The sequence below is a fragment of the Mesomycoplasma ovipneumoniae genome, from assembly GCF_024758565.1.
Classification (GTDB): Bacteria; Bacillota_I; Bacilli_A; order Mycoplasmatales; family Metamycoplasmataceae; genus Mesomycoplasma; species Mesomycoplasma ovipneumoniae_B.
The window spans coordinates 948872-1064214 of the sequence record NZ_CP079199.1 but is presented as its reverse complement, the minus strand read 5'-3'; the positions used below and the strand labels follow the sequence as shown (position 1 = coordinate 1064214).

Sequence of the window (115343 nt, the reverse complement as noted above, 5' to 3'; positions counted from 1 at the left end):
TTCTTAAATTTGTCTTGAACTGTAACTTATATTGTTTCATTTTGTCACACCTTCTTGGAGGGGTCTAAAATTACCGTGCTAATTTGTATTAATTTATTCTTTTTAAATGAAATTTTCAGAAAAATTATTAAATATATGTTATAATTTAATGTTAAGAATATAAAAATATGGAGAAAAAATGAAGAAAAAACTAAAACTTTTTAAGTTTATCAGTAATATTATTGCTTTTTCATCATTAACCCTAAGTGTTTTTGGGCCGCTTTGACATTTTCAAAATACAAGAAGCTATTCAGATTTCAAACTTGAAACTCGTGATATAGATTTATCAAATTCAAAAAAACCGGTAAATTTTGATGATTTTGTCCAAATTGTTTCAACCAAAAACCAACAAAATTCGCTTGTCATCAACGCAAATATTAAAAAAGCCAAAACACATCTAAACAAAACAAGTACTAATTCAGACTCTCCTAATCTAGATGATATCGAAATTCAAATTAATCAAGAAGGCGAGGTAATTTTAAATAGTGCTTCACTTGAATTCGTTAACAAAAAAGCTGAACTCTATTTTGAAGAAGGTGTACCAAAACTAAAATTAGAAGGTTATGTTTTTGACTTTAGAGAACTTCAAAAACAAACTCGGGTTGAAAAAACCTTCTTTTTCCTTTTGCCTTTTATTCCATTTATTTCAAATGCTGTCGCAGCTGCCATTGCCGCAGTAGCAGTTTCAACAGCCGCTGCAGTAGCTGTCGAAACTTTTCCAAAGGTTGTTGATGATGTAGGTAGATGATTTGGGACCCGTGAAAGTTACTATTCCTCAGATAATTATACCCCTGTTTCTGTACCAGTTGATAATAACCCTATTACTTGAAGAACTGAAAGCTCAATTGTGGTTGACTTAGATAAATTGCCAAAAGCAAAAGGTGAGCCTAGTATTAAAGAAATAGCAAATACAGCGACTTTAGAACTTTCTATTGTAAAAGCAAAAGATAAGGAAAAATTAAGACAGTACACTGGAATCCATCCTGCATGATTTTTTAATTTTCACAATGAAAAGTTAGAACCTCATTTTGTTATTAGTAAACAAGCAATTCCAGAACCTGCAGCCTGACTTTTAGCGGTTGGAAGTTTGCTAGCCCAATCAGAATTAACCAAAATTATTATTAATAACTTGCTACCTAGTTCAGTAAAAAATAATAAAAATGTTTATGACCGTAAAAATATGGATAAGAAACTAAATTCACCTATTGATTTTTATTCATATAATCAATCAGTTATGAAAAATTTGGCTGAAAAAACAAAATATACAGCAAATTTGATAGTGAGAAATAGATGGTCATGAGATCCAACTAATAATTTAAATAAAGATATCGGTTTTACTAAAGATCACTTTGTTGTTGGAGAAGGTCTAGCTAGTGATGCTATTGATTGAACTAACCCTAAAAATGCGTTTGATATTGTTGATCCAAGTAAAAATGAAAATGAAAATGAAAATGTAAACGAAAATAAAAATATACCATCATACATAAAAATATATTTTCCCAGTTATCATGTAAGGAGAGCAAGAATGATAAAGGGAAAATTCGAAAAGAAGGAATTTATACGAAGAGAAAAAATGTTAAATGTTGAAAAGGTGCATTTTTTATATGGAGAAGCAATTAGATTTAGTAACCAAGGCAAAAAAACAATTAATTAAACTAAAATATATAGAAATTAATATTAAAAGTCGTTGTTCGATTAGAAACATGATTGAGGACGATGTTAATTTAACGCTTGATTGTAAATATGATGATGATTTTGCATTTCCAATTTTTTTAATCAATTACCTTTACAATGGCTTCAATCCTAATCAAATTGAAAGAATTATTAGTTTAAATTATAAACAAGAAGATTATGTTTATAATTTAAAATTAGAAGATATCCCAAAAAGTGCATTTTTTTCCAAAAAACTCAATAAATTTGCTTTTTATAATGATATTAGGTGTTTAATTGGCGGTTGATCAAACAATGAATATTGTGTTAAAAATGGAAAAGAAAATCTTGATCTTATCTCTGAACTTTATCCTTCGTATGGTTTACACGACGGTAAAGGTTTTGAAGAGGTTGTTGTTGTCTTTGAAAACTTTGATGATATTGAAAAATGCGAATTTTCAATTTCTTATCCGGTTGTATTTTCAAAAATATTTAAATCAAAAACCGAATTAAGAGAAATTGAAGATTTAATTATTAAGGAAATTCAGGAAAGTGTTCCTTATGCAAACCCAAAAAATTTAACAAATTACCACGAAAAAATTTTTGATTTTTTATCAAATAGATATGAATATAATTCAGAGTTTGCAGACATAAATAAAGCATATTTAGGACAAAATGTAGAAAATATCTACAATTTGTTATTAAAAGAGAATTATAATCTTGAGGAAAAAACCCGAATCCAACCAATTCAAAATGTATTTACTTTTGAAACTTATGAAAATTTGCTTAAAAAATTTGAAAAATACGGGATTAAAAAGCTTAATTTAAACATTGAAAATCGCGATAAATTTATTCTTAGTTGATTTGATAAATTTGGTCCAGAATATCGAAAATATTGCATCGAACTTTTTGGTAAAGTTGGCCAAACTTATTATGATCATGCGAATAATTGGACAAATAAAATCGAATTAATCTATTTGTTGCAAATTTTATTTGGTCCTAAATATTGAGTTGAAGATTGAGATTTTTATTATCCTACTGAACCTGATTATCTTATTCTGCCAAGCTGAGCAAAATTAAAACTTGAAAATTTCGAAATTTTTTACTTTGGTGGGCAAGAATATGGACTTTTTGATGAAATAATTTCACAATTTGACTCAAAAAAGCCAGTTTTTTGATTTAAACCATATTACTACTCCGCCTATGGAGCTGGCGATGCGTGAATTTTGCCAATTGCATTAAAAAATTTCATTTTACTGTATATTGACGGGCAAAAAATTTACTACTGATTTGGCCATTCGAATTTATATGAAAATATTTATCAAGGTAAATATGAAATTTTAAAATATTATTTCAAACAAAAATTAGTCAAACTTGAACAAGATATTTTTTTGCGTGATGGCAAGGATCCGGCGTTCTTTGTTTCTAGATCACCAAGGCAAAATAATTTAACTAAAAATGTGATTGGATCATCTATGGAAGAATTAATTTTATATCGGGATGCCTTGAATAAATTTATAAAAGAAACAGACCATGAATTTGAGTATTTTACAGACTTTCTAGAAAATACTAATTTATATAGCCAGCAAGAAAAAGAATTAATTTTACAACAACACCTTCTCTTTTCTTGAGATTCTGATGATTGAACTGAATATTATGATGAAATTGCAAGAGTAGATTTTCGTGGTTATAAAAGCAAAAAATTTATTGAGATAGAAGGGGAATAGTAGATCTTTTTGTTAATTAATAAATTTAATGACAAAAGATTTAACTTTATTTTTAAAATTTTTAACTTGTTTTTTTACATTCTTATTTATTTTAAAATAGCAATTTTGATAGAAAAATTTTGTTTATTAGCAAAAATGTCCCTGATTTTGAGCGGTTGGAAGTTTGCTAGTCCAATCAAAATTTACTCAAATTATTATTGATATTTTCCTGCCTAGTTCAGTAAAAGATAAAATAAATGTAAAAGAAAAAGACCGTAAAAATATGGACAACAAACTAAAGTCCCCTATTGATTTTTATTCTTTTAATGAGCCAGTTATGTGAACTTTGGCTCAAAAAACAAGAGATACAGCAAATTTGATTGTAGGAAAATGATGGCTAGCATCATGAAATAATAATTTAAATAAGGATCCTGGTTTTACTAAAGGTCCTTTTGTTACCGGAAGCGGACTTGCTCATGATTCTATTGATTGAATCGACCCTAAAAATGAGTTTGATATTGATAAAAGTAAAGATAAAAATATACCATCATACATAAAAATATATTTCCCCAGTTATCATGTAAGGAGATTAAGAATGATAGGGGATGAGGAAAAGGGTATAGAGTCGGAATTTATACCAAGAGAAAAAATGTTAAATATTGAAAAGGTGCATTTTTTATATGGAAAACCTGATAAATTCATTATCGAAGGCTAAAAAACAGTTAATTAAACTAAAATATATAGAAATAAATATTAAAAGTCGTTGTTCAATTAGTAATATGGCTGAGGATGATATTGATTTAACGTCTGATTGTTATTATAATAATTATCCATTTCCAAATTTTTTATACAATTACCTTTATTATGACGTCTTCAATCCTAATCCAATTGAAAGAATTATTAGTTTAAATTATAAACAAGAAGATTATGTTTATAATTTAACACTAGAAGATATCCCAAAAAGTGCGTTTTTTTCCAAAAAAATCAAGGATTTCCATTTTTATAATGATATTAGGTGTCTAATTGGCGACTGAGATGACGATGAATATTGTGAAAAAAACGGAAAAGAAAATGTTGATTCTATCTCTAAACTCTCTCCTTCGTATGGTTTATACGATGGTAAAGGTTTTAAAAAAGTTGTTGTTGTCTTTGAAAACTTCGATAATATTGAAAAATGCGAATTTTCAATTTCTTATCCGGCTGTGTTTTCAAAAATATTTAAATCAAAGACCGAATTAAGTGAAATTGAAACTTTAATTATTAAGGAAATTCAGGAAAGCGTTCCTTATGCAAAGGCAAAAAATTTAGCAAATTACCACGAAAAAATCTTCGATTTTTTATCAAATAGATATGAATATAATTCAGAGTTTGTTGATATAAATAAAGCATATTTAGGACAAAATGTAGAAAATATCTACAATTTGTTATTAAAAGAGAATTATAATCTTGACAAAAAAACCCAAATTGAACCAATTCAAAATGTATTTACTTTTGAAACTTATGAAAATTTGCTTAAAAAATTTGAAAAATACGGGATTAAAAAGCTTAATTTAAACATTGAAAATCGCGATAAATTTATTCTTAGTTGATTTGATAAATTCGGTCCGGAATATCGAAAATATTGCATCGAACTTTTTGGTAAAGACGGCCAAACTTATTATGATATTGCAAATAATTGGACAAATAAAATCGAATTAATCTATTTGTTGCAAATTTTATTTGGTCCTAAATATGAAGTTGAACGTCAATATTTTTACCTCGATGAACCTGATTATTTAATTCTACCAAGTTGGGCAAAATTAAAATTAGAAAATTTTGAAATTTTTTACTTTGGTGGACAAGAATATGGACTTTTTGATGAAATAATTTCCCAATTCGACTCAAAAAAACCAGTTTTTTGAGTCAAACCATATTACTATCCCGCCTATGGATCAGGCGAAGCATGGATTTTGCCAATTGCATTAAAAAATTTTATTTTACTGTATGTCGATGGTAAAAAAATTTATTACTGATTTGGTCATTCAAATTTATATGATGATATTTATCAAGGTAAATACGAAATTTTAAAATATTATTTTAAGCAAAAATTGGTCAAACTTGAACAAGATATTTTTCTGCGTGATGGCAATGATCCGGCCTTCTTTGTTTCTAGATTACCAAGGGTAAATAATTTATCTAAAAATGTGATTGGATCATCTACGGAAGAATTAATTTTATATCGGGATGCCTTGAATAAATTTCTAAAAGAAACAGACCATGAATTTGAGTATTTTAGAGACTTTCTAGAAAATACTAATTTATATAGCCAACAAGAAAAAGAATTAATTTTAGAAGAACACGCTCCCTTTTCTTGAGATAATGATGATAGAACTAAATATTATGATGAAATTGCAAGAGTAGATTTTCGCGGTTATAAAAGCAAAAAATTTATTGAGATAGAAGGGGAATAGTAGATCTTTTTGTTAATTAATAAATTTAAAGACAAAAGATTTAAGTTTATTTTTAAAATTCTTAACTTGTTTTTTTATTTTTTCTATTCAAAATTAAATATTTTGTTAGAAAAATTTTGTTTATTAGCAAAAGTTGCCTGAATTTTTCTATCAATTTTTTTAAGACTTAAATTTTAAATGAAATTTTCCCTAAAAAAATTTAATCTATGCTATAATTTTAACGAGTAAAGAATTTGAATATAGTATATAAAAAGGGAGAAAACATGAATAAAAAACTGAAACTTTTTAAGTTTATTGTTAATATTATTACTTTTTCATTATTAAGTCTAAGTGTTTTTAGTCCGCTTTGACATTTTCGAAATACAAAAACCTATTCAGATTTTAAACTCACAACCCGTGATTTAGATTTATTAAATTCAAAAAAATCGCTAAATTTTGATGAATTAGTCCAAATTTTTTCAACCAAAAACCAAGAAAATTCGCTTGTTATTAATTCAAATATTAAAAAAGCCCAAACATATCTAAACAAAGCAAGCGCTAATTCAGCCCCCTCCTAATCAGATGATATTGAAATTCAAATTAATCAATATGGTCAGTTAATTTTAAATAGTTATTTACTTAAATTTGTTAACAAAAAAGTTTAGCTCTATTTTGAAAAAGGTGTACCAAAACTAAAATTTAAAGCTGATGTTGTTGAATTTAGAGAATTTCAAAATCAAGCATGTGTTGAAAAACCTTCTTTTTTATAAATCAGTATACTAATAATAAAAATGTTAAATGTTGAAAAGGTGGATTTTTATATGAAAAACCAATTAGATTTGATGTCTAAATCAAGAAAACAATTAAAAGAACTAAAATATTTAGAAATTGATTTTAAAACTTATTGCTCAGTTAATGACATATTTTCCGATAATGATTTACCCTGCGATCCCTATGAAAAATATGAAGCAATTCCAGACTTTTTATGAGTCTATGTCATGGATTTTTGCTCGGTAGTACACAATCCAATTGAAACTATTATTGGCTTAGATTACAAACGTGATGATTATGTTTATAATTTAAGACTAGAAGATATTCCAAAAACAGTCTTTTTTTTGAAAAAACTGCATGACTTTGATTTTTATGATGAAATTAGGTGTTTATCCCGTAGATGAGGTGATGAAGATTATTGTCGAAAAAAAGAAAATCTAAGTGATGAGTATAAATGAAAACCCTATTTTTCGGACTCGCCCTATGACACTAAAGGCTTTAGATCGGTAATCGTTGCTTTTGAAAATTTTGGTGATACAGAAAAATGTGAATTTTCAATTTCCTTTCCTGCAGTTTTTCAAAAAATGTTCAAATCAAAAGATGAACTAAAAAAAATTGAAAATCTGATAATTAAGGAAATCAAAGAATGTGTCCCTTATGCAAAGCCAAAAAATTTATGAAATTATCGGGAAAAAATCTTTGATTTTTTATCAAAAAGATACGAATATAATTCAAAATTTGTAGATATAAACAAACCATATTTAGGACAAAACGTAGAAAATATCTACAATTTGTTGCTAAAAGAGAATTATAATTTTAGTGAAAAAACCCAAATTGAACCAATTCAAAATGTATTTACTTTTGAAACTTATGAAAATTTGCTTAAAAAATTTGAAAAATACGGGATTAAAAGACTTGATCTAAATTTTGAAAACCGGGATAAATTTATTCTTAGTTGATTTGATAAATTCGGTCTTGAATATCGAAAATTTTGCATCAACCTTTTTGATAAATTAGGCCAATTTTATTATGATAATTTGAATAAATGAACAAATAAAATTGAATTTATCTATTTGTTGCAAATTTTATTTGGTCCTAGATATCATATGGACACTGAGAATGTCAATCTTGCTGAACCTGATTATTTTATTTTGCCAAGTTGAGCCAAACTTAAACTAGAAAATTTCCAAATTTTTTACTTTGGTGGGCAAGAATATGGGCTTTTTGATGAAATAATTGCACAATTTGACTCAAAAAAACCAGTTTTTTGATTTAAACCCTATTATCGTTCTGCTTATAGCACCAACACTGGATGAATTTCACCAATTTCGCTAAAAAATTTCATTTTACTATATGTTGACGGGCAAAAAATTTATTACTGAGTTGGCCATTCAAATTTATATGATGATATTTATCAAGGTAAATACGAAATTCTAAAATATTATTTTAAGGAAAAATTAGTCAAACTTGAACAAGATATTTTTTTGCGAAATAACCAAGATCCGCAGTTTGTTTTTTCTTCTCCATCAAAATCAAATTATTTAAATAAAAATGTAATTGAATCTTCTATGGAAGAACTAATTTTATATCGTGATGCAATTAAAAAATTTCAAGAAGAAACAACTCGTGAATTTAAGTATTTTGATGATTTTATAGAGAATTCGGATTTATATACCCAACAAGAAAAGAAATTGATTTTAGAAGAGCATTTTGATTTTTCTTTAAATTATTGAAAAAAAAATAACTATTTTAAAGAGATTGAAAAAACAGATTTTCGCAGTGAGTACAGCGAGAAATCTCGCGATGATAAGAAAATGTATGCTGATCTTTTCGATGATGAAAAATTTCGATACTAAACATTTTAAATTCTTTTTTTTAAAATTTTAGATTTTTTATTTTTGTTTATTCAAAAATAAATATTTTGTTAGAAAAATTTTGTTTATTTGCAAAAGTTGCTTGAATTTTTTCTGCCAATTTATTTTTTCAGGTCTGAATAAATAATTTAACTGATATAAAAACTCCTGAGTTTGGCAGTTTGATGGCAAAAATTCACTTTTTAGCGAATACAAATGCACAAAAATGCCTGTAAATACGGGTTTTTAAGGCTAAAATCTTAATTTTTATTATTTTAAAATTAACCCTTTGTGAAAAAAAAAAAAAAAAATGCTTGGTCTAAAATAAAATTATGTTACAATAACACTCACTTAGGAATAAATTAATAAATTTTGATATTGAATTAAGTGGGGCTTGATTATGTTTTTGTCATAAAAAAATTAGAAAATGCGACTTTTCCGTCATATTTTTATATATGATGGGAATGCCTTAAATTTAACCGTTTAGAAATCTATAAATTTAAGGCTTTTTTATTGTTCTTTCAAAACTTCATATATTTTTTTAGGTTCAATGTAAATAAAAATGAGTTTTCTTTTTGCATTGAGTTTAAATAGTAGTTATATTTTCTATGATTTTTGTTGTTTTATCATAAATTGATTTTTGCCATTGTTTTATAATAGGTAATTAACTTTTGCCAAAAAGTTAACAAAAGCGAAAAACAAGACATTTTTTAAGATTAGCTCATCAAATCGTGAAACTCGGGAAAAAATTAGAAAATTTATGGTCAGCAATTTTTGCATCATGATTTTAATGCAAAAATTGGGCTTAATTTTTTAAATTAATATAGATTTAATTTTACTTTGGGGTATAATTATATGATTATGAGTAAACCTAAACAAAAATCACTATTTAATGTTTTGAGAAAAAATATTTTGTCAAAAACGGGAATAGCAGTTAGTCTTTTTGGAATTGGGGTTTTCACAGCTACCGCTGTTTTAACTACTCGGATTTCTTATTCGGGTAATCCGCGAGAAAATGTTCAAAATTTTGCCAAAAAAATTAACTTAGTCTCATTTAAATTAGGTGATTTATCTGCTAATGATGATTATTATAGTATAAAAAACATAATTTTTGATGAAAATGGGAACAAACAAAATGACCTTGATCTTAGTCGTCTTGTTGATGTTTTTCAAAAAATAAATGATCTAAACCAGAAAATTGATCTTACTGATGAAGTTGATCTTCAGAAACCACACTTAAAATTTGTTGATATTACAGCAAATGATAATAGTCGAAGTTTTGAAATTAAATATCAAGTTAAACAAAAGTTGCCTGACCAAAGTTTTGTATACTCAGATATTTATTCTCAGGAAATTAGTTTTTTGCAAAAATCACAGTTTTTACGTTCAAATTTTAGCTCTAAATTACAAAAAATTATCAAACTTTTTCAGACTAAATTTTCTAGTCTAAAAGATAAAAACTCAACCAAACAATTCTCAGCTGATTTGGAAAATACCCAAACGACTTTAAAGGACAACATTTTTCTAAGTCGAGCTGAGGATATATCAAGTTTTTTCAATTTAGCTCGTACTTCAAAGGAGCTTGAAAATAAAATAAGCAAATTATTACCACAAATCGAGCATATTTTATTTGATCTATATAATAGTGAGGAAAATTTAATTCCTGATTCTAATAATAAAATCTTTAATTTTTCGTTTGAAAAAAATCAGTTAACAAATGAATATGCCTTTGTTGATGGTAGTGGTTTTTTAAATTTATTTTTAAAAGCTGAATTTAGTTTAGAAGCTCAAAAACTACTTGATTTTCCTGAAGTTAAAAGTTGAATTGAACCAGTTAGAATTGTTGATAATGAAGGAAAATCATTATTTACAACTTCAAAATCTTTAATAGAAAGTATCGAGTTATCAAATATTGAATCGAAAAAATTAGTCAATATTAGTGTTCTAGATTTTCTAAATTGACTACAGACAACATTCACCTTATCAAACTTTGACATAAAAAACGAAAAAATTAATAAAGAAATCGTTCAAATAATCAATCAAGTTTTAGAAAAACCTTTGAATATAGGATTAAAAAATTCATCAAATAAATTACCTAATCAAGGTGTTAATTTAGTTTTTGATCCTTTTAATGTTGAAATTTCTAAAAATGACAATAAATTTGACTTAAAATTACCTTATAAAATTCAAATTTCTGAGAAATTTTATGGTAATGAATCATCAGAAATAGTTGAAGAAAAATTAGGTGTTCTTAACCTAGAAAACTTTAGCATTATTGATGAAAATAACGACCAAAAAATTGACGATGGGCGTTATTTTCTTTTTTTAAATCAAAATTTTGATTTAAAAATGTTCAAAAAAGATGATGCTGCTAAGGATAAACAAGAGCTTGCTGAAACCGAAAATAGTCAAAAAACCGAAGAATCAGAGCCAGAACAAATTGTTGTGCAAGATGCTGTTTCCACCGAATCTACAACAACCGACCAAACTACAACAACATCAACCCAACCTGCAGCAACTGACACAACTTCCCAAACCGAATCTGCTACCCAAGCCGAAGGCAATACTCAGACCAAAAAACAACCAAAATACAAATACTTTTTACTAGATTCTAACAATCCTTATAGTAAAAAAGAAATTGATCAACTAATTCAAGATAATGATTTTGAAAAATTAAGTCGTCATCTTCAAAGTATAAGTGGTTATAATTATAATTATTCAAATCACGAAAGTTTAATCAAAGCTTGAACTGGAACACTAATTTTCCCATTTGACTATGCAAATAGTTTTAAGGCTGATAATTCACTACATGCGCAAAAAACCGGTACAATTTCATTAGATTCAACTCAGTTTTTGCAAAATCCTAATGAAACTGGTGCTTTTTATTCATTTTTAGCAAAACAAAATCCTAGACTTGTAGTTCGAGCATTTGTTGATTTTTTAAAAATATCAGGTTTAATTTTTAATTTTGTTGATCTTGATAGAGATTATAATTTTGATTGAAATAAAATTTTTGAAAGTGCAAGACAAGTTAAACTTAATTCAAGTAATTTTAAGAAATTCAGCTTTAACAATCAATATAGCAACCTTGAAAATTCAGGATTTTTATCAACATTATTTTTAACTAAAGATGTTAAAAGTAAAATTTCAACTTTAAAAAATGATGATAAAATTCTTGAATCATTAACAAGCCTAAACCTTTTTGACCAAAAAAGTGATGAAATTGCAAAATTTGAAAAAATTGACGAAAATATCGCTAATTTTGAAACATTAGCAGATGTAATTAGTGCCTTTTATTTCAAAGCAGGTCTTCTAAATAATTATCAAAATTGGTCAGAAATTGCTCTTCTAGATTCAGAAATTATTTTTGAACCAAATGATGAAATTTCACTGAGCGATCTTGAGGAAATTAAAAAACAAAACCCTTCTTCTGGTCAAAGTGAAGATATTTCAAAAAATTATAAAGCTATTAACTATTATTATAAATTAGGAATAAAGGATGAATTTGGAACAATTACTGCTCCACTTTTTGAAAGTCCAAAAACCACACTAATACTCAAAACAATTGATGAAAAAACTGCAAAAATTAACGAAATTACTAAAAAACTCGACCAAATAATCGATGCAATTCCCGTTTCTTACCAAACAATTCACTTGAGTGAGGAAGATTTTAATAAATTAACTAGCGGAAATAGCACAACTACAAGCGGGTCAAGCGAAAGTGCTACGGTTCAAGCATCTTTAGTTTCTATTCTTTCTTCACAAAATATTGAACCAAAAGTACTTGCAAAACTTTTTAGTGATGCTGAGCAAACTCAAGGTGAACAGCAAGCTCAAGAAGGTCAAGAAACTCAACAAACTGAACAAGCTGAAGCCGGACAACAAGTTCAAGAAGAAACTCAAGAAGCCGAAGGTGAGAAAACTCAAGAAGTTCAGCCATCTGAAGGTGAGACCGAAGCTCAAACCACTCCTCAAACTGAACAAGAACAAGACGAACTTACACAAAAATTACCAAAATTTGGTGCCGAAATTAGCCAAATTATTAACAAAAGTTTTACTAGTTTATTTACTTCAACAGAAAAAGATAGTCCTAAATTAAAAATTAACATCGAAATTAAGGATGATATTTTAAAGGATCCAAATAAAAAACTTATCACAATTCAAGTAGGAATTCCAGAATCTTATCTAGATCAACTTACTGCCGATGAAATAACTGATCAAGAAGTGAAAAAAGACGAAGAAAGTTCAGAACAACCAAAAACTGATCAAGAACAAAGTGATAGTGGAAGCACTTCAGATCAAGGACAAACCGATCAACAACAACAAAATAATGGAACGGCTTCAGATCAAAGTCAAACTACTCAACAACCAAGTGAATCAAGCGAATCTGAAACTGTTGAAGCAAAACAAGTTTTAGCTTCGGAAAGCCCTGCCCCTGCTCCAGCCTCATCTCCCGCTCCAACTCCCCCAGCGCCTGCACCAGCAGCTGAGCCAGCAGTTTCCCCAGCTCCAACTCCGGCAGCTCCAGCGCCCGCCGAAGCCCCAACTGCCCCACCAACCGAACAACAAAAACAAGAAAAATATCGTTATTCAAAAAGATTCAATATCACTGTAATTAAACAAGTTAGCGCGAGTCAAACTACAACCGATTCAACACCAGAAACTACAGAACAAAGTTAAAATAAGGAATTAAAATGAATGCAAAAAAGCATATGAAAATAATTACAATTGGCTTAGGAACGACAATTTTTGCCTCAGCAGTTGTCGGTATTGCCCTTGGATTTAATAGTTATAATAAATCATATTTTCAAAAGGTTGTTGAAAAACCTAATGATTTCAAACTTGATTCTAATGCCGGAATTGATAAACAACAAGTTTTTGGACTACTAGATAAGGTCAAAATTCAAACTAATTTTAGCGATCTATCAGCAAAATCAGCGCTTGAATTAGCGACAAATCCTTTATATAGATTGGATTTAGCGACAGTTTTTAACTTTGATGAGCTAAAAAATAACGGTTTTGAAATTAGTTTTGACCTCAAAGATGTAAAAGTTGAAAATAGCGCAATTAATGATGTTTTAGTTTTTGTTAGCGATCCTAAGACTAATGCAACGATTAGTAAAAAAATTAATTTAACCGGATTTAGCACAAAATCTGACTCAAATCAGCTCGAAAATTTTGATATTGACACAAAAAAATCTTCACTAATAATAAAATCCAGAAAATTAGTGAGCCCAAGTGAACTAAAAGCAAAAATTCAAGACTCTTATTCAAAATTCTTGAAAAATTTAAGTTCAGCTCGCGCACTTGAGCGTGCTTTTATTGAAAATAATATCGGACTTAACCTAATTAATGCCCAAAATTTACCTACTTTTTTAAGTTCAAAACAAATTATCACTCCTGTTTTAAAAGACAAAAATCTTAGTTTTTCTTCGCTTGAGGATTCAAAGGCAACTTTAAGTCTAAATTTAGAAATTCAAAATTTAGACAATAACACAAAAACAAATTTTGAACTTCCAATTCAAGGACTCGCTAATTTGGACCAAATTTTTGGAGATTTATCTGTTTTTATCGCCCAAAGTGGTCAAGATATTTTCAAGCTAAAACCGCAAGTTCAAGCTGATTTAATTAATAAAGATCAATCCTTAGCAGAAGTTTTATACCAAAAAGCAAATACAGACTTTAATTTTAGTTCGTTTTTTGAACCTAATTTCCTAAAATCTTTTAAATTCCGCGCAAATGATGGAGATATTTGGGATCTAGAAATTCTGCCGTCTTTGAAAAAAGTTCAAGACTCCGAAAAAAATGAACTTTTAAAGAGCCAACAAGTTCGCTTTTTAGTCAATGTTAGCCCTACAAAAAATCAAAATTTAGCACTAAAAGTCCCAAATTTTGACTTAGAAATAGACTTTCAACCTGATTTAAGACCACTAGAGCGACAAATTGCAAAAGCCCAAGGAAGTCTTGCAAAGTCAACTAATTTTTCATTTCAAAAGCCTGAAAATAGTCCAACTATAACAGCCAGTCAAATTAATTTATATGTTAGTGAAATTTTTGATATAATTAAAAATAATTCTGAAACTGAAGACGACAAAATTATTGAAAAAGTTGCTGCTAATACTTACTTTTTAGAAAATGGAAAAACAGGAACTCCTGAAGAAATCCAGCAATTTACCAAAGATTTGCAAGAGCACATCAAAAAAGACTCAGAAGTCAGACCCCAAAATCCCGGATCTGAAAACAGTCAACAAACTGACAACCAAGGCACACAAAAAACTTTTGGCCTCGGGGTTTCAATTCTAAAAACATTACTTTTAGCAAAAAGCAATGCCCAAAATGTTGAATTAGAACTAAATTCAACTCCGCTGTCAAAAGCTCTTGAATTAAATTTTAGTCTTATTGATAAAACAACTGGCCAAAATCTTGCTGATTCAAAAATAGTTATCTCTAATATTTTTAGTGAAAAAACTGCTTATGATGTTGCTCGCGAATTTAATCCTTTAGTTTTTATTGACGGTAAAAATGATGTTGTTCTTCAAGAAGATGGCGAGTCAATTCTTAGTGATTTTGGTCGCCCCGAACTGAAATTTAAAGGGAAAATAACTAAAGAAAACGACGGATATTCAATCACAAAAACAATAAAATTCCAACCAAGTCAAACTAGTGCAACTCCTGATTCGGGGGCAGCAGGTGCTCAAGGATCACCGGGATCTGCGCCTTCGGGTTCAACGGCAACACCACAAAATCCAACTAATATTGACAAAGGTTCATTCTTTTTGGCCTTTAAAATTAGTGGAATTAACGATTTTAACAAGCATTACTTAGTTTCTTCAAAAGAAGGCAAAGGAATTTTTGTCCAAAGAGTAAAAAACACTCGTGCAAGAGGATCTGTTTTAAGACCAAGCACTACTGGATCTGATAGCGGAACAATCCCTCCAACTGTTTCTGAAGCCCAAGAAATTAAAAATGCCAATCCACAATTCGCATATATTTTAGGAATTGATTATGACTTTAAATTTAATTTTGACACCGAGACCAAACCCGTTACAAACCAACAAGCTCTAATTTTGCCACCTGAAGTTCTAAAAGAAATTAAACCAGATCAGTTTGCTGAACTAACAAGGCAAGGTAATGATGAGACGACAATTACTTTGCAAAATCGATCACTTTTTTTCCGAAAATTTAACCAGAAAAACAACTTTGAATCAGACACCCAGTTTATTCAAGATGGATCAACAATTGTTGTCGAAATTTCGATGAACAAAGAAACTGATGGATCTGGAACCTTAGAGGTAAATGGATATTCATCTTCAAGTCAAAGACCTAAATTTGACAAGGTTTATTCAAAAACTATTTTTAACAAAGATGAACAAGGACAATCTTCACAACACAAATTTAACACCTACAGTCTTGATTATTTCCAAATTGGTCCTAATCCTGAAGTGGTCGTAGAACAACCTAATGATTCAGATCTTCCAAAACCAGTTTTCCCAGATTCAAAAGCAAAAGTTTTGATTAAAGCTTTTGCGGTTGTAAGAAATTCTGATTTTGGCGATGATGAAAATGCTGCCAAAGTTGCTCGTGATAAAACATTAGAATCCTTTGTAGATGCATATTTAAACTAGTAAATTTAAATAATTTTGAAAAAATTCTAATTAAAATTAATTAAATAAATAAATTACCCCTTTGGTTAAAACTCAAAGGGGATTTTTATTATTTAAAAATTTACCTTTTACAAAAAAAAAAAAAAATGCTTGGTCTAGGAAAAAATTCTGTTATAATTAGGTTCACCAAGAATGAATTAATAAATTTTGATATTGAATTAAGGGGAATTAGTTATGTTTTTTGTTGTATTAAAATAAGAAAATGCGAATTTTCCGTTATGTTTTTAAATATAATGGAATGCCTTAAATTTAACCGTTTAGAAATCTACAAATTTATGGCTTTTAATTATTGTTCTTTCAAAACTTCATATATTTTTTTAGGCTCAATGTAAATAAAAACGAGTTTTCTATTTACATTGAGTTTAAATAGTAGTTGTATTTTTTTATGATTTTTGATGCTTTATCCATAAATTGATTTTTGACAGTGTTTTAAAATAGGTAATTAACTTTTGCCAAAAAAGTTAAAAAAGCGCGAAAAAACCGGAATTTTTTTAAGATTATCTCATCAAATTGTGAAACTCGGGAAAAAATTAGAAAATTTATGGTCAACATATTTTACATCATGATTTCAATGCAAAAATTGGGCTTAATTTTTTAAATTAATAGACAATTTAATTTTTAATTTAGGGTATAATTATATAATTATGAGTAAACCTAAACAAAAATCACTATTTAATGTTTTGAGAAAAAATATTTTGTCAAAAACGGGAATAGCAGTTAGTCTTTTTGGAATTGCGGTTTTCACGGCTACCGCCGTTTTAACTACTCGGATTTCTTATTCGGGTGATCCGCGAGAAAATGTTCAAAATTTTGCCAAAAAAATTAACTTAGTCTCATTTAAATTAGGTGATTTATCTGCTAATGATGATTATTATAGTATAAAAAACATAATTTTTGATGAAAATGGAAACAAACAAAAGGACCTTGATCTTAGTCGTCTTGTTGATGTTTTTCAAAAAACAAATGATCTAAACCAAAAAATTGATCTTAATGATGAAGTTGATATTCATGAACCACACTTAAAATTTGTCGATATTACAGCAAATGATGATAGTCGAAGTTTTGAAATTAAATATCAAGTTAAACAAAAGTTGCATGACCAAAGTTTTGTATACTCAGATATTTATTCTCAAGAAATTAGTTTTTTGCAAAAATCACAGTTTTTACGCTCAAATTTTAGCTCTAAATTACAAAAAATTATTAAACTTTTTCAGACTAAATTCTCTAGTCTAAAAGATAAAAACTCAACCAAGCAATTCTCAACTGATTTGGGAAATACCCATGCAACTTTAAAGGGCAATATTTTTCTAAGTCGATCTGAGGACATATCAAGTTTTTTCAATTTAGCTCGTACTTCAAAGGAACTTGAAAATAAAATAAGTGAATTATTACCGCAAATCAAGCATATTTTATTTGATCTATATAACAGTGAGGAAAATTTAATTCCTGATTCTAATAATAAAATCTTTAATTTTTCCTTTGAAAAAAATCAGTTAACAAATGAATATGCCTTTGTTGATGGTAGTGGTTTTTTAAATTTATTTTTAAAAGCTGAATTTAGTGTCGAAGCTCAAAAACTACTTGATTTTCCTGAAGTTAAAAGTTGAATTGAACCAGTTAGAATTGTTGATAATGAAGGAAAATCATTATTTACAACTTCAAAATCTTTAATAGAAAGTATCGAATTATCAAATATTGAATCTAAAAAATTAGTCAACATTAGCGTTCTAGATTTTCTAAATTTATTACAGACAAAATTCACCTTATCGAACTTTGACATAAAAAACGCAAAAATAAATAAAGAAATCGTTCAAATAATCAATCAAGTTTTAGAAAAACCTTTGAATATTGGATTAAAAAATTCATCAAATAAATTGCCTAATGAGGGTGTTAATTTAGTTTTTGATCCTTTTAATGTTGAAATTTCTAAAAATGACAATAAATTTGACTTAAAATTACCTTATAAAATTCAAATTTCTGAGAAATTTTATGGTAATGAATCATCGGAAATAGTTGAAGAAAAATTAGGTGTTCTTAACCTAGAAAACTTTAGCATTATTGATGAAAATAGCGACCAAAAAATTGACGATGGGCGCTATTTTCTTTTTTTAAATCCAAATTTTGATTTAAAAATGTTCAAAAAAGATGATACTGCTAAGGATAAACAAGAGCTCGCTGAAGTTAAGGATAGCGAAAAAACTGAAGAATCAGAGCCAGAAAAAGTTCCTGTACAAGAAGCTGCTTCCGCCGAAGGCCAATCTACAACAAGTGACACATCTACAACAACTACCCAACCTACAGCAACTGACACAACAGTCCAAACTGAATCTACTACACAAGTTGAAGGTAATACTCAGATCAAAAAACAACCAAAATACAAATACTTTTTACTAAATTCTAACAATCCTTATAGTAAAAAAGAAATTGATCAACTAATTCAAGATAATGATTTTGAAAAATTAAATCGTCATCTCCAAAGTCTAAGTGGTTATAATTATAATTTTTCAGATCACGAAAGTTTAATTAAAGCTTGAAGTGGAACATTAATTTTCCCATTTGACTATGCAAATAGTTTTGTGAGGGATACTTCACTACAGGCGCAAAAAACCGGCACAATTTCATTAAATTCCACTCAGTTTTTGCAAAATCCTAATGAAACTGGTGCTTTTTATTCATTTTTAGCAAAACAAAATCCTAGAATTGTAGTTCAAGCATTTGTTGATTTTTTAAAAACATCAGGTTTAATTTTTAATTTTGTTGACCTTGATAGAGATTATAATTTTGATTGAAATAAAATTTTTGAAAGTGCAAGACAAGTTAAACTTAATTCAAGCAATTTTAACAAATTTAGCTTTAATAATCAATATACCAACCTTGAAAGTTCAGGATTTTTATCAACATTATTTTTACCTAAAGATGTTAAAACCAAAATTTCAACTTTAAAAAATGATGCAACAATTCTTGAATCATTAACAAGTCTAAACCTTTTTGACCAAAATAATAGTGATCAAATCGCAAAATTTGAAAAAATTGACGAAAATATCGCTAATTTTGAAACTTTAGCAGATGTAATTAGTGCCTTTTATTTTAAAGCAGGTCTTCTAAATAATTATCAAAATTGGTCAGAAATTGCCCTTCTAGATTCAGAAATTATTTTCGAGCCAAATGATGAAATTTCACTAAATGAACTTGAGGAAATTAAAAAACAAAGCACTTCAGGCCAAAGTGAAGATGTTTCAAAAAATTATAAAGCTATTAACTATTATTACAAATTAGGAATAAAGGATGAATTTGGAAAAATTAGTGGTCCGCTTTTTGAAAGTCCAAAAACCACACTAATACTCAAAACAATTGACGAAAAAACTGCAAAAGTTAACGAAATTACTAAAAAACTCGACCAAATAATCGATGCAATTCCCGTTTCTTACCAAACAATTCACCTAAGTGAAGAAGATTTTAATAAATTAACTGGTGCAAATAGCACAACTACAGGTGGGTCAGGCGGTACCGTTGCGGTTCAAGCGTCTTTGGTTTCTAGTCTTTCTTCACAAATTTTAGAACCAAAAGTACTTGTAAAACCTTTTAGTGACACTGAGGGAACTCAAGAAGCCGAAGTAACTCAACAAGTTCAACAAGCTGAACAGCCTCAGGTTGAACAACAAGCTCAAGAAGTTCAAGAAACTGAAGCTGAAGGTGAACAACAAACTCAAGATGCTGAGACAACAGAAAGCAATGCCGAAACTCAACCCACTGTTGAAACTGAAACCCCTGTTGAACCTCAACAAGAACAAGACGAACTTACAAAAAAATTACCAAAATTTGGTGCTGAAATTAGCAAAATTCTTACACAAAGTTTTACTGGTTTATTTACTTCAACAGAAAAAGATACTCCTAAATTAAAAATTAACATCGAAATTAAGGATGATACTTTAAATGATCCAAATAAAAAACTTATCACAATTCAAGTGGGAATTCCAGAATCTTATCTAGAAAAACTTACTGCCGATGAAAAAACCGATCAAGAGGCAAAAAAAGACGAAAAAAGTTCAGAACAACCCGAAACTAATCAAGAACAAAGTGATAATGAAAGCACTTCTGATCAAGGACAAACCGATCAACAACAACAACAAAATAATGGAACGGCTTCAGATCAAAGTCAAACTACTCAACAACCAAGTGAATCAAGCGAATCTGAAACTGTTGAAGCAAAACAAGTTTTAGCTTCTGAAAGCCCTGCCCCTGCTCCAACCTCATCTCCCGCTCCAACTCCCCCAGCCGCAGCCCCAGCGTCTGAGCCAGCGGCTTCCTCTGAAGCCGCTCCAGCAGCACCAACGCCTGCCGAAGTTCCAGCTCCCCCTGCGGCAACTCCCGAACAACCAAAAGAAGAAAAATATCGTTATTCAAAAAGATTCAATATTACTGTAATTAAACAAGTTGCCCGAAGTCAAACTCCGAGCGAATCAACACCAGAAAGTACAGTTCAAAGTTAAAATAAGGAATTAAAATGAATGCAAAAAAGCATATGAAAATAATAACAATTGGCTTAGGAACGACAATTTTTGCCTCAACAGTTGTCGGAATTGCCCTTGGATTTAATAGTTATAATAAATCATATTTTCAAAAGGTTGTTGAAGAACCTAAAGATTTCAAACTTGATTCTGCTAGTTCAATTGATAAACAACAAGTTTTTGGACTACTAGATAAGGTCAAAATTCAAACTAATTTTAGTGATTTATCAGCAAAATTAGCGCTTGAATTAGCGACAAATCCTTTATATAGATTGGATTTAGCGACAGTTTTTAACTTTGATGAACTAAAAAATAACGGTTTTGAAATAAGTTTTGACCTCAAAGATGTAAAAGTTGAAAATAGCGCAATTAATGACGTTTTAGTTTTTGTCAGCGACCCTAAAACTAATACAACAGTTAGTAAAAAAATTAATTTAACCGGATTTAGTACAAAATCTGACTCAAATCAGCTCGAAAATTTTGATATTGACACAAAAAGATCTTCACTAATATTAAAATCCAGAAAATTAGTGAGTCCAAGTGAACTAAAAGCAAAAATTCAAGACTCCTATTCAAAATTCTTGAAAAATTTAAGTCCAGCTCGTGCGCTTGAGCGTGCTTTTATTGAAAATAATATCGGACTTAACTTAATTAACGGACAAAATTTGCCTACTTTTTTAAATTCAAAACAAATTATCAGTCCTGTTTTAAAAGACAAAAATCTTAGTTTTTCATCACTTGATGATTCAAAAGCAACTTTAAGTCTAAATTTAGAAATTCAAAATTTAGATACTAAATCAAAAACCAATTTTGAACTTCCAATTCAAGGACTCGCTAATTTGGACCAAATTTTTGGAGATTTATCTGTTTTTATCGCCCAAAGTGGTCAAGATATTTTCAAACTAAAACCGCAAGTTCAAGCTGATTTAATTAATAAAGATCAATCCTTAGCAGAAGTTTTATACCAAAAAACAAATACAGACTTTAATTTTAGTTCGTTTTTTGAACCTAATTTCCTAAAATCTTTTAAATTCCGTGCAAATGATAATGATATTTGGGATCTAGAAATTCTACCTTCTTTGAAAAAAGTGGACGACTCCGAAAAAGATGAACTTTTAAACAGCCAACAAGTTCGCTTTTTAGTTAGTGTTAGCCCTACAAAAAATCAAAATTTAGCACTAAAAGTGCCAAATTTTGACTTAGAAATAGACTTTCAACCTGATTTAAGACCTCTGGAGCGACAAATTGCAAAAGCCCAAGGAAGTCTTGCAAAAACAACTAATTTTTCATTTCAAAAACCTGAAAATAGTCCAACAATAACAGCAACTCAAATTAATTTATATGTTAGTCAAATTTTTGATATAATTAAAAATAATTCTGAAACTGAAGACAACAAAATTATCGAAAAAGTTGCTGCTAATACTTACTTTTTAGAAAAAGGAAAAACCGGAACTGCCGAAGAAATCCAGCAATTTACCAAAGATTTACAAGAGCACATCAAAAAAGACGCCGAAGTCAAGCCCCAAAATCCTGATTCTGAAAACAGTCAACAAACTGACAACCCAGGCGGACAAAAAACTTTTGGACTCGGAGTTTCAATCCTAAAAACATTACTTTTAGCAAAAACCAATGCCCAAAATGTTGAACTACAACTAAATTCAACCCCTTTATCAAAAGCATTAGAGTTAAATTTTAGTCTTGTTGACAAACAAACCGGCCAAAACCTTGCTGATTCAAAAATAGTTATCTCTAATATTTTTAGTGAAAAAACTGCTTATGATGTTACTCGCGAATTTAATCCTTTAGTTTTTATTGACGGTAAAAATGATGTCGTTCTTCAAGAAGATGGTGAGTCAATTCTTAGTGATTTTGGTCGCCCCGAGCTTAAATTTAAAGGGAAAATAACTAAAGAAAACGATGGATATTCAATCACAAAAACAATAAAATTCCAACCAAGCCAAACTAGTACAGCTCCTGATTCGGGGACTTCAGGTGTTCAAGGATCTTCAGCAACAACACCACAAAATCCAACTAATATCGACAAAGGTTCATTCTTTTTGGCTTTTAAAATTAGTGGAATTAATGATTTTAACAAGCATTACTTAGTTTCTTCAAAAGAAGGTAAAGGAATTTTTGTCCAAAGAGTAAAAAACACTCAAGCAAAAGCATCTTTTTCAAGATCAAGCGATACTTCTGGCGGAACACGTCAGGTTTTCGAAGCACAACAAATTAATAATGCCAATCCACAATTTGCATTTATTTTAGGATCAGATTTTGATTTTAAACTTAATTTTAACGGCACCGGCGACTCAGAAGCCAAACCCGTTACAAATCAACAAGCTCTAATTTTGCCGCCTGAAGTTTTAAAAGAAATTAAACCTGATCAGTTTGCCGAATTAACAAGGCAAGGCAACGACGAGACAACAATTACCTTGCAAAATCGATCACTCGTTTACCGGAAATTTAACCAGACAAATAACTTTGAATCAGACGCCCAATTTATTCAAGATGGATCAACAATTGTTGTTGAAATTTCGATAAACAAAGAAGCTGATGGATCGGGAACTTTAGAGGTAAGTGGATATTCATCTTCAAGTCAAAGACCTAAATTTGATAAGGTTTATTCAAAAACTATTTTTAACAAAGATGAACAAGGAAAACCTTCAACAAATAAATTTAACACTTACAACCTTGATTATTTCCAAATTGGACCTAATCCTGAAGTGGTTGTAGAACAAAAACCTAATGACTCAGGTCTTCCAAAACCAGTTTTCCCAGATTCAAAAGCAAAAGTTTTAATTAAGGCTTTTGCGGTTGTAAGAAATTCTGATTTTGGCGATGATGAAAATGCTGCTAAAATCGCTCGTGATAAAACATTAGAATCTTTTGTAGATGCTTATTTAAACTAGTAAATTTAAATAATTTTGAAAAAAATCCTAATTAAACAAATAAATTAAGCAAATAATTACCCCTTTGGTTGAAAATCAAAGGGGATTTTTATTATTTTAAAATTAACCCTTTGCAAAAAAAAAAAAAAATGCTTGGTCAAAAATAAAGTTATGTTATAATTAGTCTTACTTAAGAATAAATTAATAAAAGGATATTAGAATTAAGGGGGAATTAGTTATGTTTTTTGGTTAATAAGCTCAGATAGTGCGAATTATCCATTATATTTTATAATATGATGGAACGCCTTAAATTTGATCGTTTAGAAATCTACAAATTTATGGCTTTTAGTTATTGTTCTTTCAAAACTTCATATGTTTTTTTAGGCTCAATGTAGATAAAAACGAGTTTTCTATTTGCATTGAGTTTAAATAGTAGTTGTATTTTTTTATGATTTTTGATGATATTAAAATTAAAATCAATCAAGATGATCGGCTAATTTTAAATAGTTTTTCATTCGAATTTGATAAGAAAAAAATCGGATTTAGTACCTTTACTCAATTTTTTTATTGTTATGCTAATTTATTGAGAACTCTTGACAAATAAGAAGTTCTAGTTACATTAGTAATCATAGAAAATAATGACCCCATTATTAACTTTTATATTACAAAATAGTTTTTGTTAAGCTAATAAGAACAATAAATTTAAGCGTTTTTTATTGTTTAAGCTTAGCTCTTTGGGCTTCGATAAATTCCGAAACTACTTCTTTATGGTTGGATTTTTTGATTTTTTTAATATCAGAAGCAGGTATTTTTTTTACCTTCATAATATTTTCTTTTACTTTTTCGTTTTGTCTCCCTTCGACTAACCTATCGATTCGCTTGTCAAAATTAACAGAGTTATCGTCGTTAATATAATTTTTAAGTTTTTTATTATCAATATTCATTTCTTCAGCGAATTTATTTATTTCATTATCAAAATTTTCACTCCGTTTTTGATCAACGCAAATATTAATATCAATGCCTCGATTATCATTATACATTTCTCTAAAACAGTCTTCAGCAAATGGCTGGTAAACTTTAGGAAATTTAGCAATTTCGTTCTGGACTTGGTCTTGTGCCAAAAATTCCTTTCACGTTAGTTTTTTATTGCGTTCATAAATCAAACTTTGAATATATGAAGAATCGATTGTTTCTCTTCAAACACTTGGTTGAAGATTGTCTAACTCACTAAAAACTTTATCATATTCTTTGTTTGGATTAGTGTTATTATATTGGATTCGAACATCTTCAATTCTCACGTTTAACTTTTTTCACTGCTCTTCATTTAATAAGATTTTCTCATTATCTTTATTTTTTTCCCAGCTAAATCCGAGTATTTCAGCACAAACTAAATTTTTTTTGATTTTTATAAAACATTCTATAAACTTTTTAGCATCATTTGGGTCGATTGATTCAGGAACACTCTCAAAATCCGGATGCTCTCATTCACTGAAAAGTTCCTCTAAACTTCTAAAATTCTTGTTAATTTCCTCGTAAAATACTTCAATTTTCTTTGGATCTGCCATTTTTGGATCAGCATAAGCATAAGCTGTTAGAGCTTCAGTAAGCTTTTCATATAAAAAAATTGGCCGGTGATAAAAAACAATATTTCCAAAAGGTTTATTTTCGTTATTTTCAATACGGTTTGTTCTTGAAATTGCCTGAATTAAATGTTCATATTTAAGAAGTCGATCAAAATAAACTGTGTTTATGTATTTTGAGTCATAACCTGTTAAAAGTTGGTCAACAACAATTAACAAATCTAATTGACCTGTGAGAATGCCGTTTTCTAACTTAGTTAAATTATCCTCCCTCTTTAATCTCTTTTGAATATTTTCTTTAAAGCCTTTATGGGTTTTATAATCAAAAGACTGACTAAAATCTTTGTTGTATTGTTGTAAAATTTTTTCTATATCTTCTTTTTTGTCCAATCCTCGCGATTTATTTGACGAATCAACAGATGAATCAATTGAAGGATCAAAAAGCGCTGTAACTTTTAAATTTAGATTTTGTTTTTCAATTTGTTCCCTAAAAATTTCAAAATATTTAATAGCACTATCGATCGATCCAACAGTTAGAATTGCCGAATAAGAATATTTATTACTTCGATTAGGTCATAATCTCAAAATATCTTTGACAACCTCTTCTTTATATTGTTTTTCATGAGTTGTAGCATATTTCTCGAAAATTTTCTCTTCTAGATCAATAATTTGTTTATCATTTTCCTTAAATTTAGAATGGTATTCATTAAATTTGATTTTATTTTTAACATCCTGAACCAAATCTAGCATTGCAGATGTCATATGATCCATAAAATTATATTCTGGACTAAACGCTAGGACTTTTTTATCTTCCATAGCATTTTGCATTGTGTATTTGTGCAATTCTGGTCCAAAATTATCTTTGGTAGTTACTCCAACATCATCATAACTTACCTTATTTTTAGCGTTTATTTCTCTTATTGGTGTGCCTGTGAAGCCAAAAATAACTGAATTTGTCATGTTTTTGAGAATACTAGTAAACATATCGCCAAATGTTGTTCGGTGTGCTTCGTCAAAAATGAATATTTTTTTCTTTTTCGTAATTTTGTTTAATTTTTTACTAAATTTTTCATCAGTTGCACGTGATTGTTTATGAATTGAAGTTATAATTAATTTCTGTTTTATAGAATCTGTAGAAAGATGATTAATTAGATCTTCTGTCGATTCTACTTTAATAACTTCAATTTTTCCTGAAGAATTAAAGTTATTGAACGATTTTAATGTCTGAGTGACGAGTTCAATTCGATCAGCAACAAAAATTACAATATCACTAAGCTCTTTTTCCAAAATGAGAGTAGCCAATTTAAAACTAGTTAGCGTTTTTCCCGATCCTGTCGAGTGCCAAACATATCCGCCTTTTTGGCACTCTTCCAAATTATTTGAATAATATAGTACTCTTTTTAATTGATTGTAAATTATTTCTTCAACCGCATGAACTTGATAACTTCTTAGAACTTTAAGATTTTTTTCGTCACTATTATCCGCGATTATATAGTCACCAATCATTTTATGAGCCATTGGAATACTGAAAAATTTCTCAATTAATTTTGAATAATCATTTATAGTATAATTATCTTTGTCAGTTCATTTTAAAAAATTTTTTTCATTAATATTTTCAATATTATCTGTGTTTGGCAAATACAACATTTCATTGGGTTTCATAGCGACAATAATTTGCACCAATTTGAAGATTCGTTTATAAAGTCCATTCTTAGCATAATTTTTAATTTGGGTTATAGCGCTTTGAATTTTCTCAGATTGGTTTTTTAATTCGATATGAATTAAAGGTATCCCGTTAAATAAAAGCATTAAATCAGCACGCATCTCATCATTCTTTGTTGTCTTAAATGTTACTTGACGCGCAATTTGGTAAATGTTATTTCCTTGTCCGATATCTTTTTTTGAAAATATTTTTAATTGTACTTCTTTGCCAATTTTTTCCGGGTCTAACGCTGGATTTGATCTTTTAATGAAAATATACTCGTTAGTTAGTAATATATTTGATTCAACAAAATTTGGGTAGTTATCAATTTTGTCAATAACTTCTTGCATTTCTTCATCACTAAGACTAACATTATTAAGTACGTCTTTGTTGTTATGAAACAAAATATCTTTCCAATTTTTTATTAAAACTTCTTCTGTGACATTTTCTAAAATGACACTATACCCATTTTTATGGACAGATTCATCTCTAAAACCTTGCCAACCATTTTTCGTTAATTTATTAACTATTGCTTGTTCAAATTCCAATTCGTTTTTAAAACTCATACTCACCTAAATAAACATTTTATTTAATAAAGTTTGTTTAATTTTTTGAAAATAGGCAACTTTTTTCTCATAGACAAGAATTAGCGAGTCAAAAGTTTCAAAAAGTTGCGAAATTTTCTGTTGCTCGACAGTATCAGCAACTTTTATAAAATATTCTTCAATTTGATTAAGTCGAAAAATATGTCTAACAGATTTATTTGTACTTTTTAGCATCAATTTTTTAAAAATTTCCGTCTTGAATCAAATCAAAAAATAATCAGAATTATATTCTTTTTTGAGTTTGAAAGCCTCGTACATTGGACTGATTAATCCAGGAGTAGAGTTTTTATACAAAGCTAGAGAGCCGACTCGAATTGTTGAAGGATTAAAAGCAAAAGAATCTTTTGTAATTATTTGCGAATTACGTTTATCTGCAAAAATTGCTTTTCCACCATTTTTAAAAAAATGTTTTTGACTAACAAAACCAAGTTTATTTGAAATTGAATAACTAATAAGCTTTAAATTTTCCAAGTTATTATTTTTATAAGTTTGGAAAAGATCAGTAATTTTTTCATTTTTTCATGGTTGATTGAAACCTCTAAATCTAATTAAAGGAAAATCTGAACTTAAATCAACAAACATTTTATAACTAAAATTATTTTTGAGATTTTTTAACATGTTGATTTTTTCTTCAAGTTTATAAACTAAGTTTTCAAGTGTCTCAAAAAGTTGCGAAATTTTTTGTTGCTCAGATCAGTCCGGTTGAAAAAATGTAAAATTAACAAAAAGAGGAAGCCAATGCCGGCCATGATGTCTTACGTTGTATTTAATTTTTTGTAAAGTTAAATAGTGAAAGTGAAGATTATCTTTTGGATTTTTATTGATTAACAATTTAAGCGCAGAACTTCTAACTTTGAAATCAAAATTGATAAAGCGAGATTGAGTTGTAAAATCATCAAATAAAATTATAGGTGAATTTTCTGATGCTTTTTTAATATTTTTTGTGTCTTTTGTATAACCAAGCACAAAACTTTTTCCCGGAGTTAAAACCGGAATTCCATGATTAAAATATTTAGTTGATGACTCGATATATTTTCATGATTGTTCGTGTTTTAAAACATCACCCAATCTTTTTTTAACTCAGGGCTGATTAAATTCATCTATTCTAATTTTAGAAATATTGCTATTTTTGGACATTAATTTGCCTTCAAAATATTAGATAATTTTTTAATGGCTTCCATGTCTGCGGGACTTCCCTCGAGTTCATCCAAAAAAGCAGACATTTTTGTTTCCAAATCAGAAACTTTTTTTGAATATCAACAAAAGTGTGTTTATATTTATTTAATATTTCGGATATTCCTGAGATTTGCTCATCAACGAATTCTTCACTTTTTTCCTTAAAGTTTCGAATAAACTTTTCTCATCATTTTGAAATCAATAAATCATAAAAATCTTTTTCATTTAAATTCAAATATTGATTGTAGGAATTATTAGCTAAATCATTTTTTTGATTAGTTAAATCTTTTTTTAATTTTTCGATATCTGAATATTTTTCGTTAATTTGAATTATTAAAGACTCAAAAGAATCTTTTTCTCTTGTTTCATTTGAGTCTTTAAATGTTTTAGCTAATTTTTTAATACCACTTTGAATTCAAGTGTTTTTCTCATCATTATAAATTTCATTAGTTTTATCTTCATTACTAATTATCTGGTATAGCTCTTTTATTTCAGATTCAAATTGATCAATTTGATCTTGGATCTTATTTAATTGAGCAAATTCATTTGGGAAAAATTTTTGCTCAATTAAATCATTGCTAAAAAGTTTAGATTTTCACGACTTAATTCTACCAAAATCTCTCTCTCTCTCTCTCTCTCTCTCAGATTAACCCTATCAACTGTTTCGATTTGATCATTTAAAAATTCTTTGATATCTAGACTGTCAAAATCAGGAAAATTTTCCCGTAAAAGTTCTAAATCTTCCTTGACATTTTCAAAATTATCAATTATAATTTGGTAAACATCATAAGTATCAATTAATGGAAACTTTAATGATGAAAAAATATACTCAGTTATATCTTTTTCTAATTCAATTAAGTTAATCTTCTTAATTGAATTAATATTAGACACCTTATCTTTGAAAAAATTGATAAAGTCCAGCACTTTAGTTTCAAATGATTCCAAATAATTTTGAAAATCACTATCATTATAAATAATACTTATATAGTCTTGCGAAAGCAAATCGTAATAATCGCTGTTTTGTTGGTTTTCTTTAAACATTTTTTCCTTGATTTTAGGGAAATTAAGGAAAAAACTATCAAAACGTTTTAGTTCTTTTTTGCTAATTGAACCAAAAACTAATGAAAATAGGTCGTGTTCTTCTTCTTTTTTTGCAGTTAATTCAACATATCGTGAAATATTTAAATTAAAATTATTTTTTTCTATTTCTTCAAAACTAATTATTTTTGAAATTTCAGTTTCAAGGCGGTAGTTAACAATATCAGCAATTTTTTTGATATGTGATTTAGCAAAACGGTTATTTTTTCCATCTTTAACAAATAAATTTGAGGCGTCAACAAAAAGAATATCATTCTTAAAACGATCTTTTCTTAAAATGATAATAACTGTTTCAATTCCAGTTCCATAAAACATATTACCTGGAAGTCCAATTATGGCGTCGATTTGACCCTTTTCAACTAGTTTTTTTCTAATTTGGCCTTCACGACCTCCTCGAAATAAAACTCCGTGAGGCAAAATAACAGCACCAATTCCGTCAGGTTTAATGTGATATAAGTCGTGTAATAAAAAAGCATAGTCTGCTTTATTTTCAGGTGGTAATCCATATTCATCAAATCTTTCTGTATGACCAGCGTTTTTTGGTTCTCATCTTTGTGAATATGGTGGATTTGAGACAACAGCATCGACAGTTAACAATCGATATGTGCTAGTGTCTTCATTTTCAAATAAAGGTCAATCATCTTCCAAAGTATCACCTCTACGAACACGGATTTGATCGGAATTTATGTTTGACATAATTAAGTTCATTCTTGTTAAATTATAAGTTTCGTTTTTAATCTCTTGAGCATAATAAGTGATTGAAGTTTCGCCACTGTTATATTTTTTAAATTCTTGACCGATGTTTAACAATAGACCACCTGAACCACTTGTTGGATCATAAATACTAATTTTTTCTCGCTTTTGTAAATAAAATGCAACTATTCGCGAGATTAAGTCGCTTACCTCATGAGGTGTATAAAATTCGCCAGCTTTTTTTCCAGCAGTTGAGGCAAATTGAGCAATTAAATACTCATAAATAAAACCTAGAACATCGTATTGTTGTCTAGTAGTTGGAATTTCGTTGATTGTGTCGATAAGTTGAGAAATGACTTCAGTTTGTTCTTTGGCATTTGGTGCAAGTTTTCCTAAATCAGTTTCAAATTTAGAAAATAAGCCTTTAAATAATGAAGCATGAGAAGACTCTTTATATTTATTAACTATTTCATTAACTACATCACTAAAATCATTAAACGCACCTTGAAAGGCTTTAATGTCAAATTTTTGTTTATTTTTGACTCAAGAATCAAATAAATTGCGATGTTGAATAAAATACCCATTTTCTTTTTTCATTGATTCTATCTTGTCATCAACCTCTTCCCAACTTATGACCGATTCCGTATTTCCAAGGTCAATATCACTACGATCCAATTGATCATCAAAAACATAGAGATCATCCTTATGAAATTCCTGGTCAATTAAATATTCAGTCTGTTTTTGACATAAAAATTTATATAAAAGTAAACCTAAAATATAATCCTTATATTCATAGGCCTCAAGATTTTTTCGCAACCTATTGACACCATGTCAAATTTTTGCGCCAAGTTGCTGTTTAGTTATTTTGCTCATAAAAACCACCTGTAAATTAAAAGAATTATATCATATTAAGGAATTTTCATAACTTTTTCCACATAAAGTTTACAAATGTCTTTTTGCAAATTTTCTTTTTTCCTTTAATTTAGCCCAAAAATAAAAAAAGAAAAATAGTAAAAATATACTAATTTACTGTTACTTGTACAAGTTTTTTTTTTTTTTTTATTTTTTTCTTCTTTTTAAAAAAGTTGTGGTATAATTAATATCGATTTCATATATATTATGAGATTTTTAAGATAACTAAAAATATTTTAAAAATATTGGTTCAATTCCCATCTCATAATAATTCTAGCAACCGGTGCGCCGGTATGAAACCAAGCGTAAGTTTAAATAAAAAAACTTACGCTTTTTTATTTACAACAATTTGCACATTTTGAATTGGAGTAAATCCCTTCTTTTGATTAGAAGGATAAAAATCTTTTATTAATTTTGTTAAATTAAAATCTTCAGTAACAAGTGGAATTCCGCCTGATAATGAAATATTTGTGTTTAATTTGTCGTAATAATTTTTTTCTATTCGTGAATTATTATCGTAAAAATTGTTAATTAAACCAAATCCATTAATAAATTGGAGTTCACCTTTTTCGTTAAAAACACCTGAACCAGAAGCGCCAGGTCCGTTGTTTGTATAAAAATACAATGATAAGCGTGAAAAATTTTGCTGGGGATCTGAGGCATAAACACCTTTGAAATTATTTTTCATAGGTTTTGACTTTGGTCAAAAAAGTCCTACATTAAAATCATAGGTTGAATCGCCTTTTTTTCAAACTTTTTCTGAAATTTGAACAGGTTTTTCTTTGACCATTTTTTCTCAGAAATCAATAAAATTTTGATAAGTTGCTAGAAAATTTTCAAATTTTGACTCAATTGAATTATTTTTAGCACTATTACCATCAGGTATTGTTTGATTTTGTTGAATTTTTGCTAAGATATCGTTTTTATTTTCTGTATAAAATTTAGCTAATTTTCTTAAATCATCAATAAACTTTTTGTATTTAAAATAAAAAACTCCGACATCAAATTTTTGATTATCAAAATCAGAAGGAATTTCAAAATAATCATTGTAAAAATTAATAAGAAATTCTAAAATTTTAACTTGATCAAAGTCGCTAATTTTTTTTTCGTAAATTTCTTTTACATAAAAAAGTAATGCTATATTATCCCTATCGAGGCTATAAATTTTTCCATCTTGATATCATTCAAGAAAATTTCCACCTAAGGTATTTCAGAATCTTATTTTTTGTGTTTTAATTTCGAAATTTTCATCGTTGTATTTATAACTTTCCAAAGGTCTTAAAACGTGATTATTTGTAATTAATAATGTTTTTTCATTATTAGAATCTAATATTGCAGCAGTTCCGGTCTTGAATTTTACGTTTTTTTGGTAAATTCAATCATATTCTTTCGAATTTAAAGGTTGGGCATATGCGCCAATTTTATCAAGTTTAAATATTTGATTGCGGGCTTTTGAATCAAATATTGTAAATTTTTGATTCAAAATATTAGATTTAAAGGTATTATTTTCTTCAATTAAATTATCGACTAAAGGATAATTTAAGTCATAAATTAATAAATTATTATTTTTTGGGCCAAGAAAATTTTCATCACTTTCTTTTGTGACAAAGTTATTTTCAGTATTAAATTTAAAGCGCTCATAACCTTCAGGGAAAATAACGTTATTTTTTGTTATTTTTTCAAGATCTAAAAGCGAAAGTTGCTCAAAAAAACTTTCTCTTTGTCCATATTCTTCGATTAGATCTTGACTTTGATCACTAAAAAAATCATTAAATTGGTCAATTTCAGCTAAGTAATCTTTGTTAAATTTGCTTTCACTGTCAACTTTTTCGCTTTTGTCTGATTCAAGTAGTAAATCAATGCCACTAATTTTTTTTACAGGGGCCGTAGAATGATTTAAATAATTGTAGGTAAAAAAAGCAGTAACTGAAACTGCGCTTACAAAAAATAACGCAAAAATTGAAAATAAAATCTTTTTTTTCCTTGTCATAGGTCCCTTTTATATTAATGGATAATTTAATAAATTATATATAAAAATGCTGAAATACAAAAATAAAACATAGAATATGGTGCAAAATAAAACAACTAAATGCAAAATATGGTAAAATTTAGTTAATTTTTATTTTATTAATATATTATTAAAAGAAAGTATTTTAATGAAAAAAAGCATTTTTTTGACTTTTATGGCTTTAGGTTTTTTAGTTTCTTGCGGCAATACTAAAATAGAATTTAGTCCTATTAATTCTAATCCAGGTTTTCAGGATCAGGTTAATCCCAAAATAAACCCGTATGTTCTTGAACTTGTTGATGAAAATTACACTTATTCAAACTTTAAAGCAAAATATCAGCAAATTTTTAACCAAATTAAAAGCAAAAATGTTGATGAATTCCCTTTTGCTTGTGATAATGGTGCGAGAAATTGTTTAAAAGACCAAGAAATTAATTATCTTGTTGTAAAACAATTAGTAAAAGAAAAAATTCTTAATTTTAGCCCTATTGCTGATTTGCCTTTGCCTGAAAATATCCCTAAAATACAGGTTAGTTTTATTTCAATGCTGTCAAAATTTTTTGATCAAGATAAAAAACTTACTTTACACCTCGAATTTGGCCACTATCATTCAAGTCAACCACACATAATTCAAGATCAAAATTTTACATTAACCTTCAAAAAATAAATATTAAATTGTCCGTAATTTTAAAAGGAGAATAATGCAATCTAATAAAAAAATTCACGAATTTTTGGAAAAATTAGATATTAAACCAAATTCAATAGACATTTATGTTCAATCATTAACACATAAAAGTTACAACTTTACAAATCCATCAACACCGCATTATGAAATGTTAGAATTTTTGGGAGATTCGGCAATTCATTATGCTGTAACTCGGGCAATCTATGATAATTTTTATAAAAATGAAGGTAATTCAACTCAACTTCGTGCGGTACTTACTTCGACAAATTATTTAGCTAAAGTCTGTCAAGATTTAGGGTTAATTGAGCTTGTATTTTTAGGTAAAGGTGCATCAGAAATTCGTGAAAACAACAAGTTAAAAGCCGATGTTTTTGAAGCATTTTCAGCAGCAATTTTACTTGATCAAGGTTTTGATAAGCTTAATGAATTTTTGGCAAAATATTTGTATAATGGCGTAAATTTTGCATGCGAAAAAGAGTACAAAGACCCAAAATCAATTTTTCAAGAAAAAATTCAATCTTTTTCTTCACTTAGTAAAATTAATTATTTACCAACTCGGCTTGCTGATGGGACTTTTCGCGTTGACCTAATTTGGGAAGAAAAAAAATACGGCACTGGCTACGGAAAATCTATTAAAGAAGCAGAATTTAATGCCGCAACTAACGCACTCAACATTTTTGCCGTTGACACAGATCAATAAAAACTTGAAGATACTCGTTACTAAAGAATGATTTTTTTTGCAAAAATAGTAGAAATATTTTACTAATTTCGTTTGAAAGTATTCCTTCTAATTTTGCAGGATAATTCATAATTTCCTTATTTTCAAGGAATTCTTCGCGATCAACAATATCAAAACTTTTTTTATTATAAATTTTAATATCGATATCAAAATCAACAAATTTGATAGTATTTTCTTCAAAAATAAAATCTGAAGCTAAATTTATATAGTAATGATAACTAAAATGTTGACCCGGTTTAAAAGTAATAATTGCATTATGCATTGTTTTTTTTGGAAAAACAAAAATAGTCGGTTCAGAAAAACGTCATGATTTTGTCCCGTATTTTTTCACAATGCTGCCATTTAAACTAACAACAACATGAGTAAGTGAATTTGAAATTACTCTTGCATTTGATCATTGGCGATACAAAAAGCCATTATATTTATAGGCTTGAATGTTAATTATTCTTTCTGGATAAAGTTCTTGAAACGAGTTTTTTTCTATCATTTTTTTTAATCCTTTTTTTATTTTTAAATTATAATATTTTATACTAAATTTTTATTATAATTTACCATTAAAACAATGAATTTAACAACATTTAGAACAAATATTAAACAATTTTTTAGAGCGAACCATAAAATATTTCGATTTACAAGCTTTGAACTCGTAATTTCAGGATATTTAATGGCAATGTTTTTAATTATTGCTTTTATAATTAAAACTAGTCTTCCAAGTAGATTTAACTTAGCATTTGAACTTCCATTTTACGTTTTGATAGGAATAATTTTAAGTTGGTTCAAAGGCGCGATAGTTGCTTTTACATTTGATTTTGGAAAACTTTTGCTTACAAGTCGCATTTTTTTCTGAACCCCAGAATATGGAATTATCCCGATTTTAGTTGCAATTTTTTCCTCGTTGGCTTTTAATTTTGCAAGTAAAAATAAAAAAGTATTAATTTTTATGTTAATTTTAACTTATCTAATAACTTTTTCAGTGTTTATTTTTTATTTTTTTACAAGTGAGTCTGAAATTCAAAAAGTCGCAAAAGGTTGAAGAAGGTTTTTTAGTAAAAATCTAGTTCTTTTATTAATAGGGATTTTTGGAGTTATTTTATTAGCATTTACAACATTCCTAATAATTTTATATTGAAAAAAACCGACTCAGAAATTTAAAAATGCTTTAATAACGCTTTTTGTGCTTAGTTTTTGCTTTGTCGTTTTTCGTTGATTATGGCATCCGTTTGCATTTGTGCAATATTATAATCGTTTCTTGAATCGAACCGGAAGAGATAGACTTATTGAAGAATATTTTTTCTTTTATTTAACACCAATAATTTTAAAATCAACAATTTCATTTCCAATTTATTCACTTTTTTTGATAAACATAGTGCCATTAATTCAATTTTTAAACGATAAACATAATTTTCGCTGAAAATTTGGTTATTAAGATTTTTTTCTTGGGAAAAAAGGTTTTTCAAGTTTTTCAAAAACAATTTTGTCAAATTTATCTAATTTTGTAATTAATTCAAAACTTGTGGTTTTTATTCCTAAAAAATCAATAATTTTTTCAACAGTTTTAGGCATAACGCAGTTTAGACATGCTGAAATCGCATAAATTCCATTTAAAACTAAAAGTAAACTTGCACCTAATTTATCTAAGTTTTTTTCGTTTCATAATTGTTTGATATCAAAATAACCGTTTAAATTTTTTGCTAGATCAATTATTAGTTTAAAGCCCTTTTCAAGCTGAAAATTAGACAAATTTTCGGAAAATAAGTCAAAGCTTAACAAAATTTTTTCATAATAACTAATATCTGTTCAATCTAAATCTTCAATTTTAAATTGCAAACCGTTATTAAAATATTTCAAAACAAGTGCAATTGTTCGACTAATTAGATTTCCATATGTGTTGACAAAAAATGAATTATATAAACTTTCTAATAATTTTTTGTCAAAAATACTATCATTTTCAGTACTTATTTGACTTACAAAATAAAATTTAATAATTTCAGCATCAAATTCATCAAGTAATTCAAGAGGATTAATTACATTTCCTTTTGATTTTGACATTTTTCCTTCAGGAGTTATGAGTCAGCCGTGAGTCAAAATTGTTGATGGCAATCTGAAATTTAATGATTTTAAAAAAATCGGCCAATAAATACAGTGAAAACGAGCTATTTCTTTTCCAACAACATGAACAATTTCATCAGCCTGGTTTCAAAAATTTTCACTATGTGGTGAGTCGATATTAATTTGGTCGTCAAAAATTGATAAATAGCTAAAAAGAGCATCAAGTCAAACATAGATAGTTTGATCTTGAAATTTTTCAAGATTTATTCCTCATTTTAAATTTTTTCGGCTAACGGATAAATCTTCTAAACCTTTTTGGAAAAAATTTTGTCTTAGCTCATTTGCGATTTTTTTGTCAGAAATGAAATTAGGATTAGCGTCTAAATAATTTTCTAGCCATTTTTGGAATTTACTGATTGTAAAAAAATAAGAATTTTCTTCCACTAATTCCATTTTTGCGCCGCTAACTGGGTGGAAAAATTCGTTGTTTTTTTCGATACATTGAACTTGAGATAAAAATTCTTCGTCACTTACAGAATAAAGACCTTGATATTGACCTTGAAAAATATCGTTATTTTCGTACATTTTGTAAAAAATTTTTTTAACAAAATTTTTATGACTTTGACTAGTTGTTCTTAAAAAATAATCATAGTCAATGCCAAATTTTTGCCATAAAATTTTAAATTTTTCCACATTTTTATCAACAAAAGTTTGGGGATCTAAACCTGACTGATGGGCTAAACGACTTATTTTGTGGCCGTGTTCATCAGATCCTGTTAGCATTAGTGCGTCAAAACCTTGCATTTTTTTAAAATTTCTGAACACTCATGCTAAGGTCGAACTATAAAGATGACCAATATGAAGATTTCCACTAGCATAGTAAATAGGAGTTGTGATGTAAAATTTTTTAGCCATTTTTAACCTTTCGGGCTACATAAAGTTTCTGAATTTCTTTGCGATAAACATGTTCATTTTTATTATTAGGGTGTAAATATAGATTATGTAGGAATTGGGTTCCCCACTGAGCGTTAAAATCTGATTCAACCAAAACAAATTTGGGACTAGATCCCACTCTTGCCATTACAAATTGAACACGCTTTGGCTCAAATCGACCCTGACGCAAACATTCTATCACATCAATAAATCTCTCGATTGGCAAAACCAGCGATAATCTTCCTTTGTCTTGAATAATTTTACTTGCCCCGAGAATTAATTGCGATAAATTAAGGCTAAATTCATAAATTGCATTTTTAAACTCAGGGCTAACATTTCGGATTTTTTTTGTTCCGACTTTAAAATAAGGAGGATTAGCAAAAATTAAGTCGTATTTTCGTGACTGTTTTTTATTATGTTCAACTCAAAATTGATTGAAATCAGCACAAATTAGATTAATTTGGCTTTCTTTTTTATTAATTTCAACGTTTTTTTTAGCTAAATTAACGGCTTTTTCATTAATTTCAATTGCATCAATAGTTAAATCTTTTTTTCGATGAGCAACAAAAATTGCTAGTGCTGCGTTATTTGTTCCTATTTCAAGTGCTAGTTTTACTCTTTTAGTTAAGGTGATGAAATTTCCTAGCAAAATAGTATCAACTGAATAATTAAAACTTGTCTTGTCTTGTCAAATTTTGAGGTCATCATTATAACCCAAATTATTCAATTCAAGATTATTTTTCATATTCAAAAGTTATTAATTTTGGATTTTTACGATAAAAACGACCAAATTTAGCTAATTTTTTGCCATTTAACACTGTTGCATCGGCGCTAAAATGATTTCGAATTTGAAGCATATATTCACCAACACCGTATAAATCTACAGGGGCGTTTTGTTCTTCTAATTCTCTAATTTTCATAGGATTTAATCCTGATGAGGCGATAATTTTTACGTGTTGACCGTTATTTTTATCTAGCTCTTCACGTAGTTTTTTTATTAATTTTGCATTAATTCCAAATTCGTCTTTTTTAGGATCTTCGAACATTTGATCGGCAATATTTGAAGAAGTATCAATTCTAACTCCGGCTAAATTTTCACCAAATTCAGCCAAAACAGCTAAGGATTCTTCAATTACATTGTTGTTAAAATCTACTAATGCTACCAGTGGTTGGTCTGGGAAAATTTTACGGTAAGCTTGAGAAGTTTTAATAAGATCACCGTCAAAATTTTGAATTAAAGAGTGAGGCATTGAGCCAAAATTTTTAGTAGCACTTTTTCCTGATTGAGCTAAATTGCTAAATATCGAAATACCACCTATTTTTGCTGCTTTTCCGTCAATTTGGTGCATCAAATAGTGATCAGAACGATCGGCCATAAAGATTATTTCTTTATCATTTGCTGCTTTTTTGCATAAAAAAGCATTTGTTGCTATTGAAGTTGAGCGGCTTAAAATTCCATCAATAATTCCTTCAACATGACCAAAAAGATGTAAAGGACCCTCTAATTCAAGAACTATTTCACGTTTTTTTACACGAGTTCCATCTTGTAAATAACGAATTTTATATTTTTTATAATCAGTATTATCTACTAAAAATTTTAAAACTTCATCCATTCCGCCAATAACGGCAAAATCTCTACGTTGGAAAAACTGTAAAATAACAATATTTTTCGGATTAAATTTTGCAAGTATTTTTTGACTATCAAGAAAATAGTCAGATATATATTTATTGAATTTTGACATAATAATTGAGTTGATAAAATAATAGTAAAACTACAATATTATTATACTATATTTCCGTCGATTTGCCCACAAAAAAAATTTTTTAAAAAAAATAATACAAAAACACCTTTTTGTTATAAAATTTTGTTTGCGTACTAAAATTTTATAATTTTTAAAGGTGTTTTATAAGCTTTAATAAAAGTTAAATCAAAACTAATTTGCTTAGAAAATACTAAATTTGTTATCGAAGGCAAGATTTAATTTTGCTGCTTTTTTGCTTTCATAACTATGCTTTTTCTGACTTGCAATTATACCAATTTCAATTTGTTTATCTAATTTTGTGTTTGTATACACGCCATAAGAAAATTTTAAGTCTGGTTTGAAATTTTTTCTAATTGTGTTAAGAACATCGTTAATTTCGGTTTGTAAAATTGAATTGTTAGCACTAATTGTTATTAACATTTCCTCGGAAGATGAGAGATCAAATTCGACAAAATGGTTTTTAAAGGCATTTTCAGTTGCAACTATTGCCCTATTTGAACCAATTGCACTTGCATATCCGACAAAAACAAAATTATTGTTGGATAAAATTGACTCGATGATTGAACTGTTAACATGAATTAATGCATTTTGTTGACAAATAGCTTTTGTTAGAATTGAAATTTTCTTTTGAATAGTCACTGCTATTAATTGAAGAACATTTTCAACTATAAGACTCGGAAATGTTGAACTTATTTCTTCTGGTGAAATTAAAATTAATGAATCAACAATTTTTTTCAAATTTTGAAGCACGTCAAAACTTGTTTCGCGTCTAAATTTTGACTCATTTTCAGAAGGATTTGTTGCTAAAACTATTATAATTATATTCATTTTTTGAGCAATTTCAGCTACTTCTAAAACCGCTCCTGATCCAGTTGATCCGCCTAATCCGACAATCAAAAAGAGAATTTTGACCCCAGCAAGAATAGATTGAATTTCTAAACTTTTATCTTTCACTGCTTGGTTTGCTTTTTTCCAGTCATATCCAAAATTTGATTGACTAAGAATTAGTGAATTTTGATCGCTAAAATTGAAATTAGAATATTCATCTCGTGAATTTATAAAAAATTTTGGAAAGTTAGCTTGATCTAAATTGAGACTTTGAACAATTTTAGATCCAAAATCACCTAATCCCATTAGCATAATTTTACTACATCTTTCCATAGTATTTTTACCTATTTTTCAATTTTTCTTTTTTTATGAATTTTTAATTAAAACTCGTAATTTAGCTGATTTTGCTCTTGGATTTAGCAAAACTTCTTTTGGTGATGGTCGAAAAACTTTCGTTGAGAATTCTGGATCACCTTTTTTAAAAAAATCTTGCTTAGACTTGTTAACTAAATTTAAAAATGCATCTTTGACAATTCGATCCTCTAGCGAATGGAAGCTAATAATTAAAACTTTTGAACCGTGCTTTAAGAATTTTGGTAACTTTTTTAACAACATTTGCAGAGATTCAAGTTCATTATTTACTTCAATTCGCACAGCCTGGAAAACATTTTTGACAAAGTTTTTTTTAGATAACGCCAGTGCTGGAATAACTTTTTTGACAATTTTAGTAAGATCAAAAGTAGTTTTCAAAGGTCTATTTTCAATGATTGCTTTTGCAATTTGCCGCGCAAATTTTACTTGTCCGTATTTGTAAAAAATCTGAGTTAGTTTTTCTTCAGAATATTGATTTAAAACTCAAGAAGCATCAAGAGATTGACTTGTGTCCATTCTCATATCTAAATTGCCATCTTTAGAGTAAGAAAAGCCACGCTCAGGATTATCAATTTGAGGTGAAGAAACACCTAAATCAACAATAAACCCATCTATATAATCAATTCCCAATTTTTCTAAGTGATAATCAAAGTTTACAAAATCTGAACAAATAAAATCAACATTTTGACTAATTGCAGTTAATTTAGATTTAGTTTCGTCTATGGCTTGGATATCTTTATCAAAAACAATCAGTTTTCCCGTTGTTAATTTTTCAAGAATCGCCTTGGAATGTCCGCCACGCCCTAAAGTTAAATCAACATAAAATCCTTCGGGATTAATTTCAAGAGCTAAGATAACTTCTTCTAACAAAACTGGAATGTGCATTTTATAATTCAACTCCCGATTTTAGCAATTCTTTTTCTAAATCAGCGGTGACATCACTGTCAGAAAACTTTGCAAAAAATTGATCGTATCTTTCTTCAGGCCAAATTTCAATTTTGTTATTAACCCCTAATAAATAGATTCTTTTTTTGACAGCGGCCAAGTCAAGTAAATTTTTGGGAATTAAAAATCTACCTTGCTTATCGACAGAAACTTTGACGGTATTTCCAAAAAAATATCTTGCAAAATCACGAAGTCGTGGATCTAATGAGTTTGCTTTTCCAATTTTTTGGGCAATAATATCAAATTCGGTTTGGCTTCTGATCTCGAGAATTTTTTCCAAATTAGCTGAAATATAGAAGTCACCTTCAAGTTCATCACGAAAAGCAGGAGGTAGCACAATTCTATTTTTTTCATCTAATATTCTGAAAACAGTTCCAAACATTTTTTATCTCCACTGTCAACCACAATTATACACTAAAACCCATTTCAAAGCAAAAAAAATTAATTTTTTTTATTTCTCGTTTTTTATTTGAGAAAAATGACAGATTTTAGGGGGTATTTTTTAAATTTTTTGGATTTTATTAGTGGAGTGAAGTGGGAGTAATTTTTATTAAAATCAACAAAAAATTTAAAAATATAGAACTTTTATGATCAAAAGTTCATTTTTTTGGGTTAAAAAAGGTATTTTTATGTTGATTTTAGAAATTATTTCAGTTATTGAGGTTAATTCTTAAAAAAAATTGATATTTTGAAAAAATTTTTAAAATAATGATCTATTTTTAAAAATTTAAATTAAATTACAGTTTCTTCAAAAAAATGCAATTTTACCGAATTCAAATGAAGAAAATTAAGCTTAACTATTTTGCTTATTATATATTATATAATTAGTGTTGTTTTTGATGCCTGAGTTTTGTATTGTAAAATTTCTAATTTTATTAATACAAGTTTTTATAATAATAAAAATACCGAATCATTAAAAACATGCGTTTTTTTATCATATTTAATTAAATAGAAAAAAATAATTAATATTAGTTATAAATTGGTAAAATTTAATGAAGAAATTGAAAAAGGTGCTAATATTAAATTAACTTTTTTAGATTTAAATTAAATTTGTAAAATAAATAGGTTAAATAGTTACACAGGAGAATTTAATGAATCAAAATCACGACCAAGAAAAAAATAATCAAAAAATAAACGACCAAAATCAGTCTAATTTTTATAATTCAAAAAATTACAGCACTAACAAATCTCATAATTCGAATTTTGCTTCCCGTGATCGCAAATATCAACATTATGGTAATTTTCAAAAACCCAATTATAGTCAAGATTTAAAAAATAACACCACTAATCCATTTCAAGGAGATGATAGTCAGAAATTTGTAGATCCAAAAGATATCGAAATTCAGGCCCAAAATAGCCCTCAATATGATCATCAATCGGAAAAATACGTTAGTTATCAGCCTAATTATCTAAAATCACAGCAAAATTTAGAAACAACCCAAGAGCAAAAAAAGGAGTCAAAAAATTTACTTCAAAAAGTTACAAAATCAAAAAAATCTAACCAAATTAATTTTTCATGACTTTTGCATGATGATGAAAATCAGTTTTTTTACTTCCTGTCTGATTCAAGATCTGTAGCTGAAATTAGCGATTTAAATAAAAAAATGCAATATCGTGAAAAGCATTCGGCTTGAACTTCAAGTTTTTACCAGCTTAATTCAGATATTTTTCAAAAGCATGAAAAAAGAACCAAAACTAAAATAAATCCTGTCGAAAAACTTTGAAATAATATCTCTTTTACTGCTAAGTCAATTTATTATTCAATTTCAACCTTGCTAGTTTCGATGTTAATGCTTATTTTTTGATTATTTTTTGCCGGAATTAGTAATTTTCAATTCTGACAGTATTTAGCATTTGTTGGATCATTTGTTCTATTTTTAGTAATTATTCAAACTTTGGTTTATTTTAATAATTTAAAAAACCGCAAAAGGCCAAGAAAATTAATTTTTTATTATATTGCCGATTCGATTTTTTTACTATTAAATTATATTGTAAGATTAGTGTTTTTACTTAGCCCGCTTTTTAGTCATAAATTGATAGTTTTAAATGTTAATTCTGAAATAATTGGTCAAAATTTAGCGCAACTAAATCCTTATAGTCAAATTTTATATTATGTTTTTTGGTTTCCAGCACTAAGCTACTTTTTTGGCCTAGGATTTTTTATCCTTATTAAGTGGTCTGAATTTGTCAAAAACTTTTGATTTACCTTTGCTATTTTTAAAATTTTGACTTATCAAAAATTGGCAAATGAATATAAAATAAGACATGATGATGAAAGGCTTGCTAAAAAATTAAAAGATAAATGGATTGAATTGTACAAAATTGGACGTCCATTAGGTAATTTTTTACATCCTTCATTTATTTTTGCTTATAAACAAATTAAAATAGACCCAAATCTTCCAATTGAAGAGCAAGAAAAACTAGTAAATGATGTTTTCCATATAGTAACTGAGGATGTTGCCAAATATCGCTAGTCTAAAAAAAAAAAAAAAATTAAAAAAAATTATCAAATCAAAAAAAATATGTTATAATTAAAAAGCTGCAATGCACCGGGGGGTTTGCAGAGCGGCCAAATGCGGGTGGCTGTAACCCACTTTCTTCGGATTCGGGGGTTCGAATCCCTCACCCCCCACCATTTTGCCCCATAGCCAAGCGGTAAGGCAACGGTTTTTGGTACCGTCATTCGTTAGTTCGAATCTAACTGGGGCAGCCAAATGTTAATTCACCATTTTTTTAATTATTTATTTTATGAAACGTCCCGAAAAGATAACGCCAAGTAGCGAAGATTTTGCAAAATGATATGTTGACGTTATAACTCAGGCGAATTTAATGAGTTACGGTCCAATTAAAGGAACGCTTTACTTTAAACCTTTTGGTTATTCAATTTGAACTAATATAACTAAAATAGTAGATGCATTTTTTGCTTCCCAAGGTGTAAAAAATGTTTATTTTCCGCTTCTTATACCTGAAAGTTTTATAGAAAAAGAAAAACAACATATTAAAGGTTTTGCGCCAGAATTATTAACAATTACTCATGTTGGCCAAAAAAAACTATCCGAAAATATTTATATAAGACCAACTAGCGAGCTCCTTTTTGCTGATTATTTTCGAAATGAAATTGCTTCAAATAACATTTTACCGTTAAAATTAAATCAGTGAACTCAAGTTTTAAGATGAGAAAAAACTACTAATCCATTTTTACGAAATACTGAATTTCTTTGGCAAGAAGGTCACACAATTCATTCAGATAAATTAGAGGCTCAAAATTTTACTAAAAAAATAGCTAAATATTATAAATACTTTTTAGAAAATTATCTTGCTATACCAACAATATTTGGTAAAAAAACTAATCGCGAAAAATTTGCCGGTGCTGTTACAACTTACACTATCGAGTCAATGATGCAAAATTTCCGCGCGCTTCAATCGGCCACATCGCATTTTTTAGGCCAAAATTTTGCTAAAAATTTTGGAATTCAGTTTAAAAATAACAAAAACGAATTTGAGACACCGTATCAAACATCTTGAGGGATTTCAACCCGTCTAATTGGCGCTCTAGTAATGGTTCATAGCGATGATAGTGGTTTGGTTTTGCCACCAAAAATTGCCCCTTATAAGGTAGATATTCTTGAATTTTTTGCAAAAAAACATCCTGAAGTAAAAGCTTTTTCAAAAAAAGTAGCTAGAATTCTTAAACAAAGAAAAATTACCTATCAAGTAGATGAATCAGATGACCAAATTGGCTTTAAAATAAATAAGTCTGAAGTTTCTGGCTCACCAGTTCGAATTGAAATTGGGCCAAATGATGTAAAGAAAAATCAAATTTGCCTTGTTCGGCGTGATAACCGCCAAAAAATTTATTTTAATCTTGATGAATTAAAAGACAAATGCCCTAAAATTCTTGATGAAATTCAAAAAAATCTGTTTGAAAAAGCTAAAACACGCATAATTGAAAATACAGTTTTTGTAACTTCATATGAGGATCTTCAAGCAGAAATACAAAAAGGGAAATTTGTTATTGCTCCTTTTAATGAAAGTTCATTAAAAGAGAAACAAATACAAGATGAAACTACCGCAACAGCTCGTTGTATTTTGCCAAAAAATTCAATATTTAACATACCACAAAGCGGTAATTCAATATTTAGCGGCAAAAAAACTACTAGATTTGTCTTATTTGCAAAGTCTTATTAATTTTTTTCTTTTTATATATTGCAAAAAAGCAATAATGTGGTATCATTTATAAAAAAAGGAGATATTATGCCAATCTTTGATATTCACTCAACTGATGACATTAATCAAAAAATTCAAACAAGTAAGTCAGCAATTCTCGTATTTCACCAACCTGGATGCGGAGCTTGTGTTCTTTATGAGCCTTCAATAGATCAAATGAATGATAAATATGGAGTAAATGGTCTAGTTATCATTAGAACTAACGTGCGTGAAAATATTTTATTTGCACGTGATAACCAAATCCAAGGAACTCCAACAACATTATTTTATAAAGATCACAAACTTGTTCATCGTCTTGAGGGTTATGTTCCTGCTGATGTATTAGAATCAGAATTAAAACATTTTGATTTAATTTAATATCTTAATTTAATCCTCGTTATTTTTAATACAAAAAAAAGCAATTTCATTCAAGAAATTGCTTTTTTTTGTATTTTAGAAATTATATTAAAAAGGTTTATAAGGTAAACTTATTGTTGCAAATGAGTTATTTTTAGATTGAATTAAAATTCTATTAAATTTATAGCCCTCTTGTAATGCAGCTTGAAATTTATTTAACGAAGTATTAAAAGTGGTATCCACAACTTTTCTCGCTTTTGTCTGATCATCTTTCATAAATTCAGCTTTTAACTCGACATTTGCATCAGTGTTTATTCAATTTTTTAAAAGTTGAGTTTTAGGATCAATTCAAAGCGAAGTATCTTGTTTAACTATCGCAATTTTTTTCTCAAACCAAATGTCACCTTTTAAATCATCAGGGAATTGATCTTGCGAAATTTCTTCAGAGCCAACTTGAATTTTTTTGAGCGATCACTTATAGTCGTATTGTAATTTTCCGGCTGTGTTAAAAATTACGGTTGAATTATTTATGATTCCATTAACTTCTGGAGTGATTTTAGGAGGATTATTTGTTGGATCAGCTCCATCAATTTCACCTTCAAAATGGGCCACTACGCTTGTTGCATTTTTGAATTTATCATTTTTAATAGTAAAGACATAATTACCATTTACATCAAAACTTACACTTGGTCCTAATTTGTCGGCGATTTTCGCACTCGTTTCTTGTGTTGTTTTTTGTTTGTCTCCTTCATTTGTTTGATTAACGCTACAACTTGCTGCTACTAAAAAAACAACGGGAGTTGAAAAGATAAATAAATTTTTTAATTTTGCTAGCTTGCGTGCCATTTACACCTCTCGATTTGTTTGATATGTTAAATTATACCATTTTTTTTAATATTTTTTAGAAATTGGTAAAAAATATTAAAAATCAATAAAAAATTATAAATTCTAATTTTTTAAAAAAACCAAAATCAAATTAAAATGATTTTGGTTTTAAAGAAGATAAAATTAGACTGTAAAAGTTTAGTTTTGCTTAATTATTAAGGATTCATGTTCCATATCGGGATGTTTTTTGATATTTAAATAATCAAGCACTGTTGGGGCAATATTTGCGAACCTTGAGTTTGTCAGTTTGATGAGGAAAATTCACTTTTTATTGAATACAAATATGCAAAAACACCCGGATTTACGGGTGTTTTTGATGATAAAATCTTAATTTTTATTATTTTAAAATTAGTCTTTTGCAAAAAAAAAAAAAAAAATGCTTGGTCTAAGAAAAAATTATGTTATAATAACCATCACTTAAGAATAAATTAATAAATTTGATATTGAATTAAGGGGGGATTAGTTATGTTTTTTGTCTAAAAAAACAGAAAATGCAAATTATCCATTATATTTTTAAATATGATGGAATGCCTTAAATTTAACCGTTTAGAAATCTATATAAATTTAAGGTTTTTTTATTGTTCTTTCAAAACTTCACATATTTTTTTAGGCTCAATGGAAATAAAAACGAGTTTTCTATTTGCATTGAGTTTAAATAGTAGTTGTATTTTTTTTATTATTTTTGCTATTTTATCCAAAAAAGTTAAAAAGCGCCCAAAAATTGGACACTTTTTAAGATTATCTCATCAAACTGGAAAACTCGGGAAAAAATTATAAATTTTAATTTTTTAAAAAAACCAAAATCAAGCAGAAATGATTTTGGTTTTAAAGAAGATAAGATAGTCTGTAAAAGTTTAGTTTTGCTTAATTATTAAGGATTCATGATCCATATCAGGATGTTTTTTGATATTTAAATAATCAAGCACTGTTGGGGCAATATTTGCCAATCTTCCGTTTTTTAATTTCAAACTCTTATCACTTGAAATTAACATAACGGGAAATACGGTATGTTTTGTTGATGGCTTATTATTTTCATCCTCAGTAAGTTCGGCATTACCATGGTCGGCAGTAATAAAAAAATGAAAATTATTTTCTTTTGCTCAGTTGTGAATTCGACCAATTTGTGAATCTAAAATTTCAACTGCTTTTATAGTTGCTTTTAAGTTTCCTGTATGTCCAACCATATCTGGATTTGCAAAATTGACAATAATAAGCTCATAATTTTGACCAACTTGGATTAATTTATCTGTAATTTCAACAGCAGACATTTGCGGATAATCAGCATAAGACTCAACTTTTAATGAATCAACAAGAATTCGGTCAGAATTTTTTAATTCAAGTTCTACGCCGCCGTCAATAAAGAAAGTTACATGGGCATATTTTTGGGTTTCAGCAAGTCGAAGTTGTTTTAATCCTGCCTCATCAGCTACTTTTCCAAGTGGATTTTTGACTTTCATTTCCTCAAAAGCAATATCGCAATTTATCCCTTCATATTTCATCATTGACACAAAAGTGTCGATTTTTACAGGATATTTCGGTTTAAAATTGTATAAATCTGTTTGCAAAATTAAATGTGAAAGTTGTCTTGCACGATCAGGACGAAAATTGAAAAAAATAACCCCATGATTGTCGTTAAGAAAATCATTTTTATTAACCTGCAAATTTATTGCCGGTTGTAAAAATTCGTCACTAATTCCTTTTTCGTATTGAGAATCAACATAATCAATTGGATTTGTGAAGGTATTTTCGGCTTTTCCACGAATAGAATTATATCCTAATTCAACACGGTCAAACATTTTATCACGGTCCATTGAATAAAAACGGCCAGAAATTGAAGCAATTTTGTAATTTTCAAAATTTTTCAATTTCTTTATTAATAAATTAAGATTTGGCTTAATTGATTCAGGGGCAACATCCCTTCCATCACCAAAAAGGTGCAAATTAAGTTTTTTAACACCAAAATCAGCGGCAAAATCAATTAGGGCAAAAAGGTGATCTTGATGTGAGTGAACACCACCAGGTGAAAAAAGTCCCATAATTTGCACTGGTGTGTCAGTTTTGATACTATGCTCAAAAACCTTAATAAATTTTTCATTTTTGAAAAACTCACCGGTTTTTAAAGCATTATTTATAATTGAAATTCCTGTATAGACAATAAATCCAGCCCCAATATTTAAATGGCCAACTTCTGAATTTCCCATTTGTCCTTCAGGGAGCCCAACTTCTTGACCTGAAGCGGCGATCAAACTATTTGGATAATTCTCAAAAAGGTGATCAAAAACCGGTGTTTTTGCAAGTGCAAAGCCGTTTCCTTGACTTTCAGGACGCAATCCAAGGCCGTCAATAATAATTAAAATAACTTTTTTTTTCATTATTTCCTACTTTTTAGCGTTTTTTACTGATCGCATAACCGCTCTAATTTGTGCCTCAGATGGTTTTCGACCCATTTGCATGTACATTGCACGAATCATGCCTTCAGTTATTGGTGGATTTTCGCGGATTTGTTTTTCAAACATTTTTTTTGAGACTATTAAGGCAATCACACCGCCAATAATAAATAAAATAATTCCAACACCAATAGTTATGCCAATTCAGCCACCAAGACCAACTCCGCCAGCTTTACCGACATTTGCGATAATTTGTTCTGAATTTTCTTGAAACAATTTAGCTATTTTTTCCATTTTTTTCCTTTAGTTTCGTATAGACTTTATCAGTAATGCTAAAATGTAATTTTACATTTTCTTCAAGGAAAATTGTCCCGTATTTCTGGATTTGCTCGAGACAAAAATTAACAATTTTTTCAATTTGATTTGAACCAGCCGGAAAAATTGCTTTTCATTTTTCTTGCCGTTTATTGAATTTTTGACTTAAGGCATGTTTTGCAATTATTGAGGCAGCTCCGACTTGTTTAATTTTTGTGTCGGCTTTTTTTTCTAAAATTAAGGGATATTTTTCAAAATTTCACTGCTGGATGTTGAAAAATTTACTTATTTTAGCAAAATATTGACTAAATTTTTGTGCTGAGACAAAACCATCAATGAAAATTTTATCAATTTGAACATCTTTAAAAATTAAAACTAGTTCGCTAAGCACTTTAAAATATAAAAAAGCTTTGATTTCATGTGAGTTTAGTCCTTTTTGGATCAGATCATTATAGTCTTTCATCTCTAAAGAGATAAATTTATAAGTAATTTTTTGGTCCAAAATTTCAAAAAGTTCACTAATTTTTTTTTCATTTAAAAGTTTTGAATCAACAATTTTTTCAATAAGTTGCCCTTCAATTTCTGACTGGCGAAAAACAGCGCAACAAACAGTTAAATTTGTAAAATACTCACCAACACCAACCTCATCACAGCCAATTACTAAATCATCAACCTGATAAAATTCCGGTTTAAACAAGATCATCTTCCTTCAAATTGATAATTTCTTTTTTGAGTTTTTCGGTTACTTTGTTTCTATTGAGTTTTCATTCAACAAAATTAATAATGATAATTGGATATTTTTTTTGTTGAATGAATTTGATTGCATCAAAATATTCAATATACTCTTTAGGTTTGCGATATTCGAGTGAATCTAAATAAATTCCAAGTAAAAATTTGCCTTGATCAAAAATAGCAACATCAATTTGCTCGGTTCCGACAATATAGTTGGTTTTTAGCTCTAAACTTGGAAAAAGACCAAAAAATTCTTCGGCAAATTCTTGTTGAAAATCGGCAAAAAAGCTTGATTTTGCAACATTTTTTAACTCTGAAAGTGAGAGTTGAGTTTTATTTTTACGTGAATAATTTATTTGTGATTGAACATCAAGGTCAAGGAAATTAATTCATGACTTAAAAATTTCTAGATCATCAGAGTTAGAAGTATTTTGAATTTCATCAGCATTTATTGACTTGCAAATTATCATTTTTTGACGGGCACGAGAGGTAGCAACATTTAGGGCGTTTTTTCCACCTTTTCGTGCTATATAAGTTGAACCAAATTTTGCACTTTGGTCGTAGGCAACTGAGACAATTACTAAATCAGCCTCATCTCCTTGAATATTTTCAAGACTATTTACAATAATTTTATCAGTATAGATTAATTTTTCAATTTCTGGATAAGATTCAAAAATTATTTTTTCAATTGCGTTTTGCTGATTTTTGTTAAAAGCCAAAATTATCATTGTTGCAAACTTGTTGATATTTTTTTGGGCAATATCAACAACTGCTTTTGCCTCAACAATATTTTGCTGTCCGTCTCACTGACCATTAACATTATGAACTTCAATTACATCATTACCTTCAAAATTATGATTATTAGCAATTTTAAGCTCTGAATCATAAAAATGACGGGAGTTAAAAGACATTAGTGAAGCATGATGTGAACGATAATTTTTGTCTAACATAATGTTAAAAACACCTTTGGAATGGGCATATTCTAAAATTGATTCAATATTTGCAAAGGCATCATCTTCTGATTCATCATTCATTTTTGAAGCAAACCAACGAATTGGTTGCATTTGTTGGTGGTCACCAACAAGAACTTTAATTTTTCCGTAAAATAAAAGTGGAAGCGCTTCTTCTAAAAACATTTGTGAAGCTTCATCAATAATAATATAATCAAAATAACGTTTTTCAAACATTACAAGTTCAATGTCAGGAGTTGTAATAATAACTGGGAACAAAATCTTAATAACTTCAGCATGTTTTAGTAAAAACTTGTAAGGAGACATTTTCTTTTTTTGTTTAACGCTAAGTCTGAAGCGAGTATAGAGCTGTTGAAATTCAGGGTCATTATTTAATTTTGCCAAGATTTCAAAGACTTTTTTTGCATGGTGAATAAATAAAGCCTTATCATCAAGAACTTCAACTTTTGGTTTTTTTACAAAATTGAGAAACTTTTCGAGATTTTCAAAATTAGAGATTTCTAATTTTGAAATTTTGTTATAAATGTTTTCCAAATTGTCATCATAATTAACTAGGTTTTCAAGAATTAAGTCAACGTCTTGGCGAAGTTCATTAGAAGCTGCATGCATTGCTTTTTCATAAATTTTTAATTTACGTTTGAGTTTTGACTCAATAATGTGTAATTTTAGACTAGTTCTTGAATGTGGTGATCTTTTTGGATTGATATTAATCGATTTATTTAGTTTAAAAAGAGTTTCAGCAATACTTAGTTTAAAAAAATTGTTTGCTTTTTCAATTGTTTTGTAGGCATCAAGTGTATTTGTTAAAGTTTCAATTTTAGGGAAAATTTTTTCTAAGAGTTCTAAATATTGGCGATCATCATCGGAGAAAACTTTAATTTCTTTAAGCTTCGATTCCATATTGAAATTTTCAATATTTTCGATATATTCTTCAATTGGCTTGTAAAAATCTTTATAATTTTCCAGTTTTTCATTAATAACAAAAAGACAGAAAAATGACATCATTTTTAGTCTTTTTCTTAAAACAACAAGGGCAATTTTTTTCTGTGAGCTAACAAGTGCAGTTCGATTTAGGGCAATAACATTTGAAATAATGTTTGCAATTGTTTGGGATTTTCCAGTTCCTGGAGGCCCTCAGATAATTGTGTTTTGTAAGATTGCCGAAATATGGGCACAATCTTGGGTAAAATTAGTGGGCTGAATTTTAAAAAATCCTGTAAATTTAGGTGAAAAAATTGATTTTTCAACATTGTTTCTGTATGTTGTTTTATTAATATCAACATCAATTAAGTTGTGAATTTCACCGGTTTTGATCATTTTTTCCATGATTTGACGTTGGTGTGATCCGCCAATGTTGAAAAATCCTAGAACAACTCCGGGGTGAAAATGTATTGTATCTTCTGGAGTTGAGACATCTTTTGCAATTTTTCCTTCAATGTTAGGAATTTCAAACTTATCATTATAAAATTTTTTAACATTTTCAATTACTTCTTCAATTGAAAATTCTGAAAAATCAAAATCAAAATTAAAGTCAATGTCAAGTTTCTTTAAAAATGCAAGTAGTTTATTATTTAGTTTTATATGTCCATCAGCATTAAGTCTTGGCACTGAATTTACAATTGTAACTTCACATTCTTTAACAAATAAAGGCCCAAAAAAACTTCGATCCTCAATTGACAAAGAAATATAGCAAAATCCGATGTGCAAAGGTCAAACATTTCGATCTCTAAGAATATCATAAGCTTTTTTGATCAAACGTTTTCATTTTGCCAGGCTTGTTTGTTTTTTATATGATATTTTATTTAATATGTCTTTTTTTGCTGACTGAAAATCAGAATTAAGCGCTCTTTGTGTAAGCGGGTTTAGTTTGTAGTCTGAATTTTTTAAGTATTCGACTAATTCATCTTTGTCTTGAATTGATTCTATTTTTTCAATAAAATCATCAAATTCACTTGTTGTTAATGACACAGAAGAAATTGGTGAAGAGATTAATTTTCTAAGATCGCTAGTTTTTAAAGCAGAAAATAAATCAATATAATTCTCGTTGTCAATTCTTGTAAAAAGTGCTGAATCTGCACGTTCAATTGTGATTAAATTTGCTAGTAAACGCTCGTAGCTTAAATTTTGATTTGTACCAGTTGAATTTTGAGTTTCACGGGTATGGGTTCCAAATTTTTGCATTTTTTTATGTAATTTCCTTAGGATTTTTTAAACTGTTTTTAAACTTATTCAAAATTATTTATAGCTTTTCAAATAGCCTTAGATTTATTACCAACTATTAAATTAATTTCGTTTAAACCAACAACAACACCTGAAATCCCTTTTAATTTTCCAATTTCATCAACATTGATACCTTCAGTTGATTTTAATTTAATTTTTAATCTCGAAACTGTAAAATCACATGAGTCAATATTTTTAATCCCGCCTAAAAATTTAACTAGATCATCGACTTTGAAACCGATTTTATCATCAAAAGTGAGTTCAGACTTTGTTTTATTATGTTTTTTTTTAATATGTTTAGCAAACAAACCAAAGCTAAAAATTTGCAAAAGAAAATAAATGATTTTGGAAATTAGCTTCATAATATCTTTTTAAATTATACTCATTTTCTAAAAAAATTGTATAATTATGCTAAAATTTTTTTGCTATGAAAAAAAGATTAGTAAGTGGAATAACTGCAACCGGAAACTTAACGATAGGAAATTTTCTTGGTTCAATAAAACCGAGTCTTTCGTTTCAAGATCAATACGAAAATTTTATTTTTGTCGCTGATCTTCATGCCCTTACTTTGCCGATCCAGGCAGAAAAATTAACCCAAAACCGAGCAAGTATTTTTGCATTTTATCTTGCATGTGGTTTTGATCCTGAAAAAACTGTGTTATTTTTTCAATCTGATGTTAGTGCTCACAGTGAACTTTTTTGACTTTTACAATCCCAAACAACAATTGGCGAGCTCTCAAGAATGACACAATTTAAAGATAAATCTCGTCAAAAACAGGAAAATAATACCGAAAAAGTTCCAACAGGTTTGCTAACTTATCCAATTTTAATGGCTGCAGATATTCTTTTATATAATCCTGATTTTGTTACCGTTGGTGCTGATCAATTACAGCATTTAGAACTTACACGAAAAATTGCTCACCGTTTTAACAAAATTTATAAAACAGATTTTGTTATTCCAAAAGCTATAATTTCCCAAAATACGCAAAAAATAATGTCACTTACTGATCCGACCAAAAAAATGTCTAAATCAACAAGCCAAAAAAACTCAGCAATTTTTTTAAGCGATTCGCCTCAAGAAGCCTATAATAAAATTCAAAGAGCAAAAACTGATTCTGAAAATAAAATTTATTTTAGCCAAGAAAAGCCTGGGATCAGCAATCTTTTGAATATTTTTATGGGTTTTACTGATAAAAATCAAGAAGAAACGCTTAATTTTTTTCAAGATCAATCCTATAAATTTTTAAAGGAAACGGTTGGAACGATTGTTGCTAATTTTCTAGAAGATTTACAGAAAAAGCAACAAAAAATGCTACAATTTGTTGATGATTTTGCAGAAAAAGGGGCGATAAAAGCAAATCAAATAGCGAATTCAAATTTAAAAACAATAAAACAAAAAATGGGGCTTTAACTCATGGAATTAAAAATTGATTATGAACTCAATCATTCTACCTCTCATCTTTTAGCACTTGCAATAAAAACACTTTTCCCAAATGTAAAATTAGGAATTGGTCCTGTTTTTGAAGATGGTTTTTATTATGATTTTGATCTAGAAAGTCCACTTTCTGAATCAGATTTTGCAAAAATTGAAAAACTAATGAAAAAATTAGTTTCAAAAAATTTAAGAATTGTTCAAACAGATGGACGAAATCTTGATTTTCAAAGTCAAATTTACAAACAAGAGCTAAAATCTGATCTTGAAAACAAATCTGAAAAAGTGACTTATTTTTCAATTGTTGACCAGCAAAACAATATACTTTTTGAAGATCTTTGCGCTGGAAGGCATCTTGAGAGTTTGAACCAAATAAAAAATTTTAAACTACTAAAAATTGCAGGTGCCTATTGACGTGGAAATTCTAAAAATAAGCAACTTACTAGAATTTATGGTACAAGTTGAGATTCAAAGGAAAATCTTGAAAAATTTCTTCAAATTTTACAAGAAAGACAAGAAAGAGATCATCGCCGAATTGGTTCAAAACTAAAACTGTTTAGTTTTAGCCATTATTTTGGGCTTGGTTTCCCAGTTTGACTTGAAAATGGGATGAAAATTCATAACAAAATTAGGCAAAAAATACTAGAATTTGACCGAAATTACGGTTTTAGGGAAGTTTTAACCCCTCATTTTGGTCACCAAAGCCTTTATGAAATTTCAGGACACTTACAACATTATAAAGATGACATGTTTTCACCAATTAAAGTTGAAAATGAATCACTTATTCCGCGCCCAATGACTTGCCCTCACCATATAATTTTATTTTCTGAGCAACATTTTAGTTATCGGAATTTGCCTTTTAGAATTTCAGAGCAATCTAGATTATATCGTTATGAAAAATCAGGTGCACTTTCCGGTTTAGAACGAGTTCGAGCTATGGATTTAACTGAAGGGCATATTTTTGTCACAAAAAAGCAAATTTTTAGCGAAATTAGCCACCTTTTTAAGATGATTCAAGAAGTTCTTGATTTTTTTAAAATAAAAGTTTTTTATATTTCTTTTTCAAAAAGAGATCCACAAAACAAAGAAAAATTTTTCCAAGATGATTTAATGTGAAGTCAAGCCGAAAATGATTTAAAACAATTTCTCGATCAAAACAACGTAAAATATGTTGAAAAAATCGGTGAAGCTGCTTTTTATGGTCCAAAAATCGACTTTCAAATTAAGACAGCATTAAATAAAGAAGTTACAATTTCGACTTTGCAACTGGATTTTCTCTTGCCGCAAAAATTTGGAATTAGTTTTACTAACGAATTTAATCAAAAAGAAACTCCAATATTGATTCACCGTGGTCTAATTGGAACTTATGAGCGGTTTATTGCAATTTTATTAGAACAAACTAAAGGAAAATTACCATTTTGACTTTCACCAAAGCAAATTATCGTGATTCCCGTTGGTGAAAAACATTATGAATATAGTAAAAAAATCCATGAAATACTTTTTAATTTAGGTTATAATTCCGAAATTGATTTAAGATCTGAACGAATTACACGTAAAATTCGTGAAGCAAATTTACAAAAAACTGCTTTTCAGATAATTGTGGGTGATGAAGAAATAGCAAAAAACGAAATTACTTATCGCGAATTTGGTTCACAAGAATCTTTCAAAATTTCATTAGTTGACTTTATTGAATTGCTGAAAAATCGCGAAAAAAATGTATAAAAAAATAACAAAAATTCCGGATTTTGTTTTTGCCTTACTTCTAATTTTCATTCCTATTAGCTTAATTTATATATTTTTTTCGCCTGATTTTTGACAAAAAGAGATAATTTCATATTGAATTTTAGCAATTATTGGAATTTTAAATTTTTTTGTTTGTTTTTTTGCTTCATTAGTTTTAACTAGGCTAAAAGTTGTCGATTTTTCTTTTGTTTTTTATTATTCAGTTATTTTATTTTCATTAACTTTTTTGCTGCTTACTTATCCGCTTAATTCAACAAGAATTTTGCTAATTTTACGTGTTATTTTAGTTTTAATTTCAATTTTTTTAATTATTCCGTCTTTAATTATCAAAAAGAAAATTGCTAACCGTTTATATAAAAACAAACTAAAATCAACCAATAAATAGCAATTATTTTGATATAATTAAATTATAAAATTATTAAAAGGAATTAGTCGCATATGGAAACTAAAAAATTGCAACAATATGATGTAGTTATTATTGGTGCCGGGATAATCGGTACAAATATTGCTTATGAATTGAGTAAATTTAAACTAAAAATTGCAATTCTTGAAGCAAAAAAATATGCTGCATCAGAAACTACAACAGGAAATTCAGGAATAATTCACTGTGGTTTTGACGCAAAACCGCATAAATTAAAAGCAAAATTTAATGTTTTAGGACATAAATTGTGAATTGAAAACATATTTCCAAAAGTAGATTTTCCTCGTCAACAAGCAAAAAGCATTGTTCTTGCCTTTGATTCTGAAGAAGAAAAAATCATTCATGATCTTTATGAGCGCGGAATTATCAACGGACTTAGTCAATCACATTTAAGAGTTTTATCAAAAAAAGAGCTAGAAACTCAACATCCATTAGTTTCAAAACAAGCATCTTTGGCCCTTGAGTGTGATAATTCTTGAGTTATTGATCCGGTCAAATCTAGTCTTGCTTTTTTAGAAATTGCGCTTAAAAATGGTGTAGATTCTTATACTGATACAAAAGTTGTTTCAATTTCAAAAAATGATCAAGATTTATTTGAAATTGAAACAAATAATGATGAAAATAAATTTTTTCAAACTAAAATTATTATTAACGCTGCCGGTCATTATGCTGATGAAATTGGAAAATTAGCCGGATTTTCTGAATTTAGTCAAAAACAAAGAAGAGGTCAATATTTAATTCTTAAAAATCACCCTGATGTAAAAGATGTTTATTTTCTAGTACCCCAAAAATATGGAAAAGGTGTAATTGTCGCGCCTCGTCCTGATGGTAATATTTTAGTCGGACCAACAGCAGAAGAAAACATCGATAAATCAAAGGTGAATTGTCTTGATTTTAATCTTGTTGAGCAAATTCAAAAAATTGGTCATAAAATTATACCAACTTTAGATTATCAGGAAACAATTTTTGCACTTGCAGGCTCAAGACCGATCGAAATTCAGGATAGCGATTTTGTTATTCGAGCTTCTTATAAAGATCCTAATTTTATTTTTGCTGCCGGAATGCAGTCACCAGGTTTATCAGCAGCTCCTGCAATTGCTTTAGAAATTGTAAAATTAGTTGAAAATCAAATAAACTTAATAAAAAAGTAATTTTAGATCAATCTAGCGAATATTTATCATGAGTTTCCCGGTTTGATAGATAATCTTAAAAAAGTGTCCGGTTTAAACTAGGGCAAAAAAAATTAACACTAAGGTATTTGCTTTTTTGCCCTAGTTTAAGGAAAAGCTAACGCTCAAAGTGTTAGCTTTTTTAAATTTTCAAATTCAACAAAAAGGAGAATACTAATGTCAAGACACTTTAAAAAAGACGAGTTTGATATGATTTATAAAATTTACAATGAATTTGGATTAAAAAAAACAATAAATTATATAAACGATATTTCGCCAGATACAAGTTTTATAACCAGAACACAACTACTTCGAAGAATCAAAAAAATTATTAGATATTATAATAATGATATGCAAGATCAATTATTAGATAAAAAGGGTTCGAACAGAAAGCCAGGGAGTGGCAGACCTAAAAAACAAATCGAACCCGATTGAAACGAATTTACAAAAGAAGAATTAATAGAAATAGCTAAGAGATATTACGAGATCAATAAAAATAAATCAAAATCAGCAAAACTTAGTGAAGCCAAAACACTAAATATTCCCTACAGCAAATCTGCGAAAATTTTTAATGTATGCAGACAAGCAGTGGCAAAATCTAAAACTAGAGTAATAAAAGTAAAGGAGCATAAAAATGACGCAATAATTAAAAAATCCTTTCTTGATAATGAAGGTAGATATGGTCGCTTAAGGTTGAGTGCTTATATTTCTATGAAATATAATATTTACATTCACCCTCGAACTCTTGGAAGACATTTAAAAAGATTGAATTTAGTATGCAAAATTAGAAAATAAAGAAGAAGGAGCGAAATTAAGAACACCAAATTCGCATTGCCGGATATTGTTAAACGCGACTACAATGATAAATTAAATAGAAATATTTTTGCTACTGATGTTACATATATAAAAGCTCCCAGAGATGTTAAGGATAACCATGTATTTTTGTCTGTAATAATTGAGCATAAAACTAAAAAAATCAGAGATTTTAAATTATCTGTAAGTAATGATCTTCATTTAGTTATGGATGATATAAAGACATTTAGGTCTATTGATAAAGATTTTGTTATTCATTCAGGCCATGGATTTCAATACACTTCAAAAATCTATATTGACAAAATAAATAAAATGGGAGGAACTGTTTCGTTGTCTCGTGTAGGAAATTCATTAAATAATAGGGAGGCTGAATACTGATTTTCAATTATAAAAACCGGATGCTTAAACGAGTTAGACTACAGTAAAATAACTTTTGAAGATCTGAAAAAAATAATTGCAGATTATATATTTTGATACAACAACTATAGAATTCAATCAATTTTAAATTGAAAAATACCACAGCAATATGCTATGATGTTAAAATAATATTAAACTGTTAATTTTTTTGCCCTAGTTTAGCTTGGGCAGTTTTTTAACTTTTTTAGCAAAAGTTAATTACCTATTTTAAAACACTGGTAAAAATCAATTTATGGATAAAACAACAAAAATAATAAAAAAATACAACTACTATTTAAACTCAACGCAAATAGAAAACTCGTTTTTATTTGCATCGAGCCTAAAAAAACATATGAAGTTTTGAAAGAACAATAACTAAAAGCCCTAAATTTGTAGATTTCTAAACAGTTAAATTTAAGGCATTCCATCATATTTAAAAACATAATGGAAAATTCGCATTTTCTGAGTTTTTTATGGCAAAAACATAACTAATTCCCCCTTAATTCAATGTCAAAATTTATTAATTTATTCTTAGGTGTTTGTAATTATAACAGATTTTTTTCTTAGACCAAGCATTTTTTTTTTTTTTTTGCAAAAGGTAATTTTAAAATAATAAAAAAATAAGATTTTAGGTCAAAAACCCGGATTTACGGGTATTTTTGCATATTTATATTCAATAAAAGTGAATTTTGCCATCAAACTGGCAAACTCAGGAAAATCAAATAAACTTAATAAAAAAGTAATTTATAGATCAACCTAGCTAATATTCATAATATTTTTTCAAATTAAAAAAAAGATGCAATGATTTATTGCGTCTTTTTTCATTTTTTTAAAACATTGGCGACATTTTTGTCTATATTTGGCGGGGAAATTATTTTTAGTTTTTTTGGATCCATTCCTACAAAAGCATTTTCAGAAAATTTTTCAAGGCTTTGTGGTATTTTAATAATTAAAAGCGAACTTAGAGAGTTAAATGTAAAATCAGGAATTTCTTTTACGCCTTGGCTAATTTCAATTTCAGTGATTTTTGGATTATTTGCAAATGTATGAGCATCTAATTTAACATTTTTAGCAGTAATAATTTTACCTTTATAATTTTTAGGGATAACAATAATTTTGCTTAAATCGTTGTTATATAAAATTCCGCCATAATCCCTAAAATAGTAATTTCCCGGTTCGACAATGATTTTTTCTAAATTTTTTGCATTTAGAGAAAATTTGTAATCTTCGATTTCTTGTACTGTTTTTGGCAAAATAAATGAAGAAAAATCGTATTTTTCAGGCATTATAATTAATTTTGTCAAGCTTTTATTATATAAAACGCCGTCTTTTGAGGCAAAATAAGGATTTTGCGGATCAACTTCAATACTTTTAACGTTAAAAGTTCCACTTTGATAATCAATTCGCCTAACATTTGGACCAATATATAATTTGCTTGCTTTTTTTAGAAAATCATTAGAAATCCCGACTACTTTTGACTTATTTTTAATTTCAGAGACAGGTTTAACATCGCTAGTGTTAGCAGAAACAAGCGAAACACCTAAATTATATTCATAAGTTTGGTCGTTTTCTGAATAATATGAGTCAAGAATTTTGAAGGCTTTATGATCTTTTGCAAATTCAGCATCATCTCTTTTGAATTGCCCTCAAGTTGGGTCTGAGTGAAAAAAATCTTTAGTTTTTGAATCAAAAACTAAATTTCACTGGTGTGGCCCAAACTTTGATCAACCAATGACAATTGAATTTTTAACACCAATCGAATCAAGCATCGCTTTATATAAATTAGAATAACCACCACAAACAGCATATAATTCTTCTAAAACAGCTGAGGGTTCAACTGCGGGAGTCCGACTTAGATTTCAAGCATATTTTACATTTTTAACTATCCAGTCAAAAATAATTTTTATTTTTTCTTCGTCGGTTTTTGGCTTAGCATCATCGATTAATTTTTTAGTAAAATCAGCAACTTTTTTGCGATTTTTTTCATTATAACCTTGATATTCAAAATCTCTTACATCTTTTGGGTCAATTAAATTCATAAAACTTTTGGCTGAATTATTAGAATTTAAATTACCTTGATAATCTTGGTATTTTTCAATCCCTAAAGGATAAGAATTTTCGTCTTTTTCTTTTGGTTTTTCGCCTTGAATTTTTGGCTGAATTATTTGCGAAAAATTAGTTGAATTTTTATAATTAACTTTAACTTCATCAAAAACTTTTGTTAGTTTTTCGACGCTATTTTTGAAAAAGGCTTCATTTTGATTTTTTTGGTCATAAATTATTTTGTATTCAACTTCATCAATTGCTTGATTTAATTTATCTCTAAAAATTTCGTGCTTGAGCTCTTTTAATTCAGTGTTAATAAAATTTTTAACATCGACTTCTAATTGCCAATATTCTTGTGAAAAATTTGAAGAAACAACCGGTTTTGACTGTTCCTTAGTAATTTTTTCAGTTTTTTTGTTACTTGTAGAGCTTGAAAGTTGTTGTTGTTGTTGTTGGTTTTGTTGGTTTTGTTGGTTTTGTTGGTTTTGTTGGTTAAAATTTTTTAAAATTTGTTTTTTGACCAAATTTGATTTCTTATTTGTAGTTGTAGTTGTAATTTGATTTAATTTTTGATTGGTTTCTTGTTTAGAAGTGTTTTTTTCGGTGGGCTGGATTTTTGAATTATCCAACAAATCACTAGTTTTCTGAGGCACAGAAGCCTCTTTTTGAACTAAATCATTTTCTTGAAATAGAACTTGGGTATTTTCATCTTTTTTGTTTTGTAATTCAATTCGAGATGTAGCAATCCCACAAGAAGTCAAGAGCAAACTTCCTGAATTTATTAACAAGAAAAATAACGATTTTTTACCCCTCATCATAAACACCTCTAAGCAAAATATGCAATAAATTATAGCAAATTACTTAAAAATTTCCAAGAAGAAATTCAAAAAAACCTAGTAAAACGGGCAAATTAAATCGCAAAACCAAGTAAAACCGCAGCTAAACTAGGAGCGATAATTGGATTTCATGAATAATCAAATCCGTAAATTTGTTTTCAATTATCAACATTTAAGAAATTATTATGTTTTTTTAAGACAAATGAAGTAAGAAAAAATACAAATCTTGGACCAAAATCACGTGCTGGATTTATAGCATAACCAGTTGAAGAACCAAGAGATAATCCTATTGAAAGCACAATCAAGGCAACAATTACTGGTGCCATTGTTTTAAAGGAACTACCTAAAAATGCAATTGTACTAATTAAGACAATAGTTCCGATAAATTCGTATAAAAAGTTACCTACATAAGATTTTTTAAACGCTGGTCCGGTATGGTGACATGAGGCAATAACTTCGGCTTTTGTTTCTTTAATATGACTTCAGTTAATCGTATTTAGAATTATCTGACCAAAAATTGCTCCTAAAAATTCGAACGGAATAAGCGCTAAAAACTCGGCATTTTTTTGGCTGATAGCAGAAAAAATTGAAACTGCCGGATTTAAATGGGCAACAGAAATACCAGGGGCTACTCCGTTTGCAACAATAATTCCCAAAAGCACACCAAGAGCCCAACCAAGAGCAATAACAATCCATTTTCCTGATTGATTTGCAAACATTTTTGTTGCACTTACAGAATAATTAACGCCATTTCCTAGTAAAATTAGCGTTGCCGTTCCCAGAAATTCAGATAAAAAAATGATATTTTCCATGTAAAATTTCCTTTTATTTTATGTCTTTTACTCAGTTTAGAGTTTTTTTAACAGCAAGATCTCAATTTGCAACTAATTTTTCAACCTGATTTTGCTCAAGTTGTGGTTTAAATGTTTTGTCAATTTGCAAAATTTGTTTTAATTCATCAATTGATTTTCAGAATTTAGAATGCAACCCTGCAAGAAAAGCCGCTCCCATTGCTGTTGTTTCGGTGTTTTTAGGTCTTGAGATCTCAAGTTGCGAAATTGATGATTGGAATTGCATTAAAAAGTCACTTTTAGAAACACCACCATCAACTTTCATTAAGGTAATTTCTTGACCTAAGTCAGATTTCATTGCTTTAATTAAATCGTTTGACTGAAAAGCGATTGACTCAAGGGCAGCTTTAATAATATGTTCTTTTCTTGTTCCTCTTTCAAGACCAAAAATTGCCCCCCGAGAATAAGAATCTCAATAAGGAGCTCCAAGTCCGGTAAAAGATGGAACTAAAATTGTCCGGTGGTCATCTTTATCAGTTTTGGAAATAAAATAATCAGTATCAGCGGCATTTTCGATTATTCCAAGGCCATCACGAAGTCACTGAATTGTTGCACCAGCAATAAAAACTGAACCTTCAAGGGCATACTCAACCGGATTGTCGCCAATTTGTCAAGCAATTGTTGTTAAAAGATTGTTTTTTGATTCAACAATTTTTTGACCTGTATTTGCTAAGGTAAAACATCCAGTTCCATAGGTATTTTTTACCATTCCAACTTCAGTGCAGAGTTGACCAAATAAGGCAGATTGTTGATCACCAATAACTCCATAAATTGGTACTTTTCCTTTTGCATTAATTGATCACAAACTTGGTTCAACGATTCCATAATCGGCCGCAGAAGGTAAAACTTTTGGCAAAATTTCAACCGGTATTTCTAATAAATCAAGTATTTTTTGGTCTCATTTTTTCTCTTTGATATCAAACATCATTGTTCTTGATGCATTTGAGACATCAGTAGCATGAGTTTTTCCTTGAGTTAATTTTCAAATAAGTCAAGTGTCAATTGTTCCGGCAAGAAGATTTCCTTGGGCCAAAACATCTTTGGCTTTTTGGACATTTTTTAAAATTCAACGTATTTTAGTTGCACTAAAATACGGATTAATTAAAAGTCCAGTTTTTTCTTTAATATAATCTTGATGTCCTTGTGAAATTAGTTCATCACAAAAGTCGCTTGTGCGGCGATCTTGCCAAACGATCGCATTATAAACCGGCTCACCGGTTGTTTTGTCTCACAAAACCACAGTTTCACGTTGGTTAGTGACCCCAAGCGCGATAAAATTATCTGACTTTAAATTCGCCCGGGTTTTAGCGCTTTGCATTGTATAAAGTTGAGTATTCCAAATTTCATTTGCATCATGTTCAACTCAACCTGATTGTGGATAATATTGCTGAAATTCCTTTTGAGAAAGGGAAATTACATCGCCATTTTTATCAAAAACCAAGCTTCGGCATGATGTTGTTCCTGAATCAAGTGTCATTATATATTTTTGATTGATGGTGTTGTCCATTTTTTAGCCCCCTTTTTGTGCTTTTTTTAACTTAATTATACCATTTAGATAAGATTTTATTATTTATAAAAATGCAAAATCTTATAATAAATTTTAATTTTGTCTAAGTTTTGAAAAAAATCAAAAATTAGATAACAAAATTACATTTTTTGGAAAATTTTTGTCTTGACGGCGTTTTTAAATTCAGGGTGATTTTTTTAATTTAATACATTAACTTTTATTTAAAAATAGTTAAATTTATATTGTTTAGACTAGATTTGGCGAATTTGTAGTAAAATATATAAATTATTTTTTTCTTTTTTTACTTTAAGGATATCTAGTGTTAAAAAAAATATGTTCCCCACAAATTAGATTTAGACAATTTGATTCAGCATGACTGACAAAAGAAGTAGGGGACTTATTTTTAATAACTCGCGGTGAAAATTTAACCAAAAAAGATTTTCGGACATTTGTTTCAGGAAAATATATTTACCCAGTTTATTCTTCGCAAATAGAAAATCACGGTATTTTGGGTTATTATAAAGAATTTTTGGCTGAAAATGTAATAACATACACAGCCGACGGGAATGCCGGAATTGTTAATTTTCGAAAAGGAAAATTTTTTGCAACTGGTCATTGTGGCATATTGACTTCAAAAAAATATCCTGAAAATGAATTTTTTGCTATTGGAATTGGATTACAAACCAAAAAATGAGTCTCAAGAAGTATCGTTCCTTCTCTAAAAAATGAGGATATGGCCCAAGTTGAGTTAAAATTTACTCCTGATATCAGTGAACAGGGGAAAATTTCCCAACTTTTTGAGACACTTGAAAACCTAACTAATAAACTTGAAGAAAAAATAAGCCTCCTGAAAAATCTTAAAAATGATTTCAGTAATAAAATGTTTGCTAATTTAAGTTCAGATTTTCCTTCAATTAGATTTAAAGGTTTCAAATCAGCCTGAATTACTGACCAAGTTAAAAATTTATTTGAGATTTCCCGAGGTCAAACGTTAACCAAAAACCAAATAAAAACTAGACCTGTACAGAGAGAGAGAGAGAGAGAGAGAGAGCGGATACATCTACCCGGTTTATTCCTCACAAATAAAAAATCACGGAATATTTGGTTATTACAATGAATATTTGGCTCAAAAAAAATAATTTTTTCAACTCACGGAAATCCTGGATCGGCTAAATTTATTCAAGAAAAATTTTTCGGTACCTCTAATTGTGGAATTTTAACTTCAAAAAAATATCCTGAAAGTACACTTTTTGCAATTCAGTTCGAAAAAAACTCCAAAAAATTCATTTCTCAAGGGACAATACCACATTTAATTAGCTCAAATGTACTCAAAATTGAGTTAAAGTTCACTCCAGATGTTGCTGAACAACAAAAAATTTCGCAACTTTTTGAAACTTTTAACTCACTAATTCTTGCCTATGAGAAAAAAGTTGAATATTTAAAAAATTTAAAAAATAGTTTTATAACTAAAATGTTTATATAAAAAAATTTTGCTTCTTGTTAAAAATCCTTAAATTTCATGAGTTTCCCAGCTTGATGAGATAATCTTAAAAAGCAAAATATGAAATTTTAAACTGCTTTTTTAGTTCAAAACACTGGCGAAAATCATAAAAAAATACAACTACTATTTAAACTCAATGTAAATAGAAAACTCGTTTTTATTTACATTGAGCCTAAAAAATATATGAAGTTTTGAAAGAACAATAACTAAAAACCTTAAATTTGTAGATTTCTAAACGGTTAAATTTAAGGCATTCCATCATATTTAAAAATATAATGAAAAATTTGCAAGATCTGATTTTTTTATGGCAAAAACATAACTAATTCCCCCTTAATTCTAATCTAAAAATTTATTAATTATTCTTAGTGAGACTTATTATAACAAAATTTTTTCTTTGACCAAGCATTTTTTAAAAATTTTTTTGCAAAAAGTTCATTTTAAAATAATAAAGATTAAGGTTTTAGGTCAAAAAACGGTTTACGAGTATTTTGCGTATTTATATTCACTAAAAAGTGAATTTTTGCCATCAAACTACGAAACTCGGGATTTTTTACTTTTTGTTAAAAATGCTCAAATTTATTTAGAAGATGAATTTTTTGAAAAAAGTTGGATTTTTCATACTATTTTTTGTCAAATTTTTTAAATGATTATGCTATAATTTAAACTAGGTAAACAGAGGTGTCCGTTTTGGGCTGAGAAAGACTCTTAAAAGTTGATCTAGGTAATACTAGCGTAACGAGTTTGTCCTTTTTCTTTATAAGCGAATGCTAAAATCGTCATAAAACACCTTGTTTACTAAAACACAAAAGGAAAATTGTTTGTAATGACGAAAAAAAATAAATTTCACTCTAAAAAAAGAACTTTTTTAAAAAAATTATCTTTTCTTTCATCTTTTTTAACAGTACCATTAGTGATTTCTGCATGTGCGCATAATGCAAATCAAAACCCAGAGCAACTAGCTGATCAAAATCCAGAGCAACTAGCTAAAACATGGGATACAAAAGTTAACCTTGGTTTAAGTCAAAGTTGATTTCAACTTAAAACTAAAGAAGAACCTGATCGTGTTAATAAATTTCTTACCAATTTAACGGAAGAATTTAAGAAACTAAAAGAGGCAAATCCACAAACTAAAGACTTGCCTGATGTAAGTTTTCATTTTGTTGGAAATGATGATGCAAAAGCAAAACTTTCGCTATTAAAATCATCAAATAACTCAGATAATGCGCTTGATTTTGCAATTGCTGATGCAACTACAACTATCGAGGATGACCAAGATAAACAACTTTATAATGGTCTCCAGACTTTAACATGAGCTTTTAAAAATAGCCCTGAATCGGCGGTTTTTTACACTGATGGAACAGAAAATGACCCATTATATAAAGGTGCAAAAGAATTAAATGAACTATTTAATAAAACTCCTTATAATGAATGGTCAAGTAACCCAAATGATGCGCAAAAATGAGACAAAATTGCTTATCGATTTTTATATGATGATTCAAACCCACAAAAAATAATTTCATATTATCGTGGTATGATTATGATTTATGGCGATGAAAAAACAAGAGCCGAAATTAAAAAAAGTTGACATGACAAAGACTGACCTAAATTTAGAAATTACGGAATAATTCATGGAAAACTAACTTCTGCTGGAAAATTTAAAATGCAGAATTTTATTCTAAAAAAACATTTTGGCCCAAGTTTTAGATCGGCTAGTTTAAATGAAGATCGGCTAGGACATGCTGATAGATATATTCAAGGAGATGGTCATACAATTGGTCAAGATCCAAATTTTAGAATCGCATTTGATGATGAGGCTTCTTTTGCTTGAACTGAAAATAAAAAAGATTCAAAACAATATACTTCAAGCGAAACAGGCTCTAAACCAGACTCTAAAGTTGAAATTTTTATGCTAACAAATCCTGCTTCATATGACATTGGTTCATACCGGCCAACTTTTAATAAACTTCAAGCTGATTTAATTTCTCAAGCATTTGTTAACATGGCAAAAAACGGAAAAGATGAATATGGTCCAAACGTTGGGTACAATGGTTATCGAAAAATAAATCAACAGGACCCTGAATTCCGTAAGATTTATGACCAATCAAAAACAAACTAAAAATTGTCTAATTTTTGAAGATTTTTCATTTAGACATGATAAAAACGGAAAAAATTTAATAAATCCTCTTAATTTTAAGTTATGTAATACAGAACTTTTATTTGTAATTGGCCCAAGTGGTCAAGGTAAATCTTCGTTTTTTTTGTCAATTTTACAAAATATTTTTGTTTCAGGCAAGCTAATTTGGCAAGAACAAAATTTATTAGATCAAAACAAAAAAAATAAAAAAAATTTTTTAAAAACAGTTGGATATCTTACTCAAACACCAACTTCAATAAATTTTCAAAGTGTTTATTTAAATTTAGCAAAAAATTTACCTAAGTATAAAAATATTTTTTATAGTTTATTCGCAATTCCAACCAAAAGCCAACGTGAACAAATAATTAAAATTATGAGCCAACTTGGTTTGGAAGAAAAAATTTATTCTATTTTTCAGGACTTATCCGGAGGTCAGCAACAGCGAGTTGAAATTGCAAAGCTCATGTTACACCACCCAAAAATAATTCTTGCTGATGAGCCAACTTCAGCTCTTGATCCAAAAACAGCTGCAAAAATTATTGATTTAATTATTAATTTTGGAAAATTAAATAATTCAATCACAATTATTATTTCTCATAATATTAATTTAGTGAAAAAATATGATGGTAGAATTTTACTAATAAACAATGGAACTGCTAACTTTTTTAATTCATTTTCAGATATTGACCAAGAACAAATAGATTCAATATTTGGCAAGGATGACAATGAAGACGACGATCATTAGCACGTTTAAAAACAAACCTTACCAAAGATTTAAAAAAACAAAAGTTTTTTTCACATTTGTTTTTTTAGTTTTGTTTATTATATCTTTTTACTCAATTTTTTCCGAAATTAATTATAATGGTTGAACCCTTTTTAAAAAAAATTTAACTGACTTGTTTGCTTTTTCAAACAAACATCCTTATTATAGTGATTCAGTTTTTTCTTTAAGTATGAGATTTTTATGAATCACAATTAAATACACTTTTCTTGGCACTTTTATCGGTGCAACTCTTGCTTTTTTTTCAGCGCTTTTTAGCTCGCAATTTATTAAAAATAAGTATCTAAAAAGTATAATTTGATGAATTATTATCATTCTTAAATCCTTTCCAATTCCGTTTTTAATTGATCCTTTAAGACTTATTTTTACTCCAAAATTAGCGGCAATTTTAATTGTGACTTGATTTTCTTGAATTTGGTTACATCGGTATTTTCATTCCTTTTTAAACTCGCTAGATTTAAGTGGCTATCAAAAAGCGATAATTAAAGGAAAAAATCGCTTTTTTGCATTTAAAAATGAAATTTTACCTTTTGTAATTAATAAATTTCTTGGATTATTTTTATTTAGTTTTGAAGCAAATATTCGCTGAACAACGATTATTTCAGCAACTGGTGTTATTGGGATTGGAATTTTAATTAATGATGGAGTTCAAAATCCCGCATTAGGTTGAAAAATTGTTGGAATTCCGCTTACAGTTTTATTAGTTTTTGCTACTTTTTTGGAATTTTTAATAATTTTCTTCAATAAATTTATATTACACAAAAGATCTGTTAATATAAACCAAAAAAATAAATATATTTTATGACTAAAAGTAAATTACAATTGAATTTTACGGATTTTTTTTGGACTTATTATATTGACCTTATTGATTATTAGTATTTTAGATATTGAGTCATGAAGAGTTAATCAACATCAAATTAATCGTTTTTTTGGATCACTTTTTGTTATTGACTGAGGTGTTTTTCTGCAAGGAAAATTAGACAATCCAATTTACATGGTTTGAAATCTTTTAGCTCAAGTTATTGTCTGTCTTGCAATTATTGGTGTAGTTTCAATTTTATGACTACTGGCTGCAAATGAAAAATTAAACCATTGAATTAAATGATCATTCTTTAAATTTTTACTTAATTTTTTTAGGATAATCCCGTCAATTGTTATTTTTTATCTTTTTCTTAGCTTCGCTGTTCAACCAATTTTATGAGTAACATTTCTTGTTGGAATTAAAAACGGTCTTGGAATGGCAAAAAAACTAAATGAAACACTTAATTCGATTGACTGGCAAAAATACAAATTGCTAAGACTTCGGCAATGAAGTAAATTTAAGACAATAACTCACTATATTTTCCCGTTAATTTCAAAGGAATATTTTAAATATTTATCGGTTCAAATTTCAGATTCAATTCATGATTTGCTTCTTTATGGAATTTTCGGAGGGTCTTTATTAGGTCAAAAGCTCTCGACTCTTTCCCAAACGGGTATTGCCGGTGATAGAACTGCATTTTTTACTTTTTCGTGAGTAACATGGTTTTTAATTTTATCTATCGAAATTGTTATTATATCTATTCAAAATAATTATTTTAAAAAAATACTCGCGATTATGGTCAAATTGAAAAATATGATTTTTAATGTTGGTTCAAAAAAATATTTATTGTAACTTTTATCGTTTAAATTAAATTTTTTTTATTAATGTTAATACAAACATGAAAAATAAACATTTTTTCATGTTTTTTTTCTTTTTTAGAGAAAAACTAGTTAGAAAATTAAACTAAGTACATGAAAAAAATACAAGTTATCAGTTTAGTCATTTTGACCGGATCTCTTGCTGGATTCTCGTTTTTGGCATACAAACTTCAATCTCATGTCACGCCAAGCAAGCAGATTTCTGTAACAATTTTACACGGAGTTCGAAATCCTGGTACAAAATTTTTTGACTATGGAACAAAATGACGACAAATTTTTGCCGATTTTGATGTAATTCGTGGATATGACACTAGCCAATATGAGTCTGAACTAGAAGTTACAAGTGACCAAAAAATTTCACTAAAACCTGCAGAGAAAAAATCCACATTAAATAAAATCACTCTAAAAGCATTAGAAAAAATTATCACTAACAAGAAAATAGCAACAAAATTACATACTTTTTTAAAAGAATCAAAAAACAAACAAATAACTTGAAAAGAAATCGAATGAGCTTTGCATCTTGATTCGGCAACTTTAAAAATTCTTCAAGAAAATTTTATTCTTGATTAGCAATTTTTTTAAGTTGTATTTTTACAATTTTACTAGTGGATAATTTTAGAATTGCATGAGTTATATTGTTATTTTTATCAGTTTCATTTTTAATTTTTGTTGGTGAATTTAAAAAAATTATTTTTTTGCTGTTGTTAGTGTTATTTTTTTTAGTATCTTATTGACTAATGTTTCCAAAAATTCCAAATTCAAGTATTAGTTTTGAAAGTAAAGTTGTTGATAAAGTTAGTTTTGGAAATTTTGTAAAATTTGGCAATGATAAAATTTTTATCCGAGGTAATCAATATGAAATTGGAACACTATTAAAACTTAGCGGAAAACTTGTTAGACCTAAAAACACATCAAATTTTGACTTTATTTCATATTTAAAGTCAAAAGGTTCCTTTTTAGTTTTAGAAGATGCAAAAATTACTTTTTTACAAGAAAGCAATACTATTTTTGCAAAAGTTAGAAAATTTTTCTCAATTCAAGAAAATTATTCCAAAAAACTAATTCCGATGATTTTTCTTGGCGAAACTCCCGTGGATGCTAGTGAATTTAGAAAAATATTAGTAAATCTTGGAGTCTATCAAATTTTTGTCATTTCAGGATTTCATATTAATCTTTTTAAACAATTATTTTTTTGATTTTCCAAAATGTTGAAAATACGGCAATTTATATACAAGCCTTTGTTTTTTTGTTTTTTGATTTTTCAACTATTTTTGTTCAATTTTTCAATTTCGTTCTTAAGAGGCTTTTTATTCTGAGGTCTCATTGAAGTTAATAAATTATTTTTAAATAAAAAATTCAATAAAATAGAACTTCTATCAATGAGTGGAATTTTAATTTTATCTATAAATCCTTTAATTTTTTACTCATTAGGATTTGTCTTAACATTTACAATCAGTTTTATAATAACAATAATAAATCAGATAAGATTTCCAAAAAATTGACACAAAGTTGTTATTAATTTCTTATTTATAAATTTTTTTAGCAGTATTTTTTCAACTTTTTTAAATTCATATTACAACTTTATGGCTCCGATAAATACAATTGTTTTTACCGGTTTTTTTACTTTTTTATATGCAAGTTTACTTATATTCATTTTTAACCCACAAATTATTGAGTGAATTAGCAAGTTTTTTATCCAAAGTGTTGGTTATATCCAGGAATTTCAAATTTTAACTTTAAATATTCAATCCAGTTTAGTATTTTTAATTATTTCATGTATAATTTCATTAGTATGTTTTTCATCATTGGAAGCGACAATTTCCTTGTCCAAGAAAAAATTTCTAGACTCACAGAAATTAAAAACTCATTATTAATAAATTTTTTCGCAAATGATTCACTAGATTTTATACAGGAAAACCTTGAAGGTTCATCGCTTTTTGATGAAAAAAAAGTGTTAATTTTTAATAATTTTTTACTTTTTTCAAAAAATGAAAAATTAAATGCTCTATTAGCTTCTAAAATTATAAAGACAAAACACACAATCATATTTAAATATGTTTTTGATGAAAATTTAACCAATTTTGCTCTTAAAAATTCATGAATTTATAAGCAATTTACTCCACAAGCCACTAAAATTATTGAAGTACCACAAATTACAAAACAAAATGTTGGTCAATTTATTGCTCAAATGCTCAAAAAATTTAAAGTTGAATTAGAATCAACCAAAATTTTTGAGCTTGAATCAGTCTTACCACTAAACGGTTCAATTATTTATAATGAAATTGCAAAACTAAAAACTCTAAATAAATCTATAAATTCAGCAATAATTCGTCAATATATAAGCGACTACTCATCATATTCTACCTGAGGTTTTATTGAATCATTTGTTGATTTTGATTTAAGAAAAGTTCTAAAATTTTACCAGCAAAAATTATTAGAAGGGCATACAATTGGTTTGTTATTAGGGCAAATAAACTCAAAATTATTACTTAGTTTTGTTGTTTTTTTACATAAAAAAGCAGGTAAAAAAGATTCTTACATCACTAAAAATCTTAATATTTCTGATTTCCAACTTAGAAAAGCAGTCGAACTATATAATAAAAACGGAATTAAAAAAATTGAAAAATTAATAATTAATCTTGCAAAATTAGATACAGAAATCAAAACTTCGCAAATTAATAACAAAATAGCCTTTGAATTATACTTGCTGCAAGTCTTAAGATAGTTGATTTAATCACCAAAATTGCAAAAAAGATGCGCTTTTTAAGTAAATCATTAGTTAAAAAGCGATTAAAAATAAATTTTTAAATTTTTTTGTTTTCCCGAGTTTCCCAGTTTGATGAGATAATCTTAAAAATCAAAATTATAAAATATTTAAACTACCTTTTTTAGTTAAAACACTGGCAAAAATCAATTTATGGATAAAACAATAAAAATAATAAAAAAACAACTACTATTTAAACTCAATGCAAATAGAAAACTCGTTTTTATTTGCAGCGAGCCTAAAAAAACATATGAAGTTTTGAAAGAACAATAACTAAAAGCCCTAAATTTGAAGATTTCTAAACGGTTAAATTTAAGGCATACCATCATATTTAAAAATATAATGGAAAATTCGCACTATCTGAGTTTATTGTGGCAAAAACATAACTAATTCCCCCTTAATTCTAAAATCCAAATTTATTAATTATTCTTAGTGTGCTTTATTATAACATAAATTTTTTTTAGACCAAACATTTTTTTTTTTTTTTGCAAAGGGTTAATTTTAAAAAACAAAAATTAATGTTTTAACGTCAAAAAAACCCGAATTCACGGGCATTTTTTCATATTTATATTCACTAAAAAGTGAATTTTTGCCATCAAACTGGCAAACTCAGGATTAGTTAGAAAGCCATTAAAAATAAATTTTTAAATTTTTTTCTTTTTGTAAAATTTGTGCTATAATTACTACAAATTTAAAATCATCTCAAAAAATTACTGTTTGTTTTTATTAACATGTTTTAATTTAAACAATTTATTTTTTTGGGATGATTTTTTATTTTAAAAAAATAAAAAACAAAAAAAGACGGATCAAAAAACTATGAAAAAACTAGCAAAACCAATTTTATTCTCACCACTTCTTATTTCGGGATTAGCCTTAGTATCATGTACAGTAGGCACTACGAATGCTAAGGAATTTAAATTTGATGGAAATAATGACGGGCAGCTTCAATTTGTAACAAGTTGAAATGAAAAACAGCCAAGATTTCAGGCCTTAGAACAAGTTGTTAAACTTTGAAATAGCAAACCTGAAGTCCAAGATCAAAATAATCGCGAGTATTTACCAATTAAATTAACTCCAAATTATGACAAAGACTACACCGTAATGGCTGCTAAATTCGAGCAAATTTTTTCTGCCAATGATAAAAATCAAACCCTAAATCTCGTAATAAATTATCCAGCTGTTGCGGCAAGTGCGGCTAAACATAAAATGCTTCTAGATCTAAACAAGTTTCCAGATTTAGCCCAAGCTATAAAAGATACTTATCATCCAAAGTTTCTTGAGTCTAATACTCAAATAGCAACTCTTGATGAAAAAGGAATTTATACAATTCCATTTGTTAAATCTTCCCAGACTTTAGTTGTAAACGGACCTGTCATGGCTTGAATTATTGAAAATGCAAAGAACAGTGGCGCTAAAATTGCAGATTCTCCGGCAGATAAACGCTTTTTTGAGCAGTTTTCTTTGCCAGATTCGGACATGGAACATATCAAAAAGCTATGAGCACCGCGGACATTTGACGATAAAAATCCTAATCCTTGACAGAATTTTGAACTTTCCAGCGAGACATTCAAATATTATGACAAAGTTTTTGATTTTTCCAAAAGAATTAAACAAGGATTTGTACTAAAACCAGCTGACATTAGCACTGGAGATTTTCCTTTTGGAACTGATGACATTGAAAATTTAGCTTTTGCCAAAATTTTTGCATCAGCTGGCGGAGATTATTCTAATTTTATGTTTGAGGTAACCAGGGAAAAATCAAAAGAATTAGAGCGAGTTAGTTTTGATAAATTATTTAATAAAAATTCGCAAAGTTACCAAAATACAAAGAAAAATTATGAACAAATTTTAGATCTTTTTAAATCAGATGCGATTTTTTACCCAGGAAGATTTTCGCAAGAAAGTTTTGCAAACAATTTGATGAATAATCACCAACTTGCCATGGCAATTTCCTCAACAAGTAATTATCAACGCCGTTTTGTAAAGTCGAACTCTAATTTTGTCTTTCAAGTAAACGGAAAAAGTGAAAAAATTCCATTTTCTGCAAATGTCCAGGCATACCAAATTCGACAGCTCGATTCAAGTCAAAATTTAGACCAAAAAGCAATTTACGAGCTAAAAAATGTCTTAACAAATCAAATTTCCCATTTAATAAATGATAATAAAAGTTCAACTTATGCTGATTCAAATGTTTATTTAGATCCTAGTGATGCCAGTCAGGCTAAAAAAGTAAAAGAATTTGTTGATTCTAATAAAGATTCTAGTCAATCTTATTTAGTTTTTGGCGATGGTTTTTATAAGTTTTATCAAGAAAAAATTAAAAATACTAGCTCAGAAATAATTAATCTTACAAATAAAAACGACAAAAACGACATTTTTTTACTAAAAAATGTCAGTGTTGAAAATCCAAAAGGGGAAAAACACTTAAATCAAAATGAAGTTGTTTTCCTCCAAGAGCCAATTAAAAATTCAAGCGCTAATTCAAAAAGTATTTTTACTTACCAAGGTCCAGATTTAATCGCTTTTCACTCAAATGCCGAAGAAGATATTGCAACAAAAAATTTCCTAAAATGAATGTTAACTCACAAACAAGACTTTACATACCAAGGCCAATCTGGTCAGGCAAAATATCATGGTAGTCCGAGTGAATATGTTGCATTTCGTGGTAATTATCTAGCGCCAACAAAACAAGTTTTTGGTCAAAGTTTGTCAAATGCTGAGCAATTTCAGCAAAATAATTCTTTTAGAACCGCGTTTAAAAATTTTAAAAGCGTTAATGATGACCCTGTGCACAACTCATTTTACATGGATCCAGTTGATTCAAGAAGTTCACTAATCCGTCTAGAAGTAAAATCAACACTAAACCAAATGGGTCGTCTTGTTGCTGATGGAAACCAAAATCAAGCTAGTTTTGACAAATTTTTAACAGCATTGCAGACAAAATTAAATTCAGCAAACGTGAGTTAATTTTTGGGCAAAAGGCTTGGCTTTTTAAATTAAAGTTTAATTAATTTAGAAGAAATTCAACAACTTTATGAAAAAAATGTAATTTTTGTTAATTTTTTTGAAAAAGTTATATAATAATCATAAATGTTAAGCACAACTCGAAATTATTTATTGTTAGTTGGTCTAAATTGTTAAATTTTCGACTAAGTAAATTAAGATAATTTATCGTTGTGCTTTTTTATTTTAAAAAATAACAGGAGAGTAATTTGGAAGAAAAAAATTAAAAATTAAAGTCACTTTTAAAAAATACATAAGCACATAAATTACAGATACTGCAAATCTTCTTATTAAAAAAGAAATTTAACAATGGAAAAAATTAACAAATTTAAGTCAATATTTTTAAAAACAGCAATTAGCTTAGGACCGGTTTCTTCTTTGGCTATTTTGACATCCTGTTTTTCAAATGCAAATCACACTGAATTAAAATCACAAAAAGACAATCCACTTCATTTTGAAACCGAAAATGACAGTACAATCGATTTTCGTGTAATTTTTGGGTCTACAGATAATCGAACTAAGGCTCTAAAATCAATTTTTGAAAAATGAAACCAAAAATCCGAAGTTACAAATAAACAGGCAGGATTTTTACCGGTAAAATTAGAAAATATCGCGGCAAATTACATCGATGATCAAACTAATTTAGTAACATTTTTAGAAGTTAAAGATACAAAAAAACTACCAAATTTAACACTAAATTACCCAGCTCTGGCGGCTAGTTTGAATAAACACGGTATGCTTTTGGATTTAAATTCCCAAAGCGATTTAGCTGAGACAATTAAAAATAGTTATGATGAAAGATTTCTGGTAGAAGCAAAAAATTTACCTGAAATTGACCAAAATACACTACCTTTTTTACCAATACTAAAAACTTCAAAGGCGCTTTTGCTCGACAAACCGGTTTTATCATACATACTAGAATCAGCAAAAACAAGTCCTAATTTTAAAATTAGCGAGTCTGATAAAACACGAGTTGAAAATTTAGATCCAAAAAAAACTGATCTTGAATACATCAAAAAAGTCTGAGGTGAGTACAAAAGTTTTCCTTCAGATCAAGGTGGTTTTGAGGGCTATACTTTTAGTTTTGAAAAATTCAATAATTATAAAGATCTTATTGATTTTTTAAGTCGAGTTAGAAAATCTTTCCCAGATGCTGAAAAAGGTGATCAAAAAGAACAAGTTAAATTTTTACTCGGACTAAATGACACAGCCGCATTGTTCTTTTTTGCATCATTTGCCCAGGCAGATGGTGAGTATGAAAATTCAAGTTATTTTAAAGATCTTGATGGTAGCTCGCTCAACTATGCAAATCTTTTTGATGAGACAACCACAAATCACCAAAATACAAAAAAAGCCTATGAAATATTAGTTAATTTAGTAAAAAATAAATTACTTGGTCCAACAAGTGGCAGAACTAGGGCTAGCGAATTTTTAAAAAATCACCAATTAGTTTTTGCAATTACTTCAACAAGTGATTATTCGCGTAACTTTGAAAAACAAGGGCAAAATTTTTTACGTCTAAAAGTTAATTCAAAAACTTTTGACTATCAAGTTGGCTCAAAATCTAAAATTTGAAAAATTGTAGCTGAAGAAAATATGCCTGCAAATGCAATTGCAAAAGTTCACCAAATTTTAGATAATTCAACCGGTTATGTTTATGAAGGAAATTCATTTTCTGTAACAGGAAATGAAATTTCTTTAAGCAAAACTGATGACAAAGATTTAATTGAAAAAATAAAAGAAGCTAAAAAATCAAAACCTAATTTAAACCGTTTTAATTTTTTAGCAATTGATTCTAATTTTGACAAGTGAATTGAGGATAGAATCAAAGAGGATTCAAATACTTCTTCACTTTATGTTGAATCAGCAAAAAACAAAATTAAACTCATTAATCAACCTGAAAATGCTTTTATTTTTTCAGGTTCACCCCAAAAACTTAATGAAGACGAGTTAGAATTTCTCAACGAGCCTTCAAAAACACAGGAATCAAATAAATTTAATATTGTTACATCCCAAGGTCCATCTTTGATTGGATTTTACAATAATCCAACCGAAAATGAAGCCACACTTAACTTTGTTAAATGATTTATTTCAGAAAAAATTGAATTTGACGGACCAAATAACAAAAAAATGGTTGTAACTCCGAGTGATTTTTTAGCATTTTCAGCTTCAAACATAAATCCAACTAAGTCAAATTTGGAATCAAGTTTTGATCAAAATCCAGCTTTTGCAGCAAATAATGCTTTCAAAATTGCTTATGAACAATTCCAAAATCAGTTAAAAAACCCTGAAAAATATAGAGTTTTTACCGAACCTGCCGGAATTGACTCAAATGTTTTTAGAAAAGCAACTTTAGGAAGTGTTTCTCAACTTTACAATCAGTTTTTAGGCAACCCGAATTTAAATCTTGAGTTTAATACTTTTCTTAAAATTTTAAAGGATAATATCGGCGCATCAGTTAAATTAAATAAAGACAAAACAGAAAAAAATTCACAAAAATAAAATTCTAAGGAGAAAAAAATGAACACACATACTAAAAAAGGTACAAAATTAAGGCATAAAAATAACACAGCAAAGAAAATTAGTCGGATTTTCTTATCTTCTTTATCAGTACTGGCACCAATTGGAATTATGGCTTCTTGCGGTGTCGGTTCAGATGGAGTTAGACCATTTTCATTTGACACCGAAGATGATGGTGAGTTAGTTTTTGGTCACAATTTTTCTTCAAGTGGAAATGAAATTAAAGCATTAAATAAAATTATTGAACTTTGAAATACAACTGCAAAAGATAAACCTGATTTTATAAAAATGAAAGAACAAAACTTTCAAGGGGGATATTCAGGAGCTTCTAATTCAATTAACACTTTTTTAGAAACAAAAGATCGACTTAAATTACCCAATATTGTTACAAATTATTCATCTTTATTAGCAATTGTAAATAAATATGCAATGGCAATTCCGATTGTTTCTGATTTAAAATCAGATCAAGATCCAACTGATGAAAATGAAAAAAATACCAAAAATTTCCTAAAAGAGCAAGGAATTGAGGACTTTTTACAAATTAACTCAGAAATTCCGTTTCTTGACGAAAAAGGAGTCTATACTCTTCCATTTGGAAAATCTTCTGAAGGTTTATATGTAAATAAAGTTTTATTTGGCTGAATTATTCAACAGGCAATGAGTGACCAAAATCCAGCAAAAATTAAAGCTGAAGACAAAGCTTTTTTTGATGAATTTACTAAATTAGCTGCGCAAAAAACTGAAGATGTTACCGAAATTAAAAAACTTTGAAAAGAATACGTGCCAAGCACTGATGGTCTTTCTGGTTATGAGTTTAAAAAATCTGATATTGAAAACTTTAGTGATTTACAGAAACTATCTTCAAGAATTGTCAAAGCATTTCCAAAAGCACTTGAAGGTTCAAGTCTAACCGCGGCAAAATCAGTTTTAGGAATTGACAATGCAGCTACTTTAATTTATGGGCTTTCACGTTCTTTGTCAGAAAATGATAAATCAAAAGAAGTTACCGTTTTAAATCGAAAAGCAAATCTTATTAGTTATACATCATTTTTCAACAAACCTGAGACAGACAGATACAAAAATTTAAAGCAAATTTATGATCTACTTTCCAAAGGAATGGCTGATAAGTCAATTTATTTTACAGCTCCTGGTGAGTATAACTCAACTTATTTCCGTAATCATCAACAACTTTTTTCAATTGGATCAACAGCCGGATTTCACCACAATTATATAAAAGCAAACTCCAAAAATTACAAAGTAAGTTTTAATTTTAAAAATGCTGGACATATTTACACCCCTTTTTCTCCAAGATTTTCAGCAGTAATTAAAGCATCAGATTTAGCAGACATCTCAAAAGAAATTACAGTTAAAGCAATTGATGGTAAAAGCAACGTTAAAATTAAGCAACCAATTTTAGCTGAAATTAAAAGTCTTTTAGAACAAAACCCGAATAAAGAGTTGTTTTATTTTACTGACCGAGATGAGACTCCTTCTGGAATCATTGAAGGATCATACAAAGTTCTTGATGCAACAGAAAAATTTAAGCCAATTGTAATTACTGGATATAATGGAATTGAAGAAGCATCGGCTTCTGGCTCACTTAATGAAGAAGAAATGGATATTTTAGCAGCACCACACAAGTTTGACAATAATTCAAAAATTACCGCTGTTGCTGCCCAAGGTCCTGATTTGATTTTTATTCATGCAAATGAAAGAGAAGATCGTGCTGTTAAGGCTTTTGTAAATTGGATCTTAACTGAAGAAGTTGACTTTGGTGGAAATTTCGGAAAAATAACTCCTGTTGAGTATTTTTCAAAAGCAACCTCATATTTATTACCACTAAAATCAACCCTAAGTACCGATGTTTCTAAACCAAAAAACAAAGGTCAAAGATTAGCACTCGAGCAATTTAGTCGCTTTAATGATCAACAATCTAAAGCTAAATATTCGCTTGTTTATGATAATGCTGATGCTAGATCCTCTGTATTTCGTTCAAATTTAGACTCAACCGTTGCACAAATGCAATCACTTAAGGCAGCCAATGGCACTGTTCCTGATTTTAACAGTTTTCTAAACACTTTGAGTCAAAATTTAGGACCTGAATTTGCTAGAGAAAAAAAATAAACTGATAAATTTGTCTTATGAAAAGAAACTTTTTAAAGCTGTTTTTTGCTAGTATAAATTTTACTTTTATCCCTTTTTTTATTGCTTCTTGCACAACAAATCAAGGCACCCAAGGTTACTTTCACGCCCAAAAATACTATAAAATAGAAGATTTTTCGCAAAATCCTGAGCTTGATTTGCAAAACCAAGATAGTCAATATGCCAAAGACATTGCAAAATTTCTTAATCCAAATTATTCTTGAACTGAAGAAGATAAACTCAAATTTAAAGATGATATTTTGCCTGATTCAAAATTTTTTAACCTCCAAAAAGTTCAAATTCAAAAATGGACTGATGGCGATACTGCAACCTTAAAATCTGTTGGCGAAGTCCTAATTGAACCTGTTTTTAATGTCAGAATTGAAAGTATTGACACTCCAGAGGTAGGTACGTCCATTTCTGGAACTTATAAAGAAACCGAAGGACTTGAGGCTGAATATGCCAAGCGAGCAACTAAGTTTGCCGCAAAAATGTTGCCCGTAGGTACAGAAGTTTATTTTGTTTATCCAAAAACAGGTCCAGCGCGCTCTTTTAATCGTTATGTTGGGAGTTTATTTTTTGGTCATAATGGATTTTATAAATCTTATGGAGTTGAAATAACAAAAGCAGGACTTGCGGTTCCAACTTTGCAATCAGGATTTTCAGGAATAACTAACCAGACTACAATTTATTATTATAATTCAATCAAACAAGCAGCAGCAGTTGAGAATTCTATTAATAAAAAATTCGGAATTTATGAAAAATTAAAAGATTCAAACATATCTTCGCTTAACGAAAATCTTGAATCTATCTATAAAACACGAGGTCTTGCAAAAATTTCTGATTTTTTAGTTCTAGGTGAAGCAAATAAAGATAGAAATGTTGTTGACTGGTATGAATTTAGGTTAGAAAATTCAAAAGATACAAAAAGTGGAAATAATAAATAACATGAAAAAAACAGATGATAATAAAAAAATCGAACAAAATAACTTTGAATCCGAGTTAAAAAAAATTCGGCAGGCCGCAAATAGTCGTTATAAATCAAAATTTTCAATTCCAGCAATTGAAATTAAGGACCTAACAATTGACTTTGGTGAAACACTTGCTGTTGACAGTGCAAATATTAAAATTTACAAAGGTGAACTTGTTACACTTTTAGGACCTTCTGGTTCAGGAAAAACTACAATTTTAAATGCAATTGCTGGTCTTTTGAATCCAACTTCAGGTCAAATTATTTTCAATGGTGATGATGTAACCCGAAAATCACCTCAGCAACGTAAAATTGGTCTTGTTTTCCAAAATTATGCGCTCTATCCGCATTTAAATGTTTTTGGAAACATTGCTTTTGCTTTGCATAATGACCCAAGATGAAAGCAAAAAGCAATTGAAAAATCGATGCTTGCACGTGTAAATGCTAATTCAATTGTTTTGGCTAAAAATGGTGCTTCACTTGAAGATCTAGAAATTTACAAAAATAAACTATTTGATTATTTTGATATTTACCGTCAATTAGAACATGATTATAATGAACTTAAAGCACAAATTTATCACAATTTAAATCAACTTCAAACTGATTATTTTTTAATTGAGGCACACAAACAAGCTGAAATAAAAAATTTAACTATTGATTTCTTAAAATTAGGCAAGTCTGCATCAATTTTTTGAGCTTTTTGGAAAAGAATTTTTGGTAAAAAAGAAGGGGAAATTTGTCCAATCCAACAGGCAATCACCTTTCGAAAAGCTTATAAATTAAAAGTTGACAAAATTAAAAAACAAGCAAAAATTGACAAAAAAGCTCATAAAAACAAAATTCAGGAAGAAAAATACGCAATAAAAAATGCTCCTGAACTAGTTAGGGCTCGTCAAAACTTTTTAGAACAAAAAGCACTTTTATACGAAAAATTAGAAAAACTTGAGAAATTGCAAGCACAATTTCTTAGTAATTCAAAAATAGAGCTGGCTAAAATTCAGCAAGGTTATAAAAATTTTACTAGTAAAACAAGTCTAAAAGATGCTGAATCAATCAAATTAGATTATGAAGAACAAATTGAGGCTTTTAATCAACGAAAAAAAGAAAAAGAGCTTTGATTTAAAACTGAAATTGAAAACGAAAAAAATCAAATTAAAAATTCAGGAAAACTTGCAAATCTTGAGCAAACTTACCTTGAAACCAAAAAGAAATTTCTTGAGACAAATACTCGTCATTCACCGAATTTGTTGCTTTTAAAATCGCTTAAAACTAAATCAAAAACTTACAAAAAGGAAACTTTAAAACTGTTTTTAGACTATGAAAGAAACTTAATTAATAAGTTTTCCCTTAATACTTCGAAACTAAGCGAGCAAGAATTAAAGCAATATCAAGAGTATCAAAATGATAATATTTCAATAAAAGAAGCAATAAATCGTGCTGTTTTACGAACAGCCGAAAAAGTTGAAATAACTAAAAATTTAGCTAAAAAACCAACAAAACTCTCCGGTGGACAACAACAAAGAGTCGCAATTGCCCGTGGAATTGTTCGACATCCTGATATTTTACTAATGGACGAGCCACTTTCAAACTTAGATGCCAAACTAAGAGTCCAAACTCGTCAGTGAATTCGAAAAATTCAAACTGAAATCGGAATAACAACTGTTTTTGTTACTCACGACCAAGAAGAGGCGATGTCAATTTCGGATCGAATTATCTGTATGTCAACTGGATATGTTCAGCAAATTGGAACTCCAACTGAGTTGTATCATAATCCTAAAAATGAATTTGTTGCTTCATTTTTAGGTGTGCCTGAGATGAATATTTTCGATGCTTTTTATGACAAAGAAACTAAAAGTGTCATTGTTGATAATCAAATAATTTTTGAATTACTAAAAGATTATGAGCATGAAAAAATAAGAGTCGGAATTAGAGCTGAAGATTTAGTCGAAAATGAAGCTGGTAATTTTCAAGGCAGAATTAGCGTGATTGAATATTTAGGAAAAGATATTCTTGCCAAAATTGATGTTGAAAATATTGGTCAAATTTCAATAATCTTGCGTAAAAAACCAGCCTATGAAATCGATGAAATTGTCAAATTTAGTATTAAATCAGGAAAATTACATCTATTTGATTATCAAACAAGGGAGCGAATCCAATGAACTTAATTAGTAGATATTTCCTAAAAAAGCGAATTAAAAAAACTAATCTTGAACTTGGAATTTTAGACCAAAAACAACCATTTTGAAAGCCTTTTTTAATATTGTTGCCTTCAATTTTAGTTATTTTTATTTTTACTTTTTTACCATTTTTATACTCAATTTCGAAGTCTGTAAGTATCGAAATTAACCCTAATATTGCCGGAAATACGCGATTTGGTTTTGATAATTTTGTTGATTTAATTACACTTGATACTAATTTTCATATTGCAATTCGAAATTCTGTCATTTATTCAATAGCAGCACTACCTCTTGGACTAATAATTAGTTTAATTATTGCCTCAACAATTGCTTCGCTACACCGAAAATATGCCCGTGGATTTTGACAGACTGTCTTTTTTTTACCTTATGTAACCTCAGGTATTGCCGTTTCAGTTGCTTTTGCCTATATTTTTGATAGTGAAACTGGCTTTATTAACCGTCTTTTTGGTATTTCAACAAGGTGACTAAATTCAGGAAATCCTTCATCTTTTAATGCTCTTTTAGTTGTTTTAATGTCTGGAGTTTGAAGAAGTCTTGCTTTTGAAGTTTTAATTTTAACAACCGCAATGCTTTCAGTTAATCCAACACTTTATAAAGCAGCGGCAATTGATGGTGCTAGCCCAGTTCGTCAATTTTTCAAAATTACTTTACCTTCAGTTTCAAGAACAATTAACTTTTTAATTACAATCGGAATTATCGGCGGAATTAAGGTTTTTCCAATTGGTATTTTTGCCAACGAAACTGAAGCAATTAGTAATGGGGGCGCAACTTTACTGATGTATATTTACAAAAATGTGCGCGGAACACCAAACTTTGCCCAAGCTGGTGCCCTAACTATTTATCTTTTTGTTTTTGGAATTGCCCTTTCAGTTGTTGTCAAAAAGTTTTTAAGCACAATATTTTTAGTAGCTGACAAAATTACGGAGAAAAATGTTCATTATAAAATTAAAAATTCTAAAATATATTAGCGATAAAAAAACTGCTAGAGTAACTGAGTCCATTAATTCGCAAGTTCGCAACCGAAATATTACAAGTGCAATTTGAAGCTTTTTACTCAAATTCATCGTGCTTTTCTTTTTTGGAATTTTAATAGTTTTTCCTTTTTATTTTATGTTAGTCTATTCACTTTCACCTGAAGAGCAAATTCTCGACACGCGGATTCCGGTTTATTGACCTAATCATTTTGCCTGGGATAATTTTGTCAAAGCTGCCCAGTCAGGTTACTTTGCCGCTCTTGGAATTACCGTTTTAGTTACTTTAATTTCTGTGGTTGCAAAAGTTTTTTTCTCAATGACTTTTGGCTATGCTTTTTCGCTAAGAAAGTGAAAATTTAAACAAGCTTCTTGAGTTGTTTTCCTTTCAATTTTAGTTCTTCCTGAAACTGCGCTTTTAATTGGACAATACCGAATTATGGTAATGCTTGGTTGAAATGACGGTTTTCAGTCAATTTTTGCCCTAACAAGTCCATTTGTTGCCTCTGTTTTTTCCGGCTTTATGTTTCGAAATGCTTTTGAAGAAATTCCTGATCGAATTAAAGAAGCCTCAATGGTTGATGGTTGTTCTGGGATTAGATATTTCTTTAAGGTAGCCACCCCAATGATATCGCCAACAATTTGAACTGTAGGAATTCTAACTGCTTTTTCAGCTTGAAATTCAACCCTTTGACCACTTTTAATATTACAGTCTAATTCGGCTGATTTAACAACACTAAATACTTGATTATTACAAAAAGTTGGGGTTGCTGATGAAACAGCCCAAATTCCGGGAGGCTACTTTAAAAACATCAGAATGGCCGGTGCGATTTTAACAATTCTACCAATGTTTATTGCTTATTTTGTCTTTCGTAAACGAATAATGAGCGCAGTCTCACGCCAAGGATCAACGGTAAAAGGATAAAATATGACTAAATTGAAAATTTTTTTTAAGAAAAATAAAGAAAAAATCGGACTTAAATTACAATCATCATTTGTTTGAGCTTCAGTTATTGTTGGTTTGGGTTTTACTGCTTTAACTTTTTGAGCAATTATCTATTTTTTCCAGCAAGCATTTTTAGACGGCTTTTTGTAAAATAAGTACAAATTTAAACAACAATTCCAAACATTTAATTGTTTGGAATTTTTTTTATTTTTGCTTTTATTAAATAGTAAAATTTATCCTTGCTGGTCAGGATTTTATAAAAACTATAAATATTTAATTTTATAAGATCTAAAAAAGTGCCTAAAAACTCAAGGAAAATAACTATCAGGGAAAAACACAGAATTTTAAATCTAACACTCACGATAGAAAAAATCTAGTTACTAATCAAATAAAGCAAACTAAAAAAGCTGAAATTTTAACTTAAAAAGCAAAATTATGGATTTTTAAACTGCTTTTTTAGTTCAAAACACTGGCAAAAATCCTAAAAAAATATAACTACTATTTAAACTCAATGTAAATAGAAAACTCGTTTTTACTTACATTGAGCCTAAAAAAATATATGAAGTTTTGAAAGAACAATAATTAAAAGCCATAAATTTGTAGATTTCTAAACGGTCAAATTTAAGGCATTCCATCATATTTAAAAATATAACGGAAAATTCGCATTTTCTAATTTTTTTAAACAAAAAACATAACTGATTCCCCCTTAATTCAATATCAAAATTTATTAATTTATTCTTAGTGAAGATTATTATAGCATAATTTTATTTTAGACCAAACATTTTTTTTTTTTTTTTTCAAAAGGCTAATTTTAAAATAATAAAAAACCCCTTTGGTTAAAACTCAAAGGGGTTTTCACAAATCAAAAATATCTGTTTATTGCCTTTATATTTTTGATTTGGGAATAGCTTTATTTTAAAGCTATTTTGCAAAAACATCTTTTTGTTTGCTTAGACCTTCAGGAAATAAATTAGTTTTAAAATCACTTTCATTTTTATAAAGTTCAGATAAGGCTTTTCAATAAGATTTTTGTTGCTGAGCATCGCTAGAAGAATCGCCATAAATTAAATCATATTTAGGAAGATTATATTTGCCATAATAACCTTTATAATCATAGCCATAAGAACGCAAATTTAATGTTAAATTTGCCGAAGCTTGCGAGTCTGAGGCATAAACAACAGAATAAAGTCGACCATCTTTAAAGAAAACAGGACTACCAGACAAACCACCGCTTGCAGTATAATTATCAATAACAGTTCCAAGACCACCATTTAAATATTTTTTGGATTTACGTTTTTTATCGGTTTGGTCAAAATAATCAAGTTTTGTAAAAGATTTAGCCAATACTGGTGCAGTTATAAAATAATCGCTAATTCCGGGAATATTTACAAAACTGCGGTAAGATCTTGACCAAGCAAATTCCGAACCGCCATTAATTAAAGGGTCATTTTGGTTTCTAGAATTAAAAAGACGGAAATTTTTATTAATCCAAGGCGAAACGCTGTAATCTTTTAGTGCAAAATCGGTTGGATAATCGTTTTGAGAAATAGTAGGGTCGCCTTTTGAACCTGGGTAGCCTAAACTATAAAAAGGGGTTTTTTCTAGATTTGAATATTGATCTGAATTAAACGGATTAAATTCAGAAATTTTTAACGAATTTTGCTTGTGATTATTATAAAATTCTTCAGTAATTTGTTTAGCTTCGGCCTCATTATTGAAATTTATTTCAATAATTGCAAAATCAAGAAATTCATCAACATTCTGGAGATCTTGTTGATCACTAAAATCGCTAGGTTTGAATTTAAAAACATCAGAGCCCATTAAAATAGTTCTAACATTCATACTTTGGGTTGGTTTTTGGCGGACTTTTGTTTGGTCGTTAAGTCCTGGTAATTCTGGAGATTCTAAGCCGTTATTGTAAATTTTACCATTGTTTTCTTTGATATCAAGTTTAACTGTGTTATAATACTCATCTTCAGAGTTTGCTCCTCTAGAGGTTGGCAAAATTGTATTCAAAGGAACGGTTTGTTTTAATTTTGTAAGAGTTATACTTTGTGTATTTAAACGAAGATCAGAATCATTATAATTTGAAAAATCACGGCCATAATGTTTATCTTTGTCAAAATCGTTGGCGATTTGCAAATTATTTGCCACGTGGGCATTAGTTAAAAAGAATCATTTTAGTGGATAGGATGAATTTTGCGGAATTTGGTAGTCTAAAATTCCTAAGGTTCCAAAGGAAAAATTTGTGCGCGTTAATGGATTGTTATTATGACTTGGGTGGGCTTCATGTGCGACTAAATTTTCGATTTTTATTGAAACAACATTTGGAATTAATTTCCTATAATCCTCAGAAACAATTTTTCTTGGCAAACCAAGTCGATTTGGGCCACCAAAAGTATAGTCAGAATTTTCGCTAGATTTTCATCAAGCCGGTGTTTTAAATCCTGCCTCATAAGTATTGAATTTTATTTTATTTATATTTCCATTATCGTCAAAAACAGGTAAGGAAAAAAGGCGAAATTGTGCGTTTTCAAATAAAGGTTGGTTTGATTCTTTTGCTTTTTGATTTAATTTTGCAATAGTTTCAGGCTTTTGTTTTGGAAAATTTTCGGGCCTTTTTTCAAGTTCACTTGTAGATCCAAAACCAATTCCACCACCGCTAAAAGTTGAATTTATACGATACCAATCTCATTCTTTTTCGGGAAAATCATTTTCGTATTGATCCAAAATTGTGCGCTTGCCATCATTGGAAAAACGACTAAAATTTTGACCAGAAGGACGAGAATTACTAATTAATTCAGCAATTTTTTTATCACGTTCTTCTGATGTTTGAGGATTTTGGGGGTTTTGAGGCGGCTGCTGATTGGCTGGTTTTTCTTCTTTAAAAATATCTTTTAGCGCGCCTAAGGTTAGTGTTGCTGTTGATCTTTGAGCTTCAAGATCGTATTGAGTTTGTTTTGCAATTTTTTCTAGAGCGCTAAAAATATTGTTAATTTGACTAATTTTTTCCTGTTTTTTGCCTAAATCTTTAACATTATTATCAATAAGTTGTAAAACTGACTTTTGTGATTCGGAAATGAATTTTTTAAACTCATTTTCTGATTTTTGACCAAAAAGTGATTCAAAATTTGCGTCAATTTTTTGTAAAACTAACTGTGTTTCAGGCGAATTTGTAAAATTTTCTTCAGGTTGAGTGCTTTTTTGACTTTGCTGATTTTGTTCTGAAGGTAGTTTTTGCTGTTGGTTGCTACCACAAGCGATTGCAAAAAATGGAACAGATAAAAGTGGAAATAAAAATTTAATTTTCATTTTATACTTCTCCTAAGAATCCAGATTCAACGCTGTTTTGTCCAGCACTTTTAACTGAAACTTGAACAAAACCAATTTGTGAGCCAACCTGTTTTAAAACTGATTCATTTTCAACATAAAGATGATTTACTAATAAACTACGTGAATTTGCTGCTCTAATAAAAGCGTTAATTTCGGTTATCGCATCACCGCTGGGCGTTCCGGATAAAAAAATGGCTATTGGACTTGAAGTTTGGGCACCGCTATTATCGCGAAACTCAATTTGAGCTCCGCCTGGTTCGTCAAAGGTTAATCGCGAACTTAATTGTCCGCCGTTAAAATCGTCTCATTTTGCAACAAAATTGTTGGCTTGATCAAGACCAAAAATTAACTTTTTAAATTTTATCGGACGAAATCCGGTAAAATCATCCTTTGCATAAGGATCTTCTTTTCAATTTTTAACATGTTCATTTCAGATTTTATCGTATTTTTCAAGACTTAAACCTTTGAGTGATTTGATGTTTTTTGCTCGTGAAAAATCAAGATTAACAGGACGACCGCCTTTACCACCGTGAGATCCTTGGAAAATTCGCTGATAAACTTTTGAATCAAAAACAATTGAAAGACCTTCATCGACAGTTTGAATTGTATCATGAGCATCTCAGGCTAAAGTGCTAAAAACAATTGACCCAGGTATTTTTTCACTAGGATGATTTTTATGAAAAGTTGCGGCATTATTATAATCAAAACTAATATAGTCAATGTTTTTTAGTGCATTTGGATTAATTGACCAGTTATCTGATAATGCATCAATATTTGAATAGAGTTCAAGTTCATCAAGTTTGATTTTTTCTAAAGGACGTAAATTAGCTGTTGCATTGTAATTATCAAGGAAAAGTGTTAACTTTTTAATAGAAGATGGAATTGAACTTAAAATATTCTCAACGTTTTGGTTTGAATTTTTATCGCCGACATTTTTTAGAACAATAGCTTGAATTTTATTATCTTTTTGGATTACTTTTGTTAAAATTTCCTGAAATTTTTTAAATGCATCATTGTCATTAGCATCAAGGACAATAACTTTGAGTGGTTGACGACTTGCTCTGTCCTCATTTTTATCATTAGGGGTATAATTATAAACTTTTACTGAATTTCCTAGTGAATTATCAATTCCGCTAAATTGACTAGAAATATCACTTCGGTCTCAACCTTCATAACTAAGGTCAGAAATTGTTCCAGGAGTCCGAGAAGCTCATGAGGGAATATTTATTAGCCGTTTTTTATTTGCTTCTTTTAGTCGATTTAGCACAGGATTATCAGATTCATTTTCATAACCCCAAACATAGGGTGAATCAACAGAAGGCAACATTCCGCGCAAAAGCATTTTAATTTCTTCTTGATTAAATGATTTTTTTGTTTGTTTTAACTGCTCAAGTATTTTTAGATCGCTTTGGGTACGCTCGAGTTGATATGCAGGCGCATTTGAACCAATAAAAGTTCGTAATTTTTGGATACGAAAATTTTCTCACTCAACTTTAGTTGATCTAAGATCACGATTGTAGCGCGGATCGTCAAAATGGTTGTCATAAATACGGTTAATTTCGTCAATTTCTTGTTGAAATCCAGCAATTTTTGCTTTTGCTTCTTTGATTGAATTATCGATTGCTTGGCTATATCGCGCTAGTGCAATTGCTTTTAATCTTTCAAGATTGGAATTTACTTGTGTTTGTGATGGACTAATTACTTTTGGTTCCTCACGAGGGATTGGTCTAGGTTCAACTCTAGGTTGATTTATCGGTGCTATTATTGCTTTTTTAGGAGTTGATGTGACTGGTTTTGGTTCTGGTTTTGGTGTTTCTACTTCTACTGGTTTGGGAACATCTATTTTAGTAACTTCCGGTTTTGCGATTTCAGTTTGCACTGGTTTTTCTGGTTCTTTCAGAATTTCATTTCTGTCTTGGGGAGAAAAAACTATTTGAGGTCTAGGAATTTCACCTGTATAAGGATTTAATTGTTGGGACAATCCAATGACTAAAGTTGCAATTATTGCAGGAGTTGTTGCTAATAAAATTGTTTGTTTTCGTTTTGAAACTCTTGGTAAAATGCTCAATCTCATAATCAGGGTCACCCTTTCTAATTGTTCATGAGATAAATTTTACTATAAAAAATGAGACAATGCAAAAAAATGTAAAATTAGATAAATTAATTAGATAAATTATAAATTAGTATGTTGGTTTTAGGCTGTTCTAAAAATGTGTCAAAACGAAACAATTCAAATCGACAGTTGAAGACAAAAATAAATCCCAGTTTCGCAGTTTGATGAGATAATCTTAAAAAAGTGTCATGTTTTAGGGACTTTTTTAACTTTTTGGCAAACTCAGGAAAAATAACTATCAAGAAAAAACACTAAATTTTAAATCTAACACTCATGAAAGAAAAATTCAACTACTATTTAAACTCAATGTAAATAGAAAACTCGTTTTTATTTAAATTGAGCCTAAAAAAATATGTGAAGTTTTGAAAGAACAATAATTAAAAGCCCTAAATTTATAGATTTCTAAACGGGTAAATTTAAGGCATTCCATCATATTTAAAAATATAATGGATAATTCGCATTTTCTAATTTTATCATGCAAAAAACATAACTAATCCCCCCTAATTCAATATCAAAATTTATTAATGATTCTTAGTGAGTGTTATTATAACATAATTTTTTCTTGTACCAAGTATTTTTTTTTTTTTTTGCAAAAGGTTAATTTTGAACTAATAAAAATTAAAGTTTTACTGTTAAAAACCCGGATTTACAGGTATTTTTGCATATTTATATTCACTAAAAGTGAATTTTTGCCATCAAACTGGGAGCTTAGAAGGTCAAAATTTGAAAATGTAACTATTGCTTGCCAAATAAAAGGCCAAGTTTTTATTTGAGATAAATTATCTTTTCAGATTTTTCAAAATAAAATGTTAGAAAAAATTAACAAGAGTCAAAGTCAAAATCATAGCTAGAAACTAGTTGTCTGAATTTTTTCTAATTATTAAGGTTTTAATATTATTTCTCAGTTATTATTTGATTATATAAATTATTGAATTGGTCTAGTGTTTCAATTTTAGAAAATTCAATTTGCGTTATTGTTGTATTTCCAATATCAATTTTTTCAAGTTTTTCTAAATTTTCAATTTTAAAATTTTGAGGTTCTGTTGCAAAATTAGGGAACAAATCCTTATAATTAAAAGTGTAAATTTTTATTTTTTTAGCTTGTTCATCAACTTTTCAATACAAAATTTCGTCATCAAAAATTTTTTTTGCATCTTGTTTTTTTAAAATAAATTTATTAAAAACTTCGGAATTATCTTCTGTTGGAATAAAAAGTTTTGAAGGAACAAATGCACCACCTCATTCAGAATTTATTGAATCTTGCATTGATACAATTAGGTTTTTTGTTTCTTCTAATGTTGAAAAAAATTTTAGGTTTTCTAGTTGTTTTTTGTTTGAATTTGCATATAATCTTGTGCTTTTTAGGTTATTTTTATCTAAAATTTCCTGTTTTTTTAAAAGAAATTCTTTGAATTTTGAAGAATCATTATCACGAACAATGTTATTATAAAGTACAAGATCTTCGATTCTGTTAATATGAATGTCCAATTTAGGATTAAAACTATTTCCAATAGATTTGTCTATAATTTTGTAATAAATATTAAATTTTTTAGTATAAAAATCTGAATCAATAATCGAAACAACCGGATTATTAACTATTAAAGGATCAATAATTTCGTTATATTTAAGACCGGTAGTAAAAAATTTTTCCAATTTTGAGTCAAACGACATAATCCCAACATTATCGGGATTATTTGGCTCAAAAAAAGTATGATTTGGATTAAAAAATGGTTTTTTAGCTTTTGATGTAAAAGATAAATCTTGATAATTTCAGATTGGTCGAACATAAGCAATAATTGACTTTTTTTCAAAAAAATCAGGTGTTTGTAGTACTCTTTTGTAAAAATTATCGTTTTTTATCTTTGAAAAAAATGAAAAAAAGTCATTGTAGTTTTTTAAAATCACAAAATTATTAATAATTTTTTTATCTTTTCATACGCCTTGATCAGTTATATCGTCAAATTCTAATGTGTCATTATTTTTCTTAAATTCAGAGCGAAAAAAGCTACTTAATTTAATAAGGGGAAAATTGTTATCGGAGTTTTTGAACAAGTTGTTTTCAAAAGATGGATATTTTTGCCGTAATTGGTTAGCTCTTTCTGGATTTTTTTGAAGCAAATCTGATCAATATTGCGAAGTAAATCAATGATTGTCTGCCGGATTAGAAAAACCCTCAGGCTTAGTGTTGCTAGTAAAAAATTTATTTTCAGCATCGGACACATCCTGAAAACTAAGTGTTTGTGATTTTTTAGGACTTATATAATTAATGATCAAAATTGTAGAAACAACCCCAGCAGCTACAAAGTTTGTTAATAACAAAGAACTATAAAAAATTTTTTTTGCTTTTTGTTTCATACTTACACCACTGTTTTATTGTATAAATTATTGAAATCTTCGATGGAATTCAATTTTTTTATTTCAATTTCTTGAACATCAATATCACCAATATCAATTTTTTCAAATTGTAACAAGTTATCAAAATTAAAGTTTTCAGGTTGTTTTGCAACTTGTTGGAAAATATCTTTGTAATTTAAAGTATAAATTAAAACTTTTTTGGAATTTTTATCAAATTCTCAATAAACTATTTCATCTTTAAAAATCTCTTTTAATTGTTGTTTTTGCAAGATGAAGCTATTAAATTTGTATGTTTTGTCCTGTGTTTTTATGGGGATAAATAAATTTGATAGGTGAAATTCGCTTTTTCAATGCTCATTTTTCAATAAATTTTTGTTATTTATCAAGTCTTTTACTTCGCTAAAGTTTGAAAATATTTTATTTTCACTTAAATTAGATATGTTTTTATCAATTTGTGATGCATAAAATCTATTTTTTTTCAAATTTTTTCTTGACAAAATTGTGTTTTTTTTATTAATAAAATCCAAAAAATTACTAAACTCTGCTGATGTTTTGTCTAGCGAATTATACAAAACCAAATCTTCTATATCGTTAATTTTTATTGAAGATAGCGGATATGATTTATTATAAGAATTTTTAGGAATTGATTTATAGAAAATTCGGAACCTTTCGCGTGTTTTACTAGTAGAAGAAGAATTTTCTTTTAAATAATTTGAAAATTTTTGATCTATTGAAATAATTAAATTTTGATTCTTATAGGTAATTAGACCTATTGGTGATAAATTAGTTTCTAGACTTGTTTTATTAAAAATAGGAACAACATTTGTCTCGTCTTTTACATAAACTAGAAATATGTTATTATCAAAGAAATCTTTATTTAAATTTTTTCTTTCAAATTCTTGCTCGTCTTCAAATTCTTTAAAAAAATCCAAATAATCGTCAAAATCTTCGATTATTAAAAAATTATTAGAAAATAAATTGTCAAATCTATCAGAAAACGAATTTAATTTTAATTCTTTAAAGCTAAATTCATTCTTTTTATTATTATATTGATTAGCAAAAAAACTTGTTAAATTTTTAGTTGTTTTATCATTTCAATTATTGACAAAATTTTGTTCTTGAAAATATAAATATTTCTTTACTATTTCTTGAATTTCTTCAGGATTTTGTAGAAAAGTCATTTTTCATTTAGAGTTTTGAATTCAAGGTCTTTTTTTGCTGTCAATACTTAGTAAATGATTATATGAAAAAATATTTGATTTAATTAGACCATCGCTATCATCGACTCAAATAATAGGTTTTTGTGGATGTTGACTAGAAAAATTTGCTTTATGTCCAAAAGAAAAATTTTGAACTGCAAGAATAATTATAGGAAGTAACCAAGGAGTTGCTAACATAGTTACTATAAAAAATATTTTAATTTTCTTGTATAACATATGAAACCGCCAAATTATCATCTACCGATTCTTTAAAAAGAGAAGAACTAGTTTTCTTTACCAGGATTCGGTATACCCCTGATTCTTCTGCTGAATATCTTATTAACTCAACGTTCGAAGATCCTGAAGAACCAGAATTTAAATCGATGTTTTGCCAATTGTTCCCCACCTTTTTTTGCAATTTTAAATCATAATTACTAAGCAATCTATTTTTTTGTTTATTAAGGAGAGTTTCTCTATTTAATCATTCATCAGGATGTTTAGGATGATATTCTTTTTCAAATTTTGATTGTACAGCTTTATTATATGCTGATTCTATGATTTTATCAGCAACATATGATAAACCAAATGTTAGTAAATTATTGTACCACGTATTAAGGGGAGATTCATATTTACCTAGGGGTTTTGTTAATCCTGCGTTAAAAGCTCAAGCAAGTGAAGCTTTTATTTTCTTTCCTTGATTTAATTTTATTTCTGGTAATACATAAACATATTCATCAGTGTTTTGAAATGATACAGAAAAAGTTTTTAAAGTTTCTATTGCCTTTTGTATATTAGCGAAATTAATTTGTCCTGCCCCAACTGCTGTATCAAAACCATTTGGCTTAGATTCGTGCTCATTTTCATAATTTTGCAAATATCGGGCTTTGCTAGAATCTTCTATGTAATTATCAATCGAAGACCATGTGTTTTGTTTTTCATTTTCTTTTTTTGTAGATTCAACAAAATTCTTTATACCTTTATAATCAAATTTGCTATCTACCGCAGATGAAGACAATACACTCTTTATTGCTGGAATAATATTTTTATCATTAAATAAATAAGGATTTGAACCAATTATGGTTGAGACTATACCGGTTACAATTGGCGCAGAAAAACTAGTTCCTGATTCTGGTGATTTTTGATCAGATAGCCCAACTATATTCTCGCCTGGGGCAACTATGAGCGGTTTAGGCAAGTCTCTTAGAGCTTTTGGCAATAATCTATTACTAAAAATACTTGCATAGAAGTTTTCTTTTGTACCAAAACTAGAGCCAACAACAATAGAATTTATTGCATTAGCATACCCAGATATGTAACCATATTCTTTTTCAGGATCAGGATTATTATTGTTTATTAGTCTATTATCATGTTTTTTTAATCTATCATCATATTCATTTCCGGCAGCAAAAATATTTATAACACCATATTTTCTTGATAGGAAATCCAAATAATAAAGATGATCAATATATCGAGAGACAGAGTTTTTTAACAGAGAAGAATTATTACCATAGATATCTTTGAAATTAGCATCAACGTCTTTTTCATGTATGAAATTAAATCCATAGCTATGGTTTATTACTCTAACTCCTTTTTCAATTATTAGTTTTTCAAAAATTGACATTCAAACAGGGGAATCAAACGATCCTACTTCACCCAAATTTGCGAGATGCAAATCAGTATTAAATGCAAATCCGCTCTTTCCTACTATTATTCCAGAAACCAAACTGGCGTGATCATTTTGATTTTCATTAGTTTTTTTTGAATCAGCGCGACCAATATTGTAGTAATTAACCAAATATTTGGGAATTTGAGCTTTGAGTCAATCGCTTTCATCATAGGTGCCGCTCATACCTACTTCAACTACTCCGACTTTTTCGTACTTATTATCTCTTGTAGACTTATAATCAACTATTTCCTTTTCTTTTGTAAAATAATCTTTGGTATTTCTTAAATATGCATAATAGTAGGCGGCATGGTGTAAGTTATCGTAAAAAATTTTGGGTTTAGCTTCTTGGTTTAAAGATTTAGCAGAATAAGTCGGGAGTGAATCTGGGTTTGTCGTATTTTCTATATTATTAATTACTAATGAAACAAAATCTAGTTTTTCTAATAATTCGAGGGATTTTTTTTCAGCGAGTGAATTAATATTAATCCATATTATTGGTGACAATTTGCTTACATAGCTACTATTTATTTTTATATTATTTTCTTCAAAGAGCGAAGTTATTTGTTTTAAATATTCATTGTTTTTAGTTTGATAATATTCAACATTCTCACTTAAAGAATTATTGTTTGTATCAATTAAATCTAAAAATATTTTAATATCTACATTTTCAGCATTTAAAACATTTTCCACATTACTAGATTTTAGTAATGAAAAAGCTGTGAATTTTTGATTAGATTTTCTACTAAATATTTTTTTATTTTTTTGCTTAAAACCAGTAAGATCTTCTTGTGATTTTGATAATTTGTTGTCGTAATTAATTTTATTAGCAAAAGTATTTGTAAAATTACCAGTTTTGTTAGATTCTGATGAAAGTGTCGATGAAATAAGACCTGAAAAAATTGGTATTGCTAAAAACGATAGTAAAGTGAAGACCTTAAATAGTTTATTTTTTGACATTTTCATAGCGCAACCTCCTAATTATCCTTATATAAATATTATACAAATTTTAATCAACGAAAATCAAAAATAATGAATATTTATATTTTTATTAAGGTTTTACTAGAAAAAATCATAAAAGTGAAATATAGTAATTTCAATATTAAAATAAAATAAAATAAAAAATTAAATAACAAGGCATTTTTTTGGACTTTATTTTTTATGAATAATTTTAAATTTTTTAATATTAAAATATAAAAAAATTTAATACATTCAACAAAAAACTATAATACTTTCTTACCTTAAAACCTTGATTATAGGTGTTAAAGAAAAATAGCAGAATCTAAAATAAAGCCTTAAACCTTGTGCATTTAATCTAATGCACACTAAAAAACGGGAGTATTTGTCAGTTTTTACACCACTTTAGAACAAAAAACAGTTTGAAAAAATATAATTTAATTTTCAAACTGTTTTTGCAAATTTATAATAGTGAACAAATATTTTTTAGATTTTCTCAAGAAGACCTAAGGCATATTTAGCGGCGCCTTGAGCGCCTTGTTTTATGTTAAAATTAACTTGGGAAATATCAAGATTTTGGCCAATTTTATCACTCAGATATTTAATGCAATAAAAATTCAAGCTATTTTTGGCACTTATTTGCGCAAAGGAAAATGCTTCCATATCAAAAAAATCAACAAATTGAAAATCTTTTACTTGATTTTCTTCAAAAATAAAACTATTTGATGAGCCTAAATTAAAATTTTGTGCAGCAATTAAATTATTCTCGTAAAATTTAGGTTCAAATGGTAGTTGGCCTGGCTGATATCAAGGTGTTTTTGCATCAAGTAGATAAAAACGTTTGGGAAATATCAATTGATTTTTCATTTTTGAAAAATCAATTGATGAACTTCCACCACAAGCGCCATAATTTATTATATTAGTAATTAAAAATTTTACTGCAACTGTTTGGGCAAAAATAGCTGAATTAATTAAGCCTATTTGTGAATGAATATAAAAAAAATAAATATTTTTATATTCATAAACTGGAAAATTTAGGTCTAAAACACTAACATTTTTTATAAATTTTGCCCCAAGTAATTCTAAATTTACTTCTTCTTGCTTATCAGCATAAAAAATAGCACTTTTAATTTTGATGTTTTTCATATAGTTTCATCTGATTGGTTGAGTTTATCATATTTTCATGCTTAATTTTGGACATTCTTACAAGTTGGCAAAAGGCTTTATTTAAATCTTGTTTTGCTAAGGCGCGTAATTTTTGAATACCTGGAAAACGACGACCGCGGGCTAATTTATCGGCTACATAAATTACTTTGTCAAACAATGACATTTCAAAACAAAGGGTTGTATGGCAAGAAATAGCGCGGATTATTTGCTCAAAAGGTAGTAAATAAACATTTTTTAGTCAAATTGAAGCTGTAAGTTGATGCAGTTCATAGTCTTGAAGATCTCTGTCATCAATTTTTTGGGATTTAAGAAAATCAATATGTTCTTGTCTGGTTCATTTTTTGGTTAAATCATGAAATAAGCCAGCATAATAAGCTTGTTTTGAATCTAGTCCATAAATTTTAGCATACTCATTAGAGAGTTCGGCGGTATTTTTTGAATGGATAAATCGGTCAGAATTACCAAGAAAACCTTTAAGAATTGAATTAGCATATAAAAAATTAGCACCAATAAAAGCATTTACTTTTGGATCAAGGCCAAAAAAGTTTCCACTTCTTATTTGCGAAGAACTAAAATTGGGCAGCTGGGTTGGCAAAATTAAGGCATTATAACGTTTAACATTTCCTAAATCAGGATAATTTTTGCGATTAAAAACAACAAGTTGGACTTTTTGAAGAATTTCCTTGTAATTTTTCCACTTTTTAAAACAAGCAAGATTATCAGAACCTATTATTAAAAAAAGTTTTGCATTAGGATATTTTTGTCTGAAATAATTTACTGTTTCAATTGTATAGCTAATTTTTTTGGCTTTAATTTCATAATCACAAACTTGTGTTTTTTCAATTTGAACTAATTTTAGCATTTCAAAACGAAATGCGGGGTCAATGTTGTTTTCTTTATTATTTTTTAACGGATTTATGTAATTTGGTACAAAAAAAAGCATATCTAAATTTAAAAAATCGATTGCTTTTTTTGCAATTTGTATATGAGCTTTATGAACGGGATTAAATGAACCGCCATAAATTGCAATTTTTTCTAATTTCATTTTTTAATACTCGGTTGCTTCAAATGTAACTGCTGAACGCACATATTTAACTTTTTTCGATTTTTCGATTTCTTTTGTAGGATTTTTTAAAAAACGGCGAATATAATCACCAACTCCGCCTTCTTTATTTGTTTTTTTAAGAATAACGGTTGCATGCTTTTTTACTTGCTGAGGCGAATTTGCCATTGCAACAGAAATTGTTGAAATTTCAAACATACCAATATCATTGTAACTATCACCAATTGAAATTATATTTTCTAAGTCAATTTTATAATAACGCGAAAGCATTGAAACTGCCTTAGATTTATTAACCCCAATTGCGGTCATATCAAAAACGTATGTGTGATTTTCTCCTTTTGATCAGGCCGAAAATTCACCTAGATCACCATAGCGTCGCTCTAAATATGATTTAAAATCGTTGATGTTTGTAGTTGGTTTTGTATCAAGAATTAAACAAGTTGGTTTTAAAGGTATTTTATGGAAATTTAGACCCGGCTTTAGATTTTTAATATGGTCAAATCCAAAAACTTGCTCTAATTGCTTATCGCGTTTTTTAATTTTAGCTCATCCAGGTCCTTCAATTGCAAAATTTGAGGTTTCGGCTTTTACTCGTTTGTCACCCATTATATATAAAATGTCATTTAAATTTATATAATTAATTGTTGGAATAAATTCAGAGTCAGTTGGGTTATGAATATAAGCGCCGTTAAAATTAGCAACAATTGTTTTTAGACCTAATTTTTCGTATATTGGTTTTGTCGATCTTCAAGGTCTTCCTGTCAGAATGCAAACAACATGTCCTAATTCAACAGCGCGTTTAATTTCTGATTCAGTATCTGGATGAATTTCAGAATTTGCACTATCAGAAAGAACTGTGCCATCAAGATCAAGAACAAAAAGATAGCGATTTTTTGAGATTTTCATTTTGTGAAATTATACCATAAATTTACTCGATATTATTATTTTATACCGATACAATTTTTAAAATATCAAAATTATATTTTTGGGAATATTAAATATTTTGATTTCCAAACTAAATTTTGAAAAAAATTATAAACTTAGTGAGGAAAGCAATCAATTTTGGAAGGATTCTTTTAATTTTGGCAAGATTTTGGTGAAAAAATTCAAGTAATAAATTTCCTCGTGATTACAGTGAAAAAATGACTTGAAGATAAAAAAATATTCTAAACTTTTGATAGAAAAAACTTTGTTAATAAAAGTTTTATTCAACTAATATATTATTTTTTACGAGGGTCTGTATAATTATCGGGATAAGTTCCATCATGAATTTGTTGTAAAATTTGGTCTTTTAATTTAGGTTGCTTTGTGATATTGGAAAATCGATTATTGTCAGCATTATAATAAATCATTGTGATCATGTCATTTAGCTTTACGTTGGAAGGTTTATATCAATATATTCACCCTAATCAACTTTTGGATTCAACAGGATTCCCTATTATGTCATCAATAAATTTCTTGTATTGTCTATCATTCGAATTACTTACTTTAGATTGGCTTCCATTGTGCAATGAGGCGCGTATTATTTCAGAAGCTTTCCAAGAGGAGAAAAAATTACCATAAAATAATTGGTCTCTAAGCCAATTTCGAGAAATCCTAGATTCATAAGTATAAAAAAGAAGGATTAGCGCTAGTCTATAAAGAAGTCTTCCTTTTGATGAATTTTTAAAATTGTTGATTGATATTCTGTTAGAATCTTTACCCTCAGAGTACCAAATTCTATGAAATAATTTTGAAATTGCTTCAAGTTGAGGATCTTTTTTATTCGATGTAAAAAGATCCTGAAAAGAAATTCCGGTATAAGTTATATGATTTAATTCTTTTAAAATTGGCGAAGCTTGATTTTCCTTTTTCTTATCTCAGTCCGGTGAGGCTAAAAATATTAAATCAAAGAAATCAGCGAGTGTTTTAGTTGATATTTTTTGTCCAGTTGGTGTGTTTAATGTTAATTTTTTTTCATCAATTAGTTCTTTTTGTTCCTTTTGACTTGGACCTGTTGAGTTATCGACGCTAATTTTTGGTTCAATTTTAACGACTAAATCAAGATTGATTAATTTTGCAAAATCTAATTTACTAAAAATAGCACTGAAAAAACTAGATGCTTCTTTACTAGATTCTAAAGTTTTAACTGCATCTAACATTTGGTCTAAAATTCCAGAAATTAAAGGATTTTCAAAGCCAAGACCAATAAATTCTTTTAAGAAAGTTTTAGGAATCTCTCTTGGTTTTTGAACTTTAGTAGTTAAATTTGGGTTGTTGTCTAAATTTAATTTTAGATATGAGGCAGCTATATCAACGGCTATATCTAAAAATCCATTATGTTTTACTAAAAAATCAAGCACATGTCACAAATAGGCCTTCAAAAATTGGCTATTAGTTTGGGTTTGCGAATTCTGGTTTTGAACGGTATTGTTATGACTATTATCATTACCTAAAAATTTAGTTAAGATTGATGAAAATGTTTTTACTTCTTTAAATGATTCTTGATTTTTATTTATATGATCTAAAATTCGAAAAATAAAAAGTTTGTTTGCAGAATTTGGTAAAAATTCTAACAACAAACTTTTAAATGTTGGCTCAATTTTTTTCTTACTTTCTTCTGATAGGCCGCTAAATATTGAAAAACTAGAAATATTCCCGACGCTTAATAGTTCAATTTTTTCTTTGAAAAAATCAGATTTAAAAATTTTTGTCAGTATTTTTCAAATATTATCTTTTTCTGATTGATCAATTTGGTTATAAACTGTTCCAATTTGCTTGACTAGTTCAACGATAAACTCTTCATTTGCAATCTCGGTTTCTAGTAATGAGTTCAAATTTGAAGTAGAAAACTGACCACTAGTTAATTTAGTCAAAATAGTTATAATTTTTGTTAAAAAAGCATTTTTTTTTGAATAATTTGGCGATTTTTTGGGCAAACTTTGGTTTTGTGTTTCTGCTGAAGATGAACTTGGAGATTGTTGTTCAGAACCAGAATCGCTAAATGGTTGAGCTTGAATTTGAAAATCAGCAATATCTTGACTCACATTTATTGCTTGAGCTTGGTCTGAAAAAATATTTATTGACTCTGGCTCATCGGTGTAATAACTTTCAATATTATTTTGAATTATTTTCTTAATTAGCTTGAAAAAAGATTCAAATTCTGTTTCTTCAAATTGAGTATTAAAAATTTTTTGTGATAGTTTTGCAAAATTAGTTGTTAGATTTTTCTCTTTTTCGTCTAATTTAACAATAAATTCACCAATAATTTTATTAAAATGTTGCCTTTCAAATAAAGACTTAATTAACGAAAAATTATCTAATGGCTTACTAATATTTGCTTTTGCAACTATTGTAAAATAGGAATTAAATAAATCTTTAAGTCCTTCAGATTTTAAAAATGAATCAAAAATTGGAACAATATCTTCACGATATCCTTCTGGAATGCTTGATAAACTTGATCGAATTTGTTCTAAAATAGGCTTAGTTTTCATTACTTCAGCAATTAATGAAGAAATTTTATCTGGAGTAATTTTGTTTTGATCTTGGCTACTTATTGCCTCTGAAGTATAGTAATTATTTGCAATATCAACGCTAAAACTATCAAATAAAGTCTCAATAACCGACTTTTTAGGAGTTGGATTATTAGAAATTGCATCAAAAATAATGGTAATTAATGATTTTATTATTAAAGGCGGTTGAATTGTTGTTTCACTTTGAATACTTAGAATTGAATCCCTTAGTTTTGTCAAAATATCACGAACAAGTTCTAAAATTGTATTAACAGAATCTTGTGATAAATTTAGTTGATATGCATCCAAAATTGCCTGTAAAAATTGGGAAATTGATTCTCAAGTTGCTGTGTTGCCTAAAAAAAGTGTAAAAACTTCTTCAATTAATTGAGAATTTTCTTTAAGAAAATTCTCAATTAAGGAATTAAAATTAGTGTGTTGTTCAAACTTTTTATTGTCAAAAAAATATTCAATAAGTTTTGAAAGTAATTTTTCAACTTCTGAAGATTCAAAAAAGTTAGATAAAATATTTAAAAGGGGTTCTTGAATTTTTGGATTGTTAAAAAAACTATTTTGGTCTAATTTTCCGATTAATTGCTTATGTAAAAATGATTGATCAAAAAGGTTTTTGACAAATAAAACCAAATCTTGATTTGAAATTTTGCTTTGAAAATCAAGACTAGCAAGACTTTTTAAAAGTGAATAAATTTGTTCTTGGCTAAAAAAATTATTTAGAAAATAACTAGAAAAATTTTGAAATGAAAGTTGTTGGTCCAAAAGCGCGATTTTTGTTGAATATTCTTGAATTTCTGCTTCATTTTTTGCTTTTGTTGCAGATTCAAGATTGTTTTTGAGAAAATCATACTCACTAAAATTTGATTTAGTAAAAGTTTCGAAAGTATTTATTGCGCCTTTAACAAAATCAAAAATTAAATTGTTAGTTGGGATTGTTTTATCATATTTTCAAATTTGATATTTAGAGTAAAAGTCTTCAAAAATTAGTCTAATAATTTGCGAAAAAGTTTCAATTGACTTAGGTGTTAGACCTTGGTCAGTCAGTGAATTGCTAATTAAATTAATTAAGTTAGTTAAGAACTTTTCGTCTTGAACATTTTTTGCAATAAAAGCGTAAATATTTTCTTCAAGTTTTGGCAAATTATTAGCTAAAAACTGAAAACCAAAACGGTTTAAATCATCAATTCGCTGATATTGGCTTTTATTTACTAAAAAATCATTAATTGCTGAATTTACAACATCTGATAAAGGTTTGAATGAATTTGAAACTAAAAAATCTTTGGCCGAATCAAAAAGGAAGGAAAAACTAGCATAATTTGGCGAAGAACTATCAATAAAGTTACTTAGGTCAAATTTTGTTAAAATTGGGTAAAATTTATTAAGTAATTTTTTAAGTGATTCAATTTGATTATTGCTTAATTCAAAACTTAAAAGTTCATGAAATAAATCAAGTAAATTTTTGGAATCTTTAAAAAAAGTTGAGTAATTTGTATAAATTTGGTCAGCAAAAATTGATGAAATGTTCTCAGTAACATTTTTATAATCGCTTTGCTTAATAACATCTAAAAAGTTTTTAGCAGCAAGATCATTCAATTTGGTCCAAACATTTGTTCGGACAATAACATCAGCGAGCGAAACTAAAAGATTAGTGAGCGAATCTTGATCATCTTTAGGCAAATTAAAATTAAAATTATCGTTAATAATTCCAACTAGAACCTGAACAGAGTCATGATGTTTTAGCGTTTCAGAAATAAAATTCCTAATAAAACTAACATTATCAGCGTCATTTTCTGGATTTTCGAGGTAAGTTTGGATTATTTGCTGAAAACTGGCAGAATTTTTATATTCATCAGCGCGAAGCTGAAAATCAGTAATTATTTTTGTAAATAATTTTCTAATAGAATCAAAAGTAAAAACTACTTTTAAATTATCTTTATATGCAACATCAACTTGGATAATATTATTAATTATAAGATCCTGAACTAAACTTTGTCCAAAAATAGAAGCAAAAATTAATTCTTTAGTTTTTTCAGGATTTTCACTGGCAAATTCAGAAGTTACAACAGTATTTAAAACATCAATTATCTGTTTTTCATCAAAGTCGGCAAAAATTTGATTAACTAAATCAGAAATTGTCGCCTTTTCTCAGTTCTGGGTATCAATAATATTTTGAACATAAGTCTGAAAACGCGCAATTATTTGACTAAAAAAGCCACTTGAGAAAATTTTTTGCAAAATTTGGGCAAAAGAAGCGCCAGCTTTTTGGTTTTCCTTTCAAAAATCGGTTAAAGTTTTTTGCACGCCTGGATTATTTTGGAGTCCTAACTGGACAAAACGGCTTAAAAAATCACCAAAATTATTATTTAATATAACATTCACAAAATTTTCAAGCGGTGATTTTTCAGTTTTTTGAATATCTGCAGTCGTTCTTGTTTCGATTTGAGAGGTCTCAGAAATAAACTTATCAGTTGAGCCTTCAAGACTTAAGGCCTCAAGAATTTGTGAATTTGATGCTATATTTAAAATACGACGGTAATTATTTAAATCTTTTTCGACATAATCTTTGTCTCAGCCTAATTTTTGGTCTGCTTCATTTCTAAATGGAATATCTTGTTCAATAGCAAGTTTGAACAAGAGGTCTTGGGCCATTTTTTTATAACCTTTTGTTGAAGGGTGAATATCTAATTCTTTTGTTGCAAATTCGCTTGGATTTTCTTGTCAAATTTTTTCATTATACAAGTCAACATACTGAACTTTTTGAACTCTGGCAACCTGTCTAATCGTTGAATTTAAACGTTTTATTGCTAAATTAGCGTAATTTTCCGGCAAACCTATCTCATTTGTTAGTAATTTTTCAAAAAATTTAACAATATTGGATGTCAAAGAATTATATCCGACTAAAACAATTTGAACCTTAGGATTGATTTTGCGCAAATTTTCAACTAAAGTTAGCAAATTTCGATAAATTTTTTGGTAGGTTAGTTCAATATTTTGCATAAATTCAAAACTTGCTTCAGCTTTTGTAGCAAGTTTTTGCAATGGTTTTGCAATTACGCGAAAATCAATAGATTCAATTAAATCATTTGCCCCTAATGAAAGTGTTATTAAATTTGATTCTTGGATTTTTTTGTGGAGTTTTGGAAAACTTGTTGCCGAAAAGTCATCAAAAACATAACGAATTTGCTGCCCATATGGCGAATTTAATTTTCTGTCTAGATGATAATTAAAATGAAAATGTGTTTTGTCTAAATTTTTGTATTTTTCATTTTCAGGATTAAGTAAATATAGTCAATCTGTGATTGTTGTTCAAGAAAGTGCCAAATTATCGAACGATTTAAGGGCATTTGGATTAACTTTCTGAATAAAATTAGCAAAAAAGGCAGGATACGAAAGTCCTTTTACTTGATTATTTTCATCAAGCATACCTCTAACATCAAAAGAGTAATCCCAATTAAAACCAGCAGAAATCGAATCACCTATTGATAAATAATTAATTTGATCCAAAAGCTCTTCAGTTTCTTGGACCGAGTGGGTAATTGGTATGTTAATTTGATCTCTTTCATCACGATTTTTTATACCAATCAAAGTAATTCCAGAAATCGTTAAAGATAAGGTGCTAAAACTTAAAAATATTTTGAATGCTTTAGAAAAATCAGGTTTTGAGATATTTTTTTTCATTATTTTACCCCGCTTCTTTTTGTTATTCCAGATTTTTTTAAGAAAAATCGATTAGATTGGTCCAATTAGTTAAGGAGCAAACTAGAAAATAAAATTTAAATTATACACTAAATAAGATTAAAAAAACTCAGATAATTATTTTTTTTCTGATTAAATTAGTAGAAAAAATTCAGACAAATAATTTTTATCTATGGTTTTGATTGTAGTACTTTTGTTAATTTTTCTACTAATTTATTTAGTTTTCCTGAGTTTCCCAGTTTGATAAGGCAATTTTAAAAAAGTATCCGGTTTTAGGGACTTTTTTAAGTTTTTTGGTAAAAGTTAGTTACAATTTTTATTAGTGATTTATTAAGATATCAAAGTAAAAATCATACCTATTTCAAATATTTGGGTCACTAGGAACGCCATCTCAATTTTTAAATGTTATTTGCTGATCTAAAGTGTTAAATTCAACCCTTTGCCTTAATTTTTACAACATCGTTACTAAACCAACCTCAGTTAATTGATTGTTTTCAAATAACTTGTTTCAAATTTCACGTTTGAAATTTCCTTAAAATATTTAGGTTTTTTGCCAAACAATTTGTTTACTTCAATAAAACCATCTTTATTTTGTTTTTTCATAATCTATAATTATACCATAAAATTACTTAAAATGCTAGTAAATGCTAGTAATAAAAATTAAGATTTTAAAATCAAAAAACACTGATTTACGGGTGTTTTTTCATATTTATATTCACTAAAAAGTCAATTTTTGCCTTAAAACTGGGAAACTCGGGATTTAGTTTTGATCTTAAATTTTGTTGGTTAATTATAAAAAAACCTCGTAAAAACGAGGCCTTTTATAATTAAAATTTGTGATTAGACATACTCAGATCTAAATTTTTCAAAAAGTTTATTATATTCTTCATCACTTTGAGGTGTGTCAAATAAAACAAAACCTTTAAAGGTGATTCCAGTTTCAGATCTTGAAAGTTTTTTGTCAATAGCTTCTTGATTTTCTGATTTGGTGGTTCCAAAAGTAAAATCTTTACCAAAATTCCATTTTGCACCAGTTGGTATTTCACGTCTTCAAGTGAAAATCGGTTTTTTAGCATCATTAGATTCGCTAGAATAAAACTTCATATTCATAATCGATTTGCTATCTTTTTTTTGAATATCGACGCCTAAAATAATAGTGGCTCTAGAATTATTAAGAAAATCATGAAATACTGAGTGAGGATTTTTTGGCTCAATTTCCAAACTAGGCTGAGGGTATTCTCCATTAATTATATCTCATTCAGCTTTAAATTTACCGTTATATGTTGTTTGAAATCCTGATTTTTCGTTATCAAAATCTATGCCGTGGGTTGGCCTGGATTTAGGTTTAGGAATGAAATCAGCACCAATTTTAAAAACGCCCTCTACAAATAGTTCCTTTTCAATAAGTAGGTTAAAATTATTTTCATTTTCGCCTGTTTTTAGTAAAAAATATTGGAGAACGTCAAGTTTTGGCAATTTATTTGGTTTAAAAGCATAAAGGAAGGAAGTGCCATCATCTAATTTTAGATCGGCATTATTATTTGCACTCTCCAAGGAAATTCCACCTTCAGCTAGATAAATACCTTGTTGTTGGTCATCAACATGGACTTTTTCACTTGATTTATTTGAAGGCGCTTCGTTTGCCTTAAATTTAAAATTCGGATTATTAACAGCTGAAATTGATTTTAAAACTTGCTGATTTTGACCATTTAAAGATTGTTCTTCTATTTCAACATTAGTTCTTCAATCTAAAAATAGGTGAGTTTTTACGCTATCAGAAAAAGTTTTATAAAGTTTACTGTCTTTATTTACATTATCAAGTTCAATTTTGAAAATTTTTTCAATTCCACTAGGGGTTTTAATCTTAAGATTAATTTCATAAGTTTCATCTTGATAATCTGCGGAAATATAAATAGAAGTGCCTTCAGGAAATTTAGCTTTTTCAAGGTTTTCAAAAAGTTTTCTTAGATAATCACCTAAAGATTGTTGACTTGGAGAAGCGGTTATATCTGGGGTTGGGGTAGTTGGAGCTGGAGTTGGAGAAGGAGGTGTGTCTGAACTTGAAGAAGGAGTTGAATCTATGCTTGAAGAAGAACCTGATTCTGTTGTATCTTGGAATAAGGTCGGTAAAGCGCTAACGTTTGTAGCAGCAGGTGTAGGTGCGGTTGCGGCTTCAGCGCCCTGATCTGAGCCTTCAACGGTCTGATCAGGGGTCGAAGCTATTTGGGTCTGATTAATTTTATTACTTTTGGTTGCAAAAAAATTAAGAGCATTGAAAAAAGGACTTAGCTGACTTGTTATATTTTTTATATCGTAAGGTCGATTTAAAAAAGGTTTGATTTTATCATCAATTGTTGAAGCAAAAACTGTAATTGGCAAATCTTTCTTAATTTCAAAGCTTAAATTGTCAATATTTTCTGATCCTTGTTTGTCAAAACTCTCAATTGCATTTATAAAATATGCGCCATAAATTTCTTCAGCTGCATCAAATTCTAGTTCAAAATTAAAGGTATAAGTGTTATCTTCGGCAAGTTTTAGACCTGAAGGAAGTAATGTTTCTTCAGTAAAATTACCTTCAATATTTAGTCCAACATTGACAATATTAGAATTTTTAGGATTATTTTTGTTTGCTTTTACTAAAAAAGAGACACTTTTTGCAGTAAAATTAGGAATTAAATTTTTAATTTCTTCTAGAAATGTATTATTTTCAGCTGTATTTACGCTTGAATTTGAAGTAAATCAAGAATTAAACTGCTCAAGATTTAAATTTTGAGGATTTTGGGTAAAATATTCTGATACACTCAGACTGTTTTGTGCTAAATGTTTAGAAATTGCTGAGTTAAATTTATAATTTTTTTTAAAAATTTTTAAAAATTCAGAAGAATTTTTTTGGTCATTCTTCTTAGGCACATCCACAAAGTTAAGTGTTAATTTGCTACTTTTTCGTGTTTTTTTATCAAATAAAGTCAATGCTAAATCAATTTTATTATTAACATCGTCAATATTTGTAAAAATTAATTTTTCTTGTTGCAAATCAGGTTTTATTTCAAAATTGGAAGGAAAAACAAAAATCGGTTCAGAATTTATACTAAAGGAAATTCCGCCAAATTTAGAAAATGTTGCAAATAATGCTGAACTTGAATTTTTTGTTTCTTTAAAATGTTTATTAAATTCGTTATAAAATAAAATAGCAATTTCGGTTGCAGTTTTTCCTTCTAAAAAATCTTGATTTAGAAGACTAATCGATGCACTCAAATTCTGGGCTGAAAAATTCAAGGTTTTATCTTGATCTGAAAAATCTAAGTCAAAACTTGCAGTATAATTTATACTTTTACTAGAATTTGAAACATTAACAGCAAGATTTTTTATTTTATTTGACTCAATTTTTATTTCTGATTGACTCCTAGGAATAACCAATCTCAAATTTAGGCCTGGATATTTTTGACTAATTTCACTAAAATCAATCGCATTATTTAAGTCAAAATTGTATGCTTTATCAAAATGCAAATTTAGCGCATCAGAAGCACTTAATTTTTTAGCAAATTTTGACTTAAGTTTTAAATTAGCAACTAAGCTATCAAATTCAGACGTGTTAAATTGTGAATTAACATTCAGATTTGTAGCATTAGCTAGTTTCTCGTCAAATTCAGATAATTTTGAATTATAATTTTTTGACTGCAAGGAGATTAAATAAGGAACACTGGCAGAAATACTAACGACCGTGCTAATTCCTATAATTGCAAAAATTATATGATTTAATTTAATTTTTTTCATAATAATTTCCCTTATAATTTTATTATTTTAACAATAGAGAGCTTGTATGCTCCATGATAATAACGCGGATAGGTTGACTTGAGAAATTTTGAGGATTATTTTTATCATAAAGATATAAAAATAAATTATATTGAACTTGACTTGCCAGTTTAGAATTAATTTTCTCAATTACACCGGTAGTATCAATGTCGGTAGCTTGCGATTCTGTTTCTGTTGTGCCTGTTGTTTGATTCTGTTTTGGTTGTTTTATTGCATAAAAGCCTATATCTTTGTGTTCTGAGGCAAAATAACTACTAAAAGGTAGTTTTTTTACTTCGTTATCAACAGATACTGGCTTATTATCATTTGATTTTGAGATGGCAACTTTGATTTGAGATTCAAAATCCTGAAGATCTTGTTTGGATAAGAAAACTATTTGTGAATTTGATGAAAAAGTTGAGGCAATTTCATCTAATTTGTCAACTTCATCACTTAAAAGTTTATTTTCAGAATTGATTTTTAGATCAATTTCTGATTTTTTTGTTTGATAAATAACACTAACTAGATCGCCGTTTTTATCAACCGGACCAATATTATATCAATATTTTATTTTTAAATTTTGGTCATTTGATTTTTCTAGCCCATCAACATTTGTTAAATTAGGTTCCAGACTAAATTGAATTTTGTAATTAAAATCTTTACCAAAATTACCTGTAAAAAGTTTTTGTTCCTTTTGTTTTGAGTAAGCTAATGAATAAAAAGCTACAAGAAAATCGGTGAGATTTTCAATATTATTTTTATTATTTTGCTGTGAAAAATTAGGTTCACTGATTTGTTTTGATTGTAATTCGATCTGTTTTATAAAATACTCGGGACTAAAAGATAAATTTGTTTTCATCAAATTAAGAGTATTTTTAACCTCATTATTAATATAAAAACCATTTTCAAGAGGTTTATTAGAATTTAAAAAACCATAGTTAAATGAAAAAAGTCAAACTGTTGGCTCGCTTTCATCATTAATTTGACCACGAGGTTTTGTTGTAGGCTTAATTTTAATGTCACTTAATTTTTTAAATAATTCATTAATATTAAAATCTTCTGGTCAGTTTGTTCCAGATTCTATTAATTTAAAATGTTTAAGAAAATCAAACCAATATTTTGCAACAAAACTAATGTCTTGTTTTGATAAAAATGACAAAAATTGTGAAATTTTCTCATCACTATTAAAATAATTAGAAAAAATTGATGTTATACCTTTAGAGGCAGCATCATCAACATTTGTGTTTTTAATTAAATCTTCAACAGTTGGTAAATTATAACTATCAACCATTGATTTTAATTGGGTTTCGTCAAATCTAAAGCCATAATAACGAGAATTTTGAAGAACTTTCTTCAATTTATCAAAATTATTTGCCTCAATTAGTGCTAATATTTCGTCTTTTGGGATTCCTTTTTGATTATTTTTTGGAACAGATTCTTGGACTTTTGGCTCAATAACCAAGCTGCCTTTGTTAATTGAAGTTGCAAAATCAGGATCATTTTGAGCTAATATTTCAAAATTTTTAATACTTTGCGAAAATTTTTTTGTAGCAATAATTTTATTATTTCTTTTATCTTTTATAACAATATCACCATTAATTTGTGCAACAACATTGTTATCTTTAAAATCTAAATTAACTTGTTCAGAATCTAGTTTTATTTGAAGATCCAAAAATTTGGAAATTTGGTGAAAATTTAAATTTGCTAGTTTATTTTGGAATCTAATTTTTGATATTAACGGTGTTTTGATAATTTTTTCAATAAGTGAATTAAGAAAATCGGCACGCTTTTCTTTGGTTGAAAAAATTTCATTATTATAGTAATTTAGAAAATCTCACCCTGTAATTAAAGTCGAATTATTTTGACTAAAATTATTTATTGCATAATAATCATTATCAGAAAATTCGCTTAAAACAATATCATCACTAATTGAATTATCAAGGAAAGAATTACTTAAATTGAGTTGAGTAGTAAGGAAAAATTTGGAATCCTTATTGATATCAGCGGCAATTTCTTTTGAAAAATCAGAAGAAAACTGGGCAACAAAGGTTAATTTATAAACGTTTGGCATTGCAGTTTTTACTAAATATTGATCAGTTATAATTTGATCTTTTACCAAATTTATATCATAGCGAGGCTTTTTAATACCACTATCAGATTCAAAGTAAAAGCTTTTATTGCTAAAAATTTGTGAAATTGTTTCATCAAGGTTAAAATATTTGTTAATAATTTCACTAGCTTGATTATCATCTTTTGCACTATTAACTTCTTTTTGAAAATCTTCAACTGAAATTAACTTTGTCAACTCTTTTTTAAATGAAAAATTAACCTCACTATTTGTGTAAGGTCTTAATTTCTTGAGCTGGTCTTCTGAGAAAGTTGAAAAATTAGAAAGTGAATAATCTGGAACATAATTATAAGCAACTTTTTGTTTGAATAAGTCAGAAATAGCAGTTTTATTATCGTCTAATTTTTGTAAAACTCGCCAATAAACCTCGAATGATTGCTCATTATCATCAGGTTTGATATCAAAAATTTCCAGTTTGTAAGGTTTTCAATTATGATCGTTTGCAAAATTAACGGGAATGCTAGCGTTATTGGTCTGGAAAAAATCAAAAAAATCTGTTAAATCAGTGTCAGTTTTTTTGGTATTATCGGCATTTAAAAGTTTCTTTTTTAGATCTAAATAGTCTGAATTAGCATTTAAATATTTATCCTTTATACTAATAAAAGAAATTGATTTTGCTTGGTTCTGAACATCAATTCGTGGGTTTTTTAGTTCTAAATTTGCAAAAACAACTAGCGGAACGGCGATAATTGCTCCACCAGCAATACTGCTTAGCCCTAAAAGAAAAATATTTTTTTTAGTTAGTAGTTTTTTAGTGATTGTACTTTTCGACACACTTTCCTCCTAAATTTTCTATAAAAAATTCTAGCAAAAAAAAAAAAAAAAACAAAGAAATTTTATAAAACAGTATATTAATTTCAGACACATTCAAAAAAGCAGTCTCAAAATAAAACAATACAAATTAGAGTTGAGGGCAAATTTAAATACATCAAAAATTGACAGTCTAAAAATTAAAAATTAAAATTTTGTACTAAATAAAAAAAGGAAATTAAATAGATAATTTCCTTTTTGATGTTTTGAAGAAATCAATTGAGTTGACTTATTTTTGATTTTATCTTTTTAGTTTTGCTTGTGCAGCACGAGCAGCTTCTCAAATTACTTCGCTATAAGTAGGGTGTGGGTGAATTGCGGCTGCAAGTTCATGAATTGTTACTTCTCCGTCCATTGAAACAACAATTTCTGAAATCATATCAGTAGCAACTGGACCGATAAAGTGAGCACCAAGAATTTCGCCATATTTTTTATCAACAATTAATTTAGCAAATCCGTGGGCATCGCCAGCAGCAATTGCTTTACCAATGTGGGCAAAACTAGCTTTTCCAACTACAAAATCATAACCTTGTTCTTTTGCTTGTTCTTCAGTTAGACCAACTGAAGCAATTTCAGGGTGAGTATAAACGCAAGCTGGAACGGTTTTATCGTTATATTTTTCACCTTTTCCGGTTATTGTACTTACTGCAACAACGGCGTGACGGTAAGCGACATGGGCTAGCATCGCTTTAGCGCAAAGATCACCAATTGCATAAACTCCATTTACATTTGTTCTGCATTGATCATCAACGATAACACTTTTGCGAGCGTCAAGTTCAACTCCAACTTCACTAAGACCTTCAGAATTTGGCTCACGACCGATGCTTACTAAAATTTTATCAGCGCTAATTTGTTGTCTTTTTCCATCAAGCTCGTAAACAATATTATCATTTTCATAGCTAATAATATTAGAATTTAGGACAACATTAACACCACGGTCAGTTAAGTTTTTTGTAATAATTTGTGAAATTTCACCATCAAGGTTTGCCAAAAGTCTTGGAAGATTTTGTAAAATTGTTACCTTAACTCCAGCAGCGACAAAAATTTGGGCAAATTCAACACCAATAA

General features: G+C 28.4%; 69 protein-coding genes, 2 tRNA genes, 1 pseudogene and 1 riboswitch (1 of these 73 cut by a window edge). Of the genes and pseudogenes, 39 read left to right on the top strand and 33 right to left on the bottom strand.

All coding sequences use genetic code 4. The features are described from left to right. Positions 1-178 precede the first annotated feature (178 nt). From KW512_RS03845 to KW512_RS03800, 10 genes are all read left to right on the top strand, one after another. Positions 179-1693 (top strand): hypothetical protein, encoded by a 1515-nt coding sequence (locus KW512_RS03845; RefSeq protein WP_258841476.1) that lies wholly within the window; start codon positions 179-181, stop codon positions 1691-1693. Continuing rightward, complete coding sequence (locus KW512_RS03840) at positions 1644-3416, top strand: hypothetical protein (protein WP_258841475.1); 1773 nt, start codon at positions 1644-1646, stop codon at positions 3414-3416. Before KW512_RS03845 ends, KW512_RS03840 begins: the two co-directional genes overlap by 50 nt. A 163-nt stretch (positions 3417-3579) precedes the next feature. Beyond that, positions 3580-4110, top strand: a complete 531-nt coding sequence (locus KW512_RS03835) for a hypothetical protein (RefSeq protein ID WP_258841474.1) — start codon at positions 3580-3582, stop codon at positions 4108-4110. Next, positions 4076-5845, top strand: a complete 1770-nt coding sequence (locus KW512_RS03830) for a hypothetical protein (protein WP_258841473.1) — start codon at positions 4076-4078, stop codon at positions 5843-5845. Before KW512_RS03835 ends, KW512_RS03830 begins: the two co-directional genes overlap by 35 nt. Positions 5846-6108: 263 nt before the next feature. Then, the gene (locus KW512_RS03825) at positions 6109-6402 is read left to right on the top strand and encodes a hypothetical protein (protein ID WP_258841472.1); all 294 of its coding nucleotides are present in this window, start codon (positions 6109-6111) and stop codon (positions 6400-6402) included. A gap of 243 nt (positions 6403-6645) precedes the next feature. Continuing rightward, entirely contained in the window at positions 6646-8451 is a 1806-nt protein-coding gene (locus tag KW512_RS03820) for a hypothetical protein (RefSeq protein WP_258841471.1), read from the top strand. 858 nt (positions 8452-9309) lie between these two features. Continuing rightward, positions 9310-13128 (top strand): P97 family adhesin, encoded by a 3819-nt coding sequence (locus tag KW512_RS03815; protein WP_258841470.1) that lies wholly within the window; start codon positions 9310-9312, stop codon positions 13126-13128. Between the two features lie 14 nt (positions 13129-13142). Further along, positions 13143-16073 carry a P110/LppT family adhesin N-terminal domain gene (locus KW512_RS03810; protein WP_258841469.1) on the top strand — a complete coding sequence of 977 codons (2931 nt, stop codon included), beginning with the start codon at positions 13143-13145 and terminating at the stop codon, positions 16071-16073. 683 nt (positions 16074-16756) lie between these two features. Then, positions 16757-20602 (top strand): P97 family adhesin, encoded by a 3846-nt coding sequence (locus KW512_RS03805; RefSeq protein ID WP_258841468.1) that lies wholly within the window; start codon positions 16757-16759, stop codon positions 20600-20602. Between the two features lie 14 nt (positions 20603-20616). Beyond that, a complete protein-coding gene (locus KW512_RS03800; protein ID WP_258841466.1) occupies positions 20617-23529 on the top strand; it encodes a P110/LppT family adhesin N-terminal domain in 2913 nt (970 codons plus the stop codon). A gap of 692 nt (positions 23530-24221) precedes the next feature. Here KW512_RS03800 and KW512_RS03795 read toward each other — a convergent pair. The 4 genes from KW512_RS03795 to KW512_RS03780 form a co-directional block, all read right to left on the bottom strand. Continuing rightward, the gene (locus tag KW512_RS03795; RefSeq protein WP_258841465.1) at positions 24222-27356 is read right to left on the bottom strand and encodes an HsdR family type I site-specific deoxyribonuclease; all 3135 of its coding nucleotides are present in this window, start codon (positions 27354-27356) and stop codon (positions 24222-24224) included. Positions 27357-27362: 6 nt separating this feature from the next. Continuing rightward, entirely contained in the window at positions 27363-28532 is a 1170-nt protein-coding gene (locus KW512_RS03790; protein ID WP_258841464.1) for a restriction endonuclease subunit S, read from the bottom strand. A 606-nt stretch (positions 28533-29138) separates the two neighbouring features. After that, on the bottom strand, positions 29139-31235 hold the full coding sequence (locus KW512_RS03785) for a type I restriction-modification system subunit M (RefSeq protein WP_258841463.1): 2097 nt from the start codon (positions 31233-31235) through the stop codon (positions 29139-29141). A 364-nt stretch (positions 31236-31599) separates the two neighbouring features. Further along, positions 31600-33264, bottom strand: coding sequence for an Mhp366/Mhp367 family surface (lipo)protein (locus KW512_RS03780; protein ID WP_258841461.1), 1665 nt, complete (start codon positions 33262-33264; stop codon positions 31600-31602). 166 nt (positions 33265-33430) lie between these two features. Between KW512_RS03780 and KW512_RS03775 the strand changes: the two genes are divergently transcribed. After that, the gene (locus tag KW512_RS03775) at positions 33431-33949 is read left to right on the top strand and encodes a hypothetical protein (RefSeq protein WP_258841460.1); all 519 of its coding nucleotides are present in this window, start codon (positions 33431-33433) and stop codon (positions 33947-33949) included. A 34-nt stretch (positions 33950-33983) separates the two neighbouring features. Next, on the top strand, positions 33984-34667 hold the full coding sequence (locus KW512_RS03770; protein ID WP_258841459.1) for a ribonuclease III family protein: 684 nt from the start codon (positions 33984-33986) through the stop codon (positions 34665-34667). On the opposite strand, the gene KW512_RS03765 is transcribed toward KW512_RS03770, so the two are convergent. After that, positions 34627-35193, bottom strand: a complete 567-nt coding sequence (locus KW512_RS03765) for a DUF402 domain-containing protein (RefSeq protein ID WP_258841458.1) — start codon at positions 35191-35193, stop codon at positions 34627-34629. The two genes, KW512_RS03770 and KW512_RS03765, sit on opposite strands and share 41 nt — an antisense overlap. 177 nt (positions 35194-35370) lie before the next feature. Between KW512_RS03765 and KW512_RS03760 the strand changes: the two genes are divergently transcribed. Further along, positions 35371-36132, top strand: coding sequence for an ECF transporter S component (locus KW512_RS03760; protein ID WP_258841457.1), 762 nt, complete (start codon positions 35371-35373; stop codon positions 36130-36132). Here KW512_RS03760 and metG read toward each other — a convergent pair. The 6 genes from metG to mraZ all read right to left on the bottom strand — a co-directional run bounded on the left by metG (position 36129) and on the right by mraZ (position 41978). Then, positions 36129-37670: a methionine--tRNA ligase gene (gene metG / locus KW512_RS03755; RefSeq protein ID WP_258841456.1), complete on the bottom strand. Its 1542-nt coding sequence runs from the start codon at positions 37668-37670 to the stop codon at positions 36129-36131. The two genes, KW512_RS03760 and metG, sit on opposite strands and share 4 nt — an antisense overlap. Next, the gene (locus tag KW512_RS03750) at positions 37663-38433 is read right to left on the bottom strand and encodes a tRNA1(Val) (adenine(37)-N6)-methyltransferase (protein WP_258841455.1); all 771 of its coding nucleotides are present in this window, start codon (positions 38431-38433) and stop codon (positions 37663-37665) included. The genes metG and KW512_RS03750 overlap by 8 nt, the downstream gene beginning before the upstream one ends. Further along, complete coding sequence (locus tag KW512_RS03745) at positions 38423-39430, bottom strand: nicotinate phosphoribosyltransferase (RefSeq protein WP_258841454.1); 1008 nt, start codon at positions 39428-39430, stop codon at positions 38423-38425. Before KW512_RS03745 ends, KW512_RS03750 begins: the two co-directional genes overlap by 11 nt. Before the next feature lie 201 nt (positions 39431-39631). Continuing rightward, positions 39632-40612: a cell division protein FtsZ gene (locus tag KW512_RS03740; protein WP_258841453.1), complete on the bottom strand. Its 981-nt coding sequence runs from the start codon at positions 40610-40612 to the stop codon at positions 39632-39634. Between the two features lie 33 nt (positions 40613-40645). After that, entirely contained in the window at positions 40646-41536 is an 891-nt protein-coding gene (gene rsmH / locus KW512_RS03735) for a 16S rRNA (cytosine(1402)-N(4))-methyltransferase RsmH (protein ID WP_258841452.1), read from the bottom strand. A gap of 1 nt (position 41537) precedes the next feature. Beyond that, complete coding sequence (gene mraZ, locus KW512_RS03730; protein WP_010321407.1) at positions 41538-41978, bottom strand: division/cell wall cluster transcriptional repressor MraZ; 441 nt, start codon at positions 41976-41978, stop codon at positions 41538-41540. A gap of 709 nt (positions 41979-42687) precedes the next feature. Here mraZ and KW512_RS03725 point away from each other — a divergent pair. From KW512_RS03725 to KW512_RS03705, 5 genes are all read left to right on the top strand, one after another. Beyond that, entirely contained in the window at positions 42688-44070 is a 1383-nt protein-coding gene (locus KW512_RS03725; RefSeq protein ID WP_258841451.1) for an energy-coupling factor transporter transmembrane protein EcfT, read from the top strand. Between the two features lie 77 nt (positions 44071-44147). After that, positions 44148-44231: transfer RNA gene (locus KW512_RS03720), tRNA-Tyr, on the top strand. A gap of 3 nt (positions 44232-44234) precedes the next feature. Beyond that, positions 44235-44309, top strand: a tRNA-Gln gene (locus KW512_RS03715). A 35-nt stretch (positions 44310-44344) separates the two neighbouring features. Next, complete coding sequence (gene proS, locus KW512_RS03710; protein ID WP_258841450.1) at positions 44345-45784, top strand: proline--tRNA ligase; 1440 nt, start codon at positions 44345-44347, stop codon at positions 45782-45784. 66 nt (positions 45785-45850) lie between these two features. Continuing rightward, positions 45851-46180: a thioredoxin family protein gene (locus KW512_RS03705; RefSeq protein WP_258841449.1), complete on the top strand. Its 330-nt coding sequence runs from the start codon at positions 45851-45853 to the stop codon at positions 46178-46180. Positions 46181-46267: 87 nt separating this feature from the next. On the opposite strand, the gene KW512_RS03700 is transcribed toward KW512_RS03705, so the two are convergent. The 6 genes from KW512_RS03700 to KW512_RS03675 form a co-directional block, all read right to left on the bottom strand. Continuing rightward, positions 46268-47005 carry a hypothetical protein gene (locus KW512_RS03700; RefSeq protein WP_258841448.1) on the bottom strand — a complete coding sequence of 246 codons (738 nt, stop codon included), beginning with the start codon at positions 47003-47005 and terminating at the stop codon, positions 46268-46270. A gap of 893 nt (positions 47006-47898) precedes the next feature. Further along, the gene (gene gpmI, locus KW512_RS03695) at positions 47899-49416 is read right to left on the bottom strand and encodes a 2,3-bisphosphoglycerate-independent phosphoglycerate mutase (protein WP_258841447.1); all 1518 of its coding nucleotides are present in this window, start codon (positions 49414-49416) and stop codon (positions 47899-47901) included. A gap of 6 nt (positions 49417-49422) precedes the next feature. Beyond that, positions 49423-49725 (bottom strand): YneF family protein, encoded by a 303-nt coding sequence (locus KW512_RS03690; protein WP_010321413.1) that lies wholly within the window; start codon positions 49723-49725, stop codon positions 49423-49425. Then, complete coding sequence (locus KW512_RS03685; protein ID WP_258841445.1) at positions 49709-50449, bottom strand: ribonuclease HIII; 741 nt, start codon at positions 50447-50449, stop codon at positions 49709-49711. The genes KW512_RS03690 and KW512_RS03685 overlap by 17 nt, the downstream gene beginning before the upstream one ends. After that, a complete protein-coding gene (locus tag KW512_RS03680; RefSeq protein ID WP_258841444.1) occupies positions 50436-53630 on the bottom strand; it encodes a DEAD/DEAH box helicase in 3195 nt (1064 codons plus the stop codon). The genes KW512_RS03685 and KW512_RS03680 overlap by 14 nt, the downstream gene beginning before the upstream one ends. A gap of 44 nt (positions 53631-53674) precedes the next feature. Continuing rightward, positions 53675-54031, bottom strand: coding sequence for a PTS transporter subunit EIIB (locus tag KW512_RS03675; RefSeq protein WP_010321416.1), 357 nt, complete (start codon positions 54029-54031; stop codon positions 53675-53677). 65 nt (positions 54032-54096) lie between these two features. Here KW512_RS03675 and trpS point away from each other — a divergent pair, with 65 nt between their 5' ends. The 6 genes from trpS to KW512_RS03645 all read left to right on the top strand — a co-directional run bounded on the left by trpS (position 54097) and on the right by KW512_RS03645 (position 59793). Then, a complete protein-coding gene (gene trpS / locus KW512_RS03670) occupies positions 54097-55080 on the top strand; it encodes a tryptophan--tRNA ligase (RefSeq protein ID WP_258841442.1) in 984 nt (327 codons plus the stop codon). Between the two features lie 3 nt (positions 55081-55083). Continuing rightward, positions 55084-56823, top strand: a complete 1740-nt coding sequence (gene thrS, locus KW512_RS03665; protein WP_258841441.1) for a threonine--tRNA ligase — start codon at positions 55084-55086, stop codon at positions 56821-56823. Then, positions 56816-57229, top strand: a complete 414-nt coding sequence (locus KW512_RS03660; protein WP_258841440.1) for an MAG3450 family membrane protein — start codon at positions 56816-56818, stop codon at positions 57227-57229. The genes thrS and KW512_RS03660 overlap by 8 nt, the downstream gene beginning before the upstream one ends. A gap of 53 nt (positions 57230-57282) precedes the next feature. After that, positions 57283-58416, top strand: coding sequence for a type 2 glycerol-3-phosphate oxidase (gene glpO / locus KW512_RS03655; RefSeq protein ID WP_258841439.1), 1134 nt, complete (start codon positions 57283-57285; stop codon positions 58414-58416). Between the two features lie 195 nt (positions 58417-58611). Beyond that, entirely contained in the window at positions 58612-59229 is a 618-nt protein-coding gene (locus KW512_RS03650) for a hypothetical protein (RefSeq protein ID WP_258841438.1), read from the top strand. 36 nt (positions 59230-59265) lie between these two features. After that, on the top strand, positions 59266-59793 hold the full coding sequence (locus tag KW512_RS03645) for an IS3 family transposase (RefSeq protein WP_258841437.1): 528 nt from the start codon (positions 59266-59268) through the stop codon (positions 59791-59793). 656 nt (positions 59794-60449) lie between these two features. Here KW512_RS03645 and KW512_RS03640 read toward each other — a convergent pair. The 3 genes from KW512_RS03640 to glpK form a co-directional block, all read right to left on the bottom strand. After that, positions 60450-62504, bottom strand: a complete 2055-nt coding sequence (locus tag KW512_RS03640; protein ID WP_258841435.1) for a leucine-rich repeat protein — start codon at positions 62502-62504, stop codon at positions 60450-60452. A gap of 95 nt (positions 62505-62599) precedes the next feature. After that, positions 62600-63337 carry an MIP/aquaporin family protein gene (locus KW512_RS03635; RefSeq protein ID WP_258841434.1) on the bottom strand — a complete coding sequence of 246 codons (738 nt, stop codon included), beginning with the start codon at positions 63335-63337 and terminating at the stop codon, positions 62600-62602. 13 nt (positions 63338-63350) lie between these two features. After that, on the bottom strand, positions 63351-64883 hold the full coding sequence (gene glpK, locus KW512_RS03630; RefSeq protein WP_258841433.1) for a glycerol kinase GlpK: 1533 nt from the start codon (positions 64881-64883) through the stop codon (positions 63351-63353). Positions 64884-65202: 319 nt separating this feature from the next. Here glpK and KW512_RS03625 point away from each other — a divergent pair, with 319 nt between their 5' ends. The 15 genes from KW512_RS03625 (at position 65203) to KW512_RS03545 (ending at position 86643) form a co-directional block, all read left to right on the top strand. Next, a complete protein-coding gene (locus tag KW512_RS03625; protein WP_258841432.1) occupies positions 65203-66366 on the top strand; it encodes a restriction endonuclease subunit S in 1164 nt (387 codons plus the stop codon). Between the two features lie 682 nt (positions 66367-67048). Beyond that, positions 67049-67140: riboswitch (TPP riboswitch) on the top strand. A 67-nt stretch (positions 67141-67207) separates the two neighbouring features. Further along, positions 67208-68500, top strand: a complete 1293-nt coding sequence (gene cypl, locus KW512_RS03620; protein WP_258841431.1) for an ABC transporter thiamine pyrophosphate-binding lipoprotein p37/Cypl — start codon at positions 67208-67210, stop codon at positions 68498-68500. Then, a complete protein-coding gene (locus tag KW512_RS03615) occupies positions 68478-69263 on the top strand; it encodes an ATP-binding cassette domain-containing protein (RefSeq protein WP_258841430.1) in 786 nt (261 codons plus the stop codon). Before cypl ends, KW512_RS03615 begins: the two co-directional genes overlap by 23 nt. Then, positions 69244-70953: an ABC transporter permease subunit gene (locus KW512_RS03610; protein WP_258841429.1), complete on the top strand. Its 1710-nt coding sequence runs from the start codon at positions 69244-69246 to the stop codon at positions 70951-70953. The genes KW512_RS03615 and KW512_RS03610 overlap by 20 nt, the downstream gene beginning before the upstream one ends. A 119-nt stretch (positions 70954-71072) precedes the next feature. Then, positions 71073-71549, top strand: a complete 477-nt coding sequence (locus KW512_RS03605; protein WP_258841428.1) for an MAG0490 family ComEA-like DNA-binding protein — start codon at positions 71073-71075, stop codon at positions 71547-71549. Positions 71550-71716: 167 nt separating this feature from the next. Beyond that, positions 71717-72853, top strand: a complete 1137-nt coding sequence (locus tag KW512_RS03600) for a ComEC/Rec2 family competence protein (protein ID WP_258841427.1) — start codon at positions 71717-71719, stop codon at positions 72851-72853. Further along, on the top strand, positions 72772-73704 hold the full coding sequence (gene holA, locus KW512_RS03595) for a DNA polymerase III subunit delta (RefSeq protein WP_258841426.1): 933 nt from the start codon (positions 72772-72774) through the stop codon (positions 73702-73704). The genes KW512_RS03600 and holA overlap by 82 nt, the downstream gene beginning before the upstream one ends. A gap of 855 nt (positions 73705-74559) precedes the next feature. Then, positions 74560-76710, top strand: a complete 2151-nt coding sequence (locus KW512_RS03590; RefSeq protein WP_258841425.1) for a P68 family surface lipoprotein — start codon at positions 74560-74562, stop codon at positions 76708-76710. A 345-nt stretch (positions 76711-77055) separates the two neighbouring features. Beyond that, positions 77056-79248, top strand: a complete 2193-nt coding sequence (locus tag KW512_RS03585) for a P68 family surface lipoprotein (RefSeq protein ID WP_258841424.1) — start codon at positions 77056-77058, stop codon at positions 79246-79248. 18 nt (positions 79249-79266) lie between these two features. Beyond that, positions 79267-81390: a P68 family surface lipoprotein gene (locus KW512_RS03580; protein WP_258841423.1), complete on the top strand. Its 2124-nt coding sequence runs from the start codon at positions 79267-79269 to the stop codon at positions 81388-81390. Between the two features lie 17 nt (positions 81391-81407). After that, positions 81408-82355 (top strand): thermonuclease family protein, encoded by a 948-nt coding sequence (locus KW512_RS03575; RefSeq protein ID WP_258841421.1) that lies wholly within the window; start codon positions 81408-81410, stop codon positions 82353-82355. Between the two features lies 1 nt (position 82356). Next, positions 82357-84543 carry an ATP-binding cassette domain-containing protein gene (locus KW512_RS03900; protein WP_309509541.1) on the top strand — a complete coding sequence of 729 codons (2187 nt, stop codon included), beginning with the start codon at positions 82357-82359 and terminating at the stop codon, positions 84541-84543. Then, the gene (locus tag KW512_RS03555) at positions 84534-85544 is read left to right on the top strand and encodes a carbohydrate ABC transporter permease (protein ID WP_258841420.1); all 1011 of its coding nucleotides are present in this window, start codon (positions 84534-84536) and stop codon (positions 85542-85544) included. Before KW512_RS03900 ends, KW512_RS03555 begins: the two co-directional genes overlap by 10 nt. After that, a complete protein-coding gene (locus KW512_RS03550; RefSeq protein ID WP_258841419.1) occupies positions 85507-86472 on the top strand; it encodes a carbohydrate ABC transporter permease in 966 nt (321 codons plus the stop codon). Before KW512_RS03555 ends, KW512_RS03550 begins: the two co-directional genes overlap by 38 nt. Before the next feature lie 3 nt (positions 86473-86475). Further along, positions 86476-86643: a hypothetical protein gene (locus KW512_RS03545; protein WP_258841417.1), complete on the top strand. Its 168-nt coding sequence runs from the start codon at positions 86476-86478 to the stop codon at positions 86641-86643. Positions 86644-87414: 771 nt separating this feature from the next. Here KW512_RS03545 and mip read toward each other — a convergent pair. The 13 genes and pseudogenes from mip to lpdA all read right to left on the bottom strand — a co-directional run. Further along, a complete protein-coding gene (mip, locus tag KW512_RS03540; RefSeq protein WP_258841416.1) occupies positions 87415-89805 on the bottom strand; it encodes an Ig-specific serine endopeptidase MIP in 2391 nt (796 codons plus the stop codon). A 1-nt stretch (position 89806) separates the two neighbouring features. Beyond that, positions 89807-91900: a putative immunoglobulin-blocking virulence protein gene (locus KW512_RS03535; RefSeq protein ID WP_258841415.1), complete on the bottom strand. Its 2094-nt coding sequence runs from the start codon at positions 91898-91900 to the stop codon at positions 89807-89809. Between the two features lie 933 nt (positions 91901-92833). Then, a complete protein-coding gene (locus KW512_RS03530) occupies positions 92834-94294 on the bottom strand; it encodes a hypothetical protein (protein ID WP_258841414.1) in 1461 nt (486 codons plus the stop codon). Positions 94295-94296: 2 nt separating this feature from the next. Further along, positions 94297-95730 (bottom strand): hypothetical protein, encoded by a 1434-nt coding sequence (locus tag KW512_RS03525; RefSeq protein ID WP_258841413.1) that lies wholly within the window; start codon positions 95728-95730, stop codon positions 94297-94299. Next, entirely contained in the window at positions 95711-98116 is a 2406-nt protein-coding gene (locus KW512_RS03520) for a S8 family serine peptidase (RefSeq protein ID WP_258841412.1), read from the bottom strand. Before KW512_RS03520 ends, KW512_RS03525 begins: the two co-directional genes overlap by 20 nt. A gap of 483 nt (positions 98117-98599) precedes the next feature. Beyond that, positions 98600-99259: a 5'-methylthioadenosine nucleosidase gene (locus tag KW512_RS03515; RefSeq protein WP_258841411.1), complete on the bottom strand. Its 660-nt coding sequence runs from the start codon at positions 99257-99259 to the stop codon at positions 98600-98602. Beyond that, entirely contained in the window at positions 99240-100325 is a 1086-nt protein-coding gene (locus KW512_RS03510) for a nicotinate-nucleotide adenylyltransferase (protein WP_258841410.1), read from the bottom strand. Before KW512_RS03510 ends, KW512_RS03515 begins: the two co-directional genes overlap by 20 nt. 3 nt (positions 100326-100328) lie before the next feature. Further along, positions 100329-101249: a Cof-type HAD-IIB family hydrolase gene (locus KW512_RS03505; RefSeq protein WP_258841409.1), complete on the bottom strand. Its 921-nt coding sequence runs from the start codon at positions 101247-101249 to the stop codon at positions 100329-100331. Between the two features lie 314 nt (positions 101250-101563). Beyond that, positions 101564-107527, bottom strand: a complete 5964-nt coding sequence (locus tag KW512_RS03500) for an SGNH/GDSL hydrolase family protein (RefSeq protein WP_258841408.1) — start codon at positions 107525-107527, stop codon at positions 101564-101566. Positions 107528-107864: 337 nt separating this feature from the next. After that, a pseudogene (locus tag KW512_RS03495) lies at positions 107865-108148 on the bottom strand (IS1634 family transposase); the annotation flags it as partial. Between the two features lie 237 nt (positions 108149-108385). Beyond that, positions 108386-111319 carry a P110/LppT family adhesin N-terminal domain gene (locus KW512_RS03490; RefSeq protein WP_258841407.1) on the bottom strand — a complete coding sequence of 978 codons (2934 nt, stop codon included), beginning with the start codon at positions 111317-111319 and terminating at the stop codon, positions 108386-108388. A 22-nt stretch (positions 111320-111341) separates the two neighbouring features. Beyond that, positions 111342-114239, bottom strand: a complete 2898-nt coding sequence (locus tag KW512_RS03485; protein WP_258841406.1) for a P97 family adhesin — start codon at positions 114237-114239, stop codon at positions 111342-111344. Positions 114240-114516: 277 nt separating this feature from the next. Beyond that, a protein-coding gene (lpdA, locus tag KW512_RS03480) for a dihydrolipoyl dehydrogenase (RefSeq protein ID WP_258841405.1) crosses the window boundary here: on the bottom strand, positions 114517-115343 show its end. The gene runs 1018 nt beyond the window's last position; the window shows 827 of its 1845 coding nt (coding positions 1019-1845); its start codon lies beyond the right edge, outside the window; its stop codon occupies positions 114517-114519.